The organism is Streptosporangium sp. NPDC000563, from assembly GCF_040299985.1.
GTDB lineage: Bacteria > Actinomycetota > Actinomycetes > Streptosporangiales > Streptosporangiaceae > Streptosporangium.
Window position 1 is genome coordinate 1 of the sequence record NZ_JBEPDA010000013.1, and the last position, 115343, is coordinate 115343.

Genomic DNA, 115343 nt, shown 5'->3' on the forward strand with positions numbered 1-115343 from the left:
CTCCTCCCATTTGTTTTTTTTTTTTTTTTTATGGTGTCTTATGTGTTGGTTTTTTGTTTGTGGGGGGGGGTGGTATTGTTGGTGGGGGGGGGGGGGGGGGGGGCCCCCCCCCTTCGTGTCACGCGCGTGGATCGTACGCGTGGAGTCACCGCCTCACGGGTTCGCACGCTCGGCGGGACGTTTCCCGGAAACCGTGCGCCCGGTCGGAGGCAGGGCGCGCGGCGGCCGTCGGAGAACCGGTGTCCGGTTCGTTCGGGGCCGGGCCGTCGGGGAACCGGCTGTTCGGTTCGTTCGGCGGCTCGGGAGTCGGGGGATTCAGCAGCTCAGGTTGCCACCGGGGGTGGTGCCGAGGATCTGCACGAAGCGCTGGTAGGTGCTGATCCGGCTCTGCACCTGCGCCGGGTTCCTGCCGTTGCACTCCAGGCTGCCGTTGATGCTGCGGATCGTCTCGCCGAAGCCGCGGCTGTTGACCATCGCGTTGTGCGGCGTCATCGTGCCGGGACCGCTCTGGGTGTTCCAGTACCACAGGGCGGTCTTCCAGGCCACCGACGCGTCGTTCTGCACCAGGTACGGGTTGCCGAGCAGGTTGATGCCGAGCGCGTCGCCCGCCGCCTTGTAGTTGAAGTTCCAGCTCAGCTGGATCGGGCCGCGCCCGTAGTAGGCCGACTGGCCCGCGGGGCAGCCGTACGACTGGCTCGTGTCGCAGTAGTGCGAGTAGTTCGCGGTGTTCTGCTCGACGATGTGGACCAGGCCGCCGGTCTCGTGGCTGGCGTTGGCGAGGAAGGCGGCCGCCTCCTGCTTCCTGACGGTGTCACTGCCGGTCTTCGCGAAGCCCGGGTAGGCGCTCAGCGCCGCGGTGAGGCCGCTGTAGGTGTAGAACGAGTTCCGGTTCGGGAACATCTGGTCGAACTGGGCCTGGCTCACGACGAAGCCCGAGGTGGGCGGGTTCGTGGGAGGGGTGGTGGGCGTCGTGCCGCAGGTGTACGGCTCCCAGTACCAGGTGCTGATCACCGGGTCGTAGCCGGGGTTCTCGTTCTTGGCGCGGTAGAACTGGCCGTTGGTGTATTTGACGATGCTCCCGGCGGCGTACCAGGTGCCCGCGACCCAGTTCGGGTGGTTGCAGTTGCCCGAGGGGGGAGGCGTCGTGCCGCCACCGCCGCAGGCGCCCTGGTCGGCCCACACGTCGGCGCTGCCGGGGGTCTCGTTCTGGGTCCACCACTTCGCCGACCAGTTGCGGCCGTTGTGGGAGGCGGTCATGCCGCCGGTGTAGACCGCCGAGGACTTCCACGCGGCGACGCAGGCCGGGGCGGCCGCTGAGGACGCCGAGGACGCTGAGGAGGCGGAGGCCGCGGGGAGGGCGACCGCCAGCACGCCCGTGACCGCCAGGGCGGCGAGGGCGGCCATGATTCGCTGTCTCAACACTTGATCACTCCTTCGTGCGGTGGGGGCCGCAGAGGTTCGAGGCGCCGCGCGACCGGGGCGCGAGCGGCTCACCCGAGAACCTTGCAGGCCCGGTCAGGGCGAGTAAGGAGGGGGTGCGCCGCATGATCGCTCCCATGGGGGGAAACCGGGGGTGTGGGACGTCCGGACGGTCGGACTCCCGTGCGATGACGATCCGCGCCATCGAGGTTCGCGCAGCTCTTGGTTCGGGTCGAACGGTTGCCGGGGGCCTGCGAGGCACCCGCCTTAAGTTTCTCTTAAGAAACTTTCCTAAGAGTTTCCGTGATACTAGTCCTGACAGGTCGTTGTCACAACCCGATGACACATGATCGCCGCTGTCGCGGGAAGAATGCGCCCCGAATCCGATATGGCCCGCGTCCGGTTAATTCACATCAATGGTGTAAGTCCGGTTAGACAATAGATGTAACTTTTATGGGCGTTTCGGATGTCATCATGTGCGTCATGTTGGAATCCCTCGGGCTCGATCCAATGGAGGAGCGCGTCTACCGGTTCCTGGTGGCCACGGCGGAGGCGGACATCGCCGACCTCATAGGGAACCTGGGCATCGACGCCCAGACGGTCGAGACGATACTGATATCCATGCGGGTCAGAGGGCTGATCAGGACGATCGGTCCCGGCAGGCGGCGGTTCGCCGCCGTGGCCCCCGACATCGTGCTGGGCTCGCAACTCCTGCGCCACCAGCAGGCGATCGACTGGGCGCGGCGCGAGGTGGACCAGCTCTCCGAGGAGTACCGCGACAGCGTCCGCCGCCGCGACGCCGGTCGGCTGGTCGAGGTCCTGCCGAACCGCACCGCGCTCCAGGGGTGCCTCGGCCACCTGCAGGAGACGGCCCGCCACGAGGTCCTCCACTTCTGCCGGGACCACGAGACCGTGCTGCCCTCGGAGGAGAGCCACGCCGAGTTCGCCGCGCTGCGCCGCGGGGTCGAGTACCGGGTGATCTACGAGAAGCCCCTGCTGGCGGAGGAGGGGATGCCGGCCGACATCGCGTACGGGGTGAAGCTGGGCGAGCAGGCCAGGGTCATGTCCTGGCTGCCGGTGCGGCTGACGATCGTCGACCACGAGACCGCCGTACTGCCGCTCGTCCAGGGGGACGGGATCTCCGAGCAGACGGCGGCACTGATCCGCGGTGGCCAGCTGCTGGAGGCGCTGATCGCCCTCTTCGAGTGCTACTGGGAACGGGCGACCCTGCTGCGGATCGCCGAGGACGGAGCGCTCACCGAGGGGACGACGCCCTGCCCGCTCGGTCCCGACGACCTCTACCTGGTCTCGCTGCTGGTCGGCGGCGCGTCGGACACGTCGATCGCCACCCAGCTGGGAGTCAGCCAGCGGACCGTGCAGCGGCGCGTCTCGAACATCCTGGACGTCACCGGCGCGCAGACGCGCACCCAGCTGGCCTGGCGCGCCGCCACCGAACACTGGCTGTGAGCGCTCGGCCGCGCGGCCTTACCTCGATTCCGAGCGCTGGGCCGCGCCATCGCGTGTCGCCCGTGAGTGCTGGGCCGCGCCGCCGCACGCCGTCGGTGAACGCTCGGCCGGGCCGTCGAGGGCGGGTCGTGAGTGCTCGGGGTGTCACCGAAAATACCGCACCCAGCGCATCTCCGGCCGGTTGGTTCGGACGCCGTCTGATCGGCCGCTTCGCCGGCGACGTGATCCCGAGGCCGGGTCGCCGTCATGACGCGGCCGGTGCCGCGCCGGATGTCAGAGCCGCCTGGACGATGCGGATCGCCTCGCCCGTGTCGATGCCGACGCTGGCGATCAGAGCCGCGTAGTCGGCGGCGGCCCGGCGGGCCCGCTCCCGGCCCTCCTCGCCGGCGGCCGACACGAACGAGCCCGCCCGTCCGCGCGTCTCGATCAGCCCCGCCTCCTCCAGCTCCCGGTAAGTCCGGCCGACCGTGTTGACGGCCAGGCCGAGGTCGGCCGCGAGGTGGCGGATGGTCGGCAGCCGGGCGCCCACGGCCAGCGTGCGATCCTGGATCTGCCGGGCGAGCTGGACTCGTAGCTGCTCGAACGGAGGAACCGGCGAGGCCGTGTCGATGACGATCATCGGACGCTCATGGCCCGCCGGCCCACCGCCGCGCTCGACGGCGTCCTGGCATGGAGCGCGATGCACGCGGCCAGGCCCAGGACCAGGTAGGCGGCCGAAGCGGCGCTCCACCAGCCGGGCGCGGTGCCGAACAGCAGCACCATGGGCAGCGTCCACTGCACGTTCGGCGTGGTGACGGCGCGGGCGTCCTCGACGCGCATGATGACGTCGGCGGTCAGCGACTCCTCGTCCTCCGCCACGACCGGGCGCCTGAGCAGGTGACGCAGCTGCATGGCGGTGATGGCAGTCACGCCGAGCAGGCCGATCAGCACGATGACGGCCAACTGCCGCACGGTTGAGTCGGGAACGGCCAGGGCGCTCCCGGCCAGCGCCATCGCACCGGCGAACGTGGCGACCGCGAAGACGGCGTACGGCCGGCCGAGCACGACCCGCCAGCCGGGCTGGATCAGATGGGCGGCCCTGCGGGACAGCGTCGCGCCCGCCCGCTGGTCGACGCGTCGCACCCACCAGTCGAGCAGCGCCTGTGCCAGCAGCAGCCCGGCCACCAACGCGGTCAGGGCAAGAAGCGGCAGCGGGCGATGCGGCTGGAAGCCGCCGAAGGCGGAGGTGGCCAGCCGGTCGTAGGCCGCGGCGAGCGCGCTCGCGAGGATCAGCACGGCCAAGACGACGTTGGCGGCGAGGCCGGCGCGTCTGCGGACCGCCAGCCGGCCGGCCAGCAGCGGGGTCGGGCGGGCGTCGGCCAGGTCGTGCCGGGCCAGCCACTCGCCCGCCAGTCGCAGATCGGCCGCACGCACCGGCGGGCCGGCGTCCGGTAACGGTTCACGGGTCATAATGCCTCCTTTGTCGCAAGCTTTGTAGCAACATGGTGCGTCATACTTTGCGACAAAGTCAATGCCCCGTGGGCTCTCGTCGTCCCGGTGGCACGAGCGGCGGCCGTCGTCGTGGACCATCAAGTGGGCGGTGGCCGGAGTGGCACCCCTGCTCGGACCACCACCGGACGCGGGCTCTGAGCTCTCGGTCTCGCTCCCGCCGCCGCACGCGGCATCGCGTCGCCCGAGGTGACCACGGTGGCGAGCCGAATCCGTCACCGACAAATTTTTTTGTATTGACTATGTGAATCGTCGGCCAGTACCGTCGGGGCATGTTCGCCGCCGTGCCAGAGCCGGTCCGCCCGACATGGAGATTCCTATGAGCCGCCCGTGGATCGGCCTCGCCGTCCTCGCCCTGCCGACCCTGCTGATCTCGCTCGACGTCAGCGTGCTCTACCTGGCCCTGCCGCAACTCGGCGCCGGTCTGCACGCCGACGCCACCCAACAGTTGTGGATCCTCGACATCTACTCGTTCATGATCGCCGGGTTCCTCGTCACCATGGGCGCCCTCGGCGACCGGATCGGCCGGCGCAGGCTGCTGCTGATCGGTGCCGCCGCGTTCGGGGTGGCCTCGATCGTGGCGGCCTACGCCACCAGCGCCGAGACACTGATCGCGGCGCGGGCGCTGCTCGGCGTCGCCGGTGCCACGCTCATGCCCTCGACGATGGCGTTGATCCGCAACATGTTCCCCGACCCCAAGCAGATGGGCATGGCCATCGGTGTCTGGTTCAGCTGCTTCATGGGCGGGGCGACGCTCGGCCCGCTCGTCGGGGGCCTGCTGCTCCAGCACTTCTGGTGGGGCTCGGTCTTCCTGCTCGGCGTGCCGTTCATGGTGCTGCTGCTGATCGCGGGCCCGTTCCTGCTTCCCGAGTTCAAGGCGGAACGGCCCGAACACCCGATCGACCTCCTCAGCGTCGCCCTGTCACTCACCGCGATCCTGCCCGTCATCTACGGCCTCAAGTCCCTCGCCCGCGACGGCTGGCAGCCCGTCGCGCTCGCGGCGATCGTCGCCGGTGTCGCGATCGGCGTACTCTTCGTCCGCCGCCAGCGGATCCTGGCCGAGCCGCTGCTCGACCTGGGCCTGTTCGCCAACCGCACGTTCAGCACGGCCTTGGGGATCATGCTTCTGGGCGGGGTCGTGATGGCAGGGCTCTCCCTGCTCGCCTCGCTGTATCTGCAGAACGTCGCGGGCCTCTCGCCGCTCTCGACCGGCATGTGGCTCATCCCGCAGAACATCGCCATGGTCGTCGGCTCGATGGTCGCACCGGCCCTGGCCCGCAAGTGGCCGGCGGGCGTCGTCACCGCGCTGGGCCTCGCGATCGCCGGCGTCGGCCTGCTCGTCGTCACGCAGGTCACCACCACCGGTTCCGGCCTGCTCGTCGTCGGGCTGGTGCTCGCCTCGGGCGGGATCTCGTTCCCGATGGCGCTCACCATGAACCTGATGCTCGCCGCCGCACCGCCGGAGAAGGCCGGCTCGGCCGCGTCGGTCTCGGAGACCAGCGCCGAGTTCGGCATCGCGATGGGCATCGCGACGCTCGGCAGTCTCGGGACCGTGGTCTACCGGTCCGTTCTCGCCGATGACCTGCCCGCCGGCACACCCGCCGAGGTCGCGGAGGCCGCCACATCGAGCCTGGTCGGGGCGCTGTCGGTCGCCGGAGACGTACCCGGGCTGCTCGACGCGGCCCGGGGCGCGTTCACCAGCGGGCTCAACGCGGTCGGCGCGACCGGTGCCGTCATCTTCATCGCACTGGCGCTGGTCGCCGCGATCACCCTTCGGACCCCCGCCGCCACCGAGACGCCGGTGGCCGAGGAGCGACCCGTCTGAGCCGCCGTTCCCCGCTGACCGCCGCCCTCCCGGCTACGGAGGACGGCGGTCAACGCGTACGCACGATCGGAGAAAGCCGGGAGAGCGGGGAGGACGTCAGGGAGTGGTCATCATCGGTACCGCGAAGAAGACGATCATCGCGATCGTCACCGCGATGACGAAGCCGATCACTTCCCAGGCCCAGTCGTGGTGGGCCGCGCTCTTCGTCGCCTTGTGACTGCGCGGTGCCCGGCCGTTCCTGCGTTCGAGGGTCGCGGCCCGGTCGGAAAGAGAGGGGGCCGCCTCGTCCGCGCCGGTCTCCGTACGTGTCGAGGGCATCGGAGGTATCGCCGCGAACCCGTTCCCCGGCATGGTCGTCGCCGCGTCGTCCCGCGCCGTCTCGTACGGCGTGAGGGCGTGGTTCGGGGGTGCGGAGGGCAGGGAGGCGTCGTCGGGCTGCTGGTTCTCGCGCATGACCCAGCGGGGCAGGCGCAGCTGGGCGCGACCGGTGGGGGTGCGGAGGTGGTCGGTCCGGGGGGTCCAGGCGGGCAGGGCGGTCGGAGCCTCAGGGGTCTGGGCGTCGAAGGATGCGGCGGTCGCGGCGGTCGTGGCGTCGGAAGGAGCGGCGGTCGCGGTCCCGGAGGGTGCGGGCTCGGAAGGAGCGGGCTTGGCGGGATCGGCGTCCGCGAACCAGTCGACGGCGGAGGACCGGACGGGATCGGCGTTCCGCGTGGCCCAGGCGGGGAACGAGGGCTGAGCGCGCCCGGCCGGGGGCACGGAACTCGCGGCGCTCTCGCCCCTCTCGGCGCGCCTGGTCCAGTCGGGGAGCGAGAAGTGGGAGCGGTCGTCGTCACCGGCGAGCGCGTGCCGCCCGCCTCCTCGCGCAGAAGGCGCGGAAGAAGGAGTGGCCTCGCGCGCGGGAGAGGGATCGGCGCCTCGCGCGGAAGAAGCACCGGTTTGTCGTACGGACGATGAGTCGGCTTCTCGCGCGTGAGCTGAAGCGGAGGACCGGCGCTCGCGGTCGGCGAGGGCGTCGAGCTGGTCGGTCTGCAGGGGCCAGCCGGGCAGGGGAGGCGTGTCGTCCAGCACGTCCCCGAGGTGGCCGCCCAGCACGTCGCCGGGACCGTCGTCCAGTACGTCGTCCAGTACGTCGCCGTTTCCGTGCGGCGGGAAGCCGGTGAGCGGCGTGGCCTCCGGTCGCCGGGGAGACTCGACGAACGGAGCCCGCAGGGTCTCGGCGGAGGGCGTCCTGAGGGATTCCGCGGAGGGCGCCGGAGACGCCTCGGTGCTTTCGGTGCTCTTGCCGCTCCTGGTGAACGGCGCGCGGGGGGGCCTCGGGGGAAAGAGCAGGGAGATCTCGGCGAACGAGAGCTGGGGTGTCTCCAGGTAGGGAGCCCCGAGCGGAGGGTGGGAGACCTCGGTGTGCGGAGCCGGAGCCGAGAGCGGGGCCGGGGCCTGGGGGGCGTCGGGGTGCGGAGTCAGGGAAGTCTCGGCGAACGAGGACTGGGAGGTCTCGGCGTGCGGAGCCTGGGCCGTTTCCTGGTGTGGAGCCTGAGGCGTCTCGGTGGGAGAGGTCTCGGTGCGGGGGGCCGCGGCGACGAGCCTGTCGGTGCGGGCGCGGGCCGCCCGCGCCTCGGGGCTGAGCGGGCGGAAGAGATCTCCCCGCGCGGGAGGCTCGTCCAGCACGTCCCCGGAAACCGGTGCCGGAGGCGCCGCCCGGCGCGGCCGGGGACGCTGGAGGCGGCGGCGAGGCCGCAGGGCCGCGGTGTCCAGGGCGGTGAGCACGGCATTACCGAGCCTGGGCATCGGCTCCGTGGTGGCCTCGTGCGTGGAGACGGCGTCGGGATCCCTCGGCGCGAAGGGATCGGGGAAGCGGTCCTCCACCATGTGGTCCGGCACGGGGAAGTCCGAGGCGCCGATCGGGGGACCGGTCTGCGCGAGCGGCAGCGGCCACGCGGGCGTCGTCGGCCACAGCTGCCTGAACAGCGGCGACGTCGACCGTCCGGCGGAGGCGGCGGGCGGCGCCTTCGGCCCGAGCACGGCGGCGCGCAGTCTCGCCGGGGGAGTCGCCCAGGGGGCGAGGTTGAGGACGTCGCGGACCGGGGCGACGGCGAGGGCGCCGAACACCTCCGACATGTGCTCGGGAACCTTGGCCGAGGCGAGGGCACGGCCCAGCGACTGGGCGAAGCGGCGGCAGGCGCTCACCGTCAGCTCGTCGGCGGTGTCGACGGCCACGTCGAGCACCCAGGACAGCTCGGAGGCGTCCATCTCGCACACGCCCGAGAGGTACAGCACCTCACGCTGGTGCGTACGCAGGTCGCTCAGGACGCGGTCGACGAGGGCGGCGGCCGGGTCGAGACCGGTGACGGGGGGCGAGTAGACGATGTCGCGCAAGAAGATCTCGCGGCGGGCGAGCGCGTACAGCGCGGCGCGCGGCGGTTCTGTGTCCGAGACACCGGAGAGTACGGCCACCAGGACGTCGGAAGCCGAGTCCGCGTCGCCCAACTGGTCGTGGGAGTAGGCGAACAGCCCTGCGGCGTGGCGGTCGTAGAGCTCGGCGATCAGTTCGACGCGCGAGCGTTGACCGAGGAGCGGTTGGGTCATGGACCGGTTCCTCTGGTGTCTCGGCGAGCGTGATGGAGGGGCGGGGCGGCTGTGAAACCTGTGACATACGGTGCCAGAGGGATGGACTCCGGCAATGTGGGTAATCATGTCAAGTCATGGGCACCTCCCGCACTACTCAATGCCCTTTTGTTGAGAAATACACTTGTGGATCTGCTTCGGAGCTGGTTGGGGAAAGCCTGGAAGACAGATCGGAGATGAGGGGCATAGGCTGACCTGTGCTGGATCATGGGGACGGTTGTGGCAGGGGAGCCGTAACCCTGCGAAAACAAGAGGTTGCGCATGATCACATTCAACGGTGTCACCAAGCGCTACGCCGACGGGACCGTCGCCGTGGACAACCTGAGCCTTGAGGTGCCGACCGGGGAGATAACCGTCTTCGTCGGCCCCTCGGGATGCGGTAAGACGACGTCCCTCCGCATGATCAACAGAATGATCGACGCCTCGGAGGGACAGATCCTCCTCGACGGCGTCGACGTCAAGACCATCGACCCGCCGACCCTGCGCAGGGGCATCGGCTACGTCATCCAGCAGGCCGGGCTCTTCCCGCACCGCAAGATCGTCGACAACGTGGCGACGGTGCCCCTGCTGCTCGGCTGGGACAAGAAGAAGGCGCGCGACCGCGCGATGGAACTCCTCGAACGGGTCGGACTCGACCCCAAGATGGCCGGCCGCTACCCCTTCCAGCTCTCCGGCGGACAGCAGCAGCGCGTCGGCGTGGCCCGCGCGCTCGCCGCCGACCCGCCCGTACTGCTGATGGACGAGCCGTTCAGCGCGGTCGACCCGATCGTCCGTACGAGCCTGCAGGAGGAGCTCCTGCGGCTCCAGGCCGAGCTGAACAAGACCATCGTGTTCGTCACCCACGACATCGACGAGGCCGTCAAACTCGGTGACCGGGTCGCCGTGCTCCGGGTCGGGGGCCACCTCGCCCAGCTCGACGACCCCGCGACGCTGCTGGCCAGGCCCGCCGACGACTTCGTCCGCGAGTTCCTGGGCCGCGACCGGGGCATCCGGCGGCTGTCGTTCGTCTCGGACGAGGGAGTACGGCTCCGCACCGACCTGCTCGTCCCCGCCTCCACCGACATCGCCACGGCACGTGCCACCGGCGAGCCGTGGCTCGCCGTGGTGGACGGGGAGAACCGGCCGCTGGGCTGGGCCGCCGTCAAGGACCTGCCCGAGTCGGGCACCCTCGCCGACACCGAACTCACGCCGTACGGGACCTTCGTCAGCGGACGCGACTCGCTGCGCGCCGCGCTGGACGCGACGCTGCTGACCCCGTCGGGCAGCGCCGTCGCGGTGGACGAGTCGGGCAAGGCCGTGGGCGTCGCCACCCGTGAGGCGCTGGACGAGGCACTGGCCACGGTGGCGAGCAGCATCGGCGGCCCGTCGCGAGCCGCCGCCGCTCCCGCAGGGGGCGTCGATGGGTGACGAGCCCCTGGTCCGCTGGGACTGGATCGGGCGCAACTGGCCCACGATCCAGGGCCTGCTCGAAGACCACATCGTGATGGCGCTGGTGCCGATCCTCGTCGGGCTGATCATCGCGCTCCCGCTCGGGCTGGCAGGGGTCCGCTGGCGCTGGCTCTACCAGCCGACCGTCGGCGTGATGAACGTGATCTACTCGCTGCCCTCGCTCGCCGTCTTCATCGTGCTCATTCCGATCACCGGCCTCGCCACGCGGATGACCGTGATGGTCCCGCTCACCTTCTACGCGATGGCGGTGCTGATCCCCGCCGTCGTCGACGGGCTGCGCTCGGTCCCCGACCATGTGCGCCAGTCCGCGGTGGCGATGGGCTTCACCCCGCTGCGCAGGCTGCTCCAGGTGGAGCTGCCGATCGCGGTACCGGTCGTGCTCGCCGGGCTCAGGGTGGCCACGGTCGCGAGCGTGAGCCTGGTCAGCGTCGGCGCGCTGGTCGGCAGGGGCGGGCTCGGCTACCTGTTCATCGACGGCTGGCAGCGGCAGTTCTACACCCCGATCGTCGTCGGCATCGTGCTGGTCGTGGTGCTCGCGGGGATCGCCGACCTGCTGCTCATCCTGGCGCAGCGCCTGCTCACCCCGTGGTCGAGGGCGAGGGGGTCCGCGTGAAACGGTTGATCGTGTCTCGTGCGGTCCTTGCGGCTCGACCGATCAGGTGGTGGATGTCGCTGACCTCGTTGATGACGCGGGTGTCGCGGGCGCCGCGGGTAAGGGGTGCCGCGTGAACTGGCTGCTCGACTTCTTCGGCGACCCGGCCAACTGGTCGGGACCCGACGGGATCCCCAACAGGCTGCTCGAACACCTGGAGTTCGCCGGTCTCTCGCTGCTCCTCGCCATGCTGATCGCGCTGCCGCTGGGGCTGCTGATCGGCCACACCGGCAGGGGTGCCCTGTTCGTCATCCTCACCGCCAACGCGGCCCGCGCCCTGCCGACGCTCGGCCTGCTCGTCCTCATCGTCCTGTTCCTGGGCGTCGGCACGAGCCTGCCGGTGCTCATCCCGCTGGTGGCGCTGGCCGTGCCGCCCATCCTGGTCAACACCTACGAGGGCATCCGAGGGGTCGATCCCGACCTGCGCGACGCCGCGTACGGCATGGGCCTGCGGGGCGGGCAGGTCCTGGGCCGGGTGCTGGTGCCGGTCGCGCTGCCGCTCATCCTGCTGGGTCTGCGCCTGGCGGCGATCCAGGTGGTGGCGACCGCGACGGTGGCCGCGTACGTAGGCTTGGGCGGTCTCGGCCGTTTCATCATCGACGGTCTCGCGACCAAGAATTTCCCGAGCACGATCGGCGGAGCGGTTCTCGTAGCACTGCTCGCGTTGATCGTTCAGCTCGGGTTCACCCTGGTACAGCGCGCAACGGTCTCCCCGGGGGTGAGCGAGCGCCAGGCCATCAGATAGTCTTCATTACCCCCCGTTTTGGAAGGGAATAGCACCATGAAGCGCCTGATCAGCACCGCGGCGATCCTCCTGTCCGCGGCGCTCACACTTACCGGATGCGGTGGTGGAGATCCGCTCACCAGCGCCTCCCCGGCCCCCGCCGAGTCCGGGTCCGCCGCCGCTCCCGCCGAAGGGGGGAAGGTCGTCATCGGATCGGCCAACTTCCCGGAGAACGTCCTGCTCGGCGAGATCTACTCCCAGGCCCTGGCGGCGAAGGGAGTCGAGGTCGAGGAGAAGTTCAACATCGGCAGCCGCGAGGTCCTGTACGACCAGATCAAGAGCGGCGGCCTCACCATCCTGCCGGAGTACATCGGCTCCCTGCTCGCCTTCGTCGACAACACGACCACGGCGAAGTCGAAGGACGACGTCGTCGCCGGCCTCAAGGAGAAGCTCCCCGCCGAGCTTGAGGTCCTCACCCCCGCCGCGGCCGAGGACAACAACTCGCTGACCGTCACCAAGGAGACCGCCACCAAGGACGGCCTCACCACGATCGAGGACCTGGTCAAGGTCGCCAAGAACTACTCGGTAGGCGGCCCGCCGGAGTTCCAGACCCGCCAGGAGAAGAACTTCAAGGACACCTACGGCCTGGAGTTCAAGGAGTGGAAGAAGACCGGCGACGCCACCGCCGACGCCATCAAGGACGGCACCGTCCAGGTCGGCAACGTCTTCACCACCGACCCGAAGATCATCGTGAACGACCTCGTCTCCCTTGAGGACAACAAGAGCGCCTTCGCCGCGGAGAACATCGCCCCCCTGGTCAACAAGGCCGGCGTGAACGACACGGTGCGGACGACCCTCGACGCGGTCTCCGCCAAGCTGGACACCGCCGGCCTGGTCGCGCTGATGAAGCGCGTCGCGGTCGACAAGGACGACGCCGAGGCGGTCGCCAAGGACTGGCTCACCCAGAACGGCCTGCTCTAGGTTTTTGTCGGCGGTCCCAACGGTTTCACAAAGGTCCCAAAGGAAGGCGGGTGGACATCCACCCGCCTTCCGGCGTTCCCACCGGCTGTCGTCGGACCGGTGGCGCGCCTACCGGTCGGCGGCACAGGCGGGCGCGGCACCATGATCGGGCTCTCAGCGCCCCAATGAAGCGCCGTTGCCCTCAGGCCCGCCAAGGAAGTAATTCGAGCAGAAGAGAAACACACACGAGCTCACCCTCCGGCGAACGGATGCCCGAATTCCATGCCTTTCGGCATTTCACTGTCATGGAACGGTGTTGTGCCGAATGCGCGCGTCGTGTCCTACACCTTGTGTCGCTACGGAGAGTTATCGTCTGCTGCGAAGTGTGGCGGTATGCCTGCGGGCTTTCCCTTGGATCAGGCGTCCGAGCTGCGCTTCGCTTCTCACATCCGCTTGAACATAGGACCAAAAGATGCGCAAACCGCTTTTGGCGATCGCTACTGTCGTCGCCGGCCTCGGCCTGGCCGCGGCGACAGCTCTGCCCGCCCTGGCCGTGGACACCATCGTCACGTTCTCGATCACGACCGCCGGCCTGACGATCAGCGCGCCGTCGACGGCGAACCTCGGCTCGGTGGCCGCCGGTGCCACCAGCATCTCGGGGCAGATCGGCCCGGTCACGGTGACCGACGATCGCGCCATCCTGAACGGTTCCTGGAACGCGAGCGTCACCTCCACCGACTTCACCACCGGCGGAGGGACAGCGCCAGAGACCATCGGAAACATCAATGTCTCCTATTCCCCCGGATCGGCCACCGCCACGACGGGCCAGGGAACCTTCACGCCGGGTCCCGGTGGCATCATCAACGTGCCGCGCGTCGCGTTCACCGGTACCGACCTCGTCGGTAACAACACCGCCACCTGGAATCCAACGCTCACCGTGACGATTCCGACCACGGCCATCGGAGGAACCTACTCCGGGACCGTCACCCACTCGGTCGGCTGAGCGGAGCCGGCGACAATCGTGCGTCTGCCTACCATCGTTACGGGGCTGCTGGTGGCCGGGATTCTCACCCTGGCCACCGGCACGCTCGACGCGCCCGCGCAGGCGGCGGCCCGATCATCGGAGAGCGGCATCGGGATCCGCCTGCTCGAAGCGCCGGTCGCGGCCCGAGCCGACAAGCGGGCATGGGCCTACATCGTCGATCACCTCGCGCCGGGTACCGTCATCCATCGGCGGGTCGAGGTGTTCAACACGACCGGCTCACCCAAGCAGCTCTCTATTTACTCGGCCGCGGCACAGATCCGCGACCGGAAATTCCAGTTCGCCGATGATCACACCGCCAATGAGCTGTCCGCCTGGACCAGCATGGACCGGCATGAGGTGGTCTTGCCCCCAGAGGGCCGCGCGCCGGTCACCGTGACCGTCGCCGTGCCAGATGATGCCGCTCCCGGAGAGCGCTACGCCATGATCTGGGCCGAGACTGCCAAGGCCGCGCCGCCCGGTGGCGGCCTCGCCCAGATCAACCGCGTCGGTATCCGGCTCTACTTGGACGTCGGTCGCGGCAACCCGCCGCCATCGGACTTCACCATCGACTCGCTGACGGCCCAGCGCTCACCGGACGGTCAGCAGGCCGTCATGGCGCAGGTGCACAACACCGGGGGCCGCGCCCTCGACCTGAGCGGCGACCTGAAACTGACCAGCAGCTCCGGAAGCCAGCACCACAGCGCGGGTCCGTACAGGGTCCAAACGGGCACGACGCTCGCTCCCGGTGACACGGGATCCGTCACCGCCACCCTCACCGAGCAGGTGCCCGATGGCCCGTGGCGTGCCCGTATGCGCCTGGAGAGCGGGCTGACGAAACGCAGCGCCGAAGCGACCATCCGGTTTCCCGCCGCAGGCGCGGCGCGAGCGGTCAAGGCGGAGATGGACACGGACCCCTACCTCATGGTGGCACTCGCCGTCGGTGCCTTCCTCGCCGTACTCGCGGCGATCACGTTCCTGCTGATCCAGCGGAAACGCCGTTCACGCAGGGAGCCGAGCAACGCTTGACATGCTCTTCGGCAGGTGTCCCCCTTTGGTGAGGGCTACCTGATCCGGGTGGTGGTCTGGTTCGAGCGGAGCTCGAACCAGATGACGGTTCCTGTGGGGTCGCGGTGGAATCCCCAGCGGGTGGCGAGGTCGTTGACGAGGAGGAGTCCTCGGCCGCCGGTGGTCTCTGGGCTTGGCTTTCTCGTACAGGGGATTTCCGAGGCGCCGGGGTCCTGGACGGTGATGAGCACGCCGTGGGAGAGGAAGGCCACCGTGACGACGAACTCCGGTGTTCGCTCGACCGGCCCCGCGTCGTGCTCGTACGGTCTTGTGTCGTGCGGTCCGGTGTCGTCGTACGGCCCCGCGTTGTACGGTCCGGCGTCGGTGGCTTCGGTGTCTGCCGGTTGCGCATCGAGTGGTCCTCTGGCGTGTTCGACGGCGTTGGTGGCGAGTTCGCTGGTGAGGAGCATGGCGTCGTCGCGGAGCGGGTGGTCGTCGCCGAGGAGTGCGGCGACGAAGGCGCGGGCGGGTTTGACCTGGTCGGGGGTGGCCGCGAACCGCTGAGAGATGACGGGCGTGTGGCCGAGGGACGCCGGCCAGCCGGGGATCCGTCCCGGGTGCGGTGACCGTACGGCATCGGTGGTCGTCGTGGTGCGGAGGCGGTCAGCGAGTACGCCGACGAGCAGGGACAGGAATTGCGCTGCCATCTTGCCCACCTCCCTTGCCCTCGCTCCTGTCGAACCGGATGTTTGCAGTGGCTCTGCTCTCCTTGCTGGGGCCTTTGGCCTGCGGGGCGTGAGTGTCTGCGCCGAGGATGAGGGGTGCCGACTGCTCAGGGATGAGGTGGGGGCGGAAGTCCTCAATGTGCTGTATCTGTGCGGCGAGTTCGGTGGGGGTGTCGGCTTCGATCAGGCCGACGCGCTGTTGGCACCAGGTGGGAGGCAGTGCCCACCAGCGTCTGGTGGCCTTGCCGTACCAAAGACACCAGCCGGTGAACCGCAATGCCAGTGCGCGCGGTACTCGGCCGTAGTCATCGCAGGCGGTTCCCTCCTCCCGGGAGGGCTCTATGGCTCGGCAGGGGTTCACGGTGATCACTGATGGGGAGTCGCCCGGCATATCTGCTCCAGGTGAGGTCGAGTAACTCTGTGTAATTCCCTTCCAAGAGAACCGCAGGTGAGTGACCATGGAAGGAGCCTCACAGGGGCCCGGATCGAGGGGCCGCCCTGAAGCCGAGTCAGTCGCTGGGGGCCGCTTCCTGGCCTACAGATGGTGCGCGAAAGGAGCCAGGGTGTGGAAGGTCTGACGATCGAGGAACTGATCAAGCAGTCCCGGCAGGCCAAGGGCCTCACCCAGGCGAGTCTCGCCGATCGGCTTGCACGGGTGTCCGGGCAGGCCACGATCACTCGCAATGAGGTCTCCCGCTGGGAGCGCGGCAAGCGGCTGCCCCTGGCCTGGTTGCCGTGGTTGAGCATCGTGCTCGATCTGCCTCTGGCGATGCTCGACCAGGCGGTTGTCCTGTCTCGCGCCAAGCGACTGGGTATCACCCCGCCGAGCGTGAACGGTGATCGCCTGACGCTGTTCAGTGACGGGTGGACGCGAGAGAGCAACGAGGCGATGGCCGCCGGGCTGGCCGCCGAGAGCGAGGCCTTGTCGGAGGAGTCCGCGCTTCGCGTCGCCCACGAGTGGCTGATCGTGGAGGCACCGCAGCTCCACGAGATCCGCTCGGGACGTCGCGTCGGGCATTCACTGATCGACAAGATCGAGACCAGAGTCGATCATCTGCGCCACCTCGACGACTACGTGGGGGGTACGGATCTGCATGCACTCGTCTCCCAGGAGTTGGAGGCGACCGTCACGGTCGTCAGGGAGGCCGCCTACCGCGAGGATGTGGGCCGCCGTCTGCTGAAAGCGGTGGGAGAGCTCTGCCAGCTCGCGGGATGGGTGACCTCTGACGCCGGACTCTACGATCGCGCCCGTACCTACTACGTCCAAGGCATCCAGGCCGCGCACGTCGCCCAAGACGAGCCGACGGCGGCCAATCTGCTGTCCTCGCTGAGCTACCAGATGGCCAACGTGGGAGACCCCAGACAAGCGGCCACGATAGCCCGTACAGCGGTCAAGGGCGCCGAGCGATCAAGCACCCCGCTCACCCGTGCTCTACTGCTGGAACGAGTGGCCTGGGCACACGCCAAAGCGGGAGATTCGACGATCACCGAACGGGCACTCGGCGAGGTCGACCGGGTGTTCGAGCAGCACGGGGACGGAGACGAGGACCCCAAATGGGTCTACTGGCTGGACCGAGGCGAGGTCGACGTGATGGCCGGCCGATGCTTCACCGAACTCGGCCGCCCGCTCAAGGCCGAACCGCTGCTCACCCAGGGCCTCGACACTTACGACGCCACGCGCGCCCGAGAGTTTTCGCTCTACCTGAGCTGGCTCGCCGACGCCTACGCCCAAGCCCGCGAGATCGAGCAGGCCACGGAGGCCGCTGCGAAGTCGTTGAACCTCGCGGTCAAAGTCAACTCAGCCCGCGTCACCGACCGCATGGAAGCCATCCGCTCCCGTCTCCACCCCTTCGCGGACACCGCCGCAGTCCGAAGATTCGAAGACCTCTATCAATCGACAATGGAAGCGTCCTGAGGCCGACAGTACGACTCCGACGTAATGGAAATTGGGAAAAATGCCAACACGTCAGGGTTGTGAGTTGGGATGAAGGTGATCATAGTGGCGTGTCACTGAACCTTGCTGGGCTATTTGATCTCGGCGGGTGAGCAGGCCAGCCTGGTCCCGGAGTAGTTCTGGGAGGTGGTCATGGCACGTAAACCCGAGGTGTTCGTCCGTGCGCTGACGATGGAGGAAGGACGGCGCCTGCAAAGGATCACCCGATCGGCCAAGGATCCGGTGAAGCTGCGGCGGGCGATCGTGGTGCTGATGTCCGCACAAGGACAGTCGGCTTCGGCGATCACGTCGTTGATGCAGGTCAGTGACGACTACGTGCGCCAGGTGGTGCACGCGTTCAACGAGCGGGGGTTCGAGGCCTTGGACCCAAAATGGAGCGGGGGTCGTCCACGCATGATCAGTGAGTGGGTGCGCGAGCGCATCTGCCTGATCGCCCGGACGACCCCCGCCGAGTGGGGCCTCACCGGCTTTTCCACCTGGAGCCTGTCCAAGCTCGCCGCCCACCTGATCGAGCTGCGGCTGGTGACCTCGATCAGCCGCCAGCACCTGGCGCGGATCCTCAAGGCCGGCAAGGTGTCATGGCAGACCACCACGGCATGGAAGAGCAGCAACGACACCGACTTCGTCACCAAGATGCAGCGCATCCTGGCCCTGTACGACGCCCCACCACAGGGTGGGCGGGTGGTGTGCTTGAATGAGTTCGGCCCCTTGAACCTACAACCCCGCAAGGGCAAGACCTGGCGGCCAGGTAAGAGGTCCCGCCGCCTGCGGGCCACCTACAACCGCTACAGCGGGGTCATGCACCTGCTCGGCGCCCTGGACCTGGCCACCGGGAAGATCCACTACCGGATCCGTGAACGCAAACGCTGGCGCGAGTTCCTGTCGTTCATCAAGTCCCTGCGCGAGCGCTGGCCCGCAGGCACGATCCACCTGATCGTGGACAACTACTCGCCGCACAAGCATCCCCAGGTCAAAGCCTGGGCCGCCGCCAACGACGTCGAGCTGGTGTTCCTGCCGACCTACGCCTCCTGGCTGAACTGGATCGAGTCCGAATTCGCCGCTTTGCGCTATTTCGCCCTCAACGGCACCAACCGCCGCAGCCACCCCGAGCAGAACGCTGCCATCGCCGCCTACATCCGCTGGCACAACCGGCACGCCCAGCCCAAGGTCAGCTTCGCGGCCAGCTCCCCGATCCGCTCATGGACCAGTTATCCCACCAAGGTTGCGTGACACGCCAATAGCTGCCGCTTGGCGACCATGCCAGCATGGGCTCGGCCAGCGGATCACTGAAAGGGTTCATCCTGTTCCGCAGGTGCTCGATGGTGGTCTTCGTGTCATCGGCGAAACACACGCCCAGCCGCAGCAGCGAATCAGGCGGCTGAGCTTTCGTTGCGCGGCCGAAATTCCGCCCACCCGGCACGACAGCCGGGCTACCACCCCGAGCATGAAGCGAAATCAACTCTTGGTCGAATGCCGCAGCCGACCATACGAAGATCATAAAGATCGTGGCTGAATATGACCGATTGACTGATGCTGTATAAATTCACGCATAAGTCGGTGGTTGGGCTCAGAGCCGTCGGCCCGTCGCACTGATGAAGTGTGTCCGGGTCGGCAAGGACTGACTCCCTCAGAATTTCTGACTCTAGCGGCAGCGATTCACTTCTGTAGTGGCCTTGGTGGAGGGGGGCGGGTGAACATCCATCTGTGTCTTGGAGCTTTCCTCAGTTGCATCCTTTCTCCTTGCCGAGATTCCAGATGCCGCTACCTGGTTTCAATGACGTTCCCGCCGGCGCTCTGCTTTTAATGTGCACTTATCATATACGGCAAAAAGGGTCAACAGGTGTAACTGTCGTCGGTCCAGCAATCGTCAATGGCTTGCATGGAAATCATCCAAGGCGTATCGGCCTCCTTGCTGAGGTTCATGCCGATACGTCGCTTTCCGGACTGTATGGCCATTGTGGGATTGCAGGTCGGTCCGCAGGGCATGAATTTATCGACATTCGATGACCATCCAGCCTTCGTGAATGCGTTTCGAACTTCATTCTTCGTTACGTTTGCATTCAGGGTGACATCCAGCCATGCCCCGTTGTTTGCGGAATCACATCCATTGCTTTCTTCAATGGAAAGTACAACTCTGTGATTTTTGAAAGCGGAATGGATCAGTCCGGCGAGCATCTTGTTTTCCTTATCTGCCCTCGCCCAGCAGGTCTCGGACTGATTTTCTCCAGAGCAGGCTGCCAGGCCAGCGGCGAAAAATACGATCACCGACACGGTGCTCAGTGATTTCACAAGACCTTCTTGCAGCACACGATCTCCTTAATGTGATAGTCGTTGAAAATTTCAATTGAAAGTCGTTCCCTCCTGTTGGGCATTAATATTATTGGTGGCGGGTCGGAGGAGTGACTGAATTCGATGTCATCAGATCTAACCACCTCGTGTGCGATCTCGGCTTCACCTTATGATGATGTATTGGTGAAAACTGACGATCTGTGGTTGTGTCCATTCGCGGGCGCTGCTCGTATATCTAAATGATTCCGAACTCAGGTTCCAAACGTACGACTCCCATGTTTCGGCGGAGTTTATTTCAAAGTTACGCGTGGGCTTGTCGCAGTTTCCGGGATTCCATACTTCGCATGGTATGCCAGACTCAACGCTCCAGATGTTGGCTGCGTTTTCGATATGCCAGAAGTCGTAGTGGCCGCTGTAGCTTTTCGTGCACGGTCCAGACATGCACTCGGCGTCAATCTTTGCCTGGTCTCTTACTTTTTTGGATTCGCGCTTCCGTTCCGCATTGCTTCTCTTGCTTCCGGGAGGCCGGCCTGCGTAGTAATGTTCAGGGCATGAATTAGCTTTGAGAATTCCTTCACTGCACATCTCATCAATTCCTACAGCATACAGATAGTTCAACCAGGCATCGTCTCCATGAGTCGACTTTATGTCTCTCAATATTTTTTGGTGTTCGTAGGTATACTTTCTGGCGAAAGCGTTGATGCGCTGGTCGAAGTCGGTGTCACTTTCCTTCCCCTGCCTCTTTTTTTCATCGTCTTTGCCCTTCTCGTAGTCGGGTCTGAACCTTTCGTGACTATCCCCAAGCTTCTTGGCGATGTCGGCACCAAACTGCATCATAATTCTGACCTGCCAGATGAAGTGGCGAATCGCATTTCTTCTTTTGGTTTCCTTGTTGCCCTCTTTTCCGTTAACGAATTCTTCGGTTTCGTTGGTTATCAATGCTGCTTGCGCGCATTTTGTCCAGTGCATCACCGTCATGCAATATCCCCCCTCTTTGAAAGTTGAGGGTTTCGGGTAGTGCCCTGTAGGGTCTTCGTTTCCGAGTGGATCTGAATTTCCATATGTGTAGCGGTTTATTTGATTGGAAGGTTCAGGAGAAAGAGTCCAGTCATCGCGGGAGGTGAAGGCGCCGGTGCCGGGCTGGTACCAGCGGGCGTGCATGTTGACCTTGCCCGTGTCCGGGTCGGTGTACTCACCCTGGTAGCCGAGGGCGCGCTGGGTGCCGGAGCGGTGGGTGACCTTGCCGAAGGGGTCGTAGGCCGTCGAGTCGACCAGGGCGGTGCCGGAGAAGGTGCCCACCACGTCACCGTGCAGGTCTGTCATCGTGGCGAGCGCGGGGATCGCGCCCTCCTGCAGACTCAGCAGGCCGCCGAAGGGGTCGCGGCCGTACTTGGCCTGGACAGCGCCCACACCGTCGGTGGTGGTGGTGATGTCGTTGGTCAGCCCGGAGTAGACGAAGCGCTGCTGGGCGGCGCCCTTGGTGCGTGAGGTCATCCGGTCCAGGGCGTCGTAGCCGTAGGTGGCCTCTCCATCGGAGACGAGGCGGTCGAAGGCGTCGAAGGCCAGATCGCGGGTGACACCGGCTTTGGTCTCGGTGGCGAGGGTGCCGCGGGGGGCGTAGGTGTAGTCGACTCCAGCGCCGGAGGTGAGCCGGTTGCGCTGGTCGTAGGCAAAGGTGTCGGCCCCGGACTTGGTGCGGTTGCCGGAGGCGTCCCACTCATAGGCGGTGACGGCGCCACCGGGCGCGGTCCAGGAGGTCAGCCGTCCGGCGCGGTCGTAGCCGTAGGTGTTGGTTCCGGCTCCGGCGGTGCCGGTGGTGGTCTTGCTGGTGAGGTTGTCGTCCTTGTCCCACCCATAGACGATCTTCGACAGTTCGGTGCCGGAGTTGTTCTTCACCGCTTGGGAGGTGAGCCGATCCATGCTGTCGTAGCCGTAGGTCTGGGTGCCGACCGGGTTGGCGGAGGTTTTGCTGGTGAGCCGGTTGGCGTTGTCGTAGCCGTAGGTCCAGGTGCGGCCGGTCACCGGGTCGCTGGCGGTGCTGAGCCGGTCGACGGCGTCCCAGGTGTAGGTGGCCGTCCCGGTCGGGTCAACGCGCTGGGTGAGGTTACCCGTGGCGTCGTAGGCGTAGGCGGCGACCTGATTGGTGGCCTTGGAGACCTTGGTCAGCAGGCTACGGTCGTTGTATTCCAGGCTGTAGTCACCGATCGCGGTCACTCGCCCGGCCTGGTCGTAGGTGACCGCACGGTTCACGGTGGCCATCGCCGCGCCGCTGCCGGTCTCGGCGGTCATCCGGTCCAGATGGTCGAACGTGCGATCCAGGCGCACCCCGCCCGGTTGCAGGGTGGCGGTGGCGTTGCCGGAGGCGTCGTAGAGGTTGGTCCAGGTGCGGTCCGCGGCGCCTGGGTGGGCGGTGGTGGCTGGTTCGATGACGGATTCAACCAGGCCGAGGGTGTTGTAGGTGGTCCAGGTGGCGTTGCCGCGGCCGTCGGTGGTGCGGGTACGCGCCCCGCTCGCGTCGTAGCCGAACGTCGAGGTGATCGACGAGGTCGCCGAGACCGGTTCGATCAGCGAGGTCAGCCGCCCCGCGCCGTCGAACGTGCGCTGGGTGGTGTGGCCTTCGGCGGAGGTGGTGCTGGTCGGGTTACCGGCCGCGTCGTAGCCGAAGCCGACCGTGCGCAGCACCGTGCCGGTGCCGCTGAGGTCCTTGGCGGAGACCTTGCGGCCGGCGAGGTCGTAGGCGACCTCGGTGGCGTTGCCGAGTGCATCGGTCACCTTCGTCTGCCGGCCCATCAGGTCATAGCCGAAGGCGGTGGTGCGGCTGGCCGGGGCACTGGTGGTGGGGGTGGCCGGGGCGACGGTGGCGGTGACTTCTCCGGCGGCGTTGACCGTGTAAGTGGTGGTCTTGTTACCGGGCGCGACGCGTTTGGTGAGGTTGCCGGCGGTGTCGTAGGTCAAAGCGGTGGTGTGCGCGACGGTGGCGGGGGTGCGCTCGATCACGGTCTGGGTGATCTGCCGGCCCAGGTCGTCGTAGGTGGCCTCGTTCCGGGCGCCGGTGGGATCGGTCGCCGCGACCTGTTCACCCAGCAGGTTGTACTCGCCCACCCAGGCGCCGCCTGGCCCCGACGGGCCGGGTTCGGTGACCTTGACCGGGCGCCCCAGCGCGTCGTAGACAGTGGAGGTGACGTGGTTGCGCGGGTCGGTGACCGTGGTCTGCCGCCCGGCCTCGTCGTAGCCGAAACTCACCGTCGGGGTGATCGCGCTGCCGCCCGGCGGGGTGTAGGACGCGCCGACGGTCGAGGTCAGCCGCCCGGCCTTGTCGAAGACAGAGGTGGTGGTGCGCCCTTCGGCATCGACGAGGTGGGTCTGCTCGCCCGCGCTGTTGTAGCCGTACTTCACGGTGGGCTGCCCGATGGCGGCGGTGGTGCTGTTCTTTTCGATCGTCACCTGCGCGGCCTTGGTCTCCATCAACCGTCCGGCCAGGTCGTAGCGCATCGTGGTGGTGAAGTCCGCAGCCGTGGCGCCGGAGGCGTTCCCACGCGGGTCGGTAGTCGCGCTCAGCAGGCCCCGGTCGTCGTAGAGGTTGGTGGTGATCAGGTCGTCGGTGCCGTTCTCCACCGTCTGCCGGGTCACCTGATTCAACACGTTGTGGGCATACGAGACCGATTCGGTGCGGGTGGTGCCGGTCGCGGTAGAGGTCTTCTTCGTGACGTTGTCGACCGCGTCGTACTCGAAAGCGGTTTTACGCCCCAGAGCGGCGGGGTCGAATGTGATCGAGGTGAGGCGGTTCGCGGCATCGTAGACGGACTGGACGGTGACTTTGCCGCCGCCGCTGACTTGGCGGACGAGATTACCGGCCGGGTCATACTCATTTGACTGCAGCACCACGTCGTCCAGGCTGGTCAAGCCGTTGAGGCGTACATCGTCGCCGATCATCTCGGACAGACGGTTATCGGCGAAGTAGTTGTAGGAGGTCTTACGACCCATCGCGTCGACCTGACCCGCCAGGCGTCCGGCGGGGTCGTAGGAGAGCGCCTGCAGCACCACATCGCGAGCGGCCTGCGGGGCGACCGGGCTGCCGGTCCAGTTCTTGAGCGTCACGGAGGCCGATTCGCCGCGTTTGGTGTATGCGTAGGTCAAGACGGTGCCCACCGGATCGGTCGTCGAGGCCAGGGCGCCGGTGACGTCCCAAGTGGAGCGGGTCACGCCGCCTTCGGGATTGGTGACCGTCTCTGTTCGCCCTCTGGTGTCATAGGTATAGGTGATGTTGCGCGCCGGGTCACCACCGGTCAGATCCAAGAACGTCTCGGTGAGCTTGTTACCGTCCGCGTCGTAGGTGTAGGTGGTCTTGGTGGTGTGGGTGACGTTGGTGACCTCGTTCTTCACCCCGGGAGCAGTCTGCGTCAGCGGGCGCCCGAGCTCGTCGTAGGTGAACGTCGTGGTGACACCGGTGGGATGGGCTGCCGATATTTCGGTTCGCGAGGTCACCCGGCCCAGCGCGTCATGGGCGAACTTCGTTATCAGTCCGGACGGGCTGGTCTGCTCGACCAGGTCACCGGCGGCGCTGTAGCGGTAGGTCGTCTCGTTGCCCTTGGCGTCCTTGCTGGACTTGTTCAGGCCTGCGGGTGTGGTGCCGCCGCCGATGGCGGGTTCGGTGCCGTCGGTGTAGGTGGTGCTGGTGGAGCGGCCGTTCGGGAAGTCCGGGGTAGCGGGGGTGGTCTGTTTGAGTATCTCGCCGTGCTGGTTGTACTCCCACTTGGTGGCGTAGGTGTTGTCGGTGGCGCTGGACGACCGCGCGTCCCGCGAGGTGATTGGCCGGTCATTGCGGGGGTCGAACTGGTTGTTGTTGTTCAGGTAGTACGCGTGATGATCGGTCTGGCAGCTGTTCGTCGTCCGACACTTCTTGGTTCTGAGGAGGTTGCCGCGTTTGTCGTTGAAATGTTCAGTTACGTTATTGTTCGGGTCTGTGATCTTGCTAATGAAGCCGCCGGTGTCGTAGGCGACTTTGGTGACCTTGGCGAGCTGGTCGGTCTGGCTGACCAGGCGGTAGCCGCGCCAGGCGTCGTAGACGTATTTCAGTGTCTCGCTGCGCGGGTCGGTGACCGTCACGGTCGACTCGCCGGTTGTCCGGTTGTAGGCCGGGGCCCCAATCTGCCAGGTGCCCCCGTTGGTGTCGACGTGCGTCTTGAGTCGTTCGGACGCCGAGTCGTAGGTGTTGGTCGCCCACACTCGCCCCGACGGCAGGGTGATCTTGGTCAGCTTGTTCGGGGCCTCGACGCGGGCGGCGAAGTGTGCCGCGACCTCGTCCGCGCTCAGTGGCCGGTCGTAGACCGCGAGCTCGTCGATGGACCCGGCCAGGCCGCCGCCGATCCTGGTGGTGTCACGGGCCTCGGCGGCCACCGGCTGGGTCAGCGTCCCGACGGGCAGACCGTCCAGGTAGAGGGTCTGCTTGTTTCCGGTGAGGGTGAAAGCCAGGTGATGCCAGGTGCCGTTGTTCACCGCGGCGGGGGAGATGATGGGGGAGGAGGTCGGACGCAGGGAGGCGCGCAGTTTGCCGTCTGTGCCCACCTGGATCATCGGATCCAGGGTGCCGAACTGCCCCGAGGACAGCAGGCGGCCCGTTCCGGTGGACTTGAACCACAGCTCGACCGTTCCCTGCTGGTGGATTCGTGGCATGAGCCCTGAGGGCACCTCCACATACCCCGAACTCGTCAGATCGACGGCAGTGTCGGTGGTGCCGGCCAGCGCTCCCGGACGCCCCCGCGTCGCTCCGGAGTAGGAGGCCGGGCCGGCGCCCCAGCCCAGATCGGCCGCGCTGCCGGAGGCGTCGCTCAGCCGCCAGTAGCCGAACGGGTCGGCGTCCTGGACCGAGCTGCGATACAGCGATCCGGCGCCGTACTCGAAGTCGGTGCACGCGCTCGTCGGCGCGCAGACCCTGGTCAGGCGGTCACCGGTGTAGGCGTAGGTCCAGGTCAGCGGGGATCCGTTCACAGGATCGGTCGACACCGCGGTGACGTTTGCTCCGGTCCAGGTGAACGACAGGGACCTGCCGCCGGCCGCGGTGACCGTGCTCAGCTTGCCGTCGGTGCCGTAGGTCATCTCCTGGCTGCGGCCACGGTCATCGGTCACCCTCAGTAGCCGCCCCTGGGCGTCGAAGACGTAGGAGGTCGACGACTTGTCCATCAGCCGCCAGCCGCCCCCGGTAACCGTCGCCAGGGTGGCGTACGTGCCCGACGGTGGCTGGAAGGTCCCGTCTCCCTTGTCGGCGAAGCGCACCGTACGCCCGTCGGGGTAGGTCACCAGGAGCGCCTCGAAGCCCCGGATCGTCTCCGGCACGACCCGCATGTCGAAACGGGTCGACCAGCCCGCTCCGAACGCGCCGTCGCGTCGGGGGTCCATGCTGTTGTAGGACCGCACCACCGACAGGGGCGGCCCTGCGCTGCCGACCGTCGCGTCGGTGAAGGTCGTCGTGTAGTTACCGGTGGACTGGTAGAACTCCTGGCCGTTGATCCCCCGAGTCGACAGATTGGAAGTGATCGTCGGCTGGCGGACCCCCATGGTGAAGGAGCGAGTCGAGGAGTAACGTCCCTGGCCGCCGATCGTGGAGGCGTCGCTGACGTACACCTGCCACCAGTACTCCTTGCCCCAGGCCAGCAACCCTTCGGGGAGCGTCCACTGGCCGTACAGTCCACAGCAGACATCGTCGTAGTCGTCGGAGTACACGCAATCGCCCGACATCGACGGGTTGTCACAGACCAGGAAGTCGAAGCTGGCGACGCCGCCGTCCCACGATGTCACCGTCGCCGACAGCGTCGGCTGCAGCGTCATCACCAGCGCCTCGTTGGCGGGGGTCATGGAGGTGACCGTGGGGGCGGGGGGCAGCGGACACGCTCCCCGGTCGGCCCACACCCACGAGAAGCTGTTCTCGGGGGGTGTGGTGTTGACAATCCCGGAAATCGCCTGCAGCGCCTCCCAGATCCGGCCGGCCGAGGCGACGCGCTCCCCTTGCGCGACCGAGTAATTGGACCGCCACGGTGAAACGCTCCCGCATGGGGGCGCCGCCAGCATGGCCGCCGATGTTTGCGCCGGAGACTCGGCCTGCTTCCGCTGTTTCTTGGAAGGGGGCGGGGCCGTCGTCGTGGAGGGTTGTGGCTCATTGACGAACCGGCCTTCGGGCGGCAACGCCTCCTTGGGCGGAGCGATCTCCGCCGTCGGGGACTTCACCTGCACCTTTGTCGAGGTGCGCTCCGTTTCCACCAGGGACGGAAAGCCCGCCGCCGAACCGGTCAACTGGTCAGGTGTGTCGGGAGGGCCTTGAAAGAGGGCGAGTGGTTGCACCGTCGCGGCGGACACTGGAAAGGCCTGGAACAGCAGCAGGCCCGGTAGCGCCGTCACCAGCACGGCCACCGCCGTCCAGGTTCTCACGACTACCGAAAACGACCATGACAAACTCCGGCGCATACGCCGTCACCCTCCGAACAAGTCAGCGCGAGAGCCAATCGCTCCCGCGTTACCCCAGCCCGCCATCAGGCCCAAGGCGGGCCGAGGTCGACGGTTCGGAGCGTTCTAACAGCAAACGATCAGAAATTACCCATAGAACCTTTATGTCCGCAATATGTGTAAGAGGGGCTAAATAGGACACGTGTTTCGGGTTTGAAAATGCGGTGTATCGAGACCGGGTTCTCACGGTGACGCTCGGTTGCGGGGAGGGGCGAGCCGAAACGATCACGTAGGGGGAGGGGGCGGTGGCTCACAGTTCGCCTGGGGGCTTCGCCTTTGAGTTTCTCTGAAGGCGGGGTTCACGAGCGGCGAGATATGGCGGTCTTCGCAATGGCCACGAGGGGAGCGGAGAGCTTGAACTCGGGGTTTTGGGGCGGGCCGAAGGTGGTGGCGGTGGTGCTGGAGTGGCTGGGGGTGATTTCTCGCGGGTTGAAAGCGGCGACGGGAAGGTCGTGGGGCGATGTGATTCGGAGCACATCGGGCCGAGTGCGGCAGGGGTCAGGTGCCGAGCCGGTCGCGTACGCGGTCCGCGAACCAGTCGGGTCGTTGTAGCGGGATGCCGTGTCCGCAGTCCGCCACGATTTCCAGCTCGCTGCCCGGCAGGGCCTCGTGCAGCACGCGGGCCGACTCCCGCATCAGGGCCCGTTCACGTCCGCCGGCGAGGATCAGCGCCTCGCGGGGGAAACGCGACCACGCGGGCGGCGGCGTGAAGCGCAGGTTCTCGCCGACTGCGGCGAGCAGGGTCTGCTTCGAGACGCTCGCGGACGTGCGGATGTAGTCGTCGAGCAGCGGATCGGGGATGAACAGCTGCTTGGCCTGCAGTTTGGCGAACCACCGCTGCCGGGCGAGTCCGGCGGTGGCGCCGAGTAGGCCGAGGGTGAAGCCGGTGGCCGCGATGGGCTTGGCCTGCGCGCTGACCACGACCACGCGTTCCACGAGCTCGGGCCGGTGCGCGGCGAGCAGGACCGTCAGCTGCGCGCCCAGGGAGAACCCGACGACGGAGACGCGACCGCCCACGTCGTGGAGGAGCTTCGTCAGGGCTTCTGCGGTCTGGGCATGGGAGTGATACGTCTCGTCCGCGCTGCGGTCGTGGCCGGGCAGGTCCGGGACGATCAACCGGTGGTCGCGCGCGAGACGCTCACGCACCGGCTCCCACATCCAACCGGCGACACCGCCACCGTGCAGCAGGAGCACGGGCGGGGCATCGGCAGGACCGTGTGTCTCGACATGCATGTGAAGCTGCTCCCGTCGCGTCGGCCGATGACCATGATGCCAGGGGTGGCCGTCCGGCCGACTCGGCGGTGATCAGGCGCCGGTCCGGTGCTCTCCTACCGGGTGGCGGTCTATGCCATGGAACATTCCGGAGAAGTCCAGGTCGGTGGGTCCGGCGCTCTCATGCCGGTGGCGGTCTCGTCTTTGGTCCATCCGGTGCCTCGCGGTTGGAGAAGGGCGAGGGCATGAGGTGAGGTGGTTCGGAGGACATGGGGCCGGGCCAAGCGGTCGGCATGGGTCCGGGATGATGGCCGGATGAACGAGTTCGTCGAGGCGATGGCCCAGGTGGTGACCGGGGTGACGATCGTCACCGTGAAGGACGACCGCGACGACGTGGGGGTGACGGTCTCCACCTTCACCTCGCTGTCGCTGGATCCTCGGCTGGTGATGGTGAGCCTGGACAGCGCCGGATATCTCAACGAGCTGCTGCTCAGGCAGGACAGATGGGCCGCGAGTGTGCTGTCGGCCGGGCAGAAGGCGATCGCGAGCCGGTTCGCCACGGCAGGCCGTCCTGGTGCGAGGTTGTTGCTCGCGGGGACGCCGCACCACCGGGGTCCGCTGAGCGAGGCTCTCGTGGTGGACGGTGGTGTCACCGCGTTGGAGGCCGAGACGGTCAAGGTGGTCCCGGCCGGGGATCACACGCTGTTCATCGCGAAGGTCCTCGGGGTCGAGTACGTCGACGCGTCCCTGCTGCCGCTGGCGCGCTACCGGAGCCGCTATCGCTGAAATCCCGCTCACCCTTTCTCAGGGGTTCCGTACGGGCGCTCCTGCAGGTTTCGTGCGGGCGCGAGAGTCGCCGCGACGGGAGGCGTGTCCGGCTCGACGCTCATCGGGCGCGGCCTGTCCTTTCCGGGCGCCGCGAGGGACGCCGCACTGGCGGTGCACCGGGCGACCGTTCGTCCGGCGCCGGATGGCGTGAGAGCCGCCCCGGTCGACCGGGACGGCTCTCACGGCGATGTACGGCGAAGATCAGCGGATCGTCCAGGTGCCCGGCAGGATGAGCGGGCCGTACGAGGGCAGGCCCAGCTCGCCTGCGAGGTGGGCGAGGGGGCCCCACGACTCCAGGCGGACCTTGGCCAGGGCGGCGGCCTTGTCCTCGCTGGACTCCGCGGGGCGCAGCCGCTCCAGGGGGTTGAGCTTGGGGTAGACGCGTACGGGGGCGTCGACGGCGAGGCCCGCCTTCTTGCGGGCGATGGCGAGGGCGTCCTCCAGGCCGCCGAGCTCGTCGACGAGGCCGCCCTCCAGGGCGTCGGCGCCGGTCCAGACCCGGCCCTTGGCCAGCTCGTGGGCGCGTTCGCGCGACAGGCCGCGTCCCTCGGCGACCTTGTTCACGAAGTCGTCGTAGACCCGGTCGAGCCAGGCGTTGATCCGCGCCCACTGCGCCTCGGAGAAGGCGTTGGTGGGGGAGAACATCCCGGAGTTGGCGCCCTCGCCGACGGTCTCGGAGGTGACGCCGATCTTCTCCAGCAGTCCGCCGATGACCGCCTTGCCGCCGAACACGCCGATGGAGCCGGTGAGCGTGCCCGGCTGGGCCACGATGACGTCGGCGGCCATCGAGACCATGTAGCCGCCGGAGGCGGCGAGGTCGCCCATCGAGATGATGATGGGCTTGCCCGCCTTGCGGGTGAGCACGACCTCGCGCCAGATGGCGTCGGAGGCGGTGTACGAGCCGCCGGGGCTGTCGACCCTGAAGACGACGGCCTTGACGTTGTCGTCGTTGCGGGCCGCGCGCAGGGCGGCGCAGATGGTGTCGGAGCCCATCGCGCCACCGCCGCCCAGCGGGCTGCGACCGCTGCGGCCGAGCCGGATCGCGCCGTTGCCGCGGACGAGCGCGACGACCTGCTCGCCGGGGTGCGGGAGCTTCTTCGCGGACAGCGACTTGGCGTAGCGGCCGACGTACAGCAGGAGCGCGCCGTCGCCGACGGACTGCTTGACCTCGTCGTAGACCTCGTCGCGGTAGGCGAGCCGGTCGACGAGCCCCGCCTCGACGGCCTCGGCGCCGATGAACGGGCCCTGGTCGATCAACTCGCGTACCTTGGCCGGCTCCAGGCCGCGCCCCTCGGCGATGCCCGCCACGACCTGTTCGGTGATCGACTCGGTGATGCGGCTCATCGACTCGCGGTGGGCCTCGGTCATGTGGTCCTGGGTGAAGGTGTTGGCGGCCGTCTTGTACTCGTGCCGCTGGCCGATCTGGTACTCCACGCCGATCTTGCCCAGGGCGCCCCGCAGGAAGCGCTGCTCCATCGCGACACCGGTCAGGCCGACGTCGCCGGAGGGCTGGAGGTAGACCCGCTCGAAGGCGCTGCCCAGGTAGTAGGGGACGGTGCCCCCGCCGATCTCGCCGAAGGTCTCGGCGAACGCGACGGTCAGTTTGCCCGAGGCCCGGAAGTGGATCACAGCCTGGCGGAGCTCCTGGACGATCGCGAGGCCCAGCGGCTGGGTGCCGATCTTGACGATCAGTGCCCTGACCCGGTCGTCCTTCCTGGCGCGCTTGAGCCCGGCGAGCACGTCGGTGAGGCTCGTCTTGCGCATCGCCATGATGGCGCTCAGCGGGTCGGCCGGAGGACTGCCGTCTGTCAGGCCCTCGGTGAGGTCGAGCTCAAGGATCAGGGGAGCGGTACGCCGCTGCTTGAACCGTTCGACACTATCGATGATCACCTTGGTCGCGTCCATGCTCCTCACCCTAAGCGACACATACCGGGCTTATGCGGCTCGGCGGGTTCTCACCCGTTTTTCGGCACAAGCGAGCCCCGTAGTCCGCGTGCCTTCCGGCTTTACGCGGGCTACGGGGCTACACGGCCGCCGGGCTACGCGGCTCGGCGGGCGTTCACCTGCTTCTTGAGCATCGTGGTGGACGCGGCGGGGGAGGAGCCCTTCAGGCGTGCCTTCTCGACCGAGGTGAGGACCGTCTTCAGCGTGGCCGTCTCCTTGATCTTCGCGGTGAAGTTCACGCCGCCGTTCGCCCAGTTCAGCCAGGCGGCGAGCAGTTCGCTCTCCAGCTTGGCCTTCGCCGTCTTCTTGGCGGGCTTGAGCACCTTGTACGCGCCGCCCAGGGTGGAGGCGGGCGTGACCTCGGAGAAGACCTTGCTCGCCTTGGCCACCAGGCCGAGGTAGCAGCTCACCGTCGCGTCCTTGATCTTGCCCTTGCCCCGGGTGACCTCAACCGCCCACTGCGCGGCGCTCAGCGTCTTGGTGGACTTGCCGCGCGTGCACACCGTGGCCGTCGCCGGCGGGGGGACGGTCACGGTGACGGTGACCGTCACCGTGGGCAGCGGGACCGGCGTCGGCACCGGGTCGGTCGGCGGGGCCGGCGGAGGGGGAGCGGAGCTGGGCCCGGGACTGGGTTCGGGGCTGGGCTCCGGGCTCGGGTCGGTGCCGGTCTCCGGGCCGGGGTCGTCGCTGGGGACCTCGGGGCCGGGGGGAGTGACGGGGGCACCCGGGGTGCCTCCGGCGATCGCGGCGTTCAGGTCGAGGCGGGGGGTGGTCACGCCGCCGTAGGTGACCTGCCGGCCCGCGGTCTTCAGCGCTGCCTCCAGCGCGTCCGGGGTACCGGGGGTCTTCTGGGCCATCAGCGCCATGGTGCCGGTGACGAACGGGGTGGACATCGAGGTCCCGCTGTAGACCTGGTGGCCGCCGCCCGGCACCGCGGACTCGATCTCCAGGCCGGGGGCGAAGAGGTCGAGCACGGAACCGTAGTTGGACCAGTAGGGGACGGTGTCGTCGTCGCCCGTCGCGCCGACCGTCACCGGGGCGGAGAAGCAGCCGGGAGCCCCGGCGCCGGGCACGCCCTCGTTGCCGGCGGCGGCCACGACGGCCACGCCCTTGGCGCGCAGGTCGTCGACGCGGCTCTTCATCGCCGCCAGGTCCGGTTCGGCGTCACAGGTTCCCTCGTACAGGCCGCCGCCGAGGCTGAGGTTCACCGCGGCGATGTTCCTGCCGCCGTCCTTGAGCTTCGCGACGTGCTCCAGGGCGAGCAGGAGCGTGGACTCGAACGCGCTCAGGCAGACCCCGCCCTCGTCGTCGCAGTCGTTGAACCTGCTGAAGACCTGGATCGCCACGATGTCCGCCTCGGGGGCGACGGCGTGGGCGATCCCCGCCACGTGGGTGCCGTGGTCGCACAGGTTGACGCCCTCGTGGACGCAGGCGGGGGTGTTCGCGTCGGCGGATCCGGGGTCGTTCGTCTGCCCGTTGGGGCACAGGGACTGCGCGCCCTCGTCCGTGGCGGAGAAGCAGGCCTGCTCCACGACCTTGCCCCCGAAGTCGGGGTGGCCGGCGTCGATCCCGGTGTCGATGATCGCGATCGTCTGGCCGGCGCCCTTGGTCCCGGTGGCGTGCGCCTTGTCCGCGCCGATCACCTGCAGGCTCGTGGCGAGCGAGCCGGAACTCAGCGAGCCCAGCGCGGTGGGGGAGTAGACGCGGTCGCGGCGGATGGAGAGGACGCGCGGGTCCTCGGCGAGCTTCGCGAGCGACTCGCCGGTGCCCTCGACCACGATGAACGAGGTGTCCGCAGGTTCGAGGACGACCTCGGCGTCGGGCAGCTGCCGTGCCTCCCCGGCCACCGGGGCCGCCTCGGCGGGGGCCGCCAGCTCGACGATGACCCGGGCGCCGTCGGTGTCGGAGGCGAGCCCCTCCTCCAGTTTCGGCTGCGGGGGCGTCGCGTCGGCGGGGGGTGAGACCGGTGTGTCGGCGGGGGTCTCCTGACCGCCCGTCCCCTCGGATCCGTCGCCCGTCTCCCCTGCTCCGGCCTCGGCTCCGGCTCCGGATCCGTCGCCCGGGGCCACGGGTGGGCTCTCGCTCGCGGAGGCCGTCGGGGGCGCCGGTACTTCTTCGGCGAGGGCGGGTATGGCGGGCGAGAGGGTGAAGACCAACGCCATGGCCACGACAGCTCGAAGTCGCACGCGTCCTCCGGGGGGATCAAAAGGGCGTTTCGGAGTCTAAGCAGCCGTATGCGCCAAGTGAATACTTTGCCCCAGATTTGGAGGATCTTCGGAGAAAAGCTCTGCCCCCGCGGCGTGACGCGCACGGGGGCGATCGGTCCCCGCGGCGTGACGCGCGCGGAGGGCCGAGTGGAGAAAAGCTCGGCCCCCCGCGGCGTAACGCGCTCGGAGGGCCGAGTGGTCGAAATATTACTTGAGGCCGTTGGAGATCGCGGTGATCAGCTCACCGTTGGTGGTGTCGCCGCTGGTCTCCCAGAAGAACGCCCCGCCCAGACCCTGGTTCTTGGCGTAGGTCATCTTCCCGGTGATGGTGGAGGGGGTGTCGTAGCTCCACCAGTTGCCGTTGCAGTAGGCGTAGGCGGTGCCGCCGACGGTGCCGGTGGGCGGGCACTTGGTCTTGAGGACCTTGTAGTCCTCGATCCCCGCCTCGTAGGTGCCCTGGGCCGCGCCGGTGGCGGAGCCGCCGGGAGCCGCCTGGGTCACGCCGGTCCAGCCGCGGCCGTAGAAGCCGATGCCCAGCAGCAGCTTGCTCGCCGGGATGCCCTTGGCCTTGAACTTCTGGATCGCCGCGTCGGAGTTGAACCCGGCCTGCGGGATGCCGGTGTAGGAGGTGAGCGGCGAGTGCGGAGCCGTCGGGCCCTGGGGGTTGAACGCGCCGAAGTAGTCGTACGTCATCGGCATGAGCCAGTTCAGGTTGTTGATCGCGCCGGCGTAGTCGGCGGCGTCGATCTTGCCGCCGTTGGAGCCGTCGGCCGTGGTCGCCGCGGTGACGAGGGCGTTGGCGCCGAACTTGGTGCGCAGCGCGGAGATGATGTTCTTGAAGGCGTTCGGGCCGCTGTTGTCACAGGTGAGGCCGCAGGCGTTGGGGTACTCCCAGTCGATGTCGATGCCGTCGAACACGTCGGCCCAGCGCGGGTCCTCGACCAGGTTGTAGCAGGAGTCGGCGAACGCGGCCGGGTTCTGCGCGGCCTGGGTGAAGCCGCCGGACCAGGTCCAGCCGCCGAAGGACCAGATGACCTTGATGTTCGGGTACGCCTTCTTCAGCTTGCGGAGCTGGTTGAAGCTGCCGCGCAGCGGCTGGTCCCAGGTGTCGGCGACGCCGTCGACGCTGTCGGCCGCGGTGTAGGCCTTCTCGTAGTCGGCGTAGGAGTCACCGATGGTGCACCGGCCGCCGGTGGTGTTGCCGAAGGCGTACAGGATGTGGGTGAGCTTCGACGCGGAGCCGCTCGTGACCAGGTTCTTCACGTGGTAGTTGCGGGCGTAGACGCCCCACTGGGTGAAGTATCCGACGATCTTCTTGCCGCCGGGGGGCGGCGGGGTGGGGGTGACCGTCGGGGTGGGGGTCGGGGTCGGCGTGGGGGTGACCGTCGGGGTCGGGGTGGGGGTCGGCGAGGGGCCGGTGCCGTTGCAGGCGGCGCCGTTGAGCTTGCAGTTCAGCACGCCGGTGATCCCGCCGGGCGCGCCGTTGAAACCGAAGCTCGTCGAGGCGCCCGCGGCGAGCGCGCCGTTCCACGACTTGTTGACGAAGGTGTAGTGGTTGCCGCTCTTCGTCAGGTCGGCGTCCCAGGACGTGGTGATCGAGGTCCCGGCGGGGAGGTCGAACTCGACCTTCCAACTGGTCAGCGCACTCGTCCCGGCTTGCACGACGACCTTGCCCTCGAAGCCTGATCCCCAGTTCGAGGTCGTCGTGTAGGTGGCGGTGGCGGGTGTGGCGGCCGTCGCGGTGCCGATCCCCAGGGGAACCAGCAGCGCCGCCGCCGCGATGAAGGAGCCGATGGTAATTCGTCGCAAGGGTCGCTCCAGGTCAGAGAGTGCCGAGTCCCCGTATTCATAGGAAAGTTTCCTATTAATTACCAGAGCGTAGGTTCTCGTACGCCGACGGTCAATGCCTTGTTCGTTGATATAAGGCCGATTTAAGGTTTTCGGCCGAACGGGCTGCGGCGAGGGTGCCGGAAGCATAGAGCGCGAAAACGGGCCGGTCGCGCGAATCGCGCGACCGGCCCGTTCTCACCTGGTCTGTTGGGCTCTGCGGAGGGGGAGTTCGGTCAGGCCGGTTCGGCCTCCCGGCGCTCCTCGGGTCCCTCGGCCTCGGTGGCCTCGGCCGCCTCCCGTACGACCTCAAGCCGCTCCCGCGTGATCTCCTGCTCGGCGGCCTGGACGATCTCCTCCGCGCGCTGGTCCGCGGCGGGTTCGAGCGCGCCGGGGTGGCGCAGCCAGAGGGCTCCCAGCGGCGGGACGCGCATCGTGGCCGAGTACGGCAGACCGTGGCGCGGCTCCTCGGTGGCCTGGACGGCGCCGAGGTTGCCCACGCCGCTGCCCGCGTAGTCGTAGGCGTCGGTGTTGAGCACCTCCTCCCACGCGCCGGGGAAGGGCAGCCCGAGGCGGTAGTCGTCGTGCGGCGCGCCGGAGAAGTTGGCCACGCACGCCACCACCGAGCCGTCCTCGGCGTAGCGCAGGAAGGAGAAGACGTTGCCCAGCGCGTCGTCGGCGTCGATCCAGCGGAAGCCGTCGGGGGAGGCGTCCACGCTCCACAGGGCCGGAGACTCCTTGTAGACCCGGTTCAGGTCGCGCACCAGCCGCTGCACCCCCTTGTGCCCGTCGAAGTCGAGCACCCACCAGTCGAGCCCGCGCTCCTCCGACCACTCGGACCCCTGGCCGAACTCGCCGCCCATGAACAGCAGCTGCTTGCCCGGATGGGCCCACATGAAGGCGAACATCGCCCGCAGGTTCGCGAACCGCTGCCACTCGTCGCCGGGCATCTTGCCGAGCAGCGACCCCTTGCCGTGCACCACCTCGTCGTGCGAGAGCGGCAGCACGAAGTTCTCCGAGTACGCGTACATCAGCGAGAACGTCATCTGGTGGTGGTGGTACTGGCGGAAGACCGGCTCGTGCTTGAGGTACGCGAGCGTGTCGTGCATCCAGCCCATGTTCCACTTGAACCCGAAGCCGAGCCCGCCCAGGTGCACGGGACGGGAGACGCCCGGCCAGGCGGTCGACTCCTCGGCGACGGTGACGATGCCCGGCGCCTCCCGGTAGGCGACCGCGTTCATCTCCTTGAGGAACGCGACCGCGTCGAGGTTCTCCCTGCCGCCGTACTCGTTGGGCGTCCACTCGCCCTCGCGCCGCGAGTAGTCGAGGTAGAGCATCGAGGCGACCGCGTCGACGCGCAGCCCGTCGATGTGGAACTCGCGCAGCCAGTACACGGCGTTGGCGACGAGGAAGTTGCGCACCTCTCGGCGGCCGAAGTCGAAGATGTAGGTGCCCCACTCGGGGTGCTCGCCCCGCGCGGGGTCGGCGTGCTCGTACAGCGGGGTGCCGTCGAACCTGGCCAGCGCCCAGTCGTCCATCGGGAAGTGCGCGGGCACCCAGTCGACCAGCACCCCGATGCCCGCCTCGTGCAGGGCGTCGACGAGGTGGCGGAAGTCGTCGGGGGTGCCGAAACGGGAGGTCGGGGCGTAGTAGGAGGTCACCTGGTAACCCCAGGAGCCGCCGAACGGATGCTCGGCGACCGGCATCAGCTCCACGTGCGTGAACCCCATGTCCACCACGTAGTCGACCAGCTCGACGGCGAGCTCGCGGTAGGACAGGCCGGGGCGCCACGAGCCGAGGTGCACCTCGTAGACGCTCATCGCCTCCCGCAGGGCGTTGCCCTCCGCGCGGCGCCGCATCCACTCGTCGTCCCGCCAGGCGTAGTCCGACTTCTCGATCACCGACGCGGTCGCGGGGGGCAGCTCGGTGCGCCGGGCCATCGGGTCGGCCTTGGCCCGCCAGATCCCGTCCACACCGAGGATGCTGAACTTGTAGCGGTCGCCGGGGCCGAGACCGGGGACGAACAGCTCCCACACGCCCGACCCGCCGAGCGAGCGCATGGGGTACGCGGCGCCGTCCCAGTGGTTGAAGTCGCCGATGACCCGCACCCCGCGGGCGTTGGGCGCCCAGACGGCGAAGGCCGTGCCGTCCACGTCCTCGTGCCGCATCACCCGCGCGCCGAGGACCTCCCAGAGCCGCTCGTGGCGTCCCTCGCCGATGAGGTGCAGGTCCATCTCGCCCAGGGTCGGCCAGTGCCGGTAGGGATCGGTGGTCTCGTACGGCTCGGCGCCGGCGTAGGCGATCCGGAGGCGGTAGTCGGGGATCTTGTCGACTCCGGGCAGGGTGACCGCGAACACGCCGTGGGCGACGTGCTTCATGTCGTGGGCCTTGCCGTCCACGAGTGCCTGGACCCGCTGCGCCATGGGGCGCAGCGTCCGGATCGTCACGCCCTCGGGACCCAGGTGCGACCCGAGGATCGAGTGCGGATCATGATGTGCTCCGCCCGCGAGCCGGTCCAGGTCCAAGTGCGCGCTCATGGCTTTACTCCCGTAGATCGATAGCCCCTACCTTGCCCTACTCGGGTGACCGAACCCATGCCCATGTCCGCTATCACCATGCGTATTGGGAAACGCGCGGAGCCAAAGGAGGGGAAAGTCACGGTTGTCGGTCATGTGGGGCCATCACAACGCTGTGCGCCGACCGTATCCGATCATCGGCGGCGGCGTCCCGGTCGAACCCGGCCGATTCCGATGATCACATCACCCAACACCGCCCGGTGCCGCCCTGTGCGGTCAAAAGCTGCATAAAGCAGCAGAAAACAGCAGGTCAGTGCGGGTTTTTGGCGGTGACGTCGCGGGGGGTGATCCGGAACCCCTGCCAGTGGCTCGGCATCGGGTCGGCGTCCTCGTCGCGGGGGACGTGGTGGTAGCCGACGTTGACCCACAGGACCGGATCGGTGAGCCGCTCCCCGTTGGTGTAGCGGTCGACGGACAGGGCGCACCCGGGAGACGGGTTGACCGTCGCGAGGCGCTCGCAGGAGCGGTAGTCGGTGACGTAGAGATCGGCCCGGGTGAAGGCCTCGTCGGCGGGACCCCGGTACTGGGCGGTGTCGGAGTTGTTGATCTCCCAGGAGACGCGGTGCCCGTCGGCGTTGCGCACCTTCCTGTCGACCACCCGCCACCAGCGCATCGGCCTGCTGACGGCCTTGGCCTCCGTCCCGAACACCGTCCGCTGGATCTTGCGGGTCCCGGTGCCGGAGCCGCTGAAGTCGTACTGCTCCACGACGTCGTCCGCCCGGCCCGCCACGTCGAAGTCCAGGCGCCAGAAGATGTTGTGGGTGTGGTTCGCCTCGAACCCGGTGGCGCCCACCCCGATGGGCCAGCCGTGCTCGGGTGTGGTGGTGAACCCGGCGAGCGACCCCGTGGCCCCCACACGCGGGGTGATCGCGCCGTCGTCGGAGAAGGCCCACTCGGCGAGGTAGGTGTACCAGCCGACCTGGAAGGCGGCGAAGACCACCAGGTCACGCCCCTGGGCCGTCATGTTCAGCTGATCGGGGACCGCCTTGAGGTACGCGTGGCCGCGCGCCCTCGTCGTCACGCAGACGAACTGCTCGCGGCGCTCGCCGAGCGGGCAGTCCGCGGCCCGCAGCGGAATGGCGGCGTATCCCAGCGAGCCGATGTCGTGGTAGCGGGGCCTGCCCCTGTCGTACGGCACGTGGATCTGGGCGAGCGAGGTGCTGCGCAGCACGGTGATCGGCCGATGGCCTCTCGGGGTGTAGACGATCCCGGTCAGGGTGAGACCCTCGACGTTGCGCATCTCCCAGCAGAGCTGCCAGCGCGCCCCGTTGGGCAGGGTCTTGTCGACGCGGTACGGCGCGTTGCAGGGGGCCGCGGGAGGTTGCGCGCCGGTTCCCGTCGCCGCCGGCGCCGTCTGCGGGCCGGGGGACGGCGCCGCGCCGGAGGAGGTGAGCTGTGGTGGCAGCGGCGGTACGGGTGCTCTCGGCGCGGAGGGCGGCGCGGCGAGCCCTCCGGCGAGCAGGGCGCAGGAAAGGGTGAGGCGGAGGAACACGGATTACCACTCCAGGGTGTGGATCTTCTTGGCGGACAGGTCGACGACCATCCGGCTGGTGTCCAGCCAGGTGCCGTCGGGCAACCGGACGAACAGCCGCAGGCACCGGTGGACGTCGCACTCCTTGGCGGACCCGCGCTCGCCGTACGGGGTGAAGATCAGCCCGCGCAGCCCCAGCTCCGCCGCCGACCTCAGCGGTCCGCCCCCGGCCTTGGTGTACGCCTCGCGCACGGTCTTGCCGTACCCCGGATGGGCGAGCAGGAGGGCGGCGGCCGTCGTCTCCTCCTCCTTCGACGGCGGTGGCTGCACCCCCCGCGCCACGGTCTCCCGTACGACCTCGCCCCGGCCGAGGTCGACGGTCCGCACGATGAGCCTGTCGCTGCCGTAGTCGTAGAGGTACGCGTCGGCGCGGCGCCGGTCGGAGGCGTCCTTGTCGTCGTCGCGCTCCACGTAGAGCAGCTTGATCCGGCCGGCGGCCATGTGCGACCTGGATCCCGCCGACGCGATCGTGGTGGCCTTGGCGACCTCCTGGCCGGTGAGCGGGTCCTCCCGCGCGGGCATTCGCAGGGCGGCCCCCGCGGCCTGCGACCCCTGCTCGCCGGAGACGAACAGCGCCGCCCCGGCGACGACGGCCACCCCCGCTCCCGCGACCGCCATCACCATCAGTCTTCGCCCCATGAGCACCTTCTTTACTCACCGTTGACTTTTCCTTGCGAAGAGTAGCGATCGGTGAGTGTCCCGGCGGGTCCAAAGGCGTATTGCACTTTTGGTTTACGTTGTTGGTTTTTGGGGGCTTTCATCCGTTTTCAGGGCCGCGACGGGCCACGTGGTCACGGAGTCGGTCACTGAGTCGGTCACTGAGTCGGTCACTGAGTCGGTCTTGGAGTCACTCGGCCACGAGGCGACGACGACGTCGATCGTCATCTCGTCGTCGCCCGGTGTGCCGGAGACCTCGACGGTCACGCCCGTCCACCCGCCCTCGGGCAGGTTCAGCGCCGGTGAGGTGTCCCGGCCGATTCTCGCGTTGCCCAGCGAGGGGTACAGGTCGTTCGCGTCGCCCCGGTTGCCCAGGCTGCCCGGCCTGGCGAGCTGGCGCAGGCCGTCGGCCTGCATCAGCTCGATCGCGAGGCGCCGCTCGTCGTCGACGTTGGGAACGGACTCGTCCACCACGTAGACGGCGACGCCCTGGTCGGGCAGGAACTCGTCCTGGCCTCGCCTGCGGCGGTACTCCACGACGACGTACTGCGTGCTCGTCATCGTCCGGTCGTTGTGGACGACGACGAAGTCGCCGCCCTCGGCCGCCGGCCGCAGCGTGATGCCGCGGGTGGTCTCGGTGACCAGGCGCGGGGTGACCCAGTCGTGGAACATGCGCAGCATGCCGGTCGGGAAGACGGGCGTGACGCCCCCGTTGCCCCACGACCCCGCCGCCATCAGGCAGAAGTTGCCCAGCCCGTGCGACTTGACGCCGGTCTGCGCCCGGTCGGTGTCGTAGTAGTCGGCCCAGCGCGCGGCCAGGTGCCCCCACTCGTGGGCGCAGACGCCGACGTTGCAGTCCTCGGGAACGGTGAGGAAGGTGCTCACCTGGAGACCGGGCCCGACCGTGATCGGCTGATCGCCGACGGTCCACTTCAGGCTCCAGATGAACCGCAGCCCGGCGGCGTCGGAGAAGGTCTCGGCACCGGGACCGGCGTGCACGACGAAGAGCGCGGTGACCCGGTTCTCGCCGAGCGCGTCGTAGGAGGGGTCGAAGACGACGCCCGCCTCCAGGGCGGCGAGCACGGCGTCGCGCGCCATGCCCTGGGCGTTGCGCGGGAAGTTGCGCTCGTCCATCCCCGACTTGTCGTTGGCGTAGAAGGCGAGCGTCCGCGGCAGCCGGAACCAGCCGAACACCTCGCCCTGGACGTCGATGCCCCGCCCTTCGGGGTCGCCGTCGAAGCCGCTCACCTTCCGGTAGAAGTCGCGCATGCTGCCCGGCTGGGTGCCGAACAGCAGCCGTTCGAAGTGCGCCGCGTCGTGGGCGGGGTCGTGCGGCCGGTCGTCGAAGTCGACGAGCAGCACCAGGGTCCTGACGACGCCCCTGAGCTTCCTGGGCGGCCTGCTGATCAGGCTCGCGGGGGCCTGCGGGGTGGCGCTGCCGTCGTCCAGGCCCGCCGCGCGCGGCCCGCGACGCTCGGAGCGCCACACCGCGTAGTAGTCCTCGAACGTGAGGTGCTCGGGCAGGATCCCGGCGATCCTCAGTTCGTGGAAGCGTGCCTCCAGCCTGTCCAGCGCGTCCGGCGCCAGCGGAACGAGATGCATGGTGTCCCCCCATCGTCCGTTCTTGCGGCGAAGGTAGGGCTCATGGGGGTTCGTGTCGTGAGTAATCCCCTACTCAACCGGTGACCGGTACGACATCGGCTGCCTCCGGGGTCCGGAGGCAGCCGATGTCGTGTTCCCGAGGTCAGCTACAGGCCGAGCCGTTCAGGGTGAAGGAGCCGGGGTTGGCGTTGGTGCCGCTGTAGGCGCCGTTGAAGCCGATTCCGGCGGACTGCCCGGGGCTCAGGGTGCCGTTGTAGGAGGCGTTGCGGCCGGTCACGACCTGCCCGGACTGCGACCAGGTGGCGCTCCAGCCCTGGGTGACCTGCTGGTTGCCGGGGAAGGTGAACTTCAGCTCCCAGCCGTTGATCGTCGAGGTGCCGGTGTTGGTGACGGTCAGGTTGGCGGTGAAGCCGGTGTTCCAGCTGTTGGCGCTGTAGGTCACCTGGCAGGAGGCACCGCCGGGCGTCGGCGTCGGCGTCGGCGTCGGAGTGGGGGTGGGGGTGGGCGTCGGGGTCGGAGTAGGCGTGGGCGTCGGGGTGGGGGTCGGGGACGGGCCCGAGGTGTTCAGGCCGAAGAACTGGATCGCCGACTCGGCCATCCCGCCCTGCGGCAGGCTGTGCCCGACACCCGGCAGGCTGTAGGCCTCGACCTTGACGGTGCCGGTGGAGTCGGCGTAGCGGCTGCGGTTCCAGCCCTGCCGTGGGGTGTCGGTCGAGGTCGGCGTCTGGCTCAGGCCGTGGACGTTGGTCCACTGCTTGACCGCCTCGCCCAGGTTCGGATAGCGCAGGGTGGAGTCCTCGGTGCCGTGCCACAGCTGGACGCGGGGCCGGGCGCCGGTGTAGCCGGGGTAGGCGGCCCGTACGAGGTTGCCCCACTGCTCGGGGGTCCTCACGATCGTGCCGTTGGCGCACTCGCTGTTCCATCCGGAGGTGCTGGCGAAGCAGCCGAAGGGCACCCCCATGAAGGCCGCCCCCGCCTTGAACACGTCCGGGTACAGGCCCAGCATGACCTCCGTCATCATCGCGCCCGAGGAGGCGCCGGTCACGTAGACCCGGGAGGGGTCGCCGTTGTGACGCTGCTGGACGTAGTTCACCATCGACATCAGCCCGACCGGGTCGCTCCCGCCGCCGCGCCTGAGCGCCTCGGAGGAGGAGACGTCGAAGCAGTTCCCGCTGCGGGTGGCCGACGGGTAGATCACGATGAACCCGTACTGGTCGGCGAGCGAGGCGAACTGCGTGCCGGAGTAGAAGGCGGGGCCGGAGCCGGTGCAGTAGTGCACCGCGAGCAGGATGGCGGGACGGGGCGCCACCCGGTCCGGGACGTAGAGGTGCATCCGCAGGTTGCTGGGGTTCGTCCCGAAGCCGGTGACCTCCACCAGGGAGGCGGAGGACGCGGGCGCGGTCGTGAGCGCGAAGCCGAGCAGGAGGGGAATGATCGCGCACGCCATTCGCAGGGCCGTCCTCAGCCGACTCCTCCCCGCGCCCCGGTCGGTCCGGCGTGGAACATCGCTGTCGGACATCGTCGATCTCCTTTCGGCCACGGCCGATCGCCGGAGCCCCCTGACCTTCGCGGCCCCGGCGTTCGACGTCTCACGCTTGTCGCCGAAAGTTAAATTTATTAGCCGAAATTTTCAATCACAGGCTGGGGGTGCGGGTTCGCGTCCGGCGTACGCCCTCCTTTCCACGGCGGTTTCTCGCAGGTGAGAAACACCTTTGGTGGCGAAAGCGGTACGGATGCCCCCGCCCCCTCCGATGAAAGTTTCCGTCCTCTTTGTTCGCGCCGTAGACGGAGACGCCTCCGAGCCCGATCTCCGTGTTGATCGACTGGATGATCGCGCTGACCGGTGTCGGCAGAGGCGGTGTGGTGGGCCTCAGCGGTCACCGGTCGCGCTCGGCCGAATGGCGTCGAGACGGCTCCGCTGGTCGTCGCTCAGCCGCAGGCTCGCCGCGGCGACGTTCTGCTCCAGGTGCTCGATCGAGGCGGTGCCGGGGATCGGCAGCATGACCGGTGAACGGTCGAGCAGCCACGCCAGCGCGACCTGGGCCGCCGTGGCGCCGAGCTCGGTCGCCACGGCGGCGATCTCGCCCGTCGGCTCCGAGGCCGCGGGGTGGACGGGTCGCCAGGGCAGGAAGGCGATCCCGGCCGTGGTGCAGGCGTCGAGCACGGCCTCGTGCTCGCGGTCGAGAATGTTGTAGCGGTTCTGCACGCCGGCGATGTCGACGATCCGCCGTGCCTGGTCGAGCTGGGCGACGGTGACCTCGGACAGCCCGATATGACCGATCTTGCCGTCGGCCCGCAGGTCACGCAGCGTTCCGACCTGGTCGGCGAGTGGCACCTCCGGGTCGATGCGGTGTAACTGGAGGAGATCGAGCCGGTCGACCCGGAGTCGGCGCAGGGCCCGCTCGACCTGATCTCGCAGGACCTCCGGCCGTCCGCACAGGGCCGCGTCGCGCGGCGGGTCCGGTGGCACGACGCCCACCTTCGTCGTGATGAGCGTCTCGTTCCGATAGGGATACAGCGCCTCGACGAGGAGTTCCTCGTTCGCGCCCCACCCGTACAGATACGCGGTGTCGATCAGCGTGACACCCAGCTCGACGGCGCGCCGGACCACTTCGACGGCACCCTTACGGGCCTCGCCGGGCTCGGTCGGCAAATGCATCGCCCCGAACCCGAGCCGCCGTACGTCGATCGTGCCTCCGATGCGGAATGTGTTGGCTTCTCCCATTTTCGAGAAGTTATCAACCCCCGGGGCGCTTCAGGTGCTCCACGGGCGGCCGGTCGGCACGATCGGGCTGAACTGTACGGGCAGGGCCTCCAGGCTACGAACCCACAGCGAAGGGCGCCATCGCAGCTCGTCCGGTTTCACGGTGAGATAGACGTCGGGCAACCGGTCGAGAAGGACCTCCACAGTCGTCTTGGCGATGATCTCGGCGAGTTCGGGCGCGGGGAAGGGGCAACCGTACTCGCCGTGGCCGAAGGACATGTGCGCCCGGTTGGCGCCGGAGCCGGCATGGGCGGCCGGTCGCACCTGCGGATCGGCGTTGGCCGCGGTGACGCCGAGCACCAGCATGTCGCCCCGGCGGATGCGCCGCCCGGCCAACTCGCAGTCCTGCACGGCCCAGCGTGAGGGCAGGTTCGGCGTGGGCGGGTCCTTCCACAGCACCTCGTTCAGCGCCTCGCCGACGCTGCTGCGGCCGCCCTGCAGGCTCATCGAGAAGTGGTCGTCCACCAGCATCAGCCGCAGGGCGCTGCCGATCCAGTTGGCTGTGCTGTCATGGGAGGCGATCATCACCACGATCAGATCCATGACGATCTCCTCGTCGGTGAGCCGCGAGGGGTGTGCCAGTACGCGCGAGGTGATGTCGTGGCCCGGCAGGGTGCGTTTGTCGGCGATGAGCCGGCCTATCTTGTCCAGGATTCGGGCAATCGCCGAGGGGGCCTCCTCGCCTCCGCTCAACACGTAGTTGACGTCCTCGACCAGTTCCGGCAGGTCGGTTTCCGCCAGCCCGAACAGCCGGGTGATGACCTGAGCCGGAATCCGGTAGGCGTACCGGGAGATCAGGTCGGTGTGGCCGTCCCCGGCGAACTCGTCGATCGCGAGGTCGGCGATCCGCTCGCAGATCAGCGCCAGCTCGGTGCGGTCGACGGCGTCCATCGCGTCACTGACGGCGCCGATCCGCCGCTGGTGCTCGGCCCCCTCGGAGTACATCACGGACGGCTGCCAGTTCACCTGCGGGAGCGATGGCCAGTCCGGGGGAAGGTGATCATTCATGTTCCAGCGCCGGGAGTCGCGGCCGAACAACTGCGGCTGGCTGGCGACATGGTGCAGCTCGCGATAACCGATCACGTACCAGACGGGGATGCCGTCGAGGAGAACGGGGACGACGGGTCCGTGCCGGCGGCGCATCTCCTGGAACAGCGCGGTCGGGTCGTCGCCGATCAGTGCCCCGTACAGGGGTACGGCATCGGCGTGGTCGGGGTATCCCTCCAGCAACTCCCGCCTCCGCTCGGGATTCTGCGATCCGGGCGAGCCGGCGGACGGGTCTGTGGAGTCGGGCAGGGGAGGGGAGTTCGTCACGGCATGCTCTCTCGGGCGGGCGACTGGTCGTAGGTGCGGGTGAGGTGCTCGATGAGCGTGATCAGCACGTGCTTGGACGAGGACCGCTCTCTCGCGTCGCAGTCGATGAGCGGGACCTCGGGCGACAGTGCCAGCGCCTCGCGCACCGCGTCCAGGGAGGGCCCGTCGCTGAAGCGGTTGACCGCGACGACGAACGGGGTCCGGTGGTGTTCCAGCCGGTCGATGGAGTACCACGAATCCTCCAGGCGGCGGGCGTCCACCAGGACGACCGCGCCCAGGCTGCCGGCGAACAACTGGTCCCACAGGAACCAGAACCGCTGCTGACCGGGCGCGCCGAACAGGTAGAGCACCTTGCTCTCGTTCAGCGTGATCCGGCCGAAGTCGAAGGCCACCGTGGTGGTCGACTTGTTCCGTACCTGGCTGGCGTCGTCGATGCCCACGCTCGCCTGGGTCATGACCTCCTCGGTGCTCAGCGGGCGAATCTCGCTCACCGAGCCGACCAAGGTGGTCTTTCCCGCCCCGAACCCGCCGACGACCACGATTTTCAGGGCGTCCGCGGCGGTCGTGCGGAGTGGCGTTCGCGCGGTGGCCGCCATCTGGTCAGAGGTTGTGGAGTGCAACGAGCACCTGCCTGAGGATTTCGGGATCCGGTCGTCCTGCCTGTGCGGCGATCGACGGATGACGGACGGTGATGCGACCGGTGTCCAGCAGGTCGCGCAGCAGGATCTTCACCACGCTGACCGGCAGTCGCAGTTCCGCCGAGATCTCCACCACCGCCGTCGGCCGCTGGGCCATCCGCAGGATCTTGATGTGCTCGGACTGCATACCGGGGGTGGGGGCGCACTCGGCGACGATGAGGGAGACGGAGTCGAAGGTCTTCTCATCGGCGCTGGTACGCCCCCCGGTGACCGTGTAGAGCCGGTCGGGGTCTTCTCGGTCGATGGCTCGCCGTGTCATCCGTGGTCGTCGCCGTTCTTCGTTTGCCGCGGTGCCGCGGTGAGGTAGACCCCGATCTGCTCCACCAGTTCGTTCATGTTGTGCGCGATGAGCCCCACCTCGCCGTCCTCGTCGGCCACCACGGCCAGGTGGGCGCCGTCCCCGGCCGGCACGATGAGCAGCAGTCCGCCGGCGAACTCCACCATCGCCTGCCCCGCTCCGATGCCGTCCCCGAACTCGGCGGAGGCGCTCAGCGAGAGACTCTGGATCCCGGCGGCCAGGGCGGAGAGCTGGTCGGCACCGTCCCGGCCGAGGCCGGCGGTGAAGCTCATCTTCAGGCCGTCCCTGGTCAGTACCAGCACATGCCTGATCCCCGGGGTCTTCTTCTTGAGGTTCTCCAGTAGCCAGTCGAAGTCACGATCGGTGGTGTTCGAAGCGTCGGTTGTGCTCATAGAAACGACGGGGTGCCCCTGCGGCGCGGGCCCGGGAGGGACGGCCCCTGCCTCCTCATCTGTGAATCCAAAGATGTCCGGTGGTCGGCGGACACGTGTCAAGAGTCGCCCGGGTCCGGGGAAGGGGCCTGAGGGGACGTGGGTCCACGACCGCCGGCCTGGCGGAACGCGGCGAACCTCGCGGCCGAGTCACGCCCCTCGCGCGCGGGCTTGGCCGGTGACGCCTGCCGAGCCCTGGTCGCCTCGGCCAGCGTCTGCCCTCGGCGCCGCCTGGGCAGCAGGTCTTCGGACTCGTCGGCCGGCCCCTCCTGCGCGGGTATGGCCGGTGCCTGCGCGGTGGCCCGCACGCCGGCTTGTACGGCGGCCCGCACGGGGCGGCGGACCAAAGTCTCGGCGTCGGGCGACACGGTGATCGACAGGGGCTGCGTGATCAGCAGGCGCGGGATCAGCATCACGACCCCCATGCCACCGCGGGCGGACGACCGGAAGCTGACCGTCAGGCCGTACTTGTCGACCAGGCGTCCCACGACCGCCAAGCCCAGCCGGGTGCCGGACAGCGTCCGCATGTCGAGCGGCTCGGACACGATCCTGGTGGCGTGCTGCCGCTCGCGCGGGCGCATCCCCAGGCCACTGTCCTCGATCGTGATCACGACGCCGGCGTCCTCCTCGTCCACGTACACGTGGACCTCGGTGCCGTGCGCCGAGAACGTGGCGGCGTTGTCCATCAACTCGGCCAGCGCGTGCATCACGCCCTCGGCCGCGTATCCCGCGACGGCGGCGGTGCTGGTGGAGTGCAGCCGGATGCGCCGGTAGCCGCCGATGCGGCCCATCGCGCCGCGCAGGACGCTCTCCATGACGATCGGCCGGGTCCACCGCCGTCCGGAACGACCGCCGCTCAGCAGCGCGACGTTGTCCGCCAGCCGGCTCACCTGGGAGATGCGGTGGTCCAGGTCCAGCAGATCGGCGAACACCTCCTCGTCATCGCCGTACTGCTCCTCCAGTTCGCGCAGCCGGGCGAGCAGGCTGGTGGCCTGTGCCTGCACGCGGGCCGCGGCCCCGGCGCACGCCGCCATCACGGCGGTGCCCCTGCGCTCGCTCTCGGAGAGCTGCCGCGCCGTCTCGCGCAGCAGGTCGCGCAGCGGCTCGTGCTCCGGCTGGGGTATCTCGGCCAGTGCGGCGCTCACCGACATCCGGTTCGTCTGGATCCGCCGGACCAGTTCCGGCAGCGTGTCGTCGATCAGCCGGGAGATCTCGTCCTCGGTCGTCTCACGGGACACCTGGGCGGCGGCGCGCTCGCGTTCGAGCAGTTCGAGCTCGTGCCCGGCCGAGCCGAGCAGGTGCCGCAGCGGGCCTTCCGGAGGCTGCGGCATCTGGGAGAGCGCGTCGGCGACCGAGGCGCCTTCGCGCACCTGACGTCCCAGCGAGGGCAGCGACTCCTCGGCCATCCGCAGCGTTTCCCGCTCCAGCCAGGTGAACCGCGCGCCGGCCCATTCGGCCTGCTCACGCAGCCGGTTACCGGTGCCGGCGTAGTGGACGGCGGCGGCGACGGCGCCCGACAGCAGCAGGGCCGAGACCCCGCCGACGAGTGCCATCAGCCCTCTGGCCTCATAGGGGGCGGCGTATATCGCCCACAACCACGCGCAGGCCGTAATGACCATGGTGCCGAGAGCGGCGAGGACCACCAGTTCCCTCGGTGAAAACCTTCTCCGCGCCCGGTGGGGTGCATCTACTGACATCGGCGTCCTCGGGGGTGGCGGCAGGGCATGACAGGGCCGCGTCGAACCTGCTGTTCCCTGTACGGCGGGACGGCCATGCGGTGCCGTTTCAACAGCAGAGCGTGAACAGGCAGACACCGTAGCATCACGGCTACGACCAAGAACAGACAGTCACTCTCGAACTAGGTGTTTCAGTTTTAATCAACCAGTAGTCAACGCATCCATTGACCAATGCTCGCTACTAGGACATCTATGGACATATAGTGACGATTTTCCGGATGAGCTCGAGGTGTGAGACCTTGTCGTCCCGATGGACCGGAAAAGGATCGTCCAGTCGCGCTCACCGCAGCACCCGACGTCATATTTACGGTGGTGCTCGACGAACAGGCTCGTGACCAGATTGTCATCACCGCTGACGACCGGAACACTCGTTGCCGCGACACCTCAATCGCTGGAGACGGAGAAACGGTGCTGCTGGTTCAAGACGGCGCGGGCTCCGTCGAAGTCCGCCAGGCGGGCGGCCAGGGTGCGCTCGGCGAGTCGTGCGGGCAGGGCGGTGTTGAACTTCAGGCCCTCCAGTGCTCCGGGGTCGGGTTCCGGTAGGCACAGTCCTTCGGCCGAGTCCCGCAGGGCGGAGGTCCAGCTTTCCTTGGATACGTCTGTCCGAAGGCGCAGCCAGGCGTCGGTCACCTGCTGCTTGGGGTCGGCCACCGAGGCGAGCGTGCTCCGCAGGGTCAGGTTGGCGCGATACCCGGCCCAGGTCCACCAGCGCACGTCGTCCCCGCGCACGATGACCGAACCGCCGGGGTGGACGACGTCCAGATGCCGCTCCCGCGCGTCGGCCAGCGCGTCGACGGCGCGACGGGTCAGCCGTACGGGAGGGGGCGCGCCCAGGAGCACCTCCCGGATGGCCTGCATGAGCTGGAAGGACGTCCCCCGCGGAAGGCCGCCCGACTGCCATCGGGCGCGTCCGCCGTGCTCCGCCGCCTCGACGAAGCAACGGCGGCGTTTCCAGTCGATCCAGGTGACCTGCCAGCTCCGGCCGGCGAGCAGGAGCAGCCGGGGTCCCTCGCGGTGGTCGCAGAGCAGCGACGGGTCGACGCGGCCGATCTCGGCACGGCCGTGCAGGACCGTGAACTGGGGCGACGCCGTGAAAACGGTGGTGAGCTCCATGAAATGACGGTGCCCGAACGCCTTTTCCGCGGCCGGACCGATGAAGAGCATGCCGCCGTCGGTGTCGACGAACCCCGCCGAGACGAGGTGCCGCAGGATCGGTGCCGCCTCGGCGCCGAAGGGTTCGAGGCCCGGCCACCACTCGGGCCAGGTACGGTCTCCGATCCGATACTCCTGCAGGCACAGGGCGAGGAACTGCTGCGCGACGATGTGCCTCGGTTCAGGCGGGGGCGTGACCGGCTCGACCCAGTGTCGCCCCCAGAGACGGAGCAGCCCCGAGGCCCGGAGCAGTCCCTGCTCGTCGAGGGCGAGGAAGAGGCAGTTGCGCGTGGAGCCGGGACGCCGCCCGGTACGGCCGACACGCTGAAGGAAGGAGGCCACGGTGGAGGGCGCGTCGATCTGGATGACCCGATCCAGGTCACCGACGTCTATGCCCAGTTCGAGGGTGGAGGTGGCGACGATGACGCAGTCCCGGCCCTCGCCGAAGGCGTGCTCGGCCCGGCGGCGTTCTTCGACGGACAGCGAGGCATGGGAGAGGAACACCGTCACACCCAGCGTGCGCAGCCGGGTGCCCAGTTCCTCGACGAGTTGCCGGGAGTCGCAGAAGACGAGTCTTTTCTCCCCTCGGTGCAGTGCGGCGATGACCTTGGCCGCGTTCGCGACGGAGCCCACGTGGTCGAGCTCGACATCACCCGGAGGCGGGCCGCCGGAGGAGCCTCCGAACGGATCGGCGAGGGCGGGAGAACCCCCGGGTAGGGCGGAAAGGGAGTCGTGACAGGTCGGAGGGCTTGAGGGCGGACCGAAAGAAGCGGACGGGTCGTGAGAGGGCGGGGACGGGTCGGCCGAACCCGGAGAGTATCCGGACGGTTCACCGGATGGTGAGATGACCTCTCCCGTACGGTTGCCGTGGCTCGATCCCTGGAGCCAGGCCAGCAACTCGGTGGGGTTGCCGACCGTCGCGGACAGACCGACACGCTGGATCGGACGGCCTGCGACGCGGGTGAGTCGTTCGAGGACGCACAGCAGATGCCAGCCCCGGTCGTCACCTGCAAACGCGTGTACCTCGTCCACCACGACGGCCCTCAGCCCGGAGAAGATCACCGGGTGGTCCACCTTGGTGCTGACGAGCATCGACTCCAGGGACTCCGGCGTGGTGAGCAGGATGTCGGGCGGGTCACGCAGGATCGCGGCCCGTCTGGACGAGGTGACGTCGCCGTGCCAGAGGGCGACCCGGCGCCCCAGCCATTCCGCGTACCGCTCCAGCCGGGGCAGCAGGTTGTTCAGCAGCGCCTTGATCGGGCACACGTAGAGGATCGAGATGCCTGTCCAGTGCTGCGTGGCCATCGCCGACAGCAGCGGGAACGCGGCCGCCTCGGTCTTGCCTCCCGCCGTCGGCGCGAGCAGCAGAGCGTCCTGCCCCGAGGCGAGCGGCCCCAGGGCCTGCTGTTGGAGAGGGCGCAGCGACGGCCACCCGAGCGTGTTGACGACATGGTGCGCCAGAGTGGGGTGCAGGGGCGCCAGGTCGCTCATGACCCTGTTTCCGTGTCGGTCGGCTCCGAGGGGGCCGGAGGGGGGTGCACCGGATCGCTCACAGGTCCAGTTCCACACTGTCCGCCGACATCGCGTTCCGCTCCACCTCGGTCAGCTCCGAGGCGGCCAGGGTGAGCGCGTAGTGCCGCCGGGGGTCGAACTCCTCGAACTGGTCGACGCGGTCCATCACGTCGACGAGCTTGCGCAGGAACAGGCGCGGCGCGACCCCCACCCGGCCGCCCAGCTCTCCCGTCACCGCGCGGCCGAGGTCCGCCAGGTAGCCGTCGTCCACGACCGAGGCGATCCGGCCGGGTACGGAGGCTCCGGCGGCGTAGAGGTCACGGACCCGGGTTCCCAGCTCGCCGAGGGAGTCGAGGGTGAAGCCCGGCAGCCGGATCTGGATGGCCCGGGGATTGTCGAAGCGTGGATCTCCGGTGAAGTCGGTGGCCAGCCGCTGAGCGAGGGGCGCCAGCCGCTGCGCGCCCTGCGGCCCCTCGAAGAAGGCGGGCGTCCCGGTGACCAGCAGGTAGAGGCCGGGAAAGCGGCCCGAGTGGACCTCGTCGATGAGCTGCCGCAGCGAGTTGAGCGCCTTGTCCCGGGCGTCGGACCTGACCCGTTGCAGGGTCTCGACCTCGTCCAGCACAAGCACCAGGCCGGGATGGCCTGAGTCGCGCAGCACGGTCAGCAGCCCCTGGACGAAACCCAGCGCGCCGAAGTGGTCGAGATCGCCTCGGACGCCGGCCGTGCGACGCGCGGCGGCGGCGACGTTCGGCTGGCCGCCCAGCCACGCCAGGATCGCGTCGGCGGTCGCCGCGTCCCCGGCGGCCGAGGCCCCCCGGTAACCGCGCAGGGCCGCCGCGAAGGTGGGCGCCGACCGGCTCACCCCGGCCAGCCGTTCGGCGAGCAGGTCCTCGACAGCCTGCCCGAGCTCCGAGGGGTCGGCGCCCGCGGTGAGCGCGTCCTCTTCGAGCACGTAGAACCACGCATCCACGACGGGCCGCAGGGCGCTGGGCGGGTAGCTCGCCGTGCAGAGGCGTTCGGTCAGTCGCCGGTAGACGGTTTCCAGCCGGTGCAGCGGGGTCTCGTTCTCGGAAACCTGGACCTCGGCCGTCGCCATGCCCCTGCGCTTGGCCTGCTCGGCGAGCCAGCGGGTGAAGAAGGTCTTCCCCGAGCCGTACTCACCCCTGACCGCCTTGAAGACCGAGCCGCCGGAGGCCAGGGTGTCCAGCTCGTCGCCGACGGTGTCGCCGAACCGGCCGAGACCGACCGCGAGCAGGTCGAGACCCGCCTGCGGCACGGCACCCTGCCGGAGCGCGTCGATCACCTCGCGCCGCCGGACGGCACTCACCGACACGTCTGCTGTCACGAAGGCCGTCCTCTCACTTTCTCGGGTTTCCGAGCCCGAACTGCTCTCTCAGCAGATGTGCGTCGAGCCGGGCGCTCCGGCCATTGTCGGTGATGGAGAGCACCGGATAGTTGTCGACGTTGAGGATCCGCTGGAGCGTGGCGACGAACCCCGCCGCCCGTACGGTGTGTTCCCCCGCGCGCTGGGCCACGACGGGAAGGGGGAGCGGGCCGCCCGCGTCCAGCAGGGCGAGCAGCACGGCGTGGATCTTCGCCTTCTGCACCCTGCGCGGCATCATCTGGTGTTGCGCCGCGAACAGTTCGGTCGCGAGCAGCTCGGTCACCAGGGTCTCGTTCGGGTTCGAGGTCGCGGGTTCGTCGACCGCGGCCGAGCCCGCCCCATCCTCGAAGTCCTTGAAGTCGTCGAACAGCGTCGGGCCCTGTGCGACCTGCGGGGCCTTCCTGCCCTTGGTACGGGGTCCGGCGGGGGCCTGCGGCACCGGGGACGGCAAGGGCGGCGGGGGTGGCGAGGGTGCTGCCTCCAGCGACCACCATTCGGGACGCTGGTCGGGCAGGGCCCGCCACCCGTCGGGCACCGAGGAGCCGAGCGGGAGGAACGCGAGCAGCGGGACCGTGACCTCGGCCAGCGAGGCACCACCGTGGTAACCGGCCTTACCGGGCAGGTAGCGCAGGTAGGGGTCCCAGAGCGCGACGAGACGCCCACCCGCCACCCTCGGACCGGTGAGCTCCACCTCGCCCTCGCCGACCGGCGCTCCGGCGTCGCGGTGGCGGGCCGAGCGGGGATCGGGGACGGTACGCAGCGTGCCGCCCCGCTCCAGCACGTGACCGTGGTCACTGGTCAGGATGACCGCTCTGCCCTGGAGCCGGGCGTGGTGCAGCAGGGTGCGCAGGATGCCGACGTCGGCCACCCCCCACGCGTCGTCGATCCGCCCCCTGCCCTTGTCCAGCGTGTCGTCGATCGTGTTCAGCACCACGCCGACATGTGTCGACACGTCCTCCAGCGCCGTGGTCAGTTCCTCTCCCAGGGAGTCGCCCGCGGAGCCGGAGAGGCTGCCCTTGTGGAACAGCCGGACCTTCCGCCCCTTCCAGAACGGGTGGTTCTCGAATGCCTTGCGTTCCTCGGCGGCGTCCCCCGTGACGAGGCGGGCGGCGAACAGGCTGGCCCGGGAGACCCTGGTCATGGTGGGGATCGCCGCCACCACCGCGCGCCTGCGTGCCCGGCCTCCGGAGCCCGGAACCGGGTCGTACTCCTCCCAGTTCCGCTCGCGGAGCTCCTCGGCCAGTTCGGTGGCGACGGCGGCGCTCATCCCGTCCAGGACGACGAACAGCAGCGGACGGCTTCGGTCGGACCTGTCCGCGACGAGGGGCGCCACCACGCGCGGGAGCACGGTGTCGACGGTGAGCAGGTCACCGGGTCCTGTGGCGGTCCAGGCGGAGAGCTTCGCGGCGAACGCCCTGTTCAGCTCGTCTCCCCGGGTGCGGACGAGGTCGTGGAGTCTCCGGTACGCCTCCTTCAAAGGTCTGTGGTGCGGCTCACCGAGCCAGAGGTCGTCGCGGGCACGGTCGACCCAGCCCCACTCGTCGATCTGTGCCTGCACGGCCGGGCCGACGCCACTGACCCGTTCGGCCGTGACATGTGGCCGCACCAGCCACTGGAGGAGTCGCTGAGCCATCTCGGCGCGGCGCACCCGGTGGCTCTCCGCCCTGGCGAGCACGTGCGTCCGCAGTCCCGCGACCGTGTCGGCCAGCACCGCCAGGCTTGGTGCGGAGCGCTTTTCGAGCGCCGCCGACAGCGCGGACGCGACGTCGTCGAGCCTGTCCTCGAAGCCGGAGCCGAGCAGGTCGCTGTGCCGGGCGGCGGCCCTGGCGCCGAACTGGCCGACGAGGTCCTCGGCCCGTTCCAGGGTGGCGTGCGCCAGGCGTGCCTCGCCCGCGTCACCCCCGTCGCGGAGCAGCCAGGCCACGAAACGCTCGGCGGTGGCGGCGAAGGCGCGGATGCTCGCATCCTCCACCGAGGGGTGCGGGCCACCGCGCGCGGACGTGTCCGCGCTCATGGCCGAGATGTAGGCGAGCGCGCCTCCCTGGGCGCGTTGCGCGACGCCCTCCGCTGAGGGGTTCCAGAGCGCGCCGCAGACCAGACCCAGCGCGAGGGCGTCGGCGGCGTGGCCGCCGTCCACGAGCTGGAACAGCACGTCGACGGTGCTGCCGGTGGTCTCACGAAGCCACGACCGCAGGCCCTCGCGCTCGGTCTCCCGCAGGCCGCGGAACGCCTCGACCGCGGCGGGGTCCGAACTCCAGAGCAGCAGCGCGGCCGCGCTCAGCTCGTCGGCGCCGATGCCCAGCCGGTCGAGGCGGAGCCGCCGGGCCGCGAGCTGCCCGAGTGCGATCTCCCGGGTCAGCATGGCGCCGGTCAGTCGTGGCCACCCGCCGGGGGGCATCGCGTCGATCAGGGCCTCGGCCGCCCAGCCCTCCGCCACCAGCCGGGGGTCCGTCCGCTGGGCGCCGAAGCTCTCCTCGACCAGCCGCCAGGGCTCCACGACGAAGATCCGCTGCCGGATCACCCTGCTCAGCAGACCGACTCCGAGCGTGCTCTCCTCCGCGTCGGTGAGTACGACCAGCACAGAGCCGTCGCCGTCGCCGTCGCCGTCGCCGTCGCCGTCGTCGCCTTCGCGGCCGCTGTCGTCGTCGCGATCCAGGTGGGTCATGACCTGCTCCATGACCGCCAGGGGCGACACGCACGCGGCTATGCGTACGGTCCGGCCGTTCAGCGTGATCTCGTCCGCACCCGCCCAGTCGGGGGCGGCCCGGATGAGCAGTACCCGCTGGTCGCTCTTGGCGTACCTGCGCAGCAGCCGGGCGACCTCCTGCTCCAGGGCGGCGATGGTGATGGGCAGCGGCCGTGAGGCGACCGAGGCCGGGCTCACCGGCGGGGGACCGATCGCATGGAGATCTCGACGTCGGCGCCGGGATCCGCCTTCGCGAGGGCGCGCGCCTGGGTGAGTAGATCGGTGAGTCTCAGCTCCAGGTCGGGGTGCGCCTCCGCGAGGGTACGGGCGTCCGTGAGCAGCTGCGACAACCGCTCCTCCAGCCGCGAGACCGGCCCGCTGTAGATGACCTCCGGCCGAGGGCCGGGCGGGGGCTTGGGGACGGGGCCGGGACCGATGGGGTCCGGGACGGGATCCGGGACGGGGTCCCGGCGGCGGATCGCCTCGCGGATCAGGTCTCCCGCGGCCGAGCCCGCCCGGGCCAGCGCGGGAGCCAGCGGGAGGGTCAGCTCGTCGGCGAGAGCCGCCTGGCGCAGCTCGCCGACGATCAGCTCGGCCCTGGCGCTGAACGGCTCGCCCAGGTCGGCGAGGTGGGCGAAGTTGTCCCAGCGGGCGGTACGCAGGGCGGTCACCACCGCCGCCGCGCTCTTGATGCTCTTGCCCACCCGCTGCGGGGCCTCGCCGACGTCGGCGGACGCGAGCTGCTCGATGATCTCCAGCTTGCCGTGCCGCGACCCCAGCCCGTCGAGCAGGTCGGCGGCCTGACGGGCGGTCCGCAGCCGCCCCTCCCTCGCGTCGAGGTCGAGTCCGAGCATGTCCCCGCGGTTCTCCAGCTCGGCCACCAGGTCGTGCGCCGCGTCGCGGTGGCGGCGCGCGTCGTCGGAGAGCTCGCGGGCGAAGAGCCCGGCCAGCCGCGCCCGGCGCGCGGCGGGAGGGTTCCGGCCGAAGATCTCCATCGCCCGTCGGCGCGCGGTATCCCAGACCTTCTCGCCGGGCAGGCTCTCCTCGCGGAGCGCCATGTCGTCCCTGATCTGGGCGAGTTCCGGATTGACCGGGCCGCCGTGCTGGGTCCAGGACCGGTCGGTCTGCTCGGCGAAACAGGCGATCACCAGGTAGGCGACGAGTCGGTCCAGGCCACGCCGTTCCGGCCGGTCGATCCAGTCGAGCAGCACGGGGATCTTGAGGTCACCGGTCACCCGGTCCTGCGCCGCGCACCGGTTGAAGTGGCCGCGCCAGTGCGAGCCGAGGACGAACGCGGCCTCGTGCATCTCGCCGAGCAGCAGCGGGTTGGCGACGCGGCGCATCGTGGCGCGGTGCGGCTTGTCGACCTCCACCCGCCCGTCGGACGCCTCGACGGCCTTGCGGACGTAGTCGAGCACCAGCCTGGCGTCGGCCGCCTTGACCACGGCGGCGCCGCCGACGTGGTCGGGGTCGAAGTCGGGGTGGGCGGGGAACTGGCAGGTCAGCATCTGCCCGGCCAGGCCGGCCATCGCGTCCGCCAGCGACGCGCCGGAGGGCAGGCGGGGGTTCAGCTCCTCCGACAGCGAGAGCAGGTGGTCGTCGAAGCCGGTGACGACGTCGCCCTGCTGCTTGCCGGTCAGGCCGTACGCCTGCCGGAGTGTCTCGGCCAGCTTGTTCGAGAGCACGACGCCCTGGCCGGTGAGGGTCTGGCGGGCCCGGTGCCGGTCGGTCGGGTTGAGATCCTTGGCGACCTCGTCGAACCGCTTGCCGTGCAGGGCGTACTCGATCGTCACCAGCCTGCGCAGGTCCTGGGTGCGCTCGGCGGACAGGGAGGCGGGCACCCAGCAGAGCGTGCGGTCGCGGAAGCCGTTCGCGAACATGATCTGCACCCGGTTGCGGTCGTCGGCAGGGGTGTAGTCGCCCTCGTCGAACGGGTAGTCGACGATGACCCGCCAGCTCGTCGGGTCGGCCGGGTGGAAGGCGTCGTCCCTGAGGTCGTCGTGGTCGCGGATGTTGCCGAAGACGACCTCCACGGACCGCTTGCTGCCGCGCCAGGCGAGCTCGAACCGGTCGCCGCCGTACTGCTCGGTCTCGGTCACGCCAAGCTCCCTGTACAGGAGCTTCCTGATCAGGTTCTTCCTGGTGCCGGTGGTGTCGGCTCCCGCGTTGCGGGCGTTGTCCAGGATGGAGTCGATGTCGACGCCGACGAGTTCGAGGCCGACCCCCGGATCGTCGGCCTTGGCGAACTTGATCTCGTTGAACTGACCGGCCCACTCCTCGACCTTGCGTGCCACCAGCCCGACCTCGCCACCGGAGATCGGACTGGTGACGCTGCCGTGGTTGAGGGCGGCGAGGCGGCTCGCGGTCAGGTTGTGCAGCGCGGGCACCGTCGGCGCGAGCGCGGAGAGCAGCAGCGTCTTGATCAGCCGGTCGTCGCCCGTGAACGCTCGCACCCGCCCGGCCAGCCGGGGCTCGGTCTCGGTGCCGCGCCGCACCCTGGCGATCTCGTCCTCGGTGAGGTCGCCGTAGCGGCCCAGAAGGTACGGGCGGAGCTTGGTGTCATACAGCTTCTGCGCGGCCTCGAACTCGACCTTGAGCTTCTGGGTGAACGGCTCGTCGCCGCCCTCGGAGATCACGTCGTAGAGGTCGCCGAGCGGGATCAGGTCGCCCAGTCGCAGGTCGTCACGGCGGCGGATGAGGATCCGCCGCATCAGCTTCAGCGCCGTACGGGAGCGCTGGAGCGCGCTGGAGATGTGGACGAGGGTGTCCATGAAGGCGGGGCTGAAGGGATAGGTCCTGCGGAAGGCGTCGATGTCGGCGCCGGTGGCGTTGCCGGAGCCGAGCAGGGTGTCCCACACCTCGCGCCTGACCTTGCTGGTCTGGTCGAACGCGCGGGCCAGTGCGGCGGCGGCCGCGTCGTCCTTCGCGGTGAGCAGCCGCTGCTGGGCGATCACCGGCAGGTTGCGGTCCTCCAGCGTGATGGTGTCGAAGCGGCTCTTGGCCAGGTCGAGGGTGTCCTGGAAGCCCAGCTCGACGGCGCCGACCACCTCCTCGCCGATCAGGTCGCGCAGGTCGCGTTGGCGGGCGATGAGACTGATGACCGGGATCGGGCGGGTCGCGTCGCCGGACTCCACGAAGTTCGTGATCTTCTGTACCTCGCGGGACACGAACTTCGGATCGCCCACCGAGTTGGTGAGCCAGAGGACGAGCTCGTCGAGAAAGAGGATGAGCGCGTCGTAGCCGAGGTCCTTGGCGTGCCTGCTGATCTCCAGCAGACCCCGGTCCAGGGAGACGAACCCCTCCGCGTCCTCCTTGGCGTTGGTGAAGAACCCCGTGTTCCAGGTCTGCAGCAGCTCGTTCACCAGCTTGCGCCGGAGCTCGTCCTCGGCGGTGAGCACGATCGGATGCTCGTCGTGGCCGTCGGAGGCGTCGGCGTGGGACCCGGCGAAGGCGGAGTCGAGCTGCTCGGAGGTCCAGGACGGCCTGGGGTCGCCCCACTCGTCGACCTCGTCGCCACCGGGGAGCCCCTGGATGAACGCCTCGTCGCCGATCCGCGCGCGCAGGTGGGCCGCCTGCGCCAGCAGGGCGTCGGTGCGGTGTACGGAGGGGATGGGCGCGTCGGGTTCGAGGGAGCGGACGTAGTCGACGTAGCGTCCCAGCACCCGGTGCTCCAGCGACTTGGCGTCGAGCAGGTGGAACGGTACAAGCAGGAAGCGCCTGCCGACCAGCCAGTCGTGCTTGGCCAGCAGCCCGGCGAACTCCACCCGCTCTCGCGCGGTCTTCTCTCCGCGCAGCAGCGCGTGCAGCACGGCCATGAAGTGGGATTTACCGGCGCCGAACGATCCGTGCAGGTAGGCGGCCTTCGAGCTGTGCCCGGTGACCGCCGCCTTGATCAGCCCGAGAGCTCGATCGAAGTTCGCGACCAGGTCCTCGGTGATGACGTAGTCGCGGAGCGTCGACTCGGCGTCGGTCACCCCCTCGGCGAGTTTGAGCACGAAATCGCTGTCGCTCATCCCCTCGGGAATGTCGATGAACTCCCGAAGCAACGGCGGCTGGTGTGGCGTTGTCATGTCCCTCACTTGTTTTGACCTGCGACAGGCGATTTCTTGAACTCATTAAGGTATCCGCGGGATGACGCCGCGGGGAAGGTCGTTCGCTGGAGTGTTATGTCCGGTCGCCGGTAACTCCGGGGAGCGGGTGATATCGTGCGCCTAGTCAGAATCGTCGCCGGGTGTGCACCTCACGACTATCCGGAGCAGGGACTTTGTCGCTGTAGTGCGGTTTGTGAACTTTCGCGTACTGACGGGCTGGTGATGTCATATGCGAAGATTGCCGGCGGAACTCCTGGAGGCCGCGGCCGCCGGAGAGGTCGTACCTGTCGTCGGTGACGGGCTGAACGCCGGGCGTCCCGCAGGGCCGGCCACTCCTGAGCAGATGGTGACGGCAATCGCCCGTCGGCTGGGTGGCGATGCGCCGCGACATCCCACCCACCGCGACCTTCCGATCCTCGCCTCGCAATATGAGGCGCTGCGCGGGCGACATGCCTTGGGCCGGCTGATTCGAGAGGAACTGGGGGCCACGAATCCGGAAGTCGGCGAGGAACTCGTGCTCGCCGCGAAGCTGGCCACAGAGGCGCTTATATCCACAAGTGTCTCGTATAGCGCTGAAATGGCGTTGAGCGCAGCCGGTCGCAATCAGCACACCGTGATCGCCGATCCCGTCAACGCCGCCTACGCGACAGACGATCACCGCCCCTGGCTCATCAAACTCGCCGGTTGCGTCTCCCAGCCGGATTCACTCGTCGTCAGCCAGGACCGGCTCATGTGGCTTTCGACGGCGATCGACCAGGTCGGCATCATCGTGCGGGGAATCCTGGTGACCAAGACTCTGGTCTTCGTCGGATACCGGCTGGACGATCCCTTTCTGGAAATGGTCCACACCCTGCTGCAGACCTCGCCGACATACTCCCGGCGTCGGTACATCCTGGCCGAGGAGGAGTCGGAGGCGTCGGCCGCGGTGTGGCGCCACCGCGGGTACGACCTCGTCTCAGGTCCTGTGCGCCGGTCACTGGCGCGGTTGGCGCAGGAGGGCGCCCCGCGTGGACGCTCGCTCCGGGTGCGGACCGCTGAGCGCCCCCGGACGCGGACGAAACCGTTCAAGTTCCTCGACTACTTCACGGAAGGGGACGCCGAGGTCTTCTTCGGGCGCGACGCGGATTCCGTGCTCATCGCGGCGATGGTCGTGAGCAGCCCTTTCGTGCTCATCACCGGTGTGTCCGGTGTGGGGAAGACCTCGCTGATAAACGCGGGCCTGGTGCCGAGGTTGCACGCCGAGGGGTTCGACACCTACACCGTCCGGGCACTCCAGCATCCGGCGACGGAGATCCTCTCCGCCGTACGCCCTCAGGGTGACGAGTCCTCGGAGGGAAAGAACCTGTACGGCGAGTTGCGAGCGGTGCTTCGCGACCGGCCGACGGTCGTCGTCATCGACCAGTTCGAGGAGTTCTTCATCCGGGTGGGCCCGGACTCACGCGCGGAGTTCGCCCGGCAGCTCGACGAATGCCTCACCGGTGACCTGCTCGACCTCCGCGTGGTCGTGGTCATCAGGGAGGACTTCCTGCACTGTCTGCTGGAACTCGAACCACCCATGGACGCCGTTTTCAAGAATCGCTACTGGGTGCGGCGGCTGTCCCACGCCCAGGCCACGGAGTTCCTCTCGGCCACGGAGCGGCGTTTCGGCATAGGGACGGAGGCCGACCTGCTCGACCGGCTTCTCCGTGACCTGGACGACGGCGGGATCGATCCGGCGCATCTCCAGATCGTCTGCCACATGCTCCACCGGGCCGACTCTCCGGATTCCGGCGTGCTCCGGCTCGCCACCTACGAACGGCTGGGTGGAACCCCGGGGATTCTCGCCGAATACCTCGACCACACGCTGGAGGATCTCGATCCTGACCGCAGGGAGACGGCGAAGGCCGTACTGAAGTGCATGGTCGGACCCGATAGGACGAAAGCGGCGATGACCGCCAAGGAGATCGAACGCGACACCATGACGCGTCGCCTCGGCATCTCCGCCGAGACCTTGCAGGACGCCCTGCAGGAGCTCACGAAAAGGCGTGTCGTCCGGCCGATCCACGGACGTGACCGACTGTACGAACTGGCCCACGACATCCTGGCCGGCAAGATCTGGGCCTGGATCGAGCCCGAGGACGTGGAGCGGAAGTACGCGCGGCAGATCCTGAATCAGTCGGTGATGGACTTCGACCGGTTGGGGGTCCTGCCGGGCCAGATCCAGTGGACCACGATCGAGAGACATCGGGAGGAACTCGACCTCACACCCGGCCAGGCACGGCTGATGCTGCTGGCCGCTCTCGACCGTGATGAGGATGTCGGCTGGTGGGCCGAGAGGGCCGTCACCTCCGGCCTCGACATCTGGCAGGAGTTTCACCGGATCGTGGCGGCACCCGATCCGGGGCTTCAGCTGGCCGTGTTGCACTGGCTGTCCGAAACGCGGGACCCCGCAGGACGCGAACTTCTGAAGCGCGCGCTGAGCAGTGACTATCCGGCGACCCGCCGTACCGCGGCCAGGATGCTCGCCGCAGAGGATCATCCACCGCCGGCGGCCGACATGTTCGTCACGATAACGGGCGGGGAGTTCGTGTTCGGTACTGACGACGGTAGATTCGAGCATTCTCGACCGGAATATCGTGCCTATGTATCGTCTTTCGCCATCCAGCGCTTTCCCGTCACCAATCTCGAATATTTCCAATTCATCCGGGCCGCCGGGCTCCGCTCGCCGGAACACTGGCGCGGTGAGGCGCCGCCGAAACGCATCACGGAGCATCCGGTGACCCAGGTGAGCTGGCACGAGGCAAATGCCTACTGTCGCTGGTATGGGCGTGAATTCGGAATTTCCGCCCGGCTTCCGACGGCGGCGGAGTGGGAGATGGCGGCAGGTTGGGACCCCGTCGGCAAGGTGAAACGACTATGGTCGTGGGGCGACGACCATGACCCGAAGAAAGGAAACACGCGAATCGGAGGTCCCGGACGCACCACCCCGATCGGGCAATATTCCCCAGCAGGTGGTGACAGTCCCCATGGGGTCGCCGATATGTGTGGAAACACCTTCGACTGGGTGCAGGACTGGTGGGCGCCGCAGCATGACATCGACCGGACACACAATCCGGCCGGTCCGGAGCAGGGAGAGCACAAATGTGCCCGCGGTGGTTCGTGGGCGGGCTCCGCGGAAGGGGCCAGCGCGGTCAGCAACAAATACTCCCTCGCCCCGGAGACCCGTAACGAATACGTGGGATTCCGCATGGCGTACTCCCTTTAAAACCCCGAGGGCGATCGTCCGGAATCAGCCTAGCGCGAACTGGGAGGCCACTCATGGCGCATGTGATGGAGACGGGCACTGTCGTCATCGACGAGAACAGGATCAGACTCCTGGCCGGAACTCTCGGGCGGCTACCGTTGGCGGCGGACTTCTCCGCGCAACTGACCCCGCAGGTGGAGGTCGAGGACGAGACCGCCTTCCGGGCGTATCTATGGGCGTCCGCGATATGCCACGCCACGAAGGGCGGCCTGGCGGGGTATTTCTCGGGAGACTACTACAAGGGCTGGGACTTTCTGCTCAGGGCCTTCACCCGGCAGGCGGTCGAGAGCCCGGGAACGCTGAGCCCCGAGGCGATGGAGGACATCACGGAGGCCGGGCTCACGGCCATCCTCGTCGGGCACGCGGAAAAGGCGGAGGTCAAGCTCGCCGACCTGTCCCGACGTGCGGAGATACTCCGCACCACCTCGTCAGAGCTGCTGCGTGCCTTCGAGGGCAGCGTGAGTCTCCTGCTTGAGGAGGCGGAGCACACCGTTGGCGGTGACAGCGGCGTCTACGCCCTGCTGGAGCGGCTGTCCGCCTTCCGGGATCCCCTGCACAAAAAGAGCAGTGCCTTCCTGATGACCGTTCACTTCTCCGGCCGATGGAAGATAGCGGATCAGCACAATATTCTGCCGATGATTGACTACCACCGGATGCGCATCCTGCTCCGTACGGGCTGCATCACTGTTCTGGATGACGACGTCGCCCGTCGGCTCCGCGACCAGCGAACGGTGAGCCCCGCTGTGGAAACGGTCGTCCGGGAGGTTTCGATGCGGGTGTGCAGCGAGTTGCCGGGGCTCGCGGGTATGCCCATGTTCGATTTCGACGTGCTGTTGTGGGCACACGCTCGCAGCTGCTGCAGGAACGCCCCGCTCTGTGTGAGCCAACGGGTCGAGAACGACTCCTTTCACTCCTACCTGGCGTCCCCCACCCCGAATCGGTGTGTCTTCGAGAGCTGGTGTCCGGGAAAGTCGGACGCGCGATCTCGTGATCTCTGGGAACCGGTGGTGGCCACCGAAAACTATTGAGCGGCCTGTGGCCGGGGATGACGGTCTCCTGTTCGTCGAGGAATCCCTTCCGTTTTTCTCCGGTCGCCGGTCTCCAAGCGCCCTTGACGCCACACGGTCCGCGGGCGACGATTGATGCTCAGGAGCCCTGAGCGGAGAATCGATTGTGGCATCGAGATCAACTGCGCGAAATCTCATCGGCCGTCACTCCGTCGCTCCACAATTTCACCTACACCTACCCTCCTCCCTATTTCGCTCGCAAACTGAGCGTTCCGGGGGGCCTTGACCGCCACGTCATCGGTGAGTTCGCCGACTTCAGCATGTATCTACATATTCCCTTCTGCCGGATCAACTGCAATTTCTGCAGTCTGCACAGGAGCCTCCTTCGTGACGACGGGGAGCTGGAGAGCTATCTTTCGGCGCTGCTCAGGGAATTGGGGGAGTTCGGTGACCACCTTGGGATTCTGGGGTCTCCGCGGATGTCCACCCTCTACATCGGAGGCGGGACGCCGAGTGTTCTGCGGATCGAGCAGCTGAACAGGCTCCTTGACCGGGTCGCCGTGTTCGCGCCGCAGGGCGTGCCGGTGGAGGCCACGATCGAGTGCGCTCCCGACGCCGGTCGTGATGCCGCCTACTGGACCTCGTTCCTGGGGGCACTCGCCACGCGGACCCGCCTGCCCATTACCCGGATCAGCGTCGGCATACAGGCGTGGAGAGACCATGCGCTGCGAAGAATGGGGCGCGGTAGCACGAAGCGGGCGGTCATCGAGCTGCTGAGGGCCGCGGACTGCCTTCTTCCCAGCTACAACGTCGACTTCATCCTGGGCTACCCGCGGGAGGAGTGCACGGTGGCGGGCCAGGCCGTGGAGATCCTGGAGGCTGTCCACGATCTTCGGGAGCTGGGGTTCTCACTTCCGAGTGTGAGCGTCTACCAGCTGTGGGACGTGGAGGAGATCCCCGTGCTGCGGCGCAGGCCGCATGAGATGCCGAGTGCTGACGCGGTGATCGAAGCACTCTGGACGATCCAGCGGGGGCTCTACGGCATGGGCTACGTTCCGGGGGCGGGGACCACGTTCGTCCGCGGCGAGGAGCACCGGCACCGCTGGACGGTGCACAGGTGCAGGGAGTTTCGCCATCTGGGCTTCGGCTCGGGCAGTTACTCCTTCCTGCCGGGCGGGTTCGTCCAGCGCGGACGGGATGTCGACGGCTACAAACGGGTGTTGTCGGCGCCGCACGTCTCCTGGACGGAGATCGACGATCGGTTGAACACGGTGTTCCGGCTGACGGCCGAGGATGTCGAGATCCGCCGGATCATCGTGGGGCTCCGCTCGGGGACGCCTGTGCCCCTGGTGGAGGCGGATGCCGTGGAGAGCCTCCGGCTCGGGGAGCTTCGGGACAAGACGCGCCGTCTCTGCCGGTCAGGAGTGCTGGAGGAGCGGACGGGCATGATCGCGCTTTCCGAGGACGCCTTCATGCTGACCAACGCCGTGTCCGCGTTCCTTCACCCCGCCGACGTGCCACGAAACTCCGCGGGGTCCGCCCTATGACGGCAGCCCGGTCGCCCTGGCGAGCTCGACGGCGAACTCCTTCACGTCCTGGTCGATGACGTCGAGTCGCTGCTCGCGCCAGACGCTCACGGCCGTCGCCGCCGGACGCAACTGAACCGCGTAGGCGCGCCGCTGCAGCGGGCCGAAGCGGCGGCCGAGCGTGTAGTAAAGCCGCTTGAAATCGGGGTCGTTCAGTCCGTAGCCCAGGAACAGCAGCGTCTTCGTGGCGAAATAGCCGTTGAGCACCGATGCGATTCCCGGCTGGACGGAGAACAGGTCGTAGTAGTCGCGATCGGTGACCACGATCGTGTCCGGCCGGGCCGGCGTCCCGTGGATCTTCAGCACCGGCACCGACCCGGAACGGATGAAGGGCAACTCGCCGTCGGTGACGACCACGCTGTGCGCGATGCCCAGTGAACTGAGCGACTGCTCGATGAAATGATCCCAGTTCGTGGAGACGAAGGCGGCGAACGGCTGCCCGCACAGCGTGCGATGCGTGTCGGTGGGGGCGGCCGGCACATGCTCGACACGATCGAGAAGAAATGACAGGAGAGCGTGCCTTCCCCGCAGGGCGGAGTAGGTGGTGGAGACCTCCGTCAGATCGTCGGGGTTGCCGTCGAAATCGTCCAGGCGGGAGGCGAGGGCACGTGCCAGCTGGGATCCGGTGGGCAGGCCGCCGAGGGCGGAAAGTCCCGCACCACAGAAAGCGACCACATCCCCGCTCTGGACCGATTCGACGAGTTCCAACGGGATGGGCGGGAGCACGGCCCAAGTGTAGTCAGCCGCCCCTTCGAGCAGACGGTCCTTCAACGACCGGTGAACACATCGTTGTGGAGGCGGTCGTGAACGATCGACGGGACCGTGACGTCCGGCGCCCCCCACTGTGCCGCACGGTCACGCGTCCGAACGGAGGAAGGCGGACGGGAGTCGAGCGCTCCGGGCACGGGAACGGCCTGTGGGGCACGGCGCTCGGCGAAGAATCGCAGCGCGACGTCCAGATCGTCGAAGAAACCGTCGATGAAGGTGAGCTCGCCCGACTCGCGTTTGGCGATGAGCGCCGCCGGATGCTCATAACCCACCCAATCGACCTCCGCCGGATCTATTTCGTCTCGACGCGGACTCTCGTCCGTCTCGCCTGTGAACAGATATCGGTAACGGTCGTACGGATTGATTCCCCGGTGCAGCACGTGAAGGTTGTGCAGTGAGACCCCGAGTTCTTCGCGGGTCTCCCGATGTGCGGCCTGGTGAGGGGTTTCTCCGGAGACCACCGCACCGCAGACATGGTCGATGTCCCCCGGATTGACATCCTTGGACAGGGAGCGTCGATGAATGAGTATCTGCCCGATTCCGTTGAATATGACCACGATGACAATCGACAGATAAAGACCTTCGTAACGACCGGCGTCCTGGCGCGGAACTGCTCGCTTGACCACGTGCCCTTCGCCATTTACAAGATCAACCGTTTCGGTCATCGGCCGATGATACATCATGGCCTCGTTGCGTGAGATCAAGCGCTGTCGCATTTATCGGTTGATAGGTAGAGATGTCTTATGTGTCGATCGGTATTCGTACGCCTCTCCGCTCGGGGGTGCGTGACCGCGATCGGCCCCGGTGGGCCGCGGCCGGGCGGGCGGAGGTCGTTCGGGCTCGGGGCTGCGCTCTCAGCGGTCGCCGACGGAGAGACGCCAGCGGGCCCAGACGGTTTTGCCGGGGCGGTCGGGGAGGGGGGTGACGCCGGTGTCGTGGGCCAGAGCCCTGACGATGGCGAGCCCGCGGCCGTGCAGGGACTCGGGATCCAGGGTGAGGTGACGCGGCTGTCCGGGGCCACGGTCGGTGACCTGGACCTGGAACTCGTCGGCGTCGGCCCACAGGGAGAGCCTGACCACGGGCTCGCCGTGGACGATCGCGTTGGCGAGCAGTTCGCCGGCCACCAGGACGGCGTCGTCGGTGAGGTGGTGCAGTGCCCAGGCGGTGAGGGTCTCGCTCACCATGGCGCGGGCCTTGCCGACGATCGGCAGGTCGTGCGGCAGGTCCCAGTAGACGGCGCGCGGGTCGTCCGTGGGGTGCGGTGTGTCGGGGCTCACGGGCATGGTCCCTCCTCGGGGTGGCGGTGTGCTGCGTTCGGCCTCGCGCATCAGGTCGCGTAGCTCGTCGGCGGTGCGGGCCCGCACGATCAGGGGTTCGGCGGCGGGCCAGACGGCGACGGCGTGGAAGTGCCGGGTGCCGGTGCCGTACCAGACGATCCAGGCGGGCTCGATCTGGTCCAGCTGCTCGGCGGCGGCGCGTTCCGCCGGGTCCCAGGGCAGGGAGCAGACCCGCTCGGTGACGGTCCCGCGCCGGTGCCGCCCGCCCTGCCGGGGCTGTGGCTCTGGCTCGCGTCCGTTCATGCCGTCGCCCCCTGCCGGTACGGGGTGTGCTTGCCGGGGGTACGGGAACCCGGCGGCCGTCCTCGCCGGTACGGCACGGTGGTGACCGCGACCCCGGCCGTGACCCCGGCCTGCTCAGGGCGCCGGTGCCGGCCGGGGGAGACCTCCGGGAGCCGCGCCGGGGAAACGACGGGAGGGGGAGCGGGGATCGACCGGACGGGCGTCGCGACCGGCGGACGACCGGAAAGGCCGAGGCGGCGGCGGGTGGTCATCCTGGCGTGGACCTGGGCGGGGGTGGGCTGCTCCCAGTGGTGGCGGGCGCGGTGCGGCAGGCTGGCGGCCTCGTGCGCGTACGGGGGATGACCGCACCAGCGGCAACCGAGCGGCATCGGCGGCCGGTCGGCGTGCCAACGGACCCTGATGGGGCGGGGGTTTCCTCTAGGGTGATGCATCAGATCGGACCTCCGGTGTCCGGTCGAGGGGCTCGTCCCGGCCTGCGATGCCGTGGCGGGTCCCGCTTTCGTTTCTGGGGTGAGGACTGCGTTTCCGGGGCGGGAGCGGCGCCGTCCGGGTGGTCGTGCCTGCGTCAGGTGACTTCCGGCCGTCCGACCAGGGCTTGCCGAGTGGTGACAGGTCTGTATCCGGCGGATGCCTGAACTACCTGTCGATGTCGCATGATCCGACACCTCGGCGGCTTTTCCCGCTCCTTTTTCCGGACATAGCCAACTATTTTGGCGACGGGTTTGGTGTGGCCTTTCTTTGCATGTGGTAAGCGGGCTTATCGGATGGTTTTCTCGCACCTTCCGTTCCCTTCACAGGGTGCCCTCGACCGACTACGTTGGGTATCGAAACTCCACGCACACCACCAGGACACTTTGTAGTGAGCTGTGTTTTTTTTGTGTTGCCGGAGTAGCGCCCCCACAGGACGGAGCCGAAATGTCCGCTTTCTATGAACCCGACCCTTCAGTAAAGCCTTTGGTCCTTCTGGGGGCCGAACTCCGCAAACACCGAAAGAGGACTGGCATCTCCATAGATCGCCTGGCGGAGGTCATCCCTTTCAGCGCGAGCCTGATCGGCTTCACCGAGCGAGGGCAGCGCAGAGCAGGTCGGAGCTTCATGGAGCACTACGACGAGGCCGTGGGCGCGGGTGGGGAGCTCGTCCGACTCTGGGAGCACGTCACCCGCTCGGCGAGCCCCCGGTGGTTCCGTGGGTGGCTGGACATCGAGCAGGAGGCGCATTCCCTGCACACCTGGCAGCCGCTTCTCGTTCCGGGCCTGCTGCAGACCGAGGAATACGCGCGAGCAGTTATCCGGAGCGAGCCTGGCATAACCGACAAGCAAACGGAAAAGGCTGTCGCGGCCCGAATGGAGCGGCAGGAGATCTTCGCTCGCGACACCCCGCCGCTGTTCCGCGCGGTGCTGGACGAGGGCGTTCTGCATCGTCTGGTCGGCAGCAAGGAAATCATGCGTCGGCAACTCGAACGCCTCATGGAGGCGGTAGAGTCCCCGCGAGTCGGCGTCCAGATCATCCCCTTGAAGCTGGGGGTGATGACAGGACTTCTTGGCGGTTTCGTTATCGCACAGATTCCGGGAAGCCCAGATAACGTCTATATCGAGTCCATAATTCACGGACACGTGACAAGCCGTCCGGAAGACGTCGAAGCTATCCATAGCAAGTACGACACTCTGCGAGCTGAGGCGCAGCCTCGGCACATGTCCATCGAGTTGATCAGAGAGGTGGAGAAACTGTGGACCTGAGTGATGAGCTGAAGAGCGCGGCCTGGCGCAAGGCCACCAAGAGCGGAGCCAACCAGGGTGACTGCCTGGAGGTGGCTCCGTTGTCGGGTGGTCGGGTAGGGCTTCGTGACACCGAGGCTCCGGGGCAGGCGCCGTTCGTGGTGAGTGCGAGCGTGTGGGACGCCTTCGTGGACGGGGCCAAGAAGGGCGAGTTCGACTTCTGACCCTCGCTCCCTGCCGCAGGGGAAGCTTCCGGTCGTTGCTGGGAGCTTCCCCGTGCACCGTTATCCGCAGTGGAGAGGCGGAGAGATCGTGGACCTGAGTGATGAGCTGAAGAGCGCGGCCTGGCGTAAGGCCACCAAGAGCGGTCCCGACCAGGGTGACTGTCTTGAGGTGGCTCCGTTGTCGGGTGGTCGGGTGGGGTTGCGGGACACCGAGGCTCCCGAGCGGGCGCCGTTTGTGGTGAGTGCGAGCGTGTGGGACGCCTTCGTGGACGGGGCCAAGAAGGGCGAGTTCGACTTCTAGCTACGCCTGCGGAACACGGGAGGGCTCTCGGCCGTGGTCGACGGACGAGAGGCACCGATGTCTCATCTCCCGTGAGCCTGGTCAGGGTTGCTTGCGGGGGCGGGTCGTCTTCGGGGGGCGCCAGGTGGTGAGGTCGTTGTCGCCGAGGTGCAGGCGGTCGCGGGTCTGGGAGAGGAAGCCTTCGTAGATGTCGGCGGGGCTGGCGCCGTAGACGTAGTCGAACTCGTCGTGCCACTGGCGGACCCAGGGCAGCACCTCGCGGAGCCCGGCGAGCAGCGGGGTCAGCCGGTCGGCGTCCCAGCCGTGGTTCTGCTCCCGGTCGACGATGACGGTGGCGAGAGCCTGAGCCTGCTCCTTGTGGTCCCAGCCGGCCCAGCCGAGCACCAGCGCCGGGTCACCGTCGCGGCCCGCGTGCGGATAGGAGATGAACCGCTCCTTCGGCACGTCGAGCTTGCCGCGGTTGCGCCAGTACGAGACCTTGAGGAAGTCACCCGAACCGTACTTCGGCGGCACCGGAATCGCGTCCCGGATTCTCTTCACCTCCGCCTCGGCCCTGACCTGCTCGGCGTTGAGCGTGGTCCACTCGGCGTAGGCCCGCTTACGCTCCTCAGCGTCTTCCAGGTCGTCGGCGATCTTCCGCTGCCGCTCGGCCGCCTGCCTGGCCGCGTCCGCGACGGCCTGGGCCGCGTCCTCCTGGCGCTGCCGGTCCCAGACGTCCTCCCAGTCGGCGCGCTTGCTCAGGCCGGAGTCCTTGTAGCGGAGCTGCGCGAGGTAGGGAACGTGCTCGTCGGCGACCAGCTCGGCGACCACCTTCTCCAGGTCCTTGCCGGGGGCGTACAGCTCGGCGACCGAGACGAAGTCCTCATCGGGCCTAAGCAGGTCGGCGAGCTGTGCGGTGCTGAGCATCCGAGGCTGCTCCATCCCGTCCAGGTAATGAAACCAGAGCTCCCGCGCCTCACACCGATCCAGCAGCCAGTTGCGCAGGGCCTTCGCCTGGAGGGAGTCCCACCCCTCGGTGGCCCAGCGGCGCTTGCACTCGGGCCGCTCGATCAGCCCGATGTTCCGATCCGTCTCGATCAGCGCGATCCGCTTCTCCACCACGGCCTTGTACTCGGCCGACCAGTGCTCGGGCAACTCGGTGATCGGTGTCGAACCATGCCGCACGAACCACTGCGTCTCTGCCTCCCCCCGCGCCATCTTCCGCGCCAGCACGATCTCAAAGGCACGTTCCCCAAGCTTCAACTCCGGCACGACCTCCGCCGGAGCGGTCATCTCGTCATCCAGCAACCCATAGAGCGAGTAGACCTCCCAGTCCAACTCCTCTTGATGGGCAATCATCTGCGCTCGGATTGAATGCCACTCCGTTCGTGTGGCCTTTGAGCGCTCCCGCGTTGGTATACCTTCTGCCGCTACGCTGCTCGGACTCACCAAGGAAATTTTCCTTGCTAGCGTATCCAGTCCTCGGCTCCGCTCCAGTGGAAAATTTGCTGGCAGCGGTAACTGGCCAACCTTTGTGCTGTTGAATTGATAGAATCTTTCCCATTCCTGAGACTTGAATCCTTCGTTTATTCCTTGACCGCCTTTATTGTGGCAAACCTGCTTAAGCCAGAAGCAAGAAAGGGAGCTATTTAAGAGGGCGACAATTTCTAGGTGGTTGTCTTCGTTTTCTTTGTTGGAAAACACAATTATGGGGGCTGTTTGTGTGAAAACTGTCCCCCCTCTATCGAGAGAGAAGTGGGGGTGAGTGGCGACTTCAGCAAGAGCTAGGCGCCATGGCGCAGCCCAACGGCCTGGGTGAAAGTCTGAGTACTCATACCATGTAAGGCCGCGCTCTTCTTGGGTTCCGGATAACGCGCGGCGGTTAATCAGAAGGCGCCGATAATACCATAGGTGGCGAAGTGCTCTCGGCGATGTGTTGCTGCTTGAGCCATCAGCTGTGTATGGGAATATGCTAAATGTGTCGGACGTAATTAACCAGTCCCTTATCGACGCTCCGTCGCTGAGGACGGCTAAGTCTGAGCCTGGAAGGCAAAATCGCCGGGCAGTGGATCGGTCTAGGTAGTATGCGTCGTCTTCGCGAGTGACTGCCATGAACCCTAAGGCGGTAGCGCGATCCCCCAAGCGATCCCTGCTGTTTTTTTCGACTAACGTTTTGAGATCTATGGCACCGCCGCCGCTAAGGCTCCATGGGTGAGTAGCCATACGTGATCGGGGAATATCTGCAACGCTAAGCCATTCGCTTTCAGAGTTGGGAATGTTCAGCTGGGCAAGAATGGCGCTCCATACTTTCCCTTTTTCTGGAGCTAGAGGAGGTCTTGGTTCACCTCTGATCCCCATTGCTAGGCGGACCGTTGCGTTGCGTTTCCGGTCCTTAGGTTTGCCAATTAGAATTACTGTCGGAGTTCCGTGTCCTGGAATATATGCGCCGGAGGTGTCGATGATGTGGGTGAATTCTGTTTTGTGTGCGAAGAATTTTTCTACTAGCTGCTTGCCGAACTCGCGCTTCATGAAAGAGTTGGCCGTTATCTGCCCAACATGTCCCGCACCTCGTGCATCGCTTTCGCTGGCACGTTTGGCTAATTCGAAAAATCGCCAAGCAAAGGGTGCCGAAAGTGCATATTGGCCTACGCAGACATCGCGGTAGAGGTCGCGATATATTTTTTTTATATTTTGATCTTTAACGGTAATGTAAGGTGGATTGCCTACGACCACGTGATAGCTGCCTTCCCTTAAAATGCCCGGGAATTCGTGGACATCCTCAGTGGCATATGCGAACTCGGCCAGTTCGTCTCTCGGGAGGTCGGCGACCTCTTCCTCGTAGGTCTGCGAGAAAAGGTCGCCCTGTTCGTTGGCTGCGGCGAAGAGCCTGCCCTGTTCGCTGACCCCGTGCAGGATCGCGGCGTCGGACTCCATGGTGGGCAGCGCGAGCTGCCGGGCCTTGATCAACGAGTCGCCGATGGCGAGGTTCAGCGGGAACTCGTAGTTTCTCGCCTCGGCCAGCGTGGTGAAGCCCGAGGCCCGCAGTGCCGCGATGAACAGCCGGAAGCGGGCGACCGCGATGGCGAACGGGTTGAGGTCCACCCCGTGGACCGCCTGCAGCGCCAGCCGTACCAGCTCGCGCCGGTCCCGCATCGGCGCGTGCCGGGTCCACTCGTCCAGCAGCCGGTGGAAGGCGCCCAGCACGAAGTGACCGGACCCGCAGGTGGGGTCGATCATCCGGATCTCGTCGTGGCCGAACTCGGCGATCGCCGGGGTGAGCGTGTAGTCGAGGATGAACTCCTCGACGAACTCCGGGGTCTGCAGCAGCGCGTACGTCTTGCGTGCCGCCTCGGACAGGTCCTGGTAGAGGTCGCCGAGGAAGCGGGTGTCCCAGTCCTCGACGGCGAAGGAGTGGACGAGCACCCCGTCCTCGCCGCGCCGCCGCCAGAAGCCGATCAGCTCCTTGGCCGCGTCGTGCGAGATCGGGATCTGGTAGAGCGGGTTGTGCCTGCGGTCGAAGAGCAGCGCGCCGGCCTGGGAGTCCGCGATCTCGGCGAACGCGGCGAGCAGCCAGCCCCGGTCGGTCTCGGCGGGGTTGAGCCGGAAGAACTCCTCCTGCGCCTCCTCGGCGAGGACCATCCGCTCCGGCGAGGGACCGGCGAGGTAGGGCGAGGTCAGCAGCCCGTTGTCCTCGCAGAATCGGACGAAGACCGTACCGAGCACCCAGGCCGCCGCGGCCTGGGTGACCCGTTCGTCCCGCCACGCGGCCCAGGTCGCCGCCGTACGACCCAGCCGGAACGCGAGCCGGTACTCGGCGTCCAGCCGGTCGCGGACCCTCCTCGCCGTGCGGCCTCCGTCCGAACCGCCGACCCGCCGGGCGTCCCCGTCGGCGGCACCCCCGTGATCGGCGTCCCCGTGCCCTGCGCCTTCGTGGCGGGCACCGCCGCCGGAGTGCCCGGTGCCGTCGGTGCCGACGATCTCCGAGGCGGTCTCCACCTGGTCCCGCAGGTCCTTCTCCAGCGTCCTGACCTGCTTCTGCAGGTCGGCCAGCAGTGCCTTGCGGTCGATCACGACGCTCTCGCTCCACTTCGGTGCTGGTTCGCCACCCAGGCGTCGGGCAGCTTGATCCACTCGTTCGGCAGCTGGGCCGGGGTCAGCGCCCCGTCCAGGTTCGGCGAACGGTTCGGGTCGGTCATCGGGCAGAGCAGCCAGACCGGCGGCCCGCCGGCCCGCGCCCGACCGGCGAGGCGCCGGATCACCCCCAGACCGTCGTACCTGGCGGCGGCCGCGGCGTCGTGCAGCAACAGCGGGCCCGCGGCGCGCCCGGAGCCGGGGTGCCCAGGACCCGCGTGCCCGGTCTCCGGGCGTCCGGAATCCGGATTCGAGGTCCGCGGACGCGGGGTGTCGGGGAACGGGGTGGCCGACAACAGCGCGTCCAGGCGCGGAGCGACCAGTTCCCAGGCGTCGCGGGCGTACTCGGCGAGCTTGAGCGCGCCCCTGCTGCCCGGCTCGGCCAGGTCGGCACCGAGCACGGTCTGCCACGTCGGCAGCGGCCGAGGATCGATCAGCTCGTGCAGCGCCGCGACGAAGAGGCCGGTCACGTTCACCGGCCGGGCGCCGAAGCGGCCGACCAGCTCACGGCGGCCCCGCTCGTACCCGGTCAGGCCCACGGTCAGCGCGCGGAAGCCGCCCTGTCCGGCCGAGGCGAGCCGCTCCTCGGTGCGGAGCGCCTCGGCCAGCTCGGGGGTGGCCGCCGTCCAGCGCGACGCCCCGGTACGGGTGGACCGGCGCCGGATGACCGTGCCGGAGACCGAGTCGGGCGACTGCGGCGGGACGTACCGGCCGTCCCGCCAGCGGACGTCGAAACCGGCGTCGCGGAGCAGCGTGTCCAGGCGCGGATGGCCGGGAAGCGGGGCGAGCGCGGGGAAACGGGCCCGCACCCGTTCGCGTACCTGCTCGGGCCTGAGCCCCGCGGGATGCCCGTCGCCCCCGCCGAGCGGTATCACGCCCGCCTGGGTGAGCCGGAGCGCCCGCACCGGGTCCAGGTCGCGCGGATAGATCTCCAGCCGGGAGGTGGCCGCGGCCCGCAGCGAGGCCGCGGCGGCGAGCTGGACCAGGCGGCGGTCCTCCAGCACCGGGGCCTGGCCGGGAACGGGTACCGCCCTCAGCTCGCGAAGGACCGCCGCCGAGGTCGGCAGCACCTCCTGGGCGGCCAGCCGGTCGGCCGCCTCGCCCAGCGCGTCGGCGTAGTCGAGCAGTGCCGTGGCCGAGGGGGTGTCGGGGGAGTCGTCCGCCCCGACCTCCAGCGCCACCATCAGCCGGTCACCCGCCCGCTCGTCCGCCCGTTCACCGTGCCGGTCATCGCGGCGGTCGTCGTGCCGGTCGTCGTGGCGGCGGAGCAGCAGCCGGGGCTCCTCGGGCTCCTTCACGACCGGGTCGATCTCCACCGCCGCCCGTACGGCGGCCAGGGCGAGCGCCCGGCGCAGCGCCGGATCGGTGCGGCTGGAACCCCGGGCGGCGAGGACCGCCTCGGCCAGCTCGGCCACCGCCATCACCCGGCCACTCTGGGCGAGAAGCTCCAGCACCTCGTCCCGGACGCTGCGGATCACCGGTTCCGTGTGCCACCGGTCGCGTTGCCGGGTGAGCATCTGGGCGACCCGGCCCCTGGTCACCGCGACCGCCGTGGCCACCGCCTCCTGACGCGGCCACGGCGGAAGGCCGGGCAGCGCACCGGTGGAGTCGGGCAGCCCCAGCAGCAGCCGGATGGCCTCCACCTCGCCCGCGTTGCGGCCGTTCCTGTGCCGTTCGGGGACGAGCAGGGCGGCGACGGTGTCCAGGCCGATCCGGCCGAGCACCACCTCGTCGCCGTCCAGTGCGGCGGCCTCCTCGCGGGCGGCGACCCGCTCGCCGGTGGTGATCGGCTCGCTCTCGTCGAGCCGGGTCCGCCAGTCACGGATCCGGCGCTGGAGCTCCTGGCGGGTCTTGGCGCCGAGGCCGGGGAGGGTGAACAGGGTCTTGGAGGGGAGGCTCAGCAGGTCGCCGACCGTGGTGGCGCCCAGCCGGTGCGCCGTCGACACCGCACGGGAGGTCAGTCCGGCGGTCTCCAGCACGGTCGCGCGGGTGGCGGCCAGCGCGGCGGCGTCCCGCGCCTCCTCCGCGGTGACCTCCTCGGCGGGCAGGTCGCCCGGATGCCCGGAACTCACCGGCGGCACCGCGTCCGAGCGCCGGAACACCTGGAACCAGGCGTTGCGCATGTCCTTGAGCGACTCGAACCGCTGCCGTGCCTCGCGGTGCAGCGCCCGCAGGAAGAACTCGACCAGCCCCTCCCTGACGGACGGGTCGAACGCCTCGGCGGCCAGGGTGGGCGGGCCCTCGGTGTAGCGGGGCTCGGTCGCGTTGTCGCCCCAGGCCGGCAGCTCACCGGAGGCCATCTGGTGCAGGGTCACCGCGAGGGCGTACCGCTCGGCGTGCGCGTCGTAGACGGTCCGCTTCGCCGTACCGAGGAAGGGATCGAGATAGTACGGGGTGCCCGCCTCGATCTCCCTGACCGAGATGCCGGCCAGCGAGAAGTCGAAGAGGACGAGCTGGCGGGTACGGTTCGGGCGGACCCTGATCGCGATGTTGTCCGGCTTGATGTCGCGGTGGGTGACGCCCTCGCCCTCCAGGAAGTCCAGCGCGCCGAACAGGTAGTCGCTGTAGGTCTCCAGCTCGTCCGGGGTGAGCGCCCCCTGCTCGCGGATCTTGCGGGCGACGGTGTGCTCGCCCGCGTGTTCCAGCACGATGCAGGTACGGTCGCCGATCCTGATCGGCTCGGGGCGGACCAGCTTGATGACGCGCGAGTCGTCACGCAGGTCGCGCAGCACCGACGCCTCGTGGTCGAGCCTCGCCGCCTTCTCGTCCGACAGGGCGACCTTGAGCACTTCCAGTTTCTCGCTCCGCAGGTTCGTCACCAGCAGAGCGCGGGAGGTGGAGCCGGTGCCGAGCCGCTTCTCCACCCGCCACTCGCCGCCGATCACGTCGCCCTGCCTGGCCTCCAGAGGATCGAGGTCGTCTCCCGGCTGCTCGTCGGCGGGGTGGACCGACTCGGGGGCGGTCGCCTCGTCCTCGACGATCTCCAGCATCTCCAGGAACTCGGCCACGCTGGTCAGCCGCTGTACGGGAACCGGCGCGGTGGCGGCCTGGACCAGCTCGTCCATGAACCCGGTCACCGAGTCGGCGACCGTCGAGGGGCGCAGGCCGTTCTCCTTCGACAGGCGGGCGAGGAGGTCGGCCCGCCGATCGCTCGGAGGCAGACCGGTGAGCAGCAGGTAGGACAGGGTGCCCAGGCCGAACACGTCGAGCGCCACCGGGTCGGGGCTCGGCGTGTTCAGCTCAGGGGCCAGATAAGCCTGGGCTGACGCCTCCATGTGCTGGCCGACATGGCTGCTGGAGCTCATCCCCGGACTCGTGCCGTCGGTGCCCTCACCTCGGGTGGCGGTCTGCCAGTCGCTGATCTGGAGCTGCGGGTTGAGCCAGCCCTGCTCCCGCGCGTCCCTGGGAGCGCGGCCCGGCGTGACCAGCACGCTGCGCGCCGACAGCGCCCGGTGGTGCAGATGCCGCCCGTGGGCGTACGACACCGCCTCGACGAGCTGGCGGATCAGGTTGAGCCGGGTGAGCAGGTCGAGGCGCGGGCCGTACTCGCCGATGTAGTGGTCCAGGCGCATGGCGCGCGGGTCGTGCCGGAAGATGAGCGCAGGGCCCATCTCGTGCTGCTCCAGGGTGTCGACCCGCACGATGCCCGGGTGACTGATGCCGTGCAGGGCCAGCACCTCGCGGCGGGCCGCCCGGCCCATGCTGGCCCGCATGTCCTCGTCGGCGTTGCGCTCGACCAGGTAGATGCGGATACGGCGTTTCTCGGCGCTGATGTCGCGGTGCGTGGCCAGGTGGTCTTCCCAGGTGGGCCCGGCGTCGAACGGGCGCGGCTCCAGCTCCCAGGCTCCCACCTGGAGGTGGGAGCGGCTCTTGGCGATCCCCACCTTGCGCAGCCAGCCGCCGAGCGGCCGGGAGATCTCCGGGGTGATGCGGCGGCGCTGGTCGCGGGGCGCCGCCGTGAGCAGGTCCGACAGGATCTTCGGTAGCCGGCCGTTCTCGGGCCCGTAGACCCCGGTGAGGTGCTGGTCGGGCAGCTCCACCTCCAGCGAGGGCACGGAGAGGAAGACCGCGGCGTGGATGTAGGGGACCCGCGCCCGAGGTCCGGCGGCCTGCTGCAGCAGCGACTTGAGCTGCTTGGCCTTGGAGTCGGCCAGGTGCAGCGGGTTGTCGAAATAGCGGGTGCGGTTGCCGGTCGTCTGCACCCAGTTGGCGCCGCTCGCGCCGAGCCGTCCGTGCAGGCTCTTGATCTCGATGAGGAAGAGCCCGGCGGGCGCGGCCACGAACAGGTCGACCTCGCGGACGTGCCCGGTGTTGGCGGTGAAGGTGAAGTTCGACCAGGCACGGTACGGCTCCGCGTCGGGCAGCCCCGAGCGGACGTGTTCCAGGGCCTCGCGCTCGTGCTGGTACTGGGAAGGCGTGATCGTGGTCCAACGGCCTTCTAGCACGTCAAGGATCTCCAAGGCAGTGGGGGTCTGCGTGGCTGTGCACCAGGGTAGATCGCGGACCCCGCCGAGCCGGGGGACTTCGATAACGGGCTGCTTACAGTGAGCCGATTCCCATCAGGTGGGGGTGGCGGCGGCGAGGCGGGTGGAGAGGGCGCGGATGCGGTCGACGAGCTCGGGCGGCTCGTGCACCTCGAAGTCGATGTCCATCAGCGCGACCCAGACGGCGAGCTCGTCGAGGTCGTTCGCACCGCTGGACACCGTGCAGGACCGCTCGTCGATCGGCTCGATCGCCCCCATCGTGGCCGGCATGTGCTCGGCGACGACCTCGGCCGGAGCGTGCATCGTGAAGCGACCCTGGTAGCGATAGGGCGCTCCGGAGATCGAACGGGACATGTAGGCCGCCAGGTCGGGGTCGGGCGGGTCGCGAGGCACGAATCGCGGCCCGTTCGGCGTCCGCAGGCTCAGGCGGTCGATCCGATAGGTGCGCCAGCCGGCCCGGCCGGTGTCCCAGCCCAGCAGATACCAGTGCCGTCCCGAATGGACGAGCCGGTAGGGCTCGGCGGCGCGGACGCTCTCCTGCCCGTCGTGCGTGCGGTAGTCGAACCGCAGGGTCTCGTGGTCGCGGCAGGCGGCGGCGATCGCGCTCAGGGACGCCGGGTCCACCGCCGAACCCGCCCGTCCCATCGGCACGGTCATCGACCGCAGCGCGTGTATCCGATGCCGGAGCCGGGACGGCAGCACCTGCTCCAGCTTGGCCAGCGCCCGCACGGAGGTCTCCTCGATCCCCGACACCGAGCTCCCGGCCGCCGTGCGCAGGCCCACCGCGACCGCCACCGCCTCGTCGTCGTCCAGCAGCAGCGGAGGCAGGTCCGTGCCCGCGCCGAGACGGTAGCCGGGCGCGCCCGCGGTGGCGTGCACGGGATAACCCAGCTCGCGCAGCCGCCCGACGTCACGGCGGACGGTCCGGGTGGTCACGCCGAGCCGCTCCGCCAGTTCCGCACCCGCCCACTCCCGGTGGGTCTGCAGGAGCGAGAGCAGTCTGAGCAACCGGGCCGATGTCTCCAACATGCCCCCAGATTGCCGTACTTCTAGGACCGATCCTGTCCTAACCCCTCCCTAGCGTGATCACCATGACGTTCACCACGGAGATCGCTCCGTTCCGCATCGATATCCCGCAGTCCGCGCTCGACGACCTGCACGACCGGCTGGCGCGCACCCTCTGGCCCGACGAGCTGCCCGGCGTCGGCTGGTCGTACGGCATCCCGGTCTCGTACGTACGGCAACTGGCCGAGTACTGGCGCAGCGGGTACGACTGGCGGAAGCACGAGGCGGCGCTCAACGAGTACCCGCAGTTCACCACCGAGATCGACGGCCAGAACATCCACTTCCTGCACGTGCGGTCCCCCGAGCCGGACGCGCTGCCGCTCGTCCTCACCCACGGCTGGCCCGGTTCGATCGTCGAGTTCACGAAGGTGATCGGCCCGCTCACCGACCCTCGCGCCCACGGCGGCGACCCCGCCGACGCCTTCCACGTCGTCGCCCCGTCCATACCGGGCTTCGCCTTCTCCGGTCCCACCCGTGAGACCGGCTGGGACCTGCGCCGGGTCGCCCGCGCGTGGGCCGAGCTGATGAGCCGCCTCGGATACGAGCGCTACGGCGCCCAGGGCGGCGACAGCGGCTCGGTCGTCTCCCCCGAGCTCGGCCGCGTCGCACCCGACCGGGTGGTCGGCGTGCACGTCAACGGCGCGCTCGGCTTCCCGACCTTCGACCCGGCCGAGATGGAGGGCCTTACCGAGACCGAGCAGGCCCGCATGATGCTCTACGCCGACAACGACCGCTCCGGCTACGCGATCCTTCAGGCCACCCGGCCGCAGACCGTCGCCTTCGGCCTGCACGATTCCCCCGCCGCCCAGCTGGCCTGGATCGTGGAGAAGTTCAAGGAGTGGACCGACCCCGCGCACGACCTGCCCGAGGAGGCGGTCGACCGTGACCAGATGCTCACCGACGTGACGATCTACTGGCTGACCCGCACCGCCGCCTCGTCCGCCCGGCTCTACAAGGAGGGCTCGGCACAGTGGGGGACGCCGGTCGAACGTTCGGAGATCGCGCACGGGGTCGCTGTCTTCCCCGGCGACGGCGGGATCCGGCGTGTCGCCGAACGCGAGCACAACGTGATCCACTGGTCGGAGTTCGACCGGGGCGGTCACTTCGCCGCGATGGAGGCCCCCGACCTGCTGGTCGACGACGTCCGGACGTTCTTCCGGAAGATCCGCGTCATGGCCGGTTCCTCCCGATACGGCGCGTTGACGTGAACGCGGCCCACACCACCGGCTGATCTGCGAGCCGCGAGCGAGCGGAACGTCGTGGAACGTTGTACTCTCATTTGAGACAAGTATGTTTCAAATGATATGGAGTTGACTGATGGCTGTGGGCTACGGCCAGATCATTGCCGCAGCGATCCAGCGCCTCAACCAGGATCCGGGCGCCTCGATGGGAGAACTCGCCGAGGCGGCCGGGGTGAGCCGTGCCACGCTGCACCGCCACTTCAGCGGTCGTGAGGAACTACTGCTGGCACTCGGCCACCACGCGCTGAACCGCTGGGAGGCCGCCCAGCAGAGCGCGGGCATTCGGGAGGCCGCTCGCTCGGCGGACCCGGCCGTGATCACCACCGCCTTGCGCGAGATGCTGACCGGGCTGATCGACGACGCCGAGGAGTACAGCTTCGCCCTGGCCGACCTGACGCTGTCCATGCCCGCGCTGCGCGAACGCAGCGACGCGCTGGAGGAGTTGGAGGTCACGCTCTATCAGGCGGCACAACGAGCCGGAGTCCTGCGCGCCGACCTACCTCCCCGATGGATCGGCAACACGGTGTACGGTCTGCTGCTGGCCGTACGGGAAAGCCTGCACCAGGGCAGCGTCGCGCGCCGGGACCTGCAGTGGCTCGTGCACGAGACGTTCTTCAACGGCGCCGGCCTCGCCGGGGGGACGCGATGAGTCTCCTCCCAGCGCCCGTACCAGGCGCCGCCACCGCGCCGCCCCACCCACGGCGATGGGCCGGCCTGGCGGTGCTGTCGGCCAGCCTGCTGTTGGTGATCATGGACATGACCATCCTCAACGTCGCCCTGCCCGCCATCTCCGCCGAACTGCGGCCCAGTTCGGTCGAGCTGTTGTGGATGGTGGACGTCTACTCACTGGTGCTGGCGGGCCTGCTGGTCACGGTGAGCGCTCTGGGCGACCGTTGGGGGCGTAAGAAGACGCTGCTCGCCGGCTTCGTACTCTTCGGGCTGGCGTCGGTGGCAGTGCTGTGGGCTTCCTCACCGGGCGAGGTGATCGCCGTACGAGCCCTGCTCGGCATCGGCGGTGCCATGATCATGCCATCCACACTGTCGATGATCCGCACCCTTTTCGCCGACCCGGCGGAACGGGCGACCGCGCTGGGCATCTGGGCGGCGATGGCCGCCCTGGGAAGCGCGCTAGGGCCGATCCTGGGTGGACTGCTGCTGGAGTACTTCAGCTGGCATTCGGCCTTCCTGGTCAACGTGCCGGTGATGGTCCTGGCGGTGCTCGCTGGCCTGATCCTGCTTCCGGAGTCGCGCAACCCGCACCCGGGTCGCTGGGACCTGGTCGCGACCGCGCTGTCGATCGCCGGGATGGTCGCCCTGGTCTTCTCGATCAAGCAGTTCGTCAAGGAGGGACCTACCACGCCATGGCCGTGGGTCGCCCTCACCGTGGCGGCGGTGACGCTCACCTGGTTCGTACAGCGCTGCCTGAGGCGGCCCGACCCTCTGCTTGAGATCCGCCTGTTTCGCAGTCGGCCGTTCAGCGCGGGCACGCTGGCGGCGCTGAGCACCTCGATCGCGATGGGGGCGGTGATGTTGCTGATGGCGCAGTGGATGCAGCTTGTCCAGGGTTACTCCCCCCTGGAGACCGGCGTGCGGATGCTGCCGGCCGCGCTGGGCGCGCTGCTGCTGTCTCCGCTGGCGCCCTGGCTGGCCGTCCGGATCGGGACCCGCACGGTGCTGGCCGGCGGTCTGGCGATCTCCGGGCTGGGGCTCGGCGTGCTGTTCGCCGCACCCGTCGTCTACCCATGGGTCGCCGTGTCACTGTTGCTGGTCGGCTCCGGCATGGGCTCTCTGGCGATCGCCTCATCGGTCATCATGGCGGGCGCGCCGCTGGAGAAAGCGGGCAGCGCCGCCGCGATCGAGGAGACCTCCTACGAGCTGGGCGGCCTGCTCGGCGTCGCCGTGCTGGGCAGCGTCGCGGCCGCCGTCTACCGTGCGGCGCTATCCTCCTCCGTCTCCGCCGTCGAGGCGGCGCGCGACTCCCTGGGAGGTGCGATCGAGGTCGCCCGCCACGCCGGAACAGCCGGGATGGAGCTGGCCCGCCAGGCGAAAACGGCGTTCACCGCGTCGCTGGAGGTGACCGGGCTGGCCGGGGCCCTGCTCATGCTGGCGGCCGCGCTCGCCATCTGGTGGCTCGTCCCGCGCGACTTCGACATCGTGACGACGCCTTCCCCGAGCCCGCTTTCCACTCGTACATCGCCCCCGAGCCCGAAGGAGCGGAGAGCGAACCGTTGAGTTCCGAGGCCGCGGAGTGGGGCGCGGCTCCAGTGGACCAGGTGGTCTTGTCCTCGGGAACGACGTACCACTCCGACCACCAGACCGGCATAGCGATCGTCGTTCCACTCCGGGCAACGAGAGAATCCTTCGGCCGAGTGGTCGGAGGCTTCTGGCGTCGTACGGGCTATGTCACGGTGACGGAAAAAGGAGGGCGCTAACCGCAGGTTGAACATTTGCCGACCTACCTGCTCCTACCGTTTCCGTAGGCGACAGAGAAGTGGCGCCGGGGCGGCGAGGAGTGGGTCATGCGGCGGCTGAGAAGTGAGCGGCGACGGTGTGGCGTGATCACTCCTCTGATCGGGTTGACGGCGTGCGTCCTGTCCGCCTGCGGAGGCGGGCAACCGGCGTCGGGGCCGAGCCCGGTTCGGCCCGTCGCGACCGCCGGTGGGACGCCGACCGGCAATGTGGCGAGCGCTCCGGCCACCGGGGCGGCCGCGACGGTGGACGTCTACGCCCACGACCGGCCCGGCATGCTCAGCCCGGTCGTGGCGGGGTTCCCCGAGCGGGTCTACGTGCCGAACAGCGAGGGCAACACCGTCAGCGTGATCGACCCACGCACCTACCGGGTGCTCCGCACCTTCGCGGTGGCCCGGCGACCGCAGCATGTCGTCCCCTCGTGGGATCTGAAGACGCTCTGGGTCAACAACAACGACGGCAACTCCCTGACACCGATCGATCCCATGACCGGCAAGGCCGGCAAGCCGGTGTTCGTCGACGATCCCTACAACCTGTACTTCACCCCCGACGGCCGCACCGCCCTGGTGATGGCCGAGCGGGAGAACCGGCTCGATTTTCTCGACCCGCACACCATGCGGCGCCGGCACTCGCTGCACATGCCCTGCAGAGGGATCAACCACGCGGACTTCACAGCTGACGGGAACCTCCTCCTCGGCAGCTGTGAGTTCTCCGGCCATTTGGTGGTCGTCGACACAGCCGCACGTAGGGTCCGCGCCGTCATCGACCTGGCGGACGGCACCACGCGACGCAAGGGCATCCAGCGCGCGGCATCGCGGTACAGCGACGCGTCGTATGCCATGGACCACGACATGGCGCACGACTCCATGCGGCACGGCCACATGCCGTACCCCAACATGCCGCAGGACGTGAAGCTCTCTCCGGACGGCACCACCTTCTATGTCGCCGACATGGCCAAGGACGGCGTGTGGCTCGTCGACGCGAAGGAGTTCCGTGTCACGGGTTTCGTCAAGACCGGCGCGGGCGCGCACGGGCTCTACGTCAGCCGGGACTCGAAGGTGCTGTACGTCTCCAACCGAGGCGCCGGATCGGTCTCCGTCATCTCCTTCGCCCTTCGCCGCCCGATCGACACCTGGCACATCCCCGGCGGCGGTTCGCCGGACATGGGCGGCGTGTCGGCCGACGGCCGCCGCCTGTGGCTGTCCGGACGCTACGACGGGGTCGTCTACGTGTTCGACACCGGGAACGGCGACCTCATCCGCAAGATCGACGTCGGCGCCGGCCCGCACGGCCTGTCCATCTACCCCCAGCCCGGCCGCTACTCCCTCGGCCACACGGGGGTCTTCCGATAAAGCACGGCGGAGACCGGTCCTCCAGCGGCCGCTGCCCGTTGTCGATCCGCGCCTGACGCACCCAGGTTCACGACGTCTCGGCCGTCTTGATCGCGGCGTACTCCTTGGCGTAGTGCGGACGGACCTCGCCGACCATCCGCACCGCACGCTCACGAAGCTCTCGCGGATAGGCAGATCGGGAACAACTCGATCGTGGCACCGTCCACTGTCCCGGTTGCGGCTCCGCGCTGCGTGTCGTCAATCGCCGGGGCGTAAGAACTCTGTGGGTGCCGATCATGACCACCGAACGTGACCAGGACCGCCCGATCATTCAGGAGCACAAGGTCTGGGAAGTTCAAACTCCTTCGCGGTGCTTCGGGCGACGTCCGGAGGCTAGCGGTCGCTCCACTTGATCTCGTGGGGGAGCAGGGTGAACGACCTGCCGTCCACGGTCGTGGTGATCTCCGCGTCGACGGTGTTGACCATCAGCAGCCGGCGAGGCTGCGCGAGCACCCGGACGCCGGGGTCGGAGGAGGTGACGGGCTCAAGCTTGGCTCCGGCGGGGAACCAGGTGGCGAAGTCGGCGATGAGTTTGCCGGTCGGGAGTTCGGCGCCGGTCCCCGGGTCCCACATGCACCCCTGGCAGGTGCCCTGCTTGGTCTGTGGATTCCAGTACAGCGCCGTGGCGGCACCGCTCTTCGCAAACTCGATCATCGAGGCGGCCTGGACGGCGAGCCGCATCGGCTCGGGCCAGGTGGTCTTGTCCTCGGGAACGAAGTACCACTCCGACCACCAGACCGGCATGTCGCCGGTCCTCTCGCGCAGCCAGGTGGTGACCGCGCTGAACTTGCCCAGCGCGCCGAACGCGTCGGGCAGCATCTCGTGGGCGTCGGTCAGCGAGGCGCCGTCGACCACGACGAAGTCGGCGCCCTTCTTGTTCTTGAACCAGTATTCGAAGGCGTCCAGGGCGTTCTGGTTGACGACCCCCCACGGCCCCCGCAGCTCGGACTTTCCCGTCCTGTTGCTGTCGAAGCCGAGATAGGGGCCGCCGACCATGGCGTCGGGCCTGGCCGCCTTCACCGCGTCGTAGACCTTGTTGTAGAGCTCGGTGTAGCCCTTGAAGTCCGCGGGCTTGGAGTGGTCCTTCCAGAAGCCCTTGAACTCGTTCCAGACCATGAAGTACTTGACGTCGCGATACTTGGTGGCGACGGCCGCCGACAGCTTGGCGAAGTCGTCGAAGTGCTTGGGATAGGGGGCGTCCTCCAGGTGCTCGCTCCAGCCCACGTCCGAGGTCGGGCCCTCGGGGCCGCCCTTCATCCAGTCGGGGGCGCAGCAGAGCGTCATGATCTGCGTGCCGCCGGACAGCCTCATGAGGTTCGTCCGGCTGTCGAGGTCCTCCCAGTAGAACTCTTTGGGGCGGGGCTGGGGGTTGAGCGCTCCGAATCCCATGATGTGCTGGTTCTGCAGCATCGGGGTTCTGGCGAGAGTCCCGGCCACGACCCGCTCGAACTGCTCGGTGACGTTGTTGGCGCTCACCCCCGTGTGGGTGAGCCCCCACCGGGGCCACGTGGGGTCGACCGGCGGTGCCTTCCCGATCGCGGTGTCGAGCACCGCCGGTGGGGTGGCGGACTGCCGTGCGACGGGAGGCGCCTCGTCGGCGGTGTCGGCGGAGGAGCACCCCGCCACCAGCGCCATCGCGACGGCCCCCGCGGCCAAGGCGATCATCCGTCCAGGACGCCGCCATGCCGATGCTCCGCTATCTGATGACACCTGATCCCCGCTCGATCTTGGCCGTCTACTCTGCCCAGAGCGTTCCACAGGCGAGGTAAGAGCGGCGTATAGGGGCGTGGTTCGCCGGCCAATATCGTGGCCGATCGCCTCGGCCGGCTGCCGCCGGACGCGCTCAAGAAGCTGCCGGCGGACAAGGAACAGCTGACCAAGCTGCTGAGCTACCACGCGGTCGAGCGCGGGAAGACCTCCGTCCCGGCTGGTCGCGGCCTCACCGCAGGGCGGAAATACCCTCAAATCACCTTAAAAGCGACAAATCATATTACACCTGGCAAGACTTGCCGTTTGGGATACGGCGACTACGTCTCAAAACATGTACCTTATGTATAAATATCATATAAAGCTTACCTTAAAATTGTTGGATGCGTAGAATGCGTTGATTTGGGGTCTTGACGAAGATACGTCCTCTGGCGAAGATTCTTGCCAATTGCGTACTTTCTGCCGGGGTGACCCAATACCCGGAGACGTGCGCCAACTGGAGGCATCTCTCATGAGGAGTTCTCTCGATGGCAGGAGACTCGGCCGTATCGCGGTCGTGCTCACTCTTCCCATTGCCCTGAGCTTCGGTTCGTTCCCCGTTCTCGCCGAGCCGTCCCCGCCGGTCAGCGAGGTCGTCCCCGACCATCAGTCCAGCACCGAACAGAACGGTGTGGCGCTGCTGCGCGTCATCGTCCCCGACGAGGCCGGCATCGACCGGCTCAACTCCATGGGCGTCGACCTCGCGGAGTACAAGAAGCCCGTCGACGGCGGGTTCGAGATGCACGCGGTACTGAGCCCGGAGGAGGCCCAGAACCTCCGCGATCTCGGCTTCAACATCGTCGGCAAGATCTCCGACCAGACGGAGTTCGCCGAGAACCTGGTCCAGCGGCGGAGCGCCGTCGCGGCCGAGGCCCAGGCGGCGGCGGAGGTCGACACGCTGACCCCGCTCCGCGCCGAGTGGTTCACCAGCCTCGACAACCAGAACTTCCTCTCCGTCGAGGTGAAGTCGAGCGCCATCGACGCGGCGACGGTGCTCACCGTCGCCTGGGACAGCGGCAAGGGCACCGCCCCCGACTCGGGCGGCACCGCGACGATGTCGCGCTTCACCGACGCCGGCCAGTACATGTACCACCGGTTCAGCTCGCCGCTGGCCGTGACCGCGGTTCCCACCAAGGCCACGATCACCAGCAACCGGGGTGGTTCGGTCACGGTTCCGGTGACCAAGTGGCTGGGTGAGAAGCGCAAGCCCCCGAAGAAGCACTACGTCGTGGACTTCGTCGACCGCTACATGGACCCGACCGAGATCACCGACCGGATCTCCGGCCTGGCCCAGGAATTCCCGAAGATCTCGCAGATCATCGATCTGCCGCACAAGACGAACGGCTACCGCCGGGCGGCGCAGGCCCAGTTCGGCACCGTCGCGGCGAGCACGTTCTACGTGACCTCGAAGGCGTACGGGCACGAGGGCGGCAACGACATCAGCGTGGCGCTGGTGAAGCCGGACGCCGCCTCGGCCGCGCTGAGCGTGTCGGTGAGCGGCAAGAACGTCGTGGTCAACCTCGGCACGAACGAGTCCTCCGCGATCAACAGCACCGCCAAGGCGGTGGTGGACGCGCTCAACGGCAACGCCGCGGCGTCGGCGCTGCTGACCGCCGCCACCTACCGGGGCAACGCGGGTGCCGGTCTTGTCGCCGCGGCCGTGGCGACGAAGCTGACCGACAACCTCAAGGCGCCGGCGACCGTCTCGCGCGAGCCGTTCCAGACGAAGGCGCTGCGCATCGGCAAGCAGCGCGACGGCTCGAAGGTCGGTGTGTTCCTCTACTGCCAGGAGCACGCCCGCGAATGGGTGACCCCGCTGACCTGTGTGGAGACCGCCGAGCGGCTGCTGCGCAACTACGCCCGGGACGGGGAGACCAAGAAGCTGGTCGACAACCTCGACATCTTCATCATGCCCACGGTCAACCCCGACGGCGGGCACTACAGCGTGTACGACTACAACATGCAGCGCAAGACCATGACCAACCACTGCCCGGTCAACGCGGCCGACCCCGCGAACCGCAACGCCTGGGGTGTGGACCTGAACCGCAACTTCTCGGTCGGTTCGGTCTTCGACGGTTACAGCGGCGCCTCGACGAGCTGCACCAGCGGCACCTACGCGGGCCCGGCCGAGCTGTCGGAGCCGGAGGCTCGCAACGAGGTCTGGATCACCGAGCAGTACCCGAACATCAAGTTCGCGATGAACACGCACTCCTACGGCGGCTACTTCATGTGGGCTCCGGGCTCGTACAAGTCCGCGGGGCGTGAGACGCTGCCGCGGCCCGACTTCGGTACGGAGAACTTCTTCTGGAGTGCCTCCAACCACATCCTCTCCAGCGTCCAGTCCTGGCGCGGCAACGGTATCTGGCCGGGCCGCACCGGTCCGATCCCGGACGTGCTGTACTCCGCGGCCGGTAACAGCGCCGACGAGCACTGGTACAACCGGGGCATCATCGGCTGGAGCTTCGAGGTCGGCGCGGACGTCTACAACCCGCAGACCGGGCGTTTCGAGGCGGTCGGCTTCCAGCCGCCGTTCGCCGAGGGCCACGAGGAGGCGATGGAGTTCTCGTCCGGGCAGATCGGCATCCTGGAGGTGGCCCGCCAGTACGCCGATGACAAGAAGAAGCCCGCCTCCAAGGTGAAGGTGACCGACCGGGCCGAAACGTCGACCACGTTCACCTTCGAGGTCGACGAGCCCGCCAACATCTACTACACCCTGGACGGCAGCCGGCCGACGCTGAACTCCACCAAGCTTCTCAGCGCGGGAATGCGCGAGGGCACCCAGCAGATCACGCTCGACAAGACCTCCGACGTCCACTGGTTCGCCGTGGACATCGCGGGCAACGTGGAGGGCAACTACAAGCCCGACGGCAACGGCAACAACTACCGCAAGGCGAAGGTGGAGGTCCGTAAGCTCCCCTGACCTCTTGAGATGTTCGTGCGGCCGCCGGTCCACCGACCGGCGGCCGTTCGGCGCTCTCCCCGCGCCACGGGAGGGCGTCTAATGGCCGGTTTCGAAGGCGGCCATCGGGATGTGCAGCCAGGTCGGGCGGTTGCGGGACTCGTAGACGACCTCGTACGCGGCCTTGTCGAGTTCCAGGGCGCGCAGCAGGACGGCGTCCTCGGCGCGCAGATGGCCGCCTCCGGCGGAGTAGCCGGCGAGGAAGGAGGAGCGGTTGAGCTCGGCCCACTCCACCGCGCGGGGGCGGAGGGCGTCGGGGTCGGGGTGGTCGGCGAGCAGGTGGCGGGCGGCGTAGTCGAAGGAGCGGAGCATCCCGGCCACGTCACGCAGCGGGGAGGACAGCGCGCGGCGCTCGGCGATGGGCCGGCCGGGCTCGCCCTCGAAGTCGAGGATGACCCAGTCGTTGTTGGTGCGCATCACCTGGCCGAGGTGGTAGTCGCCGTGGACCCGCTGGACGGGCATCTCCCCGGCCACGTCCGAGACCCGCTGGTAGGCCTCCTCCGCGACGTGGGCGTGCTCGCCGAGGGCGGGCACCTCCTGCACCGCGACGTTCAGGCGGCGGCGGAACTCCTCGACCATCCGCTTGACCTCCTGCGACTCGATCACGTCGGTCGGGAACGCCTCGGCCATCTCCCGGTGGACCGTGGCGGTGGTCACGCCGAGGCGGTAGGACTCGGAGCTGAAGTCGCCGCCCGCGTCGGAGGCCGAGGGTTCGAGGGAGCCGTACAGGTCGCGGACGCTGGCCAGGGCGAGGGCCCAGCCGTCGTTGGCGTTGGACAGGAACTCCTGGGTCATCGCCAGCGTGGTGGTCTCGCCGTCGAGGTCCGTCTCGATCCAGCCGTACGGCTTGGCGATGTGCGTGCTGCCGCGCAGGGCGAGGGCGGTGACGATCTCCAACTCGGGGTTCACCCCGGCGGTCAGGCGGCGGAACAGCTTGCAGATGTAGGTGCCGCCGTACACCAGCGAGGTGTTGGACTGCTCGGCGCCGAGGACGAGGCTCCGTTTGGAGGTGTCGATCTCCACCCCGTCGAGGTGGCGGAAGCGGACGGCGCCGAGGTCGCGGCCTTCCGCCATGCCGTCGAGCAGGGCGGTGGTGAGGTCGGCGTCGTAGGCGGCGTCGTAGTAGCCGTCGCCGATGTGGGCCGGTTTGAAGCGGGCCCACTCCGGCGCCTCGCTGCCGAGCAGCAGCTGGTAGCGGTCCCGGCCCCCTGACTGGTGGACGGAGATGATCAGGTGACGCAGGCGCGGTGCCAGTTCCACGTCCGAGTCGATGACGAGATCGTCGATCGGGCGCCCCTTACCGGCGAACCATCGTTGATGGGTGATCCAGCCGGTAAGGAGCTCCGTCAACACGGCTTTACGCCTCCTGGGATGCGGGTGGCAGGGTGAACCAGTAGAACCCATGCCCAGGAAGCGTCAAAAGATACGGAAGCTCCCCAACCGATGGAAAAGGAACCCCGCCCATCGTCTCCACCGGGACCGATCCCTCGAAGCGGCGCAGGTCGAGCTCCACCGGCTGCGGGAATCGGGACAGGTTGTTGACGCACAGCATCCGGTCGTCGCCGAGCTCGCGCACGAAGGCGAGAACGCTCGGGTTGGACGAGTTCAGCTCGGTGAACTCGCCGAGGCCGAAGACCGGGTGCCGCTTGCGGATGTCGATCATCCGCTTGGTCCAGTGCAGCAGCGAGCCCGCGCTGCGCTGCTGCGCCTCGACGTTGAGCGCCTGGTAGCCGTAGATCGGGTCCATGATGACCGGGAGATACAGGCGTCCGGGGTCGCAGTCGGAGAATCCCGCGTTGCGGTCGGGGCTCCACTGCATGGGGGTACGGACACCGTCGCGGTCGCCCAGCCAGATGTTGTCCCCCATCCCGATCTCATCGCCGTAGTACAGCACGGGAGATCCCGGAAGGGAGAGCAGCAACGCCGTGAAAAGCTCAATCTGGTTGCGATCGTTCTCCAGCAGCGGGGCGAGCCGCCGCCGGATGCCGACGTTGGCCCGCATCCTGGGGTCCTTGGCGTACTCCGAGTACATGTAGTCGCGCTCGTCGTCCGTCACCATCTCGAGCGTGAGCTCGTCGTGGTTGCGCAGGAAGATGCCCCACTGGCAGTTCTCCGGGATCTTCGGCGTCTGGGCCATGATCTCGGAGATGGGGTAGCGCGACTCCCGCCGCACCGCCATGAAGATGCGCGGCATCAGCGGGAAGTGGAACGCCATGTGGCACTCGTCGCCGCCGGTGGCGGCGTCGCCGAAGTACTCGACCACGTCGGCGGGCCACTGGTTGGCCTCGGCGAGCAGCACCCGGTCGGGGTAGAGCCGGTCGACCTCCGCCCTGACCCGCTTGAGGTACTCGTGGGTCCTGGGCAGGTTCTCGCAGTTGGTGCCGTCCTGCTCGAAGAGGTACGGGATCGCGTCCATCCGGAAGCCGTCGATGCCCAGGTCCAGCCAGAAGCGCAGCACCTCCAGCATCGCGTCCTGCACGTCCGGGTTCTCGTAGTTGAGGTCCGGCTGGTGCGAGAAGAAACGGTGCCAGTAGTACTGGCCGCGGACGGGGTCGTGGGACCAGTTGGACGTCTCGGTGTCGACGAAGATGATCCGGGCGTCCTTGTAGAGCTCGTCGTGGTCGTTCCAGACGTAGAAGTCGCCGAACGGCCCCTCGGGGTCGTGGCGGGAGGCCTGGAACCACGGGTGCTGGTCGCTCGTGTGGTTCATCACCAGGTCGGCGATGACCCGCATGCCGCGCTTGTGTGCCTCGTCGACGAGTTTCACGAAGTCTCCGAGGTCGCCGAAGTCAGGAAGGATCTTCATGAAGTCGGCGATGTCGTAGCCGCCGTCACGCAACGGCGACTCGTACAGCGGAAGCAGCCAGAGGCAGTCGACACCGAGCCACTGGAGGTAGTCCAGTCTCTGGATGAGACCGCGGATGTCTCCGGTGCCGTCGCCGTTGGAATCGGCGAAACCCCGGATGAGAACCTCGTAGAAGACGGCGCGCTTGAACCAGTACGGGTCGCGCGGTTTCTCCTCGTCGAAGGTGTTCGGAATCGGTTCAGGTAGCTGACTCACCAGTGGACTCCCCGCTGTTCTGCCGGTACACGTGCACCCGCCGGCTCACCGCTGGCTCGCCGCCGCTGCACGCAGAGTGAAGACGTGCGCTGGGTGGATGTGGGGATCGAGACGCACGTAGTTGTCCTGCCGCCAGCGATACGACTCGCCCGACAGTTCGTCGTCCACGACGAACTCGGCTTGCCAGTCGAGACCGAGGGCGGGCATGTCCAGCGACACCGTCGCCTCGTGGGTGTTGTGCGGATCCAGGTTCACGACGACGAGGACAACGTCGCCCAGGCCGTGCCGTCGTGTGGCCGTGTCATAGGCGCCGGGCAACCGCTTGGAGAAGCAGATCACATCCGGGTGGTTGACGCTGTGAAAACGTAGATTACGCAGTTCCTGGAGCGCCGGGTGTGCTCTTCGGAACAAATTGAGTTGCGTGATGAACGGGGCCAGGCTACGGCCTTCCCGCTCAGCCTCAACCCAATTGCGGGGTTTGTACTGATATTTCTCACTATCTAGGTATTCTTCGCTACCCGGTCGAACCGGTACATTCTCCGCAAGTTCATATCCGGCGTACACGCCCCACGTCGGCATCGCCGTCGCCGCGAGCACCGCTCTGATATGAAATGCCGGGACTCCCCCGTGCTGAAGGTATTCGTGGAGAATGTCCGGAGTGTTAACGAACACGTTCGGCCGCATGTAGTGCGACGTCTCGTGGGAGAGCTCGCCCAGGTACGACTCGACGTCCGGGCGCGAGTTCTTCCACGTGTAGTACGTGTACGACTGGTGGAAGCCGACCTTGGCCAGCGTCCGCATCATCGCGGGGCGGGTGAACGCCTCCGCGAGGAACAACACGTCGGGATCGGTGGCGTGGATGTCGGCCAGCAGCTTCTCCCAGAAGGAGACCGGCTTGGTGTGCGGGTTGTCCACCCGGAAGATCCGCACCCCGTGGTCCATCCAGAGCCGTACGACCCGCCTGATCTCCTCGTAGATCCCCTTGGGGTCCTTGTCGAAGTTCAGCGGGTAGATGTCCTGATATTTCTTCGGCGGGTTCTCCGCGTACGCGATCGAGCCGTCGGCGCGGATGTTGAACCACTCCGGGTGCTCCTTGACCCACGGGTGGTCGGGCGCGCACTGCAGGGCGAGGTCGATCGCGATCTCCATGCCCAGCTCGCGGGTCTTGGCCACGAAGGCGTCGAAGTCCTCGAACGTGCCCAGGTCGGGGTGGATGGCGTCGTGGCCACCCTCCTCGGAGCCGATCGCCCAGGGCGAGCCGGGATCGTACGGCTCGGGGGTCAGGGTGTTGTTGCGCCCCTTGCGGAAACTGTGCCCGATCGGGTGGATCGGTGGCAGGTAGACGACGTCGAAGCCCATCTTCGCCACGGCGGGCAGCCGCTTGGCGGCGGTCTGGAAGGTCCCGGACTTGGGGGCGACGCCCTGCTCGATGATCGCGCCCTCGGAGCGCGGGAAGAACTCGTACCACGACCCGAACAGCGCCCTGCGGCGGTGCACCAGGACCGTGCGCGGAGCCGACCTCGTCACCAGGTCGCGCAGCGGGTGGGCGCGCAGCAGCGCCGCGGTCTCGGGAAGCTGGGCGACGGTGAACCGGGCGCGCGGGTCGATCTCGGTGTCGCGCAGTCTGGCCGCGACCGCCTGGAGCGCGGCCCGGTGCCCGCAGACGTGCTGCTGCGCCTCCTTGGCGCGCCTCGCCGTCCTCGCCGCGGGCTTCCTGCCGCTCACCGGCCCGCCGGTCGCAACCGTACCGGTCACGGGTTCGCAGTCGGCGGCACGCACCGCTCTCGCCGCGCGGTCGAAGAGCCGGGCGCCCTCCTCGCACATCAGGTCGGCGTCCAGGCCCCGAGGGATCTTGATGCCCGCGTCGTGCAACCAGGTGGCGAGGGGGTCGCCCCACGCCTCCACCCGGAAACGCCACTCACCCTCGGTGGGCAGCGTCACCTCCACGCCCCACCGGTCGGTGCCGGGGGCGAGCTCGCCCATCGGCAACAGGGGGCCGCGCACGCCGTCGGGGCCGGTGAACACGACCCCTGCCGCGACCGCGTCGTGTCCCTCCCGGAACACGGTCGCGGAGATCTCGAAGGTCTCACCCGCGGCGGCCTTGGCGGGGCGGCGCCCGCAGTCGACCGTGGGGTGGATGTCCTGAATTGGAATTCGTCCGATCATCGCGTCTCAAGGTAGCGGCGGCACGCCCGGTACCGCCGGGGAAGTCAGCAAGGAAGGATCTTCGTTTGTGCAAGCATCACGGGGCGGTCGGTCTCGTGGCAGGCCGAGACCCCGCCCTGCTGGGACGGCCGGTTTCCCGAGGGCAGTACATTCTGGCTCGTATCTCCGGTGCCCCAATAGTCCATCTTCATGCCTGCCGATGGATAGAGTGCGGGACCTCTTACTCTTCCGCGAGTTGTCCTAACAGTCGATCACCTCTCTTTGATGTGTTTGGGGTGGATTGATAGCGGTGAGGGGGAGACGCGTGAGTGTTGAGGTCGCCCTCGTGGCGCTGAGTAACTAGGGTCTGGCAGCGTGAGAGCAATCCGTAGGTTTACCGTCCGCACCGTCCTGCCGCCGGAGCTGGCCTCCCTCGGCGAGCTCGTCCTCAATCTGCGCTGGTCGTGGCACCCCGAGACATTGGATCTGTTCGGTGAGGTCGATCCGGCCATCTGGGGACGCGTCGGGTACGACCCCGTCGCCCTGCTGGGCGCGGTCGAGGCCGACAGGCTCCGTGAGCTCGCCGCCGACCGTCGCTTCCTGAGGCGGCTCGCCGACGCCGCCGACGATCTCCGCGAGTACATGACCGCACCCCGGTGGTACCAGACCATCTCCGAGGCCCCGAAGGCCATCGCCTATTTCTCTCCCGAGTACGGCATCGCCGCCGCCCTGCCGCAGTATTCGGGCGGGCTCGGCATCCTCGCCGGAGACCACCTCAAGGCCGCCAGCGACCTCGGCGTGCCCATCCTCGCCGTCGGCCTGCTGTACCGCCACGGCTACTTCACCCAGTCGCTCTCGCCCGAGGGCTGGCAGCTGGAGCACTACCCCTCCCTCGACCCTGGCGGCCTGCCGCTCACCCTCCTGCGGGAGGAGGACGGCAGCCCGGTACGCATCAAGATCAGCCTTCCCGAGCAGCGCACGCTGCACGCCCAGGTCTGGGTGCTCCAGGTCGGCAGGGTGCCGCTGCTGCTGCTCGACTCCGACGTGGCCGAGAACGACAACGCCGCCCGTGACGTCACCGACCGCCTGTACGGCGGCGGCGGCGACCACCGGCTGCTGCAGGAGCTGCTGCTCGGTGTCGGCGGCGTCCGCGCCATCCGCGCGTACTGCAGGGTCACCGGGCACGCCGAGCCCGAGGTGTTCCACACCAACGAGGGCCACGCGGGCTTCCTCGGCCTGGAGCGCATCCGCGAGCTCACCGAGGCGAGGCTCTCCTTCGACGAGGCGCTGGAGGCGGTGCGGGCCGGGACCGTCTTCACCACGCACACCCCCGTGCCCGCCGGGATCGACCGCTTCCCCGCCGAGATGATCGGACGCCAGTTCGGCGGCGACAACGCGTGGCCCACGGTCCCCGTCGACCGCATCCTCGCGCTGGGCGCCGAGGAGGAGCCGGGCAAGTTCAACATGGCCGCGATGGGCATGCGGCTGGCCCAGCGGGTCAACGGCGTCTCCGAGCTGCACGGCGCGGTGAGCCGGGAGATGTTCAAGAGCCTGTGGCCGGGCTTCGACATCGAAGAGGTCCCGATCGGGTCCATCACCAACGGCGTGCACGCACCCACCTGGGTCGGCCGGGAGATCATGGAGCTCGCCGGCAAGGAGCTGCCCACCCTGGTCGAACGGGCCCAGGGCTGGGAGAGCATCGCCAAGGTCTCCGACGGCGACGTCTGGGGCATCAGGGGACGGCTGCGCGAGAAGCTGGTCGTCGCGGCCCGCGCGCGGCTCCGCCAGTCGTGGATCAACCGGGGCGCCTCGCCGGCCGAGCTCGGCTGGATCGACGACGCCCTCGACCCCGAGGTGCTCACCATCGGCTTCGCCCGCCGGGTGCCCTCGTACAAGCGGCTCACCCTGATGCTGTCCGACCCCGACCGGCTCCGCGCGCTGCTGCTCGACCCCGCCAGGCCGGTGCAGATCGTGATCGCGGGCAAGGCGCACCCGGCCGACGAGGGCGGCAAGAAGCTCATCCAGCAGATCGTGAAGTTCGCCGACTCCGAGGACGTGCGGCACCGCATCGTCTTCCTGCCCGACTACGACATGGCCCTGGGCCAGCTGCTCGTGCAGGGCTGCGACGTGTGGATGAACAACCCGCTGCGCCCGCTGGAGGCGTGCGGCACCTCGGGGATGAAGGCCGCGCTCAACGGCGGGCTCAACCTGTCCATCCGCGACGGCTGGTGGGACGAGTGGTACGACGGCACCAACGGCTGGGCGATCCCCACCGCCGACGGCGTCGCCGACCCCGACCGCCGCGACGAGCTCGAGGCCGCCGCGCTGTACGACCTGATCGAGCACGAGGTCGCCGACCGCTTCTACGACCGGGCCGACGGGCTGCCCCGGCGCTGGCTGGAGATGGTGCGGCACACCCTGGCCTCGCTCGGCCCCAAGGTGCTCGCGGGACGGATGCTCCGCGACTACGTGGTCGACCTCTACGCCCCGGCCGCCAAGTCCGCCCGCGCCCTCTCCGGCGAGGGGTACGAGCAGGCGAAGGGCTTCGCGGCGTGGAAGCTCAGGGTCGGCAGGGCCTGGCCGGGCGTGCGGGTCGAGCACGTGGAGGCCACCGGTCTGGGCGACGGCACCCCGGAGCTCGGGACCTCCCTGGAGCTGAAGGCCACCATCGCGCTCGGCGAGCTGGAGCCGGGGGACATCCGGGTCCAGGCGGCCTACGGCAGGGTCGGAGACCACGACGACCTCGCGGATCCCTGCTATGCGGACCTCGCCGTCGAGACCGAGGGCGACGACGGCAGGGCCGTCTTCGCCGGGACCGTACCCCTCGACCGCACCGGACCCTTCGGCTACACCGTCCGGGTCGTTCCCGACCACCCGCTGGTGGCCTCGAACTCGGAGCTCGGCCTGGTCGCGGTGCCGGAGGAGCCCGTCGGCATGACCAACGGCACCCTGCGCTGACCGCGTGATCACCCGGCGCGCGCCGGGTGACGGGACCTCCGTGGTCCTCCCCGTTCTCGGGGAGGACCACGGAGGTCTTTCGCGTTCCGGCCCGTTGAGCGTTCTGTCCGTTGAGCGCTCCGGCCGCTGAACGGTCCGGTGGTGGACGGTCCGGCGGTGAGCGTTCTGTCCGGTGAGCGTTCGGCCCGCAGGACGGCCTGGCCCGGCGAGTGTGCGAGCCGCCGAACGTTTCGGTCCGGTGAACGGTGGCGTATGAGTCGCGCATGAATCCGGGGTGAATCACGCTTGAACGGTCGTACCCGACACGGATGGCCGAGAAGTGCTCTCGTTCGGCCGCCGCGCGTGGTGAGGTGGGTATGTTTGGCCACTCGACCTGGCGCCCAGCAGAGGTTCCCGGCGCCGTGACCCCGGAGCGCGTCTGATCGTACGGCGGCCCGGCGGCGCGTGGCCCGCGGAGGTCGGTGCCGCGGGCCACGCGGAGGGAACCGCGGCGGGGAGCCGCGCGGAGGGGGCCGGAGGGGGCATGGAGAGGGCCGGAAGAGGTGCGGCAGGGCCGGCCCGTCGGCTCTCGGTGCCACCGTTACGATGATTCGGGCAAAACTCCTCTTAAAGTGCAAAATACGGCTATATGCGTCTTTTGTGGAGTTCTTTCTTGTTTGTGCTGGGGATGGGTAGATAGCCGACATCTAGCGCACTCGGGGGAGAGCAGTGGACGCATGGACGTTGAAGGGCCAGCCGGGCGCACTGGGTGACGCCGCGGTCACGCTGGTCGAGGGCGGCTCCTTCTGCGTGTGCGCCCGCAACGGCGACATCCTCCCCGGCGGGGCGCAGGGCGTCTACTACGCGGACACCCGGATCCTGTCGCGCTGGGAGCTGAGGGTGGACGAGCTGCCCGTGGAGGAGCTCAGGGTGCTGCCCGCCGAGCCGTACCACGCGATGTTCCTCGGCAGGGCCGCCCCCCGCCCCGGGCGGGCCGAGAGCAGTCTGCTCGTGATGAGGGACCGCTACGTCGGGGGCGGCCTGCGCGAGGACCTCACCCTGCGCAACCTGTCCGGGGAGCCCGCCGGATGCGTCGTCGACATCCACGTCGCCTCCGACGTGGCGGATCTGTTCGAGGTGAAGGCCGGCCGGATCCGGCACGTGACCGACGTGGAGGTGACGGCCGACAGGACGGGACTGCTGATCGTCTCCTCCTGCCGCTCGCGCGGCACCAGGGTGGTGGCCGAGCCGAAGCCGTTCGCCATGCCGGGCGTGCTCGTCTTCCGCGTCGTCGTGCCCGCGCGGGGTGAGTGGACCGCGAGCCTGCAGGTCAATCCGATCCTGGAGGGCGAGGAGTCGCCCGCCTGGTTCTCCACCCACCACCCGCTCGAACACGCGGAGCCCGCCAGGCGCCGCGCCGACTGGGAGCGCGCCAGCCCGATCGTCGTCACCTCCGACCGCATCCTCGCCCAGGTGCTGGAACGCTCCAAGGCGGATCTCGGTGCGCTGCGGCTCTTCGACGCCGGCATGCCCGACGAGCCGCCGACGATCGCCGCGGGCGCGCCGTGGTTCATGACCCTGTTCGGTCGCGACTCGCTGCTGACGTCGTGGATGGCCCTTCCGATGGACCCGTGCCTGGCGCTGGGCACCCTGAGGCGCCTGGCCAGGCTGCAGGGCACCGTCGACGACCCGCTGACCGAGGAGGAGCCGGGCAAGATCCTGCACGAGCTCCGTTTCGGCACGCGGACCGGTGCCTCACCGCACGCGGGCCGCGCCTACTACGGGTCGGTGGACTCGACCCCGCTGTTCGTGATGGTCATGGGCGAGCTGCGCCGATGGGGTGTGTACGGGGAGGCCATCGAGGAACTCACCCCGAACGTCGACGCGGCCCTGGACTGGATCCGCAGATCCGCCGACCCGTTCCTGTCCTACCGGCGCAAGACCGACCACGGGCTGATCAACCAGGGATGGAAGGACTCCTTCGACGGCGTCAACTTCGCCGACGGCACCCTGGCCAACCCGCCCATAGCGCTGGCGGAGGTCCAGGGCTACGTCTACGCCGCCTACGTCGCCCGTGCCCACTGCGCCCACGCGGTGGGCGACAGCATCCTGGAGGAGCAGTGGAGGGCCCGCGCGGAACGCATCAGGGACGCCTTCAACGAGCGCTTCTGGCTGCCGGACCGGGGCTACTACGCCATCGGCCTCGACGGCGCCGGGCGCGCCATCGACAGTCTCGCCTCCAACATGGGCCACTGCCTGTGGACCGGCATCGTCGACGAGGGCCGGGCACCCTATGTCGCCGAGAGGCTGCTCTCGCCGGAGATGTTCACCGGGTACGGGGTGCGGACCCTCGCCACCACCATGGGCGCCTACAACCCGATGAGCTACCACAACGGCTCGGTCTGGCCACACGACAACGCCCTGATCGCGGCGGGACTGATGCGCTACGGCTTCACGGTCGAGGCCCAGCGCGTCGCCCTCAGCCTGCTGGACGCGGCCGAGGTCTTCGGCTGGCGGCTGCCCGAACTGTTCTGCGGATTCGACCGGGCCGAGTTCGGCCGGCCGGTGCCCTATCCCACCTCCTGCTCCCCGCAGGCGTGGGCCGCGGCGAGCCCCATCCAGCTGGTCAGGAGCCTGCTGCGCTTCGAGCCGTGGATCCCCTACAGGCGGGTGTGGCTGGATCCCGTCGGGCTGGAGGGCCTGCGGATCCAGGGGCTGCCGCTCGCGGGCTCCAGGGTCACGATCGAGGTCGGCCCCGACGGCGCCACCATGGCGGGGCTGCCGGAGGGGATCACCCTGATCGACGAGCCGTGCGGCCCGCTCACCGCCACCGCGGGGCGGGTCCGCTGATCGCTTCTCCAGCCTCCTCCCGGTTCCAACTTCCGTGTCTCTTCAGGTGAGGTGACCGTGGTTTCTTCGAGAATCGTTCCCGGATGGTCAGACGGCCTGCGCGTCCTGATGGTCGCGCCGCCCTGGTACGACGTACCGCCCCGGGGCTACGGGGGCATCGAGTCGATGGTGGCCGTTCTCGTCGCCGGGCTGACCCGGCGCGGGCACGACATCACGCTGGTCGGTGCGGGCAGAGCGGGGACCCGTGCGCGCTTCCTGAGCACCTACGGGCGTGCGCCCTCCGAGCGGATCGGCGAGCCGCTGCCGGAGATGTTGCACGCGGCGAGGGCGTACGCGATGACCTCGGGGCTCGTCGTGGACGTGATCCACGACCACAGCCTCGCCGGGCCGCTGACCGCGCCGGCGCGCGGCGTCCCGACATTGATCACCTGCCACGGGGAGATGGAGGGCGAGTTCGGCGAGTACTACCGGGCGCTCGGCACCACCGTGTCGATGGTCGCCGTCTCCGAGGCACAGCGGCGCATCGCCCCCGACCTGAACTGGGCGGGGGTGGTCCACAACGCGGTCGATGTCACGGCCTTCCCCTTCAGGGAACGCAAGGAGGACTGGGTGCTGTGGCTGGGCCGGTTCAACGAGGACAAGGGCGCCCATCTGGCGATCGACGCCGCCCGCGCGGCGGGGCGGCGCATCCTGCTCGCGGGCAAGCTCACCGAGAAGGTCGAGTGCGACTACTTCGACGAGTACGTCAAACCCAGGCTCGGCCCCGACGCCGAGTACGTCGGAGAGGCCGACACCGCGCGCAAACACGAGCTGCTCGCGGCGGCGAGGTGCCTGCTCTTCCCGATCGTCTGGGAGGAGCCGTTCGGCATGGTCATGATCGAGGCGATGGCCTGCGGCACCCCCGTGGTCGCCCTCTGCAGGGGGGCCGTGCCCGAGGTGGTCGTGGACGGCGTCACGGGGTTCATCAGGAGCGATCCCTCCGAGCTTCCCGCCGCGATCGAGGCGGCGGACACGCTCGACCCGCGTGCCTGCCGCGTCCGGGTGGAGCGCTTCTTCGGCGTGGAGGCGATGGCCCGCGCGTACGAGGCGATCTACCGCAGGACGATCGCCGGGCTGCCGGGACGGGCGGCGAAGAAACCGGGCAGGAGCGCGGGGGAGAGCAGGGACCTGGCCATGCCCGTCAACTGAGAGGCGCCCTATGGTGGATCGCGGTACGGGGACCGAAGGGGATCCCGGCAGGCGGAAGGACGTCCATGGGTGAGTTCGTGCGGGTTGAGACGGCCGACGGGGTCGCGACGATCAGGCTCGACCGGCCGAAGATGAACGCGCTCAACCGGCAGGTCCAGTTGGAGATCGCCGAGTGTGCCCGGCAGGTGGACGCCGCCGACGACGTGTACGCCGTGGTCGTCTACGGGGGGAAGGTCTTCGCGGCCGGCGCCGACATCAAGGAGATGGCCGGCATGTCGTACGCCGACATGGCGGTCCACTCGCGGCTCCTGCAGGACTGCTTCACCGCCGTCGCGAGGATCGGCAAGCCCGTCGTCGCGGCGGTGACCGGCTACGCGCTCGGCGGCGGCTGCGAGCTCGCCCTGTGCGCGGACGTCAGGATCGCCGGGGAGTCGGCCAAGCTGGGCCAGCCCGAGATCCTGCTCGGCATCATCCCCGGCGCCGGAGGCACCCAGCGGCTGCCCCGGCTGGTCGGCCCGGCCAGGGCGAAGGACCTCATCTTCACCGGGCGCCACGTGTCCGCGGCCGAGGCGCTGGGCATCGGCCTGGTGGACCGGGTCGTCCCCGACGACGACGTGTACACCGAGGCGCTCGCCTACGCCGCCCGGTTCGTGGGAGGCCCCGCCCTCGCGCTGCGCGCCGCCAAGCAGGCCGTGGACCGCGGCCTGGAGACCGACCTCGACACCGGTCTGGAGATCGAGCGCCTGCAGTTCTCCGGCCTGTTCGCCACCGACGACGCCGGGATCGGCATGCGCGCCTTCTCCGAGAGGTCCACGGCGACGTTCACCGGCCGCTGACCTGTCCGGTGAGGTCGGCCGGGCTTGATGGGATCGGTCCTAGCTGATCAAGAATTGCCGGTATCGTGCCGGATTATGGTGCGGTTGGTGAAGCGTGCGCTGGTGCCCGCTCCGCTGCGGCGGGCGGTTCTCGGCTGGTTCGACTCTCGGTACATCTCCAGGGCCGACCACAGGCAGGACGTGAAGGACGCGCTCTGGGAGGTGCAGACGCTGGCCAGGGAGGTCACCGCGCTGCGCGCGGAGGTCGTCGAGCTGCGGACGCGGGTGGCCGGGGTCAAACTCGACCCGGTGCGGGCCGGGCGCTGGGACGACGCCCACCGGCTCGCCCAGGAGACCGCGGTGGCGCTGGACGGTGTGCTCAGGAACGAGGTGCTGCTCTGGCAGGCCGTGGACCGCGCCACCGGGACCTCCGGGACCGCAGGGGCACCGGGAGGCACGGGAGGCACGGGAGGCACTGAAGGCGCGAAAGGCGCGGCGAGCGTCGGGAGGGGGAGCGGCGCGTGAGAGTGGCCTGGACGGCCGACGGCGGCACCTGGCACCTGGTGTTCCGGCTGGACCCCGAGGACGACGTCACCGGCCACTGCGCCGACGGCCAGGCACTGAAACTGGCCACGAACACCTTCAGGGCCGAGCTGCCGCACCCGCCGCGTGACATCCACCCCGACCTGCTCGCCCTCGCCGCGTGGACCGTGATCGCGCCGTGGACCCGGCGCCGCGTCACCTTCGACCGGCCGATCTCGCCGGAACTCGCCGGGGCGATCGGCGAGGGCTGGGGGGTCGAGGCCGGTCCCACCGGGACTGCCGGGACGCGATCCGGCGGCAGGCTCGCGATCTCCTACAGCGGCGGGGCCGACTCGGTCGCGGTGGCCGCGATGCTGCCCGACGCGCCGTTCGTGCACTTCCAGCGGGTCTCTCACCCGCGCGTGCCCAACCGGTGGACCCACTACCGCTCCGACGTGCTGGCCTCGCTGGCGGAGAAGACCGGCCGCGAACTCACCGTCGTCCGCTCCGACCTGGAGTTCACCCTCGCCGAGCCACGTCCCGGCTACCCCGAGCACCACGCGGTCGCCGTGGGCGCGCTGCTGATGGCCGACGAGCTCGACCTGGGCGGCCTCGCCTTCGGCTACGAGCTGGGATCGCGCTGGCTGGGGGGCGCCCGCTACGTGCACCGGTACACGCCCGACAACCTGATGTGGGCCCCGCACGGCGCCTGGGGCCGGGCGTTCGCCGCAGCCGGGCTGCACCTCGTACTCCCGGTGGGCGGGGTGAGCGAGGCCGTCACGATGCGGCTCGCCCTCGGCTCCGACCTGCGCGAACAGCTCCGCTGGTGCCTGCGCGGGGTGGGCGGCCCCTGCGGGACCTGCGGCAAGTGCCTGTACAAGGAGCTCATCCAGGCCGCCGTCGAGCGCCGTCCGCTCCGCACCACGATCACCGCGGGCCGCCCGGTCGCCCGCAAGTGGCAGCAACCGCCCCCGTACGGCGGGCAGGAGATGATCGAGTACGGCTGCGCCAGGGTGCCCGGCATCGAGGACACGGTCTTCGCCGCGGCGGCGCGGCACCTGCGCGCGACCGAGTCCTCCACCGCCTGGCTGGACCGTTGCTACCCGCCCGCGGTCGCGGAGATTCCCGAACCGTGGCGCAAGCAGGTTCACGACTTCGTGGACGGGGAGATCGGTTTCATGAGCGAGGACGAGGCGCGCCGCGTCGAGACGTGGGGGATGCCGTGAAGGTCTACGTCTCGGTCGACATGGAAGGCGTCACCGGGCTGACCGACCCCGAGGAGATGCACGCCGGGGGCCGGGGCTACGAGCGCGGCTGCGAGCTGATGACCGGCGACGCGAACGCGGTCGTCGCGGGGGCGTTCGACGCCGGCGCCACCGCCGTGCGCGTCAACGACGCCCACGGCTCGACGAAGAACCTCAGGATCGACCTGCTCGACGAGCGGGCGACCCTCCTGCGCGGTCCCGGCAAGCCGCTGCGGATGGGACAGGGGCTCGACGCGAGCCACCGGGCGGCCTGCTTCGTCGGCTACCACGCGCGGGCCGGCGTCCAGCACGGGGTGCTCAACCACACCTGGATGGGCAGGGAGATCCACAACGTCTACCTCAACGGCGAGGTCTGCGGGGAGACCCGTCTCGTCGCCTCCTTCGCGGGGACGCTCGGCGTGCCGGTGGTCCTGGTGACCGGCGACGAGGCCGTCTGCGAGGAGGCGAGGGAGCTGCTCGGCGACGTGGAGACCGTCGCGGTCAAGAAGGGCGTCGACAGGTTCGCCGCCGAACTCCTGCCGCCCGCCGTCGCCCAGGCCCGGATCCGCGAGGCGACGGCCCGCGCGCTCGACCGGGTGGCCGACTTCCGCCTGTGCGCCCCCGAGCCGCCGTTCGTCCTCGGTGTCGAGTGGAACTCCACCGCGATCGCCGCCGGATGCGCGATCATCCCCGGTGTGACGGCGGCGGGCCCCCGGCACACGGAGTTCACCACCGACGACTTCTCGCAGATCATGGCCCTGCTGGGGATCTTCGCGATGATCGGCGGCCAGGTGGCCTGCGGCAGCGGCGCGTACGGGTGACCCTTCCGATGACCGCTCGCTGTCCTTTTCGCCCTTCTTTCGGCGCCCAGTCGCCATCGATCGGGATAACCTGCGACGCGCGATTCCCCTCGTCCTGACGACCCCCTTCGCCCTGGCGACCCCCTTCGACCCGACGGTGCCCGATGTGCTGTGACAACCCCCATGAGTGACGAGACGGGTCCCGAGCGGCCCGACACCTCCTCCGCGGTGCCCGTCGCCGCGAAGGCCGCGCCCTCCGCGAAGGCCGAGCCGCCCGCCGGAGCGGGCCTGACGCGCAGGGCGCTGCTGGTCGGGGTGGGCGCCGCCGGGGGCGCCGGGGCGATGTTCGCGGCGATGGGCGCGCTCGGTCTCGCACCGGAGTCCCAGAACAGGGACTTCACGCCCCCGCAGCGCTCCGACTTCTCCCTCACCGGCAGGGCGGCGGCCAAGGTGGTCGTCCTCGGCGCGGGCGTCGCCGGGCTGACCTGCGCCTACGAGCTGGGCAAGGCCGGGTACGACTGCACGGTCCTGGAGGCGTCCGGCCGGGTGGGCGGCAGGACCCTCACGCTGCGCGCGGGCGACCGGCTGGACGAGCTGGGCGGCGAGACGCAGACCGCGGCGTTCGAGGAGGGCATCTACTTCAACGCGGGGGCCGCGCGGATCGCGCCCTGGATGGTCACCATGGACTACTGCCGCGAACTGGGCGTACCCGTTGAGATCTTCGTCAACAACAACGCCTCCGCGTACGTCTACACCCAGGGCATGACCGCCCCGGCCAGGGCGCGCGCGGCCCGCGCCGACCTGTACGGCTACGTCGCCGAGCTGCTCGCCAAGGCGAGCAACGCGGGCGCGCTGAACCGGCGGCTCACCAAGGACGACCGCGAGCGGCTGGAGGAGTTCCTGCGGCGCTTCGGCGACCTCGGCCCCGACCTCGCCTACCAGCGGGACTCCAGGCGGCGCGGGTTCGAGACCTACCCGGGGGTGAGCGAGGGCGTGCCCGTGGACGCGGCCGCCTCCCTGCGCGAGGTGCTCGCCGCGGGCACCGGCAGATACGTCACCATGGACTTCGGCTACGACCAGGTGATGCCCATGTTCCAGCCGGTGGGCGGCATGGACGCCATCGTCGTCGCGCTCGCCGACGCGGTCGGCCGCGACCGGATCAGGACCGGCACCCGGGTGACCGGGATCAAGAACCTGTCCGACGGGGTGGAGATCACCCACCGGAGCGGCACCGAGGACGGCGTCGTCCGCGCCGACTACTGCGTCGCGACCCTGCCGCCCCACCTGCTCGCGCGCCTGCCGCACAATCTCGGCACCCCGATCACCGCCGCCCTCCGCACCCCCGTACCCGTCTCCGCGGGCAAGATCGGGCTGGAGTACGGGAGGCGCTGGTGGGAGATCGACGACCACATCTACGGCGGCGCCACCGAGACGGACCTGGACATCACTCACATCTGGTACCCCTCCCACGGCTACCACTCCCGCGGCGGCCTGGTGGTCGGCTACTACAACAGGGACGAGAACGCCGACGTGTACACCGGCCTCTCCCACCGCGAGCGCCGCAACCGCGCGCTCACCCAGGGCAAGAAGATCCACGGGGAGAAGTACCGCGCGGAGCTGCGCTCCAGCATCTCGATCTCCTGGGGGCGCCAGCCGCACATCGAGGGCGGCTGGGCGAGCTGGCCCTCCTACGAGGGCGCGTTCGCCCTGCTGCAGCGCCCCGCGGGCCGGGTCCACTTCGCCGGAGACTGGCTCACCCACCTCACCGCCTGGCAGGCCGGTGCGATGGAGTCCGCGAGGAGAGCCGTCACCGATCTGCACCACCGGGTACTCCAGACGACATCCTGAGTGTCACCGCACGGCCGTAAAGTCTTCGGTGCGAGAGAATTTCCAAGGGAATTCCTAGGGAGACGAGACGGCGATGACGATCGGGACGTTGGACTGGACGAGTGCCGCCGAGCGGCCTGACCTGCTGGCCGAGCCGGTGGCGCGGGCCGTCGGGGAGCTTGACGGGTTCGGCGGCGGGGCCGGCGGAGTCGGTGGGCTCGCCGGGATAACCGTCGCCGAGATCGACCCGGAGCTCGCCGACACAGCGGCCTTCTGCGAGCGCTACGGGGTGGGCATGGACGAGTCGGCCAACTGCGTGATCGTGGCGGCCAGGCGCGCGGGGGAGACCCGCTACGCGGCGTGCATGGTGCTCGCCACCATGAGGGCCGACGTGAACGGGGTGATCCGGCGCCACCTGGACGCGCGGAAGATCTCGTTCGCGCCGATGGACGACGCGGTCACGCTGACCGGAATGGAGTACGGCGGGATCACCCCGCTCGGGCTGCCCGAGGACTGGCCGGTGCTCGTCGACGAGGCGGTGGCGGCCCACCCGGGGGTCGTGATCGGCAGCGGTGTCCGCCGCTCCAAGCTCGCCGTTTCCGGCTCCCTGCTGGCGGGGTTGAAGACGGCACGGGTTCTTCACCTGGCGAACTGACGCGAAAATGAGATTAAGTGGGAGAGGAAATCGGGAAACCGTCGAGGTTCTGTGAACGTTATTCAATCGGGAAATGTGGCCCGATGGTTCATCTCGTGGGCGGGATCTAAGCCGATATGGTGCTTCATGCCATGAATCAGGACGACCGATTGGGTCCCTACCGGCTGCTGAGGCGGCTGGGCGAGGGCGGTATGGGCGTGGTCCACCTGGCCGTCGACCCGCAGGGCCGGCAGGTGGCGGTGAAGGTCCTCCGTGCGGAGGTGGCGGGCGACGACGTCGCGCGTCGCCGTCTTTCGCGCGAGGTCGAGACGATGCGGCGGGTGCGCAGCGAATACATCGCGGAGGTCCTCGACGCCGACGTGACCGGCCATCGCCCGTACATCGTGACGCGATACGTCGCGGGCAGTCCGCTGGACGAGGTGATCAAGCAGGACGGCCCCATGGAGCTGCCCGCGCTGCTGCGGGTCGCGCACGGCGTGGCGTCGGCGCTGGCCGCCGTCCACTCGGTCGGGGTGATCCACCGCGACCTGAAGCCCGGCAACATCCTCATCCTGGACGGCGAGCCGGTTCTCATCGACTTCGGCATCGCGCAGGCGGTCGACGCCACCCGGCTCACCCAGACCGGCATGTTCATCGGCACCCCCGGCTATCTCGCCCCCGAGATCATCGAGGGGCACGAGGCCGGGCCGGAGGTCGACGTGCACGCCTGGGCGGGGACCCTGGTCTTCGCCGCCACCGGCCAGCCGCCCTTCGGCAAGGGCACGCTGGAGATGATCTTCTACAACATCACCGCGGGCAAGGCGAACGTCGACGCCGTCCCGCAGACGCTCCAGCCGGTCCTGCGGGCCGCCCTCCAGCGCGACCCGGCGAGGCGGCCGTCGGCCGCCGAGCTGGCGGAGCGGGTGGGACGCCTGCTGCCCGCCTCCGGCAGGCCCCGGGTGCCCGACGAGATCACCACGGTCGCCGAGTTCGACGACTCCGCCCCCGGCTCCCGTACGCCCGGCACGCCCGGCACCCCGGGCACCTCCGGCCGTCCCGGAGCCTCCGGCGTCCCCGGCACGTACGGTGTCCCCGGTGTCCCCGGTGTCCCCGGCGCGCGGTCCGGCCAGGGTGGCCTGCCGGGGCAGGGTGATCACGGCCGTCAGGCGGCCCGGCAGGGGCAGGGCTCCACGGGATCCGGGTCCCCGGTCCCGCACGTTCCCGGCCGTCAGGGCGCCGCCGTCGAGCCCGGCGACGTGCCGACCCCGGTGGCGTCACGTCCCGCGGTCCCGCAGCCCACCTCCTGGCCTCCCACCCCCGTGGCCCAGCCCCACGAGTACGTCTCGATGCTCGGCGCCGAGCAGCCCGACCCGTGGCCCACCCGCCGGGTGACGTCCGAGGAGCTGCGCCAGGCCGCGGCGGCCCAGCAGGCCGCGCACGACCTGCCCACCGGCATGCTCGCCCCCGAGGACGTCCCCACCCGCACCCCGGGCGTCGTCCCCGGAGCGATGCCCGGCCCGCCCACTCCCGCCGCCCACGACCAGGGCGCCACCGCGCCGGTCTCCGACGGCGACATCCCCACCCAGCGGGTCCGCCCCCAGGATCTGCAGGAATACATCCGCCAGTACACCAACCAGCCGGGACAGCCGGGACAGCAGGGTCAGCAGGCGCAGGCGGGTCAGCACGGTCAGCAGAGCCGGTCGCCGCTGCCGGGCGGCCGGCCCGCGCCGCCCTACCCGCAGCGGCAGGCACCGCCCGACCAGCAGCAGACCCCGCAGGTCCGCACCCCCACGCCGCCGCCCTACCCCTATCCGCACCCCCAGGCGCAGCACCAGCAGCAGGCCCACCAGTACGCACAGCACCACCAGCAGCCCCAGCAGCCCGTTCCGCCGGCGCTCCACCCCGGCCAGCGTCCGGGTCACGCGTTGCAGCGCTCCAAGGCGTACGGGGTGGCGGGTGTGCTGATGCTGGTCGTGATGACGGCCGCGGCGGTCATCGCCCCGGTGATCGTCGCCGCGCTGGTGATCCCGGCGGCGATCCTGCTGCGCGCCGCCGACATCGCCCAGCCGGCGTTCAACGCCAGAAGAAACGCGGGCGAGGCCGCGGCCGACGTCCTGCGGGTGCTCGGCCAGCCGGTCGCGCTCCTGAAGTCGATCGGCATCACCGTCGCCCTGGTGCCGTACGCGCTCATCCTCGGCCTGCCGGTGACGCTCCTGCTCGCCGTGCTGGTCAGGGACATGCCGGAGACCAACGCGCTGAGCTGGGGCGTGGCCGTCGCGCTCTGGACCGTCTGCGCCGGACCCGGTGTCGAAGGCCCCAGCCGCCAGATGAGACGTACGCTGGCATCACTGCTGCCGTCGCGCGGCGCGGCCATCGTCGCCGCCGCGGGACTGGCCGCGGTGGCGGCGCTGATGGTCTTCCTGGCGATCGGCACCGTGGGAGACGCAGCGCGATCGGCGGTGTGGACGCCGGTCGACGTCGGAACGGTGGTGGACGAACTGGTAGACCTACGAAGGAAGGCGGCGTGATGACCGGCGACACGCGGGCGCCCGAGCGGCTGGGTCCGTACCGCCTGCTCAGGAAGATCGGCGAGGGCGGCATGGGCGTCGTCCACCTCGGGCTCGACGAGGACGGGCGCGAGGTGGCCGTCAAGGTCCTGCACCCGCACGTGGCCGCCGACCTCAAGGCGCGCGACCGGCTCACCCGCGAGGTGGAGACCATGCGGCGGGTGCGCAGCCCGCACGTCGCCGAGGTGCTCGACGCCGAACTGACGGCGAGGCAGCCCTACATCGTGACCAGGTTCGCCCCCGGCCGCACGCTGGAGGAGACCGTCCTGGAGGACGGCCCGCTCCCCGCGGACCAGCTCATCCGGCTGGCGCAGGGCATGTGCGCGGCGCTGGTGGCCATCCACGCCGCCGACGTCATCCACCGCGACTTCAAGCCGTCCAACGTGATGATCGTCAACGGTGACCCGCTCGTCATCGACTTCGGTATCGCGCACCTGGTCAACGCGACCCGGCTCACCCAGACCGGCATGTTCGTCGGCACCCCCGGCTATCTCGCCCCGGAGATCATCCGCGACTCCGAGATCACCCAGGCGGCCGACGTGCACGCGCTGGCCTCGACGGTCTTCTTCGGCGCGACCGGCAAGCCGCCGTTCGGCACGGGCAGCTTCGAGGTCGTCTGCTTCAACATCATGGAGGGCAGGGCCAACGTCGACCTGGCCCCCGCGTGGCTGCGGGGCTGGCTCAGGCGGGCCCTCGCCGTCGACCCCACCGCGAGGCCGTCCGCGCCGGAGCTGCACAGGATGGCCCGCGCCCTCGACCCGAGGGTGACGGCCTTCCACGAGACGCCGCCCACCGCCGTCCTCGACGGCGGCACGAAGGTGCTCAACACCGACGGCACCAGGGTCCTGGACGGTGTCCCGCCGCCCCCGCCCCCGCAGGGCACCCGGGTGCTGCCGCAGGACGACGGTTACGCCGACCTGCTCCCGCCGGTCGAGTACGCCAAGCCGGAGCGGCGCGAGCGCAGGCCCAGACAGGAGCCCGGGCAGCAGCGAGGCCAGGGGTCCGCTGCGACGGCACCGCCCCCCTACGTCCCGGCTTCCAAACCGCCGCCCTACGTCCCCGCGCCGCCCTCGGCGCAGGCGAGGGCCGCGGCCCCGCCGCCCTTCCCCGACCAGCGGGTGGCCGGATATCCGGCGCCGCCGCCCACCGGTCAGGCTCGGCCCTACCCGCCGCCGGTCCAGGCGCGGCGTGAGGCGCCGACCCAGGACCGGCCCGCGCCCCGCACCCCTCCGCAGGAGCGCTACCGCGCGGGCCATCCGCTCGCCGCGGCGCTGCTGCTCACGATCCTGGTGGCACTCGCCTGCATGCTGCCCGTGGTGGTGAGCGTGTTCGCGCTGGCCGCCGCGCTCTGCCTGCGGGTGGGCGAGCATCTCTTCGGCGAGCTGGCGGAGCGCCGCTCCATCCGGGGCAGCAGCGCGAGTGACCCGCTGCTCGCGGTGCTCGGCACCCCGTGGGCGTTGATCAGGTCCGCGTTCGGGACGCTCACCAGCGCGGTGCTGTCCGCGATGTTCGGCATGTGCGTGTGGGGCTTCCTCGTCTACGCCGGAGACATGAACAAGAACTTCGCGGCCGCCTACGCCGCGGGCGCCTTCGTGGCGGGGCTGTTCGTCCTGCCCGGTGGCGGCAAGCCGCGCAAGGCCGTCGCCCGCGCGCTGAGCGGGGTCATCCGCAGCCCCGGCGCGGGCATGGTGACCACGATCGTGCTGGGCACGCTGGCGTTCTTCGCGGTCATGACGGCGTGGAGCGTGGTCCCCTCCTTCTCGCCGTGGCAGCCCCCCACCGAGGTGGTCGAAGACCTCACGGCCCAGTGGCGGCAGACGGCGAACGAGGGCACGATGGGCGTGCTCGACCTCGTCGGGGGTCTCTTCGACGACCTGATGACCAGCCTCGGTCTCGGCTTCCTCACCTTCTGGAGATAGCGGCACGTCGGGGCCGTCGGCGGGTTTTTCCGGCCGGTGAACCGGTGCGCGATCGTCTTCTCTGCTGCACGATGGAGGTGACCGGCCGGAAGGAGTCGCATGGTCGCGACCGACGGTGAACGTCTTGGCCCCTACCGCCTGTTGTCGCGACTGGGCGCCGGAGGTTTCGGCGAGGTCCATTTGGCGCTGGATCCCCGGGGACGCACGGTGGCGGTCAAGATCCTGCACCCCCACGTCGCGGCGGACGAGACGGCCCTGACCAGGCTGGCCCGCGAGGTGGAGACCATGCGGCTGGTCCAGGGGCCTCGGGTCGCCGAGGTCCTGGACGCCTCCCTGGAGGGGACCCGCCCCTATCTGGTCACCCGTTATGTGCAGGGCCGGCCGCTCAGCGCGGTGGTCGCCGCCGACGGCCCCGTCGCCGGCGACGATCTCGTACGCCTGGCGCGCGGCCTGGCCGAGGCCCTCGCCACCGTGCACGCCGCCGGGGTGGTGCACCGCGACCTCAAGCCCGCCAACGTGATCCTGACCGACGGCGAACCGGTCGTGATCGACTTCGGCATCGCCTCCGCGCTCGACTCGCCCTCGGTCACCGCCTCGGGGGCCGTGCTCGGCACCCCCGGCTATCTGGCGCCCGAGGTGCTTGAGGGCGCCGAGGCCGGCCCCGAGGCCGACGTCTTCGCCCTCGGGGCGACGCTGGCGTACGCGGCCACCGGGCGGCACCCCTACGGCACGGGGCCGGCGTCGGCGGTCGGCTACCGGGTCGTCCACCACTCTCCCGACCTCGACGGCGTTCCCGGATGGCTGGAGCCGACGCTCGGCAGGTGCCTGCTGCGCGTTCCCGCCGACCGGCCGTCCGCGGACACGATCCTGGAGTGGCTGGACGGTACGCCGGTCGTCCGACCGGCCGGACCCCGCCACGAGGTCGCGGGGAAGAGCGCCCGGGGCAGGGGCATGCGGCGGCGGAGGGTCGGGTTCCGTGACCCTTCGCCGTTCGTGGAGGCGGACCTTTCTGACGCCGGGGCCCGGCACCGGGACGTCTCGGTGCCGGAGAGCAGACGACCGGCCGACACCGGGATGCAGGATCTCAGCACCCGGGAGTGGCGGCCGGGGGAGCCGCGCCGGGCGGCGGGCAGGCCCTCGCCGGAGGAGGCCTTCGCGCGCCGCAGGGTCGTCCTGCACCGTCGCTGGGTCGTCGGCACCGGCCTGTTCGTCTCCCTGCTGGCCGCGACCGCGAGGGAACCGCTGCCGGAGGTGGCGCTGCTGCTGCTCACCGGGTACGGCTCGGTGATGCTCGTCGACGCGGGCATCGCGCTGTTCGCCCGCCGCGACCGTGGGCGCATGATCCTCGACCTGGCGGCGGGGGCCGGGGCCGTCGCGCTGGGAGCGGTTTTGAGCACGTTCTTCAGTACGCTCACCCTGGCGCTGGTGCTGGGCACCGTCGTCTTCGTCCTGGCCGGGATCCTGGTGGCGAGCTGAGCGGGCGAGGGCCGTCCCGCTGTGTGGAACCCGCCCGCGAGCACCGGAACATAGCTCGGTATGGTAGGGGCGTGTTCCTCGGGGAAGGTTACGGCTGCCCGATGTGAGCCGTGCAACCTGGTGGTTTGCACCTAAGCTACTCGTGGGTAACATAATTGAGGGAGGCCGGGGCGGGCACGTACCGACCGGGCAACCCACTGCCACGCCGCCCGAGAGCATTTGGCAGTCTTGGCAGCGCGTGCACGTACCCCGCGTGCACGTACCGCATTCGGCGTCAACCGCAGCGACGCGGTGGCGTACGCGAACACGGGAGGTCGGCCACCGGCCATGAACATCGTCGTCTGCGTGAAGCAGGTCCCCGACACGGCGACCGAGCGCAAGCTGAGGTCCGATGACAATACGCTCGACCGCGACGCCGCCGACGGCGTCATCAACGAGCTGTGCGAATACGCGGTCGAGGAGGCACTGCGCCTGAAGGAGGCCCACGGCGGTGAGGTGACCGTCCTCACCATGGGCCCCGCCAAGGCGAGCGACACCATCCGCAAGGCTCTGGCCATGGGCGCCGACAAGGCCGTCCACCTGGTGGACGACGCGCTGCACGGCTCGGACGCCCTGGGCACCTCACACGCCCTGGCACAGACCCTCAAGAAGATCGGTTTCGATCTGGTCGTGCTCGGCTCGGAGTCGACGGACGCCCGCACAGGCGTCCTCGCCGCGATGCTGGCCGAGCGCCTCGGCGTGCCGCAGCTCACCTTCGCCAACCAGGTGCAGGTCGACAAGGGCGCCATCTCCATCCAGCGCGTCACCGACTACGGCTATGACAAGGTCGAGGCCTCGCTGCCCGCCGTCGTCTCCGTCGTGGAGAAGATCAACGAGCCGCGCTACCCGTCCTTCAAGGGCATCATGGCCGCGAAGAAGAAGCCGGTCGAGAAGCTCGGCGTCGCCGACGCCGAGATCGACGCCTCCCAGGTGGGCCTGGCCAACTCCTGGAGCGAGGTCGCCGAGTTCGCGGTCGCCCCGCCCCGCGCGGCGGGCACGGTCGTCAAGGACGAGGGCGACGGCGGCGTGAAGGCCGCCGACTTCCTCGCGTCGAAGAAGTTCGTCTGAGAACGGGGGTTAGGTGAAATGTCCGAGATTCTCGTTCTGGTCGAGCACGTCGAGGGCCAGGTCAAGAAGGTCACCCTTGAGCTGCTGACGCTCGCCAGGAAGCTGGGCACCCCGGCGGCGGTCTGGACGGGCGCGGGTTACTCTCCCGAGGCCCAGGCCAGGCTGGCCGAGTACGGCGCGGAGAAGATCTACGTGGCCGACTCCGCCGAGGTGAGCGACTACGTCGTGGCCCCCAAGGCGGAGCTGCTCGCCCACCTGGTGGGCGAGAAGGCGCCGGTCGCGGTGCTCGTCGCCGCGACGGCCGAGGCGAAGGAGATCGCCGGCCGCCTCGCCATCAAGATCGACTCTGGTGTGCTCACCGACGTCGTCGGCATCGAGGACGGCCTGGTCGCCGACCAGTCCATCTTCGGCGGCGGCATCAACGTCCGCTCGCGGGTGACCAAGGGCATCCCGATCGTCGCGGTGCGCCCCAACGCCACTCCCGTCGAGGCCGCCGCGGGCGCGGGCACCGAGGAGCACGTCACCTTCACCGTGTCCGACGCCGCCAAGGGCGCCAGGATCGTGGAGCGGGTCAAGGAGGAGAAGGGCGCTCGCCCGGAGCTCACCGAGGCCGCGATCGTGGTCTCCGGTGGCCGGGGTGTCGGCTCCGCGGAGAAGTTCTCCATCATCGAGGAGCTGGCCGACTCGCTCGGCGCGGCCGTCGGCGCCTCCCGCGCCGCCACCGACGCCGGCTGGTACCCGCACCAGTTCCAGGTCGGCCAGACCGGCAAG

At 68.9% G+C, this 115343-nt stretch carries 75 protein-coding genes (1 of these 75 running past the window's edge); 37 read left to right on the forward strand and 38 right to left on the reverse strand.

The window, feature by feature from the left end; translation table 11 throughout:
* Positions 1–315 precede the first annotated feature (315 nt).
* The gene (locus tag ABT352_RS25840) at positions 316–1422 is read right to left on the reverse strand and encodes a glycoside hydrolase family 19 protein (RefSeq protein ID WP_350947508.1); all 1107 of its coding nucleotides are present in this window, start codon (positions 1420–1422) and stop codon (positions 316–318) included.
* 480 nt (positions 1423–1902) lie between these two features.
* Here ABT352_RS25840 and ABT352_RS25845 point away from each other — a divergent pair, with 480 nt between their 5' ends.
* Positions 1903–2886 carry a helix-turn-helix domain-containing protein gene (locus ABT352_RS25845; RefSeq protein WP_350947509.1) on the forward strand — a complete coding sequence of 328 codons (984 nt, stop codon included), beginning with the start codon at positions 1903–1905 and terminating at the stop codon, positions 2884–2886.
* Positions 2887–3130: 244 nt separating this feature from the next.
* Here ABT352_RS25845 and ABT352_RS25850 read toward each other — a convergent pair whose 3' ends face one another.
* Together ABT352_RS25850 and ABT352_RS25855 are read right to left on the reverse strand one after the other, a co-directional pair.
* A complete protein-coding gene (locus ABT352_RS25850; RefSeq protein ID WP_350947510.1) occupies positions 3131–3505 on the reverse strand; it encodes a GntR family transcriptional regulator in 375 nt (124 codons plus the stop codon).
* Positions 3502–4335 (reverse strand): hypothetical protein, encoded by an 834-nt coding sequence (locus ABT352_RS25855; protein ID WP_350947511.1) that lies wholly within the window; start codon positions 4333–4335, stop codon positions 3502–3504. The genes ABT352_RS25850 and ABT352_RS25855 overlap by 4 nt, the downstream gene beginning before the upstream one ends.
* Before the next feature lie 346 nt (positions 4336–4681).
* Between ABT352_RS25855 and ABT352_RS25860 the strand changes: the two genes are divergently transcribed.
* A complete protein-coding gene (locus ABT352_RS25860) occupies positions 4682–6199 on the forward strand; it encodes an MFS transporter (RefSeq protein ID WP_502992894.1) in 1518 nt (505 codons plus the stop codon).
* Between the two features lie 96 nt (positions 6200–6295).
* Here ABT352_RS25860 and ABT352_RS25865 read toward each other — a convergent pair whose 3' ends face one another.
* Entirely contained in the window at positions 6296–8782 is a 2487-nt protein-coding gene (locus tag ABT352_RS25865) for a hypothetical protein (protein ID WP_350947513.1), read from the reverse strand.
* A gap of 300 nt (positions 8783–9082) precedes the next feature.
* On the opposite strand from ABT352_RS25865, the gene ABT352_RS25870 reads away from it, so the two are divergent.
* The 6 genes from ABT352_RS25870 to ABT352_RS25895 all read left to right on the forward strand — a co-directional run bounded on the left by ABT352_RS25870 (position 9083) and on the right by ABT352_RS25895 (position 14656).
* A complete protein-coding gene (locus tag ABT352_RS25870; protein WP_350947514.1) occupies positions 9083–10228 on the forward strand; it encodes an ABC transporter ATP-binding protein in 1146 nt (381 codons plus the stop codon).
* The gene (locus ABT352_RS25875; RefSeq protein ID WP_350947515.1) at positions 10221–10883 is read left to right on the forward strand and encodes an ABC transporter permease; all 663 of its coding nucleotides are present in this window, start codon (positions 10221–10223) and stop codon (positions 10881–10883) included. Before ABT352_RS25870 ends, ABT352_RS25875 begins: the two co-directional genes overlap by 8 nt.
* A 112-nt stretch (positions 10884–10995) precedes the next feature.
* Complete coding sequence (locus tag ABT352_RS25880) at positions 10996–11667, forward strand: ABC transporter permease (protein WP_350947516.1); 672 nt, start codon at positions 10996–10998, stop codon at positions 11665–11667.
* A 36-nt stretch (positions 11668–11703) separates the two neighbouring features.
* Positions 11704–12627: an ABC transporter substrate-binding protein gene (locus ABT352_RS25885; protein ID WP_350947517.1), complete on the forward strand. Its 924-nt coding sequence runs from the start codon at positions 11704–11706 to the stop codon at positions 12625–12627.
* Between the two features lie 451 nt (positions 12628–13078).
* Positions 13079–13609, forward strand: a complete 531-nt coding sequence (locus ABT352_RS25890) for a hypothetical protein (RefSeq protein WP_350947518.1) — start codon at positions 13079–13081, stop codon at positions 13607–13609.
* A gap of 18 nt (positions 13610–13627) precedes the next feature.
* Positions 13628–14656 carry a peptidase gene (locus ABT352_RS25895; RefSeq protein ID WP_350947519.1) on the forward strand — a complete coding sequence of 343 codons (1029 nt, stop codon included), beginning with the start codon at positions 13628–13630 and terminating at the stop codon, positions 14654–14656.
* A gap of 35 nt (positions 14657–14691) precedes the next feature.
* On the opposite strand, the gene ABT352_RS25900 is transcribed toward ABT352_RS25895, so the two are convergent.
* Positions 14692–15342, reverse strand: a complete 651-nt coding sequence (locus tag ABT352_RS25900; protein ID WP_350947520.1) for an ATP-binding protein — start codon at positions 15340–15342, stop codon at positions 14692–14694.
* 583 nt (positions 15343–15925) lie between these two features.
* On the opposite strand from ABT352_RS25900, the gene ABT352_RS25905 reads away from it, so the two are divergent.
* Together ABT352_RS25905 and ABT352_RS25910 are read left to right on the forward strand one after the other, a co-directional pair.
* Positions 15926–17275 (forward strand): helix-turn-helix transcriptional regulator, encoded by a 1350-nt coding sequence (locus ABT352_RS25905; RefSeq protein ID WP_350947521.1) that lies wholly within the window; start codon positions 15926–15928, stop codon positions 17273–17275.
* A 171-nt stretch (positions 17276–17446) separates the two neighbouring features.
* A complete protein-coding gene (locus tag ABT352_RS25910; RefSeq protein WP_350947522.1) occupies positions 17447–18544 on the forward strand; it encodes an IS630 family transposase in 1098 nt (365 codons plus the stop codon).
* Between the two features lie 603 nt (positions 18545–19147).
* On the opposite strand, the gene ABT352_RS25915 is transcribed toward ABT352_RS25910, so the two are convergent.
* The 3 genes from ABT352_RS25915 to ABT352_RS25925 all read right to left on the reverse strand — a co-directional run bounded on the left by ABT352_RS25915 (position 19148) and on the right by ABT352_RS25925 (position 28333).
* Positions 19148–19621, reverse strand: coding sequence for a hypothetical protein (locus ABT352_RS25915; RefSeq protein WP_350947523.1), 474 nt, complete (start codon positions 19619–19621; stop codon positions 19148–19150).
* A 144-nt stretch (positions 19622–19765) separates the two neighbouring features.
* On the reverse strand, positions 19766–27007 hold the full coding sequence (locus ABT352_RS25920) for a LamG-like jellyroll fold domain-containing protein (RefSeq protein ID WP_350947524.1): 7242 nt from the start codon (positions 27005–27007) through the stop codon (positions 19766–19768).
* Between the two features lie 591 nt (positions 27008–27598).
* Positions 27599–28333 (reverse strand): alpha/beta fold hydrolase, encoded by a 735-nt coding sequence (locus ABT352_RS25925; protein ID WP_350947525.1) that lies wholly within the window; start codon positions 28331–28333, stop codon positions 27599–27601.
* A 294-nt stretch (positions 28334–28627) separates the two neighbouring features.
* Between ABT352_RS25925 and ABT352_RS25930 the strand changes: the two genes are divergently transcribed.
* Positions 28628–29098 carry a flavin reductase family protein gene (locus ABT352_RS25930; RefSeq protein ID WP_350947526.1) on the forward strand — a complete coding sequence of 157 codons (471 nt, stop codon included), beginning with the start codon at positions 28628–28630 and terminating at the stop codon, positions 29096–29098.
* A gap of 243 nt (positions 29099–29341) precedes the next feature.
* On the opposite strand, the gene sppA is transcribed toward ABT352_RS25930, so the two are convergent.
* The 18 genes from sppA to ABT352_RS26020 form a co-directional block, all read right to left on the reverse strand.
* Positions 29342–31045: a signal peptide peptidase SppA gene (gene sppA / locus ABT352_RS25935; RefSeq protein WP_350947527.1), complete on the reverse strand. Its 1704-nt coding sequence runs from the start codon at positions 31043–31045 to the stop codon at positions 29342–29344.
* Between the two features lie 134 nt (positions 31046–31179).
* On the reverse strand, positions 31180–33270 hold the full coding sequence (locus ABT352_RS25940) for a S8 family peptidase (protein ID WP_350947528.1): 2091 nt from the start codon (positions 33268–33270) through the stop codon (positions 31180–31182).
* A gap of 228 nt (positions 33271–33498) precedes the next feature.
* Positions 33499–35100 (reverse strand): glycosyl hydrolase family 18 protein, encoded by a 1602-nt coding sequence (locus ABT352_RS25945; RefSeq protein WP_350947529.1) that lies wholly within the window; start codon positions 35098–35100, stop codon positions 33499–33501.
* 254 nt (positions 35101–35354) lie between these two features.
* Positions 35355–37655 (reverse strand): 1,4-alpha-glucan branching protein GlgB, encoded by a 2301-nt coding sequence (glgB, locus tag ABT352_RS25950; protein WP_350947530.1) that lies wholly within the window; start codon positions 37653–37655, stop codon positions 35355–35357.
* Between the two features lie 289 nt (positions 37656–37944).
* Positions 37945–39186 (reverse strand): copper amine oxidase, encoded by a 1242-nt coding sequence (locus tag ABT352_RS25955; RefSeq protein ID WP_350947531.1) that lies wholly within the window; start codon positions 39184–39186, stop codon positions 37945–37947.
* Positions 39187–39189: 3 nt separating this feature from the next.
* Positions 39190–39864: a hypothetical protein gene (locus tag ABT352_RS25960; RefSeq protein WP_350947532.1), complete on the reverse strand. Its 675-nt coding sequence runs from the start codon at positions 39862–39864 to the stop codon at positions 39190–39192.
* A 93-nt stretch (positions 39865–39957) separates the two neighbouring features.
* Entirely contained in the window at positions 39958–41484 is a 1527-nt protein-coding gene (locus tag ABT352_RS25965; RefSeq protein ID WP_350947533.1) for a M6 family metalloprotease domain-containing protein, read from the reverse strand.
* Between the two features lie 142 nt (positions 41485–41626).
* The gene (locus ABT352_RS25970) at positions 41627–43003 is read right to left on the reverse strand and encodes an extracellular catalytic domain type 1 short-chain-length polyhydroxyalkanoate depolymerase (protein WP_350947534.1); all 1377 of its coding nucleotides are present in this window, start codon (positions 43001–43003) and stop codon (positions 41627–41629) included.
* Positions 43004–43354: 351 nt separating this feature from the next.
* Complete coding sequence (locus ABT352_RS25975; RefSeq protein ID WP_350947535.1) at positions 43355–44209, reverse strand: aldo/keto reductase; 855 nt, start codon at positions 44207–44209, stop codon at positions 43355–43357.
* Positions 44210–44239: 30 nt separating this feature from the next.
* Complete coding sequence (locus ABT352_RS25980) at positions 44240–45562, reverse strand: cytochrome P450 (protein WP_350947536.1); 1323 nt, start codon at positions 45560–45562, stop codon at positions 44240–44242.
* Positions 45559–46158, reverse strand: coding sequence for a GTP-binding protein (locus ABT352_RS25985; RefSeq protein ID WP_350947537.1), 600 nt, complete (start codon positions 46156–46158; stop codon positions 45559–45561). Before ABT352_RS25985 ends, ABT352_RS25980 begins: the two co-directional genes overlap by 4 nt.
* Positions 46159–46162: 4 nt before the next feature.
* Complete coding sequence (locus ABT352_RS25990; protein WP_350947538.1) at positions 46163–46519, reverse strand: DUF742 domain-containing protein; 357 nt, start codon at positions 46517–46519, stop codon at positions 46163–46165.
* Entirely contained in the window at positions 46516–46950 is a 435-nt protein-coding gene (locus ABT352_RS25995; protein ID WP_350947539.1) for a roadblock/LC7 domain-containing protein, read from the reverse strand. The genes ABT352_RS25990 and ABT352_RS25995 overlap by 4 nt, the downstream gene beginning before the upstream one ends.
* Positions 46951–47048: 98 nt before the next feature.
* Positions 47049–48632 (reverse strand): sensor histidine kinase, encoded by a 1584-nt coding sequence (locus ABT352_RS26000; RefSeq protein WP_350947540.1) that lies wholly within the window; start codon positions 48630–48632, stop codon positions 47049–47051.
* A gap of 477 nt (positions 48633–49109) precedes the next feature.
* Positions 49110–51368, reverse strand: a complete 2259-nt coding sequence (locus ABT352_RS26005) for a DEAD/DEAH box helicase (protein WP_350947541.1) — start codon at positions 51366–51368, stop codon at positions 49110–49112.
* Between the two features lie 58 nt (positions 51369–51426).
* Positions 51427–52734 carry a BREX system ATP-binding protein BrxD gene (gene brxD / locus ABT352_RS26010; protein ID WP_350947542.1) on the reverse strand — a complete coding sequence of 436 codons (1308 nt, stop codon included), beginning with the start codon at positions 52732–52734 and terminating at the stop codon, positions 51427–51429.
* Between the two features lie 13 nt (positions 52735–52747).
* Positions 52748–55657, reverse strand: coding sequence for a BREX-2 system phosphatase PglZ (gene pglZ, locus ABT352_RS26015; protein WP_350947543.1), 2910 nt, complete (start codon positions 55655–55657; stop codon positions 52748–52750).
* Complete coding sequence (locus ABT352_RS26020) at positions 55654–59529, reverse strand: DUF6079 family protein (RefSeq protein ID WP_350947544.1); 3876 nt, start codon at positions 59527–59529, stop codon at positions 55654–55656. Before ABT352_RS26020 ends, pglZ begins: the two co-directional genes overlap by 4 nt.
* 598 nt (positions 59530–60127) lie before the next feature.
* Between ABT352_RS26020 and ABT352_RS26025 the strand changes: the two genes are divergently transcribed.
* The 3 genes from ABT352_RS26025 (at position 60128) to ABT352_RS26035 (ending at position 65387) form a co-directional block, all read left to right on the forward strand.
* Positions 60128–62794, forward strand: coding sequence for an nSTAND1 domain-containing NTPase (locus tag ABT352_RS26025; protein ID WP_350947545.1), 2667 nt, complete (start codon positions 60128–60130; stop codon positions 62792–62794).
* A 53-nt stretch (positions 62795–62847) separates the two neighbouring features.
* Positions 62848–63861, forward strand: a complete 1014-nt coding sequence (locus ABT352_RS26030) for a queuosine salvage family protein (RefSeq protein WP_350947546.1) — start codon at positions 62848–62850, stop codon at positions 63859–63861.
* A gap of 299 nt (positions 63862–64160) precedes the next feature.
* Positions 64161–65387, forward strand: coding sequence for a radical SAM protein (locus ABT352_RS26035; protein WP_350947547.1), 1227 nt, complete (start codon positions 64161–64163; stop codon positions 65385–65387).
* Here the strand turns inward: ABT352_RS26035 and ABT352_RS26040 are convergent.
* From ABT352_RS26040 to ABT352_RS26055, 4 genes are all read right to left on the reverse strand, one after another.
* Entirely contained in the window at positions 65382–66152 is a 771-nt protein-coding gene (locus tag ABT352_RS26040) for an SIR2 family protein (RefSeq protein ID WP_350947548.1), read from the reverse strand. The two genes, ABT352_RS26035 and ABT352_RS26040, sit on opposite strands and share 6 nt — an antisense overlap.
* 41 nt (positions 66153–66193) lie before the next feature.
* Complete coding sequence (locus ABT352_RS26045; RefSeq protein ID WP_350947549.1) at positions 66194–66859, reverse strand: NUDIX domain-containing protein; 666 nt, start codon at positions 66857–66859, stop codon at positions 66194–66196.
* A 189-nt stretch (positions 66860–67048) separates the two neighbouring features.
* On the reverse strand, positions 67049–67774 hold the full coding sequence (locus tag ABT352_RS26050; RefSeq protein WP_350947550.1) for an ATP-binding protein: 726 nt from the start codon (positions 67772–67774) through the stop codon (positions 67049–67051).
* Positions 67771–68205 (reverse strand): hypothetical protein, encoded by a 435-nt coding sequence (locus ABT352_RS26055; RefSeq protein WP_350947551.1) that lies wholly within the window; start codon positions 68203–68205, stop codon positions 67771–67773. Before ABT352_RS26055 ends, ABT352_RS26050 begins: the two co-directional genes overlap by 4 nt.
* A gap of 484 nt (positions 68206–68689) precedes the next feature.
* Here ABT352_RS26055 and ABT352_RS26060 point away from each other — a divergent pair, with 484 nt between their 5' ends.
* The 3 genes from ABT352_RS26060 (at position 68690) to ABT352_RS26070 (ending at position 70015) form a co-directional block, all read left to right on the forward strand.
* Complete coding sequence (locus ABT352_RS26060; protein ID WP_350947552.1) at positions 68690–69511, forward strand: helix-turn-helix domain-containing protein; 822 nt, start codon at positions 68690–68692, stop codon at positions 69509–69511.
* Complete coding sequence (locus ABT352_RS26065; protein ID WP_350947553.1) at positions 69502–69714, forward strand: DUF397 domain-containing protein; 213 nt, start codon at positions 69502–69504, stop codon at positions 69712–69714. The genes ABT352_RS26060 and ABT352_RS26065 overlap by 10 nt, the downstream gene beginning before the upstream one ends.
* Positions 69715–69802: 88 nt before the next feature.
* Positions 69803–70015: a DUF397 domain-containing protein gene (locus tag ABT352_RS26070; protein WP_350947554.1), complete on the forward strand. Its 213-nt coding sequence runs from the start codon at positions 69803–69805 to the stop codon at positions 70013–70015.
* A gap of 81 nt (positions 70016–70096) precedes the next feature.
* Here the strand turns inward: ABT352_RS26070 and pglX are convergent, their stop codons facing one another.
* The 3 genes from pglX to ABT352_RS26085 all read right to left on the reverse strand — a co-directional run bounded on the left by pglX (position 70097) and on the right by ABT352_RS26085 (position 79638).
* Entirely contained in the window at positions 70097–74065 is a 3969-nt protein-coding gene (gene pglX, locus ABT352_RS26075; protein WP_350947555.1) for a BREX-2 system adenine-specific DNA-methyltransferase PglX, read from the reverse strand.
* Positions 74062–78570, reverse strand: a complete 4509-nt coding sequence (gene pglW, locus ABT352_RS26080; RefSeq protein WP_350947556.1) for a BREX system serine/threonine kinase PglW — start codon at positions 78568–78570, stop codon at positions 74062–74064. The genes pglX and pglW overlap by 4 nt, the downstream gene beginning before the upstream one ends.
* Before the next feature lie 114 nt (positions 78571–78684).
* Positions 78685–79638, reverse strand: coding sequence for a helix-turn-helix transcriptional regulator (locus tag ABT352_RS26085; protein WP_350947557.1), 954 nt, complete (start codon positions 79636–79638; stop codon positions 78685–78687).
* Between the two features lie 62 nt (positions 79639–79700).
* On the opposite strand from ABT352_RS26085, the gene ABT352_RS26090 reads away from it, so the two are divergent.
* From ABT352_RS26090 to ABT352_RS26105, 4 genes are all read left to right on the forward strand, one after another.
* Positions 79701–80882 carry an epoxide hydrolase family protein gene (locus ABT352_RS26090; protein WP_350947558.1) on the forward strand — a complete coding sequence of 394 codons (1182 nt, stop codon included), beginning with the start codon at positions 79701–79703 and terminating at the stop codon, positions 80880–80882.
* Positions 80883–80991: 109 nt separating this feature from the next.
* Positions 80992–81564, forward strand: coding sequence for a TetR/AcrR family transcriptional regulator (locus ABT352_RS26095; protein ID WP_350947559.1), 573 nt, complete (start codon positions 80992–80994; stop codon positions 81562–81564).
* A complete protein-coding gene (locus tag ABT352_RS26100) occupies positions 81561–83147 on the forward strand; it encodes an MFS transporter (RefSeq protein WP_350947560.1) in 1587 nt (528 codons plus the stop codon). Before ABT352_RS26095 ends, ABT352_RS26100 begins: the two co-directional genes overlap by 4 nt.
* 323 nt (positions 83148–83470) lie before the next feature.
* Entirely contained in the window at positions 83471–84736 is a 1266-nt protein-coding gene (locus ABT352_RS26105) for a YVTN family beta-propeller repeat protein (RefSeq protein ID WP_350947561.1), read from the forward strand.
* Positions 84737–84803: 67 nt separating this feature from the next.
* Here ABT352_RS26105 and ABT352_RS26110 read toward each other — a convergent pair whose 3' ends face one another.
* Together ABT352_RS26110 and ABT352_RS26115 are read right to left on the reverse strand one after the other, a co-directional pair.
* Positions 84804–84977 (reverse strand): hypothetical protein, encoded by a 174-nt coding sequence (locus ABT352_RS26110; protein ID WP_350947653.1) that lies wholly within the window; start codon positions 84975–84977, stop codon positions 84804–84806.
* Positions 84978–85108: 131 nt separating this feature from the next.
* Positions 85109–86440: a glycoside hydrolase 5 family protein gene (locus tag ABT352_RS26115; protein ID WP_350947562.1), complete on the reverse strand. Its 1332-nt coding sequence runs from the start codon at positions 86438–86440 to the stop codon at positions 85109–85111.
* 141 nt (positions 86441–86581) lie between these two features.
* On the opposite strand from ABT352_RS26115, the gene ABT352_RS26120 reads away from it, so the two are divergent.
* The gene (locus ABT352_RS26120; RefSeq protein WP_350947563.1) at positions 86582–86833 is read left to right on the forward strand and encodes a fasciclin domain-containing protein; all 252 of its coding nucleotides are present in this window, start codon (positions 86582–86584) and stop codon (positions 86831–86833) included.
* Positions 86834–86993: 160 nt separating this feature from the next.
* Positions 86994–89441: a M14 family zinc carboxypeptidase gene (locus ABT352_RS26125; RefSeq protein ID WP_350947564.1), complete on the forward strand. Its 2448-nt coding sequence runs from the start codon at positions 86994–86996 to the stop codon at positions 89439–89441.
* Positions 89442–89519: 78 nt separating this feature from the next.
* Here the strand turns inward: ABT352_RS26125 and ABT352_RS26130 are convergent, their stop codons facing one another.
* From ABT352_RS26130 to ABT352_RS26140, 3 genes are read right to left on the reverse strand one after another with little or no spacing between them, the layout of a single operon-like run.
* Positions 89520–90833: a maltokinase N-terminal cap-like domain-containing protein gene (locus ABT352_RS26130; RefSeq protein WP_350947565.1), complete on the reverse strand. Its 1314-nt coding sequence runs from the start codon at positions 90831–90833 to the stop codon at positions 89520–89522.
* A 4-nt stretch (positions 90834–90837) separates the two neighbouring features.
* Entirely contained in the window at positions 90838–92541 is a 1704-nt protein-coding gene (gene treS, locus ABT352_RS26135; protein ID WP_350947566.1) for a maltose alpha-D-glucosyltransferase, read from the reverse strand.
* A gap of 45 nt (positions 92542–92586) precedes the next feature.
* On the reverse strand, positions 92587–94707 hold the full coding sequence (locus ABT352_RS26140; protein WP_350947567.1) for an alpha-1,4-glucan--maltose-1-phosphate maltosyltransferase: 2121 nt from the start codon (positions 94705–94707) through the stop codon (positions 92587–92589).
* A 354-nt stretch (positions 94708–95061) separates the two neighbouring features.
* On the opposite strand from ABT352_RS26140, the gene glgP reads away from it, so the two are divergent.
* The 14 genes from glgP to ABT352_RS26210 form a co-directional block, all read left to right on the forward strand.
* On the forward strand, positions 95062–97644 hold the full coding sequence (glgP, locus tag ABT352_RS26145; RefSeq protein ID WP_350947568.1) for an alpha-glucan family phosphorylase: 2583 nt from the start codon (positions 95062–95064) through the stop codon (positions 97642–97644).
* A 708-nt stretch (positions 97645–98352) separates the two neighbouring features.
* The gene (locus ABT352_RS26150; RefSeq protein ID WP_350947569.1) at positions 98353–100473 is read left to right on the forward strand and encodes an amylo-alpha-1,6-glucosidase; all 2121 of its coding nucleotides are present in this window, start codon (positions 98353–98355) and stop codon (positions 100471–100473) included.
* A gap of 57 nt (positions 100474–100530) precedes the next feature.
* Positions 100531–101661: a glycosyltransferase family 4 protein gene (locus ABT352_RS26155; RefSeq protein WP_350947570.1), complete on the forward strand. Its 1131-nt coding sequence runs from the start codon at positions 100531–100533 to the stop codon at positions 101659–101661.
* Between the two features lie 65 nt (positions 101662–101726).
* Positions 101727–102497 carry an enoyl-CoA hydratase/isomerase family protein gene (locus ABT352_RS26160; protein ID WP_350947571.1) on the forward strand — a complete coding sequence of 257 codons (771 nt, stop codon included), beginning with the start codon at positions 101727–101729 and terminating at the stop codon, positions 102495–102497.
* A gap of 87 nt (positions 102498–102584) precedes the next feature.
* Positions 102585–103001 carry a hypothetical protein gene (locus ABT352_RS26165; protein ID WP_350947572.1) on the forward strand — a complete coding sequence of 139 codons (417 nt, stop codon included), beginning with the start codon at positions 102585–102587 and terminating at the stop codon, positions 102999–103001.
* The gene (locus tag ABT352_RS26170) at positions 102998–104224 is read left to right on the forward strand and encodes a DUF6395 domain-containing protein (RefSeq protein ID WP_350947573.1); all 1227 of its coding nucleotides are present in this window, start codon (positions 102998–103000) and stop codon (positions 104222–104224) included. Before ABT352_RS26165 ends, ABT352_RS26170 begins: the two co-directional genes overlap by 4 nt.
* Positions 104209–105063 (forward strand): M55 family metallopeptidase, encoded by an 855-nt coding sequence (locus ABT352_RS26175; RefSeq protein ID WP_350947574.1) that lies wholly within the window; start codon positions 104209–104211, stop codon positions 105061–105063. Before ABT352_RS26170 ends, ABT352_RS26175 begins: the two co-directional genes overlap by 16 nt.
* Positions 105064–105225: 162 nt before the next feature.
* Positions 105226–106890, forward strand: a complete 1665-nt coding sequence (locus ABT352_RS26180; RefSeq protein WP_350947575.1) for a flavin monoamine oxidase family protein — start codon at positions 105226–105228, stop codon at positions 106888–106890.
* Between the two features lie 73 nt (positions 106891–106963).
* The gene (locus ABT352_RS26185; protein WP_350947576.1) at positions 106964–107524 is read left to right on the forward strand and encodes a YbaK/EbsC family protein; all 561 of its coding nucleotides are present in this window, start codon (positions 106964–106966) and stop codon (positions 107522–107524) included.
* Positions 107525–107655: 131 nt separating this feature from the next.
* Positions 107656–110031 (forward strand): serine/threonine-protein kinase, encoded by a 2376-nt coding sequence (locus ABT352_RS26190; protein WP_350947577.1) that lies wholly within the window; start codon positions 107656–107658, stop codon positions 110029–110031.
* The gene (locus ABT352_RS26195; protein WP_350947578.1) at positions 110031–111989 is read left to right on the forward strand and encodes a serine/threonine-protein kinase; all 1959 of its coding nucleotides are present in this window, start codon (positions 110031–110033) and stop codon (positions 111987–111989) included. Before ABT352_RS26190 ends, ABT352_RS26195 begins: the two co-directional genes overlap by 1 nt.
* A gap of 99 nt (positions 111990–112088) precedes the next feature.
* On the forward strand, positions 112089–113465 hold the full coding sequence (locus tag ABT352_RS26200; protein WP_350947579.1) for a serine/threonine-protein kinase: 1377 nt from the start codon (positions 112089–112091) through the stop codon (positions 113463–113465).
* A 327-nt stretch (positions 113466–113792) separates the two neighbouring features.
* Positions 113793–114572, forward strand: a complete 780-nt coding sequence (locus ABT352_RS26205) for an electron transfer flavoprotein subunit beta/FixA family protein (RefSeq protein WP_350947580.1) — start codon at positions 113793–113795, stop codon at positions 114570–114572.
* Between the two features lie 18 nt (positions 114573–114590).
* On the forward strand, positions 114591–115343 hold the 5' portion of the coding sequence (locus ABT352_RS26210) for an electron transfer flavoprotein subunit alpha/FixB family protein (protein WP_350947581.1). The gene runs 201 nt beyond the window's last position; the window shows 753 of its 954 coding nt (coding positions 1–753); it begins with the start codon at positions 114591–114593; the stop codon falls past the right edge of the window.

What these genes read in the sequence shown, in the direction of transcription:
- ABT352_RS25845 (WP_350947509.1), top strand. Translation starts at nt 1,903, where the DNA reads ATGTTGGAATCCCTCGGGCTCGATCCAATGGAGGAGCGCGTCTACCGG.
- ABT352_RS25850 (WP_350947510.1), bottom strand. Translation starts at nt 3,505, where the DNA reads ATGATCGTCATCGACACGGCCTCGCCGGTTCCTCCGTTCGAGCAGCTA.
- ABT352_RS25855 (WP_350947511.1), bottom strand. Translation starts at nt 4,335, where the DNA reads ATGACCCGTGAACCGTTACCGGACGCCGGCCCGCCGGTGCGTGCGGCC.
- ABT352_RS25860 (WP_502992894.1), top strand. Translation starts at nt 4,682, where the DNA reads ATGGAGATTCCTATGAGCCGCCCGTGGATCGGCCTCGCCGTCCTCGCC.
- ABT352_RS25865 (WP_350947513.1), bottom strand. Translation starts at nt 8,782, where the DNA reads ATGACCCAACCGCTCCTCGGTCAACGCTCGCGCGTCGAACTGATCGCC.
- ABT352_RS25870 (WP_350947514.1), top strand. Translation starts at nt 9,083, where the DNA reads ATGATCACATTCAACGGTGTCACCAAGCGCTACGCCGACGGGACCGTC.
- ABT352_RS25875 (WP_350947515.1), top strand. Translation starts at nt 10,221, where the DNA reads ATGGGTGACGAGCCCCTGGTCCGCTGGGACTGGATCGGGCGCAACTGG.
- ABT352_RS25885 (WP_350947517.1), top strand. Translation starts at nt 11,704, where the DNA reads ATGAAGCGCCTGATCAGCACCGCGGCGATCCTCCTGTCCGCGGCGCTC.
- ABT352_RS25890 (WP_350947518.1), top strand. Translation starts at nt 13,079, where the DNA reads ATGCGCAAACCGCTTTTGGCGATCGCTACTGTCGTCGCCGGCCTCGGC.
- ABT352_RS25900 (WP_350947520.1), bottom strand. Translation starts at nt 15,342, where the DNA reads ATGGCAGCGCAATTCCTGTCCCTGCTCGTCGGCGTACTCGCTGACCGC.
- ABT352_RS25910 (WP_350947522.1), top strand. Translation starts at nt 17,447, where the DNA reads ATGGCACGTAAACCCGAGGTGTTCGTCCGTGCGCTGACGATGGAGGAA.
- ABT352_RS25925 (WP_350947525.1), bottom strand. Translation starts at nt 28,333, where the DNA reads ATGCATGTCGAGACACACGGTCCTGCCGATGCCCCGCCCGTGCTCCTG.
- ABT352_RS25930 (WP_350947526.1), top strand. Translation starts at nt 28,628, where the DNA reads ATGAACGAGTTCGTCGAGGCGATGGCCCAGGTGGTGACCGGGGTGACG.
- sppA (WP_350947527.1), bottom strand. Translation starts at nt 31,045, where the DNA reads ATGGACGCGACCAAGGTGATCATCGATAGTGTCGAACGGTTCAAGCAG.
- glgB (WP_350947530.1), bottom strand. Translation starts at nt 37,655, where the DNA reads ATGAGCGCGCACTTGGACCTGGACCGGCTCGCGGGCGGAGCACATCAT.
- ABT352_RS25960 (WP_350947532.1), bottom strand. Translation starts at nt 39,864, where the DNA reads ATGGGGCGAAGACTGATGGTGATGGCGGTCGCGGGAGCGGGGGTGGCC.
- ABT352_RS25965 (WP_350947533.1), bottom strand. Translation starts at nt 41,484, where the DNA reads ATGCATCTCGTTCCGCTGGCGCCGGACGCGCTGGACAGGCTGGAGGCA.
- ABT352_RS25970 (WP_350947534.1), bottom strand. Translation starts at nt 43,003, where the DNA reads ATGTCCGACAGCGATGTTCCACGCCGGACCGACCGGGGCGCGGGGAGG.
- ABT352_RS25975 (WP_350947535.1), bottom strand. Translation starts at nt 44,209, where the DNA reads ATGGGAGAAGCCAACACATTCCGCATCGGAGGCACGATCGACGTACGG.
- ABT352_RS25985 (WP_350947537.1), bottom strand. Translation starts at nt 46,158, where the DNA reads ATGGCGGCCACCGCGCGAACGCCACTCCGCACGACCGCCGCGGACGCC.
- ABT352_RS25990 (WP_350947538.1), bottom strand. Translation starts at nt 46,519, where the DNA reads ATGACACGGCGAGCCATCGACCGAGAAGACCCCGACCGGCTCTACACG.
- ABT352_RS25995 (WP_350947539.1), bottom strand. Translation starts at nt 46,950, where the DNA reads ATGAGCACAACCGACGCTTCGAACACCACCGATCGTGACTTCGACTGG.
- ABT352_RS26005 (WP_350947541.1), bottom strand. Translation starts at nt 51,368, where the DNA reads ATGAGCGACCTGGCGCCCCTGCACCCCACTCTGGCGCACCATGTCGTC.
- ABT352_RS26020 (WP_350947544.1), bottom strand. Translation starts at nt 59,529, where the DNA reads ATGACAACGCCACACCAGCCGCCGTTGCTTCGGGAGTTCATCGACATT.
- ABT352_RS26025 (WP_350947545.1), top strand. Translation starts at nt 60,128, where the DNA reads ATGGCGTTGAGCGCAGCCGGTCGCAATCAGCACACCGTGATCGCCGAT.
- ABT352_RS26030 (WP_350947546.1), top strand. Translation starts at nt 62,848, where the DNA reads ATGGCGCATGTGATGGAGACGGGCACTGTCGTCATCGACGAGAACAGG.
- ABT352_RS26035 (WP_350947547.1), top strand. Translation starts at nt 64,161, where the DNA reads ATGTATCTACATATTCCCTTCTGCCGGATCAACTGCAATTTCTGCAGT.
- ABT352_RS26045 (WP_350947549.1), bottom strand. Translation starts at nt 66,859, where the DNA reads ATGACCGAAACGGTTGATCTTGTAAATGGCGAAGGGCACGTGGTCAAG.
- ABT352_RS26050 (WP_350947550.1), bottom strand. Translation starts at nt 67,774, where the DNA reads ATGAACGGACGCGAGCCAGAGCCACAGCCCCGGCAGGGCGGGCGGCAC.
- ABT352_RS26055 (WP_350947551.1), bottom strand. Translation starts at nt 68,205, where the DNA reads ATGCATCACCCTAGAGGAAACCCCCGCCCCATCAGGGTCCGTTGGCAC.
- ABT352_RS26060 (WP_350947552.1), top strand. Translation starts at nt 68,690, where the DNA reads ATGTCCGCTTTCTATGAACCCGACCCTTCAGTAAAGCCTTTGGTCCTT.
- ABT352_RS26085 (WP_350947557.1), bottom strand. Translation starts at nt 79,638, where the DNA reads ATGTTGGAGACATCGGCCCGGTTGCTCAGACTGCTCTCGCTCCTGCAG.
- ABT352_RS26090 (WP_350947558.1), top strand. Translation starts at nt 79,701, where the DNA reads ATGACGTTCACCACGGAGATCGCTCCGTTCCGCATCGATATCCCGCAG.
- ABT352_RS26095 (WP_350947559.1), top strand. Translation starts at nt 80,992, where the DNA reads ATGGCTGTGGGCTACGGCCAGATCATTGCCGCAGCGATCCAGCGCCTC.
- ABT352_RS26100 (WP_350947560.1), top strand. Translation starts at nt 81,561, where the DNA reads ATGAGTCTCCTCCCAGCGCCCGTACCAGGCGCCGCCACCGCGCCGCCC.
- ABT352_RS26115 (WP_350947562.1), bottom strand. Translation starts at nt 86,440, where the DNA reads ATGATCGCCTTGGCCGCGGGGGCCGTCGCGATGGCGCTGGTGGCGGGG.
- ABT352_RS26125 (WP_350947564.1), top strand. Translation starts at nt 86,994, where the DNA reads ATGAGGAGTTCTCTCGATGGCAGGAGACTCGGCCGTATCGCGGTCGTG.
- ABT352_RS26140 (WP_350947567.1), bottom strand. Translation starts at nt 94,707, where the DNA reads ATGATCGGACGAATTCCAATTCAGGACATCCACCCCACGGTCGACTGC.
- ABT352_RS26160 (WP_350947571.1), top strand. Translation starts at nt 101,727, where the DNA reads ATGGGTGAGTTCGTGCGGGTTGAGACGGCCGACGGGGTCGCGACGATC.
- ABT352_RS26180 (WP_350947575.1), top strand. Translation starts at nt 105,226, where the DNA reads ATGAGTGACGAGACGGGTCCCGAGCGGCCCGACACCTCCTCCGCGGTG.
- ABT352_RS26185 (WP_350947576.1), top strand. Translation starts at nt 106,964, where the DNA reads ATGACGATCGGGACGTTGGACTGGACGAGTGCCGCCGAGCGGCCTGAC.
- ABT352_RS26190 (WP_350947577.1), top strand. Translation starts at nt 107,656, where the DNA reads ATGAATCAGGACGACCGATTGGGTCCCTACCGGCTGCTGAGGCGGCTG.
- ABT352_RS26195 (WP_350947578.1), top strand. Translation starts at nt 110,031, where the DNA reads ATGACCGGCGACACGCGGGCGCCCGAGCGGCTGGGTCCGTACCGCCTG.
- ABT352_RS26200 (WP_350947579.1), top strand. Translation starts at nt 112,089, where the DNA reads ATGGTCGCGACCGACGGTGAACGTCTTGGCCCCTACCGCCTGTTGTCG.
- ABT352_RS26205 (WP_350947580.1), top strand. Translation starts at nt 113,793, where the DNA reads ATGAACATCGTCGTCTGCGTGAAGCAGGTCCCCGACACGGCGACCGAG.